Below are 88945 nucleotides of genomic sequence, written 5' to 3' on the forward strand. Positions count from 1 at the left end.
TGACCTTATCGGTGGATCCGGGAACAGCTACATAGCAACGCTGGTCGAGCGTCACTCGCGCTATGTGATGCTGATCAAGGTCGCCAATAAGGATACCGAAAGCGTGGTCTCTGCCTTGATCAGGCAGTCGCAGAAACTACCGGCCGAACTCTATCAATCACTGACCTGGGATCGGGGAAAGGAACTGGCCGACCACCAGCGACTGGCAATCGCCGCGGACGTTGAGATCTACTTCTGCGATCCTCGATCACCCTGGCAGCGCGGTTCGAATGAAAACACCAATCGGTTGCTGCGCCAATATCTCCCACGCGGCACCGACCTGTCCGTCCATAGCCAAGCCAAGCTCAGTGCTATCGCAAGGCAGCTCAACGAACGTCCAAGAAAGACCTTGCTTTATCAGACGCCCGCGGAGAGGTTTGCAGAGTGTGTTGCAGCGATCAGTTGAACTCACCGGCCGAAAGCAGACATCGTGGCGTCGCAAACTTTTTCTATTTCTCCGTCGATTTTGATCACGACCGCCAGGGATATCGTCAATGGGATGGGAAGCACTCGGGCAATGGGGTGAAGATGCGGTTCGCATCGAACCACTCACCGGCGGAGTTGCCAACGACGTGTGGAGCGTTCGCATCTACGGGCAGATCGCGGTCGGCCGTCTCGGCTCCAGGGCCGACGCTGATCTCGCATGGGAAACCGGGCTGCTCCAACATCTCGACCGTGAAGGGATGACCGTTCCAGTGCCGATTCCGACGATGGACGGCCGGCTGTTCGTGGACGGTCTCGTGGTCATGAGTTACATGGAAGGCGGACCGCCCGAGACGGAGACCGACTGGCGTCGCGTGGCCGACACGCTCCGCGAGCTGCATCGGCTGACGCAGGGCTGGCCGCAGCGCCCGGGCTGGCGATCGTCGAGCGACCTCCTGCATGCCGAAACCGGAACGAGGATCAACCTCACCGCGATGCCGCCCGAGGGCGTTATTCGATGTCGAGCAGCATGGGCGCGGCTAGTCGGACGCCAGACATGCGTTGTCCACGGCAACCCCAACAACCCCGGCAACGTCCGCATGACCGCAGATCGGATCGCGTTGATCGACTGGGATGAGTCACACGTCGACGTCCCCGACCTTGACCTGGTGCTACCCGGCAACGCTGCCGCTCTCGACGACGGCGCTCATGACATCGCCGCGCAAGCGTCAGCCGCATGGGAAGCCGCCGTCTGCTGGCAGGACGAGTACGCAGTCAAGCGGCTTGCCGAAGTTCGCCCGGTCTGAGTAGTTCAGCCGGATCGACGTTTCCCCAAGCCGACGGCCGTCGCGGGCCTTCGGCTGAAAAGCGCTGGAAGCAGAATGTCTGCTTGGGGTGGATGGAAGAACCATAGCGAACGTTGAACCCCGAAAGTCGGATGTCCTCAGTTGACACCGAAGCGGTTATTCCTGACGCCGCCCTTGCCGCGGCCGGCTACTGCTTCAGACAGCGCAAGCGCTGTAACCGCGAAATGGCATAGGGACGAAACCTGCATCAAGGTGCGCGGGTGAGGGTTAACGCTCGATCGACCAATCGGCGCGCAGTTCGTCGGCGCTCGCGGTTTCAAGGCCGCAAGCCTCGAGTGCGGCCGCAGCCGCAACGACCAGAGCAGCATTGTCGGTAGCTCTCACCCCGCTCGGCAGAACAAGATTGTTCTCGAAGCCGACGCGAGCATGACCGCCCAGCAGCGCACCTGCGGCAACGCATGCGGTCTCTTCCCGACCGAAGGCGCAGACCATCCAGTGCGCGAAGCGCGGACGGCCGTGAACAAGGAAGGCAAGCAGGTCGGCCGGCCGCGAAATCTGTCCCGGCGTATAGCGTCCGAGCACATAGAGTACCGGGACATCGTCGAATGGCACGAGCCCACGCTGCTGCATGACAGCCAGAGCGGACGCCTCCTCGGGCGTGTAGAGGATGATCTGAGGGGCGATCCGCTCGCGTTTCAGCCACGACAGGAAGTCCGCGAATGCGGTCTCAAGGGAGGCATCTGGGACCAGTTCGCGCAGCGCCAGCGACACCGCCTCGGGACGGGTGGCGCGCACCACCCCCATCTGCTCAGCCGGTTGGTATCGGCCGACGGCCTCGCTGGTGATCTGGATGACGAGCCGCTCGCCCACCGCATCGCGTATCGCTTTCGTCACCTCAAGGTAGGCGCCGGCGTCGAGCAAATGACCGCCCTCTCGATCACGGACATGCGCATGGATCATCGCGGCGCCCGCCTCGAGGCAGGCGGCTGCGGTGCTGGCCAGTTCCTTCGGGCCGATCGGCAGGGCGGGGTGGTCACTCTTGCCGCGCCGCCCGCCGTTCGGCGCAACGGCGATTGCCGTCGGCGCGATGAATCCCGGGCCGGCCGGGCTCGAATCAGCGGTCATGGATAGATACAGTCCACTTGTTTCAGTATTGCGTGATGTGTAACATATGTTTCATGATAGGTTCGCTCCAAATCGCGCCATCGTCAATCGAGGAAAGCATGACACGCATCCTGCACCGCCAGATCCACGCGACTCTGCCGGTCGCGAGTGGCGGCAAGGGCATCGAACTCTTCGACCACGATGGCCGCGCCTATATCGACGCGTCGGGCGGCGCGGCGGTTTCCTGCCTCGGCCACGGCCATCGCGACGTGATAGCCGCGCTCCACGCACAGGCCGATAAGCTCGCCTATGCCCACACCAGCTTTTTCACCAACGAGCCGGCTGAGACACTGGCCGACATGCTCATCACCGGCGCGCCCCAAGGCATAAGCCACGCCTATTTCGTTTCCGGCGGCTCTGAAGCGGTGGAAGCGGCGCTCAAGATGGCGCGCCAGTTTTTCGTCGAGACGGGCCGGCCAGAGCGGCGCAACGTCATCGCCCGCCGCCAGAGCTATCACGGCAACACGCTCGGAGCGCTCGCTGCCGGCGGCAACGAATGGCGCCGGGCGCAATTCCGCCCGTTGCTGATCGACACGCATCACATCGACCCATGCTATGCCTACCGCTACCGCGAAGCCGGCGAGAGTGAGGAGGCCTACGGCCTGCGCGCCGCCAAGGCGCTCGAGGACAAGATTCTCGAACTGGGGTCGGATACCGTCATGGCCTTCGTCGCGGAACCCGTCGTCGGCGCCACTGCGGGTGCGGTGCCGGCCGTTCCCGGCTATTTCAGGCGCATCCGTGAGGTCTGCGACAGCTACGGCGTGCTCCTGATCCTCGACGAGGTGATGTGCGGCATGGGTCGCACGGGAACGCTGCATGCCTGCGAGCAGGACGGCGTCGTGCCCGACCTGATGACAATCGCCAAAGGCCTCGGCGGAGGCTACCAGCCCATCGGGGCAGTGCTACTGTCACGTCGCATCTTCGACGCTTTCGCGGAAGGCTCCGGTTTCTTCCAACACGGCCATACCTACATGTGTCACCCTATGGCCTGCGCCGCAGCACTTGCCGTCCAAGAGGTCATCGAGCGTGATCGCCTGCTCGACAACGTCAAGGCGATGGGTGCCCATCTCGCCCGGCGCCTCAGTGAGCGCTTTTCCAACCACACCCATGTCGGCGACATCCGCGGCCGTGGCCTTTTCATGGGGCTTGAGCTGGTCGAGGACCGTTCGTCGAAAGAGCCGTTCGACCCAAGCCGCAAATTGCATGCGCGCATCAAGCGCGAGGCGATGGCGCGTGGCCTGCTGGTCTATCCGGCGGGAGGTACGATCGACGGCGCGCGAGGCGATCATGTGCTGCTTGCGCCGCCCTTCATTATCGACCGGGCGGCAATCGACACGATCGTCGAACGGCTTGGCGACGCCGTCGATGCGGCCGTCGCCTGAGCACAAGATCAATCCGGCATATATGCGCCCAACGCGGTCAGTACCGCCTCGGTCTGCCTGACCTTGGCCGCGCCCTTCGTCCCGCTGCGCGTCAGCATGGTTGCGGCAAGCGCCTCGACGGTCGCGACCGCCGCCGCCACCGACGGAAAGAACGATGGGCTGTCGACCGAAAAACGCAGGATCACGTCGGCGTCCCGCGTCAGGGGAGCCGCCATGCTGTCGACGATCGCCAGTACAGGCACGCCGCGGCGTCGCGCCACGTCGGTCACAAGACCGAGTTCCCGCGAATAGGGCTGAAAGCCGATCGCCACCACCGCCTCGCCCCTGTCGAGCGAGGCTAGTTCGGCTTCGAGGGCTCCGCCGTCGCTGCCGAGCAGTGTGACGTCGTTCCGGAACATGCGGCAAAGATAAACCAGGCAATGTGCCGGCGCGCGGCAGCTCCGGAACCCGACGACGCGAACACCCTTGGCTTTTTCAAGCAGGACGCATGCAGCCTCTACGTCGTTCGTTGAATTCGTCGTGGTGACTGCCGTGATATTGGCCGCCGTCGCGTTGACGGATTCGGCGAAGATCGTCTCCCGAGCCGATCTCAGCACCAGCGCGTCGGCTTTCGCCGCATAGGGCGAACTGCCCGATCGCAGCCTGTTCTCGAACGGCTCGCGCAGTTGCGCCCAATCGCCGAAGCCGAGACGGCGGGCGAGTCTTACGAAAGTGGTCGGCGTCACCTCAGAGCGGCTCGCCAGCACGCGCATCGAAACGAGCGCAACTTCGTCGGGATGATCGAGCAGGAAACGGGCTGCCTTGCGGAGCTCCGTGCTGAGCGACGGAAGCTCTTCCAGAATTTTGTCTTGTGCGGTCGCGAAGCTCGTCATCTCTCGATGTAACAAATATGCCCTTGCTTGATAAAGTGAACCAGTTGTAACGTAAGCCGAATGCGGTCGAACATGCAAACCTTATAGGCAGTATCGGCACGCCGGGAACAAGAAAGGGAGCACCAGATGAAAAATATAACCATGATCGGCCGTGCCACGCAGGCGGCGATGCTTGCGGGCGCGCTTCTGCTAGCCGGCGGTGCGTTTGCGCAGGAGCAACAATTCGTCACCATCGGCACCGGCGGCGTCACCGGTGTCTACTATGCCGCCGGCGGCGCCATCTGCCGCCTGCTCAACAAGGATCGCAAGACACACGGCATCCGTTGCTCGGTCGAATCGACCGGCGGATCGGCATTCAACGTGAACACGATCAAGGAAGGCGAGCTCGACTTCGGCATGGCGCAATCCGACGTCCAGTACAACGCCTTCAAGGGCGAGGAATCATTCAAGGAAGGCGGCGCCCATGCCGACCTTCGCGCGGTGTTCTCGATCCATCCGGAGCCGTTCACCGTACTGGCGCATCCGAACGCCGGCGTGACGAAATTCGAGGATTTCAAGGGCAAGCGTTTCAACGTCGGCAATCCCGGTTCCGGTACGCGTTCCTCGATGGAGCGCCTGCTCGGCGCCATGGGCTGGACGTTGGCTGACTTCTCGCTGGCATCGGAGCTGAAGGCCGACGAGCATGGCCCGGCGCTCTGCGACGGCAAGATCGACGGCTTCTTCTACGGTGTCGGTCATCCCTCCGCGAACATCCAGGACCCGACCACCACCTGCGCCGCCAAGCTGGTGCCGTTGACCGGCGAAGTGGTCGACAAGCTGGTCGCGGAAAATCCCTACTACGCCAAGGCAGTCATCCCGGGCGGTCTCTACGCGAACAATGCCGAGGACACTGAGACCTTCGGCGTGCTTGCCACGCTGGTCACGTCGGCCAAGGTTCCCGAAGAGAGCGTCTATCAGTTGACCAGGGCGGTGTTCGAGAATTTCGACGAGTTCAAGTCGCTGCATCCGGCCTTCGCCAATCTCGATCCGCAAAAGATGGTCAGCGAGGGAAATTCCGCGCCGCTGCATCCGGGCGCCGAAAAATACTTCAAGGAGAAGGGCTGGCTCAAGTAGGCTTCGCGACCTGACGACAGAGCGGCGAGTTCGGGGGAACTCGCCGGCGGCATCCGCAACAGGAGGGCGTCATGAGCGACGCGAAGAAGCAGCCGGCCGACGTTAATCTTGAAGTTCTAGAACAGCTCGTTGCGGAGGCTGATACGGGTGGCCGACATCCGGGCGGGACCGTCGGTCGAATCCTGCTCTGGGTTGCGGTTGCCTGGTCGCTATTCCAGCTCTGGTACGCTTCGCCTTTGCCATTCGTGTTCGGCTTCGGCATCCTCAATGACACCGAAGCGCGCGCCATCCATCTCGGCTTCGCGCTGTTGCTGACCTTCCTCGCCTATCCGGCTCTGAAATCCTCGCCCCGCGATCGCCTGCCGCTGCTCGACCGGGTTCTGGCGGTCGTCGGCGCCTTTGCCGGTTCCTATCTGTTTCTCTTCTATGTCGAGCTTTCCGGCCGGCCCGGCCAGCCGACCACGCTCGATCTCGTCACCGGCACCGTCGGCATCCTGTTGCTCCTCGAGGCGACGCGTCGCGCTCTCGGCCTGCCGATGGTGGTCGTGGCCTGCGTCTTCATCTTCTACACCTTTGCCGGCCAGTCCATGCCGGATGTGATCCAGCATCGCGGCGCATCGCTCACCAAGTTTCTCAATCATCAATGGCTGACCACTGAAGGCGTCTTCGGCATCGCGCTTGGCGTGTCGACGAGCTTCGTCTTTCTCTTCGTCCTGTTCGGCACGCTTCTGGAAAAGGCCGGCGCCGGGAACTGGATGATGCAGATATCCATCGCGCTACTCGGCCATTTGCGCGGTGGCCCGGCGAAGGTCGCCGTGGTTTCATCGGCTCTCAACGGCGTCGTGTCCGGCTCGTCCGTCTCCAATGTGGTTTCAGGTGGCATCTTCACGATCCCGTTAATGAAACGCACCGGCCTTTCCGGGGTCAAGGCGGGCGCCATCGAGGCTTCGGCCTCGATCAACGGCCAGATCATGCCGCCCGTCATGGGCGCGGCCGCCTTCCTGATGGTGGAATATGTCGGGATTCCCTATTCGGAGATCGTCAAGCACGCGCTGTTGCCTGCGGTCTTCTCCTATCTCGCGCTACTCTACATGGTCCATCTGGAAGCGATAAAGATGGACCTGAAGACCATCCCGCAGCGTCCGACGCCGGCAAGGGAACGGATTCTGCGGATGGGACTCGGACTGTGCGGCAGCGTTCTCGCCGTGTGTATCGTCTATTATGGCATCGTTGCTATCCAAGCCGTCTTCGGTGTGGCCGCGCCGCCGGTGCTCGCAATTGGTGGCGTAGCTCTCTACACCGCCTCCGTCTGGTATTCCTCCCGCTATTCGGATCTCGCGCTCGACGATCCGAACGCGCCAATCCTGGAACTGCCGCGCGCCTGGGACGTAACGCGGACGGGGCTGGATTTTCTTATCCCGATCGCTGTGCTTCTTTGGTGCCTGATGGTCGAGCAAATGTCGCCCGGCCTCTCGGCGTTCTGGGCGACCGTGTCGATCCTCGCCATCGTCGCCACGCGCAAGCCGCTGATGGCAATATTCCGCAACGAAGACCTCGCCGCCTCGGTGCGTGCCGCCTGGGACGACCTGATCGACGGGCTGGCGCTCGGCGCTCGCAACATGATCGGCATCGGTATCGCCACGGCCACCGCCGGCATCGTCGTCGGCACGATCACGCTGACCGGTCTCGGTCTGATGATGACGGAACTCGTTGAGTTCGTCTCCGGCGGCAACGTCATCCTGATGCTGATCCTCATCGCCGCGATCAGCCTTGTGCTCGGCATGGGCATCCCGACCACCGCAAACTACATTTTGGTCGCGACGCTGATGGCGCCAGTCGTGGTCGATCTCGGCGCGCAGGCCGGATTGCCTATCCCGCTGATCGCGGTCCACCTCTTCGTCTTCTACTTCGGCATCATGGCCGACATCACCCCGCCCGTAGGGCTGGCGGCCTTCGCGGCGGCGGCGATTTCCAAGGAGGATCCGATCGCCACTGGCTTCCAGGGCGCGCTCTATTCGTTGCGCACGGCGATCCTGCCGTTCGTCTTCATCTTCAATCCAGCAATACTGCTGATCGGAGTCGAAACCTGGCCCCAGACGATCTTGGTGGCGACGGCCTCCTTGATTGCCATCCTGCTGTTCGCTGCCGCAACGATGAACTGGTTCGTGACGAAAAGCCGCCTCTGGGAAAGCGCAGCCCTGCTTCTAATCTGCTTTACCCTGTTTCGGCCGGACTGGTGGCTCAATCAGGTATCGCCGCCTTACGAGGAGTTGCCGGCGAGCGAGTTCCTGACGGCAGTCGCGCAGACGCCAGCCGATGGGCGCATTAATTTCGTCGTTGAGGGTGTAGATCTGATGGGCGACGACGTCCGCAAGACCGTAAACGTCCCGCTCGGCGAGCCAGGCGAACCCCTGGAGCGGCTGCGCGGCATCGGTCTCACCATCACGCAAGCGGGCGACGCGCTGATGATCAGCAATGTCGATTTCGGTTCCTATGCCAAACGCATCGGGCTGGATGTCGGATATGACGTCATCGCCGTGCTCAGAAGGGCCGACCAGCCCTCGAGCCTTATTCCGATCGGCCTGGCGCTTGCTGCGACCGCTGGCGTTGCCGGCCTGCAGTTTGCGCGGGTGCGCAGACAGGCTGCCATGCCAGGGCGCTGAACCCGGCTCAGTCGGCGGTCGGACGACCTTGACGCTCCGCGAGCGGTCGGCGATGTCCGCTTTTTTTGAATGAGCGGAACGTTGGAACGACTGCCATTGGGCGCGATCGGCCGATGCCGCGGTCGCCTGTCACGACCCGCCTATTTCCGAACATTTTCTAAGATTTTCTAATTGAGATTGCAGCCGGAAGATGATCCTATACGATCCACGTAGCTGACTTTCTCGCTCCTCCCGACATTTGATCGAGTGGCCCATGTCGATTTCAGATGCGATCTACCGTCCCTTCGAGACGCTGATCCGGCCGCTCGATATTCCCTACCGACCACTGCCTTCCAAGGGGCCTGTGACCGTCCTTCTGCATTTCATCTCGATGTTCCGCGGCGTTCTGATCGTCTTGGCGCTTGCCTCCATGGCGATGGAGGCAATCAACCTGACGATCGTCTGGGGGCTTTCGGTCATCATCGACGGCGTGACGCAAAGGGCGCGTCTGACTTCCTGCACAGCGAACGGCCGCTTCTTACTTTCCTCGGGCTTTTGATCTTTCCGGGCATGCCGGTCGCCTCGTTTCTTACGAACACCCTCACCTCGCATACGCTCGGTGTCGGCATGCCGGCCGCCATCCAATGGCAGGGTCACAAGGCAGTGGAAAGGCAGGATCTTGCCTTCTTTCACGATCTCTTTGCCGGACAGGTCGCCTCGCGCCTGTCGCAGGTGGCGTCCGCCGTCCAGCAGCAGATCATCGCCGCCTTCCAGTCCATTCCGCGCTTTCTGCTGCAGATGGTCGGCTCCGTAATCCTGCTTACGAGCCTGTCCTGGCAGCTCGCCCTGCCGGTCGTCGTCTGGATCGCGCTCAATGTGGCGCTCGCCGTCAAGATGGCGCCAGTCTTCGCCGAACGCTCGCGCCGCACCGCCAAGCAGCGCAGCCTCGTCGCCGGCGCCATTACCGATCTCTACACCAACATGCAGATGATCAAACAGTTTGCGGCCGAAGACAGTGAAGCGGGCGCCATCCGCCACATCATTCAGAAGGCCATGCACACGCAGCACAGGGAACAACGCATCTACCGCACGTCGGAACTGACTGTCGTAGCGCTCAATATGGCGCTCTGGCTGGCGATGCTTTCGATCGGTTTTTCGGGCCTCGTCAACGGCTTTTTGACAGTCGGCGAGTTCGTCGGGGCGGTCTACATCCTCCAACGGCTGTCCGGGCACACCTTCACCTTCCTGCAGATGGGCCAGCAGATCTTCCAGGCGATCGGCACCATCAAGGACGCCATGCCGGTGATGACGACGCCGCCTACCATCACCGACCGGCCGGCCGCCACCGAACTGGCGGTCAGCCGCGGGGAGATCCGTTTCGAAAATGTCCGCTTTGCCTACAGGTCCGGCACGCCGGTGATCGATGAGCTGTCGTTGACGGTCCGGCCCGGTGAGAAGGTCGGCCTGGTCGGCCTCTCCGGGGCCGGCAAGACCACGCTGGTGAGCCTGCTGCTGCGCTTCTACGACATACGGGACGGCGCGGTCTTGATCGATGGACAGGACATCCGCGCGGTGACGCAGGCAAGCCTTCGCCGCAATATAGGGGTCATTGCTCAGGACGTCGCGCTGCTGCACCGTTCGGTCGGCGACAATATCCGTTACGGCCGGCCCGAGGCGACACAGGGTGAGATCGAACAGGCGGCGAAGATGGCAAGAGCCGATGCGTTCATTGCCGACCTTGCGGACGGCGAAGGGCGCAAGGGCTATGACGCCTTTGTCGGCGACCGCGGCATCAAGCTCTCCGGCGGCCAACGGCAGCGCGTGGCGATCGCCCGCGTTCTGCTGAAGGACGCCCCGATCCTCGTGCTGGATGAGGCGACTTCCGCCCTCGACAGCGAATCTGAGGCCGCCATTCAGGAAAAGCTCAACCTGGTGATGGAGGGAAAGACGGTCGTTGCCATCGCACACCGCCTTTCAACCATCGCCAGGATGGACCGGATCGTCGTGCTCGATCAGGGGCGCATCGTGTCAGAAGGCAGGCCCGACGAACTGGTCGAACGGGATGGCCTTTTTGCCCGTCTGTGGATACGCCAGACCGGTGGCTTTATTCCTGAAGAAATCAATTAATCTAATGGGTTATCCCGTTCGCGCAGGTAGACACTTCTAATGGTATCTCGAGGCGGGCGGATTTCATTCCCAAAAAGGTCGGCGGAGCGGTCCTCGGGCCGGAGTGAGCGCAAAATCAACAAGCTATCTCGCGTCAGGTGGTAGCAGGGCCTGATTGGCCCACAGTTGTTTTCGGATTTGCGTGGCAACGCGACCTTAGTAAGGCGAGCATCTGGCTCAAAAACAGACTTATCCCTGGAAGGCAGTCCGCCCCTGCGTCAGGACACCACTTCGTCCTGACGCAGCTGGATCAGCGCCCTCGCCGCAGCTTTCCCCGCCGCGAGCATGCGATCTGATAATTCCGTCCCTTCCACTGCGCGGGCCAGTTGCAGCGAGCCGATGAGCGTCGCAAAGACGCCCAGTGCCACGCCGTCCGGATCCTTGGCCTGGGGAAGTGCGGCAGACAACTGGCGCACCAAAGACAGTAAGTGGTCGGTATAGACCTCGCGCGTTTCGGGTGGCTGGCGCGCGAGCTCCGGCAGCAGCGCGGCAGAAGCGCAGCCCTTTCCCGGATTGTCCCGGTGCTCAGCTGACAGATACGCCTCTATGGCCATCTCCGGGCCAAGAGAGGCCAGTGCTTCCGCAAGTTGCTGCGACTGGAGCTCCATAGCTGCCACCACGCTTTCACGCACAAGCTCCGCCTTGGAGTGAAAGTGCGGATAGAAGGCCCCGTTCGTAAGTCCGGCGTCGCCCATGATGGTTGCCAGTCCGGACGCAGCTATGCCGTCACTCCGAAATCGGTCGGCGGCGACCTCCATGATCCGGCCGCGTGACGCGTCCTTTCGGCCCTTTTCGTAGCGCATGGCTGCTATTCCTTTCTGCTATTGCATTATGCTCATAATCCTATATTACAAGTGTAATGCAATTAACGCGAAAAAGCTAGCCCTCACGATTTTGGAGCACGAAATGAAGACGAATTCGGGAAAGACGGCGCTCGTGACCGGAGCCTCCTCGGGTATCGGCCGTGCCAGCGCCGAGGCACTGGCGCGGGCTGGGTTTACGGTTTTCGGGACAAGTCGGCGCGCGGTCGGCAACAGCCCAGACGGGGTGACCATGCTGGTTTGCGACGTAACCGACGGCGAGTCGGTCGCATCACTGGTTTCGACGGTACACTCGCAGACCGGCCGTATTGACCTCCTGGTCAACAATGCCGGCATCGGCATGCGTGGAGGCGCCGAGGAATCCTCGGTCGCGCAGGTGCAGGCCCTGTTCGACGTCAATCTGTTCGGCGTCATCCGCATGACCAATGCGGTGTTGCCGGCGATGCGGCGGCGCGGTGGAGGGCGCATCATCAACATAGGTTCGATCCTGGGATTGGTCCCCGCGCCATACTCGGCTCACTACTCGGCCGCCAAGCACGCGCTCGAGGGCTATTCGGAATCCCTCGATCATGAGGTTCGTGCCTTCAACGTTCGTGTCTCGGTTATCGAGCCGGCATTCGTCCGTACCGTCTTCGACCAGAACGGCATCGAGCCGGATTCCGTGTTGAAAGAATACGATCGGGCTCGAGCCGGGGTCGACGCGCTCCTTCGCGATGTGATGCCGAAAGCCGACCGGCCGGAGATAGTTGCGGATGTGGTCGTGAAGGCCGCGACCGATGCCCGTCCGCGACCGCGCTATACCGCCGGCAAGGCTGCGCGGCAGGTCAGCCTCCTGCGCCGCTTTGCCCCCGTGGGGATATTCGACAAGAGCCTGCGCAAGCAGTTCCGCTTACCGGTCTGAACAACAGCGAGGCAGAAGATTTCACGCACATGCGACTAGCACCACAAACACAATTGCCAGGCCCTACAGGACGGAGGTGCCACGCATGACGCATACATTCAATCAGTCGCCCCGTTCACGGACCTTGTTCCAGGACACGCCAACTCGCACTGTCGATGTCGGCGGCACGGCATTTGTCTACCGGGAGGTCGGGCCTAATAGGGGCGTGCCGGTGATCCTGCTCAACCATCTCGCTGCTCAGCTGGACAATTTTGATCCCCGCATCGTCGACGGCCTCGCTGCGACCCGGCGGGTGATTGCCTTCGACAATCGCGGCATCGGTGCTTCGGGTGGCAAAACTCCGTCGACCATTTCCGAGATGGCGCGGGATGCGGTCGCCTTTATCCGGGCGTTGGGGTTCGAGGAAGTCGACCTCTTCGGCTTTTCACTCGGCGGCTTCGTGGCGCAGGAGATTGTGCTGACTGAGCCTAAGCTTGTGCACAAACTCATCCTGGCTGGCACGGGGCCGGCCGGTGGGGAAGGCATCGACAAGGTGACGCCGCTGACGATCATGGACATGATCAAGGGCGCGCTGACTTTTCGGGATCCGAAGTACTATCTCTTCTTCACAAGGACGACGAATGGGCGCCGCGCCGCCAAGGCATTTTTGGAACGGCTGAAAGAGCGCCGCACCGACCGGGATGGGGCGATATCGCTGAGCGCGTTCGGCGCGCAACTCAAAGCGATCAAGGCCTACGGACTGCAGGCACCGCAAAATCTGAACGCCATCCGCGTTCCTACTTTGGTTGCGAATGGCGACCAAGACAAGATGGTGCCGAGCAGCAATACCTACGATCTCGCCCGGCGTATCCCGGGGGCGCATCTGGTTATCTACCCGGATGCGGGGCATGGCGGGGTATTTCAGAACTTCGCCGATTTCGTCCCGAGAGCTCTGTCCTTCCTTGAGGCTGAGGCACTCCCGCAGGGCGGCTATGCAGCTGAAAATATTCGGCTTGTTTCGTCCCAAAACACCAACAGATTCTCTTAGAAAGTTACTGCCATGAAGGCGTTCGTTGTCGATAAGTATAATAAAAAGGGCATTCTGCGGCTGGCCGAGATGCCGGAGCCCGAGCTTCAGGACCACGATGTCTTGGTCGAGGTCCATGCGGCAGGGGTGAATCTGCTGGATTCAAAGATCAGAACAGGCGAATTTAAGCTCATCCTTCCCTATCGCCGACCCTTCATCCTGGGCCACGATGTGGCTGGGATGGTGGTCCGGGTGGGATCAAACGTCCGCAAATTCAAGCCCGGTGACGAAGTCTACGCGCGGCCGCGCGATGGCCGGATAGGAACGTTCGCCCAATCGATCGCCATCAATGAAGCTGACGTCGCCTTGAAGCCCCAGAACCTCAGCATGGAAGAGGCGGCCTCGATCCCGCTGGTCGGTCTAACTGCCTGGCAGACGCTCGTCGAAAGGGCAAAGCTGAAGAAGGGACAGAAAGTCTTCATTCAGGCCGGCTCCGGCGGCGTGGGAACATTCGCCATTCAACTGGCAAAGCAGCTCGGCGCGACCGTTGCGACGACAGCGAGCGCAGCGAGTGCCGATCTGGTCAAGGGTCTTGGCGCCGATGTCGTCGTCGACTACAGGAAAGACGACTTCGAGAACGTCCTGTCGGGCTACGATGTCGTCTTGAACAGCCAGGATACCAGAACGCTTGAAAAATCCCTGAATGTGCTGAAGCCGGGTGGGAAGCTCATCTCCATCTCCGGTCCCCCGGATCCCGAATTTGCCAAGGAGCAGGGACTGAACCTGGTGCTGCGGTTGATACTGCACCTATTAAGCCGCGCTATTCGGATCAAGGCCAAGCACCGTGGCGTGAGATATTCTTTCCTTTTCATGTGGGCGCAGGGTGATCAGCTGAGCAAAATCACGTCCCTTATAGAATCGGGAGCGATCCGCCCGGTTGTCGATCGGGTCTTTCCATTTGAAGCGACCAACGAGGCTCTGGCTTACGTCGAAACAGGACGTGTCAAGGGCAAGGTCGTCATCAAGGTCAGATAACAATTTCCTTGTTTTTGTGGGGATGCAAGACGGCCTCGCTTGATGTCCACCCATGGCGTATCTGGCCCCAGGAACCGGAGCGGGACGGTGCCAAAACGACCTCGAAGAAGCTCGTGTTATCCGGCACCGTCCGTGATTTTTTATATTTGAGATGAGTAGGAAAGCTTGGGATACCAATCTGCCGGACGCCCTTCCGGCGTGGTATCGAGTACCGTCCAGATCGGCATGGGGTCGGGCGCACCACGCGGATCCTGTCCCGGATCGGCCGTCACCTGTCCCATTTCTTCGCTCCAGAAGTGGCGTATCGTGCCGTCGCGCCGGGTGAAGACATTGAACGCGGCATCATCGTTGCCGCCTTCTCCGAGCGCGCGATAGTCCCGGCTGTAGGCGCCATCAATGTCCGAATAAAGCGGCAGATAGCGCCAGCCGCGCTCCTTCTTGAACGACAGCAGCCTTTCGATGGGCGAGCGAGCAACGACCGCGAGCGCTACCCGTTGCTGCATGTCGGGCACTTCACCGTCCCAGGCAGAGAGCAAGCATGTGCACATAGGACAAGGACGCTCCCGTTCGGGACCGAACATGTAGCTGTAGACAACCAATGTATCCTTGTCGGCGAACAGGTCTTTCAATGTCACGGGACCGCTATTTCCCTGAAACCTATATTCCTTCTTCACCTCGCCTCCAGGCGGAAGAGCGCGCCTCTGCTCGGCGACGCGCTCGATGTGGCGGCGCAACTCGATTTCTTCGGCAAGCAGAACATCTCGCGCACGCCGATAGTCTTCACTTTCATTTGGAAATCGCGCACCGTTTCTGCGGGCGAGTTCGATTGCGGGTGTCAGCCGCTGATGATCGGTCATAATATCCTCCGTCGATCTGATCATGAGAGAGGAGCCGTCTGCCGTCTCCCCCAGGCTATTGAACGCAAGGCACCGGCCGTCATTCGAATGACGGTCTGGAACTTGAGCGTTCGCCTGTTCAAGGACGATCGACGGGCGCCGAAATCGACAGCGCTGCGGATAATGTTTGCCTGTCCTTGCGAAAAAGATTGGCCGCCCCGGCTTCGAGACTTGGTCTAAACGCGCCGATAGGACGATAGTATGCGGAACCTGCCGATCAACCCGGTGGAGTTCGGATCTCGAAGGTGTGTTCCTTACCCGGGAAACGGCGGTTTCGGACATCGTCGGCATAAGCGCTTGCCGCGTCTTCGATCGCCTGTGCGAGACCGGCATAGCGCTTGACGAATTTGGGCGTGAAATCCGTGAACATGCCCAGCATGTCTTCCGCAACCAGGATCTGGCCGTCGCAGGCCGGTGACGCGCCGATGCCGATGGTCGGCACGTGGATTGCGGCGGTCACCTCGTGCGCCAGGGGCTCGACCATACCCTCGATGACGACGGCAAAAGCACCGGAACCGCCGACCGCTCTGGCATCCCGCCTGATCTTGGCGGTCTCGCTTTCGCAGTGGCCGAGTGAGCGATAGCTGCCGGCCGTGTGCACCTGCTGCGGCATCAGCCCGATATGCCCGCAGACCGGCACGCCGCGGGCGGTCAGGAAGGCGATGGTCTCGACCATCTCCTCGCCGCCCTCCAGCTTGACGCCGTCGCAACCGGTTTCCTGCATGATCCGCACGGCGCTTCGAAAAGCCTGTTCCTTCGATTCCTGATAGCTGCCGAAGGGCAGATCGACGATCACGCAGGCTCGTATGACGCCGCGCATGACCGCCTGGCCGTGGGCGATCATCATGTCGAGCGTAACGGAAATCGTGCTCGGTAGGCCATAAAGCACCATGCCGACGGAATCGCCGACCAAAAGCAGGTCGCAATGGGCATCAAGGGCGCGCGCCATCGGTGTCGTATAAGCGGTCAGGCAGACGATCGGCGCTGAGCCCTTCATGGACTGGATGCGAGACGGTGTCAGCCGTTTTTGGCCAGAAGCCTTGCTCATCACGCAGCCCTCGACTGGGTTTGGCGCTGGCGGCCGACGACCCTGTTGTCGAGAAGCCTGGTCGTGCCGATCCGCACGAAGAGGGCGACAAGTGCTGGCCGATCGCGCAGCGTTTCGAGCGGCTTTAGGGTCATCGGATCGCGAACGGCGACGACTTCAGCCACGGCGAGCGGCTCGCGTGCAATGAATGCGGCCAATGCGGCCTCGAGCACCCGCGGATCATCGGTTCCCTCGCTGTAAAGCCGTTCAGCCTCGTCAAGTGCCTTTGGAACGATCACTGCAGCGGCACGCTCCTCAGCTGTCAGGTAGCTGTTTCGCGACGAAAGCGCCAATCCGTCGGCTTCCCGCACGGTCTCGACGGCAACAACGCGAACCGGCAGGGCAATATCCTCGACCATCCGTTTGATGATCACGACTTGCTGGTAGTCCTTTTTTCCAAAGTAGGCCGCATGCGGCTGAACGATATTGAAAAGCTTGGTCACGACGGTCGCGACACCGGCAAAATGTCCGGGCCGCACGGAACCCTCCAACTCGCTACCAAGCGACGGTACGTCCACGATTGTCTGCATCGGCCGCGGGTACATCTCCTCGACGCTTGGGGCGAAAAGAATTTCAACGCCGGCGGCAGAGAGCATTGCGCTGTCCCTTTCGAGGTCTCTCGGATATCGCGTGAGGTCTTCGTTCTGGCCGAACTGCAGCGGATTGACGAAGATGGAGACGACGACGGCATCGTTCTCGCTGCGGGCATGCGCGACCAGTTCCATATGCCCGGCATGAAGGAACCCCATCGTCGGGACGAACCCGAGCGTCCGGCCTTCATTCTTGATCGCCGCGATGTGCTCCCGCAGTTCGGCAATCCTTGTTACGACACGCATCCTTCACCTCCCCAGAAAGCGGTGGCGGATAGAAGTTGATTTCGCGCGAAGCGTCAACTCACTGCTTAAGATAATATCGATTAGACGCTCATGAAACTGATTTCAGGCAATAACGAGCGGAGCTGCCTTCCAGAGAGTGCGGTTCACAAGCTGAGACTTCAACTTCGTTGCCGCGCTAGACCGATTTCCTGGGACGTCCACCCTTGGCACCGTTTGCGCGGCTTGCTGCGATTTTTGCGGGAGAACGGGATTGTCCGCCGCGTCGCTGAGCCTCCATAAAGGCCTTTGTGCCGAATACTCCATTCATGAGGCCGGAAATCGTATAATCCGCGTCGAGGCTTTCCCAATGCAGTCCCGTTTCGCCCAACAATTCGACCTCAGCAAGCTCTGCAGCCGTTGCTTCTTCCAGGCCCTGTAGAGATCGTGCCGGGAACATGAAAGCGGCCCCGTTCGTAAACTCGACAACGATCCGCTCCGAGGAACTATCGAAACGGACTGACGCCGGAATAGGCCTTTGAGCGCGTTCGACCTCCCAACGCCGCTTCGCTTGCGTCAGTTCTGCATCCGTGATCTCAGCCATGATACTTTCTCCAGGTCTCGAGGAATAATTCCTGGTTCTCTTCGATAACCGCAACGGCGCGCCTAACGTCTCTATCAGACATCCTGCCTTGTGTGATCACTTTCAGATTGACGATATCGATCCGTGCCTCGCCTTCGCCTACTACATGGGCATGCGGAGGCTCGTGGTCAGCAGTGTAGATGACAAAGCGCAGGCCATCTTGCCGGATTACTGTAACCATGAGAGACAATAACCTAACAACTTAGGTATTTCAAGATCAGGCTGCTCTATCCTGACGGCAATTGCTACGCGACAGCGTTTTGCCGGGCGACGAAGTCCGCGAGATGCGGCACGTAATCCTCAGGACCGCTGCCGCCACCTGCGACTGCCGCAGCATAGGAATTCTTCACCGCACTTGCGAGTGGCGTGGCAACCATCGCGTCATTCGCCATGGATTCCAAATATTTCAGATCCTTGTAGGCATTCGAAAGGGTGAAGCGATGGGCATTCCGGTTGCCTTCCAGGGCGTAGCCCATGAAGGTCTGGTAAAATCCGCTGTCCATGCGCCCACCGCGAATGACGCTGTCGAAGCGTTCGACCGAAATCCCAACCTTCCGGGAAAGTGCCAGCGCTTCGGCGAAGAGCGCGCCCATGCCCAAGGCGATAAAATTGTTGAGCAGTTTCATGCGATGGCCGTCGGCGACCCCTCCGATATGGACGATCCTCGCCGCCCAGGTCGATATCACCGGCTGAATCCGCTCGAACGTCGCGTCATCCGCGCCGACCATGCAATCCAGCGTGCCCTCCCATGCCTCCTTCGGCGTCCGGCTGAGCGGTGCGTCGGCAAAGTGAACATTCTGTGCAGCGAGCGTTTCGGCCAGACGAACGGTCACCGTCGGGTCGCCTGTCGAACAGTCGACAATGACGGTTTCCGGGGCAAGAGCCGGCCGCATTTCCTCGATGACGGCGGACACTTCCTTCGAGCTTGTGAGGCATAGAAAGATCATGGTCGAATTTTTTGCGAGATCGATGAGAGAGCTTGCCTCCCTGGCGCCGCGCCTCAGCAGATCCTCGACCGGCTTGCGATTGCGGTGAGCGATCACCGTCAGGGGCAAGCCTTTTTCGACGATGTTCTTCGCAATGCCATGCCCCATCAGTCCAACACCGACAAAGCCGACTTTTTCCTCTAATTCAGCCATTGCTCTCTCCCATTCATTCGTTGTGACGTTCCGCCGTCGACGCGGCCTAAGGAAGGTTGAAGCGCTTGCGCAAGTCGTCCACCTGTTCTGCGGTCAGCATCCTTTTGGCGTGATGCTGCAGCATGAGAAAAAGCTTCGCGGTTTCTTCAAGCTCTTCGGCAGCGAACTGGGCATTTGCAAGCGTCGTGCCGGCAACGACCGGCCCGTGATTGGCAAGCAACATGGCGTGATGGCGCCCGGCGAGCGACCGGACTGCATCTGCGAGCGCCATATCGCCGGGTGCGAAATAGGGAACAAGCGGCAAGCGCCCGACGCGCATGACGTAATAGGCAGTCAGAGGCGGCAGGACGTCCTCAGGATCGATGTCGCTCAGGATGCTGACGGCGGTTGCGTGGCTTGAATGGAGGTGGACGACGGCACCGGCATCGTTGCGTTCGCCATACATCGAAAAATGCAGGAACGCCTCCTTGGTCGGCGCATCACCCGACAGGAGCTTGCCCGACGCGTCGAAGAGGGAAAGGCGGGCCGGATCGAGCGAACCCATCGAGGCATTGGTCGGTGTCATCAGCCACCCGCCCTCGGAAAGACGCACCGAAATATTGCCGGTCGAGCCGGAAGTCAGCCCGCGTTCGAAAAGCGACTGCCCCGCGCGGCAGATCTCCTCGCGCAGGCGATTGATCTCATGCATCTGGAGCCTCCGTTTCAAGCAGCGCCCATGCCTTCTGGAAAAAATCGGGGGCGCCGAAATTGCCGGACTTCAATGCAAGCACAATATCTGGACCGCCGATGCTGCGGGTCCATGGCACGCCCGGATCAATTTCAGGGCCGATCGAAAGCGCCTTGATCTCGAGCGCATTGATCACGGCGCCCGATGTTTCCCCGCCGGCAACGAGGAAACGGGTAAAACCCTTCTGCAAAAGCCGCCGTGCGACATCGGCCAACGTCTGCTCGACAAGCGCTCCGGATTCATGCCTCCCCATGCTAGCCTGGATTCTCAGAAGCTCCTCCGGACTGGCGCTGGAATAGATCAGCGGTGCACGGTCACTCGCCTGCGCGATCGCCCAGTCGGCAATCTGCGCCGCGCTCTGGCTTCCATCTGCAATCGCCGAAATATCAAGCCGCAGAGCCGCAGCGCCGGCGTTGCGGGCGACTTCTATCTGCCCACGGGTCGCAAGCGAGCAGGATCCGGCAAGGATAACCGCTCGCCCGGCCGGCGCCGTGATGCGGGTCATGGCCTTTCGGACCGCCAATTTTCCTCGTTTCCTGAAATTGCCCGGCAATCCCATGGCAATCCCGGATCCGCCCGTGACAAGCTTCATGCCGTCGCATGCAGCACCGATCGCCCGCAGATCGGTGTCCGACAACGTGTCGACGACAAGGATGCGCTTACCGGCCGCCTCATGCCGCGCAAAGGCCGCCCGGATGGCGGTCTCCCCTCTGGCGATCACCGGCCAATCGACGAGACCGACCGGACGCCTTGTCTGCCGCTGTAGCACGCGGACGAGGTCGGGATCTTCCATCGGCGTCAACGGATGATCCTTCAGCGGGCTTTCCGACAGAAGCCGGTCACCGACAAAAAGGTGACCCTTGTAGACGGTGCGGCCCGTCGCGGGAAAGGATGGGCAGGCAATCGTCAGTCCGCCACCGGTCAGGTCCTGAAGCGCGTCGGCGACTGGCCCGATATTGCCGTCATCGGTGGAATCGAATGTCGAACAGTATTTGAAGAGCAGTTGCTCTGCGCCGGCAGCGAGCAAATTGCGTGCCGCTGCGACCGAATCCCTGACGGCATCCTCGGACGGCGCCGTTCTTGACTTGAGCGCGACGACCACCGCATCGGCATCCGCAAAAAGAGCACCCTCTTCCGGCAAGCCGATCAGCTGGATGGTTCGCATGCCCTCACGCGACAGCATGAGGCACAGATCGGTGGCTCCAGTGATATCGTCGGCTACTGCGCCAATAAGCATCATCCCTCCTCGCTCTGCCGTTGTTCACACTTTTCCCACGAACTGCATGTGGAAGTCCGGGCAAAAATAAGAACTTGCAATCCGTTTCACCGATAAGCTAACCATAGAGTGGCAGCGCTGTCATTACTTTTCCGCGGGTCACACTTCAAGCCGAATTTGGCGCGTGGAAGGAACAGAACAATGGATCTCGAACATGAGCGAACGGACAAATTCTAAGGTCTGCGTCATCGGTCTTGGATCGATGGGTTTTGGCGTGGCGTCGTCGCTGCTGAAAAAAGGCTTTGAGACCAGCGGCTACGACATCAGCGCGGAGACTATGACCCGCTTCTTACAGGACGGCGGACGGGCGGCGGCAAGTCCGGCCGAGGCGGCTGACGGCGCCGACATCGTCATCACGGTGGTCGTCAACGGCGCTCAGACCGAAGCCGTGTTATTCGGCGAGAACGGAGCCGCCACTAAAATGCCGAAGGGCGGCACGATCCTGTCCTTTGCAACCATGCCGCCACAGACGGCCGAGGATCTGGCGCAGCGCGCCCGCGACCTCGGTCTGAACTATATTGACGGGCCTATCAGCGGCGGCGCAAAACGCGCCGCTTCCGGGGAACTCACGGTGATGGCCTCCGGACGGCCCGAGGCTTTCAACCATGCGCGCCCGGTGCTTAACGCAATCGCCATGAAGGTCTACGAACTCGGAGACCGTCCCGGCATCGGATCGTCTTTCAAGATCGTCAACCAACTCTTGGCCGGAGTTCATATCGCGGCGGCCTGCGAGGCGATAACCTTTGCCAAGGCGCTCGGCCTCGATATCGACAAGGTCTATGAGGTCATTACGGCGTCTGCGGGCAATTCCTGGATGTTCGAAAACCGGGTTCCGCACGTCCTGCAGGGCGATTATTCCCCCCAGAGCGCCGTTGACATCTTCACAAAGGACCTCGGTATCGTGTCGGACCTTGGACGTGGACTGAAGTTTCCGCTTCCCATCACCTCCACGGCGTTGCAAATGTTCATCATGACGGCTGCAGCCGGCATGGGCCGGGACGACGACACCTCCGTCGCGAGGCTGATTGCCAAGGTGACAGGCATCGAGCTTCCCGGCGGACCGGAGGTCACCTGATGCCGCAATTTGCCGCAAATCTTACAATGATGTTCAACGAGGTTGCATTTCTGGAGCGGTTTGCGGCAGCCGCCATGGTGGGATTCACCGCTGTGGAATTCCTCTTTCCCTATGACCATGCGCCGGAGGTTATCGGCGAGCGCCTTCGGGAAAACGGGCTCACACCGGCGCTCTTCAATATGCCGCCCGGAAACTGGCAGGCCGGTGAACGCGGCCTAGCTGCACTCGACGGCCGCCAGAACGAGTTTCGGGCGTCCGTTGATGTTGCCCTGCGGTATGCCCGAAGCACCGGTGTCCGCCGGCTGCATGTCATGAGCGGCCTGGGGTCGCGCAAGGATGCGGCCGCGGTTGCGATTTACCGCAATTCTCTGACATATGCCTGCGACCGGGCGGGCGAGGACGGCATCGACATTGTCATCGAGCCAATCAATCCGCGGGACATGCCGGGGTACTTTCTCAACGACTTCGACTTTGCCGCCGATACTATCAGTGCATTGGATAAGCCAAACCTGAAGCTTCAATTCGACATTTATCATCGTCAGATCATTCACGGCGACGTGCTCACCGCGCTTCGGCGGCTGATGCCGATCATCGGCCATGTGCAGATCGCTTCTGTGCCGCTGCGCAATGAGCCGGCGACAGGTGAGCTTGACGATTTTCGTCTGCTGAGAGAGCTGGATATCCTTGGCTACAAAGGCTTTGTCGGCTGCGAATATCGCCCCGCAGGCAACACAGTGGCCGGACTTGGCTGGATTGACGCGTTTCGCAGCCAGTGAATGCAAGCGCTGCTGCAAAAGCGTAAACTGCGCCAACGAGACGCCGTAACGTTGCATTTCGGCGCCTGCGCCCCGCAAGGCCGGGGCGCCTCATATAAGGGCCGCGCAGTATCAATAGACGGCCTGCTTGCGGGCAAAGGGGCACGAGGAATCCATGCAGCAGAAGCAGCGCCTGCCGGCGAGGAAAAGCAAGGTAACCGTCAAGGATATCGCGCTCCGCGCCGGGGTGGGCGAGTCGACCGTCTCGCGGATCATTCGCAACAAGGGTCCCGTGGCCGAAGAAACGCGCCAGCGGGTGATGGAGGCTGTACGGGCGACAGGCTATGTGCCCAACCGGATCGCCGGCTCACTCGCCTCGCTCGACTCACACCTGGTCGGCGTCGTCGTGCCGTCGCTCTCCAACATCGTCTTTCCGGAGGTTCTGCAAGGCGTTCACGCCGCTCTGCGTGGCAGCGACTACCAGCCCGTCATCAGCATCACGGGCTACGACATCGATCTGGAGGAAACGATCGTTCGCGGACTGCTGTCATGGAAACCCGCAGCCATCCTGATCGCTGGTTTCGACCATACCCCGGCAACCCACCGCATGCTTAGTGAAAGCGGCATCCGTATCGTCGAGATGATGGACATCGATTCGACGCCGATCGATATTGCCGTCGGCATGTCGCATCGGCGTGCCGGCTACGCCACCGGCCAGTACCTTGTCGAGCGCGGATACCGCCGGTTCGGATATGCCGGACATGACTGGAAAGCGGACAGGCGTGCGCGGCTGCGCTATGACGGCATTTGCGACGCCCTGCGCAACGCGGAATTGGGAATTGCGGCCCACGCGATAGCCGAAGGGCCAAGCTCCGTCGGTGCCGGACGGGAGATGACGGCACGTCTTTGCGCTGAGCCGGCGAAACTGGACGCAATCATCTATTCGAACGACGATATGGCAGTCGGCGGCGTCTTCCATTGCCTGGGTGCCGGAATTCGCGTGCCGGACGATCTTGCCGTTTTTGGCTTCAACGGCTTGGATATCGGCCGCGAATTGCCGCAGCCTCTGTCGACGGTGCGCTCCAACCGCTTCCTGATCGGCCGCACATCGGTGGAAAAGGCCTTCGAAACGCCTGAACGGCCGCAAACGAAATCCATCGTCGATACCGGCTTCGAAATTTTCCCCGGCGCCACGGCTTAAGACGGTGAAGTCCGCGATGTTCTTCAATAGGTGGCGCGACCGCCCGACAGGTCGAAGGTGGCTGCCGTCGTAAAGCTGTTTTCCTTGGAGACCAGCCAAGCAACCATGGACGCTGCCTCGTCGACCTTCAAAAAGCGGCCGCGCGGGATGCGCGAGCGCATGTATTCGATGAACTCCGGCGTTAGCTGTTCGAGAATCCGCGTCTGAGCGGTTGCGGGCGTAATGCAGTTGACGGCGATGTCATAGCCGGCAAGCTCCTTGCCCAGCGATTTGGTAAGCCCGATGACGCCTGCCTTCGAGGCGGAATAGGCTGCAGCATTCGGATTGCCTTCCTTGCCTGCGATCGAGGCGATGTTGACGATGCGGCCGTAATTGCGTGCCTTCATGTCCGGAACGACGGCGCGGTTGACGTAGAAGGTACCGGTGAGATTGATATCGATGATCTTCCGCCACATGCCGATGTCATAGCTGTCAACCGGCGCGGCGTCTCCTGCAATGCCAGCCGAATTGACGACGATCGAAACGGGCGGGCGATCAGCGGCGGTGGCCGCATAGGCAGCCTCAACCTGTTCCCAGTGCGAGATATCGGCGACGGCGCTGCGAGTTCCAGCTCCGAGCGCAGCCTTGGCCTTCTCCAGCAATGGCGCGTCCATATCCCAAAGCGTCACCACCGCGCCGGAGGCGACGAGGCGGCTGGCGATCGCAAAGCCGATGCCTTGTGCACCACCTGTTACGATCGCGTGCTGGCCTTCCAGATCGATCCTGTTCATCCGCCCCTCCCCCTCACCAACGTCAACTGCACTCATCATTCCTTCACCGCGCCGGTCATCGACGAGACATAGTAGTCGACGAAGAACGAGTAGAGGATCACGACGGGCAGCGAGCCGAACAATGCACCTGCCATCAACGATCCCCATTCGAACACGTCGCCGCGCACCAGTTCCGTCAGAACGCCGACGGGGATGGTCTTGTTTTCCGACGACTGGATGAATGTGAGCGCGTAGATGAATTCGTTCCATGAGAGCGTAAAGGCGAAAATGCCGGCCGATATCAATCCGGGCACCGCAAGCGGGAGAATGATCTTCACCAGGATCTGCCAGCGGTTCGCACCGTCGACCAGAGCACTTTCCTCAAGCTCGAAAGGGATCGAGCGGAAATAGCCCATCAGCAGCCAGGTGCAGAAGGGGATGAGGAAGGTTGGATAGGTGAAGATCAGTGCCAGCCTGGAATCATATATTCCGAGCTTGAACACGATGAAGGCGAGCGGAATGAAGAGGATCGAGGGCGGCACGAGATAGGCGAGAAAGATCAGGAGCCCAACCGGGCGCGAGCCGGTAAAGCGCACACGCTCGATTGCATAAGCGCCGAAGACGGATGCTGCGAGCGATAGAACCGTCGAGCCGACCGCAACCAGCATCGTGTTCCAGAGCCAGCCAGGATAGGATGTTTCGAGGAACAGATATTTGATGTGATCGAGCGTCGGCTCCACGACCCAGAAGGGACTGTAATTGTTGTAGTCGGTCAGCTGCGAGTTCGGTTTGACGGCGGTGATCGCCATCCAATAGAACGGAAAGAGCAGCACGAAGACGAAGACCGCCATCGGCAGATAGAGCATGACGATCCGCCGTGGCAGGCGATTGAGATAGCTCATGCCCTGGACATTGTCGGTCAGAACCTGATCGGTGGTGTTGGCGTTCATGATTGTCTCCCGATCCTTAATCCTGGCCGCCCTGCTGCCATTTGCGGCGCTGCAGACCGAAGAAGCTGAACATGATGGCGGCAAGCAGGAAGGGAATCATCGCGACCGCAATGGCAGCACCCTCGCCCAGCTGGCCGCCCGGAATGCCGCGCTGGAAGGACAGCGTCGCCATCAGATGCGTTGCGTTGACCGGCCCGCCTTTGGTTAGCACGTAGATGAGCTGGAAATCGGTGAAGGTAAAGAGCACGGAAAAGGTCATCACAACCGCGATGATCGGCGTCAGCATCGGCAGCGTCACGTAGCGGAACCGCTGCCAGCTGGTTGCACCGTCGAGCGAGGCCGCTTCCTGGAGCGAGGCAGGAATGGTCTGCAGGCCGGCGAGCAGCGAGATGGCAACGAACGGGATGCCGCGCCAGACATTGGCGATGATGACTGAGATGCGCGCATTGGTGGGATCGCCGAGAAAATTGATCGGTCCGTCGATCAGGCCCATCTTAATCAGCGACCAGGAGAGGATCGAAAATTGCGCGTCGTAGATCCACCAGAAGGCCAGCCCCGAGAGAACCGTCGGAACGACCCATGGAAGCAAGACGATTGCGCGGAAGAATGACTTGAATGGCAGGTGCTGGTTGAGAAGCAGCGCCAGCCAGAGGCCGAGCACGAATTTCAGGATAGAAGCGACAACCGTATAAAGCAGGGTGTTGAAGACCGAGAGCCAGAAGACGGAGTCGCTGGCAAGGAACTGATAGTTCTCAAGGCCGATGAAGATACCGTCGCGACCGATTCGGGTATCGGTGAACCCGAGCCAGACACCGAGCCCCAGCGGATAGGTGAGGAAACATACGAGAAAGATGGCCGCCGGCAGCATGAAGAGGAAGCCGTGCACATTGTTGTTCTGCATGAGCGATGCGATCGGGCCGCGCGTCGTATCCCCGGATGTCACGGTCGACATGGTGGTATCTCCTGATGGACAATCGCAGCATGCCGTTGCCGGCATGCTGCAGACCTTTAAGCGGGCTTAAACACGGTAGTAGCGGTTTGCCCGGCGCTCCGCTTCCTTCATCGCGTCTTCGGGCGTCATCTGGCCCGTTACGGCAACGGCGAACATGTCGACGAGGACATAGTCGGCCATGGTGCCTGCCGAGGCATAGCCCAGCGGACCGGCATAGCCGTTCGGGCGAAGTGTCTCCGATGCACGGGCATAAGGCGCGTGTATCGGATCGGACGTCCAGACGGGATTGCTGGCGAAAGCCTTCAGAGGCTGGCAGCAATAGGCACTGGAACCCGTAATCCAGGCGTTCATCTGGTCAGCTTCCATCATGAACTTGATGTAGGCCTTGGCAGCTTCTGGATACTGGGTATGGTTGAAGAGAAGCAGCGAGCTCGTCTGGTGCAGCTCGACGCTCTTGCCGACTGGGCCAATCGGGAAGTTCGTGGTTCTCATATCCGCAGCGATTTCGGCAAGCTTTGGATCTTTCTTCGCCGCATAATAGACCGATACGCCGTTTGCGATCAGCGAAACCTGCCCGGCGAGGAATGCGCGGTTGTTGTTGATGTCCTGCCAGCTTTCCGTGCCCGGAATGAAGGTTGCATAGAGTTCCTTGGCATAGTTGATGGCAGCCAGCGTTTCAGGGCTGTTGATCGTCACCTTGCCGCTTTCGTCCACCATCTTGCCGCCATGGCTCCAAAGCAGCCAATGGGCGTAATTGTTGCCGTCGCCGACAGCCTTGCCGTGCGGGAAGCCGGCGGGCGTACCCTTGGCCTTCATCGCCTTGCAAAGTTCGAGGAGGCCCGCGGTGTCCTTCGGGAATTCGCTGAAGCCTGCCGCCTTCACGTGGCTGTCGCGGTACACGACGGCATTGCCGATCGCCGTCAGCGGCATAGCGATGAACTTGTCGCCGCGCGTTGCATAGCCGCGGACACCGTCATACCAGCCGCCGTACTTGTTACCGAGATAGTTGGCAAGCTCGGTCAGGTCGACGAGCTTGTCGGGATACTGGTGGGCGTCGTCGAACCAGCACATCACCATGTCCGGACCGGAACCGACATTGGCGGCAACGGCAGCCTTCGGGCGGATATCTTCCCAGCTTTCCTTGTCGACGCGAACGTCGACGCCGGTCGCCTCGGTGAACTTCTTGGTGTTGGCCAGCCAGGCCTCCTCGTCTCCTTTGACGAACGGCGTCCAGCGAAGAAGCCTGAGGGTTGCGCCCTCTTCCGGCTTGTAGCTCGGCTCCGCCTGGGCGAAGGACGGGCGTATGCCGAGCGGCGCCAGGCCCGCGATACCGGCGGCAGCCGCCGACGCAGCAAGGAAATCACGTCTTTTGATTGTCATAATACCTCCTCCTATAAAAGCGGGAGCGAATTCTCCGGCGTTCACTTTCCCGCTTCGTGAACGGCGGTCATCGCATCGGCGGATGGGCAGGAAAAGACTCCTCTTCTTCCCATGCCTCCGCTGAAGCGTTATCAGGCACTCAATCTCTGGCCGCTTTCGGCATCAAAGAGATGCACATGTGGCGCGTCGATCGAGACGCGCAAGATATCGCCGGGCCGCGCATTGACGCGTTCGCGGAAGATGCAGGTGACATCGCTGCCCGCGAGCTTGGCGATCAGCTGTGTCTCGTAGCCCATCGGCTCAATCACGACGATCTCCACCGGCAGGCCATTGGCGTCGAGCGTGATATATTCCGGGCGTAAGCCATAGATCAGATCGCGTCCCTTTGCGCCGGCGGGTGGATTTGCAACCGGCAGGACGGTTCCGTCCGATGCGATGAACTGATTGCCGTTGTCCGGATTGAGACGGCCCTTGATCATGTTCATCGCCGGTGAGCCGATGAAGCCCGCGACGAAAAGGTTGGCTGGTCTGTCGTAGAGATCGAGCGGTGCGCCCACCTGTTCCACGACGCCATCATGCATGACGACGATCTTGTCGGCCATCGTCATGGCCTCGATCTGATCGTGGGTGACATAGACCGTCGTGGTGCTGAGGCGCTGATGAAGCTCCTTGATCTCGGCGCGCATGGCGACGCGGAGCTTGGCGTCGAGATTGGAGAGCGGTTCGTCGAAAAGGAAGACCTGCGGATCGCGCACGATCGCCCGACCCATGGCAACGCGCTGCCGCTGGCCGCCGGAAAGCTGGCGCGGATAGCGGTCGAGAAGTTTGGTGAGGCCGAGGATGCCAGCGGCCTTGTTGACACGCTGATCCATGTCCGCCTTCGGCGCCCGTTTGAGCATCAGCGAGAAGGCCATGTTCTGCGCCACCGTCATGTGCGGATAAAGTGCGTAGTTCTGAAAGACCATGGCGATGTCGCGTTCGCCCGGCGCCAGCCCATTGACGACGCGGCTGCCGATGCGGATTTCACCGGCGGAAATATTTTCAAGCCCGGCAAGCATTCGCAAAAGTGTGGATTTTCCACATCCGGACGGTCCGACCAGGATCACGAACTCCCCGTCCGCGACCTCGATGTTCACACCCTTGATGACCGGGAACGCCCCGAATGATTTCCTGACATCGACGAACTCGACACTTGCCATAAAAGTTCCTCCCAGAACTTGTCTTCGCTTTTGGCCTCCATCTGCCGGTCATCCCTCCTCCAGGATATTCACCGCCAGGACTTAAGGCCAATTGAACTTCGATATGCTTATCCCCTGCCCACGAGCGGCATCTTTGTCGCCATCACCGTCATGGTCAGCACGTTTGCCTCCAACGGCAGGCTTGCCATGTAGACGACTGCGCGGGCGATATGCTCAGACGGGATCGTCGGCTCGCTGGCGGTCTCGCCATTTGCCTGCAGCACTCCCGAGCTCATCTTCGACGTCATGTCCGTTGCAGCATTGCCGATATCGATTTGGCCACAGGCGATATCATATGGCCGCCCATCGAGCGCCGTCGATTTCGTCAGGCCGGTGATCGCATGCTTGGTCGCCGTATAAGGGGCGGAATTCGGCCTCGGCGTCGTGGCGGAAATCGACCCATTGTTAATGATGCGGCCGCCGCGTGGCTCCTGCGACTTCATCAGCTTGAAAGCCTGCTGCGTGCAAAGAAAGGCGCCGGTCAGATTGGCCGCAACCACCCCGCTCCACTGATCGAACGTAACCTCTTCCAACGGGATCGCCGGAATGTTGCTGCCGGCATTGTTGACGAGAAGGTCGATCCTGCCGAACTCGGCTTTGATGTTGCCGAAAAGATCTGCGACCTGTTCGGCGACACCGATATCGCAGATCATCGCTCGGAGCGTGCCGCCGGTTTCGGCAGCGATCTCAGTGGCGGCTTTTTCGAGAACATCGCTCCGGCGGCCCGTGATGACGACGATATAGCCTTCAGCACCCAGTGCCTTGGCGATGCTGCGACCGATGCCGGTGCCTCCGCCGGTAACGAGCGCGACCTTACCTTTCTGCAGGGTTGCGGATTGCGGCATCTCAGATGTTCCCCCCGAGTTCATCCTCAATGTGGATCTTGATGATCTCGTCGAAATTGGTTTCGGCCCTGAAGCCGAGTGCGGTCGCACGCTGCGCATCGAAATCCGTCGCCCAGCCGGAAACAATTGCACGAATGACCGGGTCGGCTTCGCGGCGGATGAGCTTGACTGCCTTGTCGCCGGCAACGCGGCGCAGCGCCTCGATCTCTTCGCCGACAAGCGCGGAAAGGCCGGGCATGGTCAGATTCCGGCGTGGGCCGATTTTGCTGGTGTCGATACGCGCGGCATGGACGAAGAAGCCGACCGCCGAACGGGGGCTCGCAAACCAGTGGCGGACGTTCTCTTCAACCGGGAGCACGGCCTCCTGACCGGCAAGCGGTTCGCGCAGGATGTTGGAGAAAAAGCCGGAGGCGGCCTTGTTGGGCTTGCCGGGGCGAATGCAGATGGTCGGCAGGCGGATGCCGATGCCGTCGAAGATCCCACGCCGTGAATAGTCGGCCAAGAGGAGCTCGCAGATGGCCTTCTGCGTCCCGTAGCTCGTCAGCGGCGTCGTGAAGAAATCATCTGCGATCTTTTCCGGGAAAGGTTGCCCGAAGACGGCGATGGATGACGCAAAAATCAAGCGTGGCGTATAAGGTGCTTTCTGGCCCTCGTGCCGGATCGCCTCGAATAGCGAACGCGTGCCGTCGAGGTTGATACGATAGCCCTTTTCGAAATCCGCCTCGGCCTCGCCGGACACGATCGCCGCGAGATGGAAGATCAGATCCGGCCGCATCGCCGCAAGCCTGGCTGCGGCGCCGGTTTCCGATAGATCAAGCGCCAGCGCGTTGGAAACGGAGGCAAGTGCGGCAGGCAGCGGCGGAGCAATGACGTCGACGAGCGTCAGCCGGTCGATGCCGCGGCCCAACGCTTCGGCGTCGGAGCCGAGCTTTTCCACCAGTTTGCGGCCGATCATGCCAGCTGCGCCGATAACCATCACATGCATCTCAGGCAAATCTCCTCATACTATCCGGCTCAAGCCGGACTGCCGGCGGTCAACAGGACCCTTGTCGTTTCGTAAATACGCGTCAGGTGATGCTGGAACGCCGCCACGACGGCCTCCCGGTCATGCCGCGCGAGAGCCTCGGCGATCGCAACATGATCGTTGTAGCTGGCCTCGATGGCTCCCGGCTGGGACATGGCGTTGCGCCGGTAGTTCATCATGTAAGTGTACAGATCGGTGACGAAGTCGGCGAGCAGCGGGTTGCCGCAGGCGCGATAGATCGCAACGTGGAATTCGCGGTCGCAGATGAGAAAGCGCATCGCATCGTCCCCGCCCAGACGCTGCGCTTCCAAAAGGCTCTGCAGCTTGTTCAGCGTTTCGCCGTCTATCCTTTCGGCGGCGTCGCCGACGATCTTGAGCTCGATATGCAGCCGCGCGGCATGAACCGATTCCAGATCGTAACTGTCGATGGCGTTAGGGGATGCGATCGTGACGGTGATGTGGCTGAGGTCAACCTTGCCGACACGGCTGCGGCTGCCATGCGACACCTCGATAATGCCTTGCGCAGCAAGCATCTGGATTGCGCCGCGCACGGTTTCCCGGCTGACATGAAGAACATTGGCAAGCTCACGCTCGCCCGGCAGTTCGTCGCCCGGCCGCAGCATGTTTGTGGCAATCAGGACCATCAGCTTTTCAGCAATGACGTCTCGTGCGGTCTGGCGGGCGAGGCTTCGCCCGACATTCGGCACCTGCGTCAAGATCGGGCTCTCGTCCATGATCCGCATCACTCACTGATATACTGGTTGGTCCAGCAGATCAGTTGAGTAAAGGTTACGGTGCGACAGCCGTCAAGGGACATTCGTCGCCGCACCGCAGCATAGATTGTTCGCAAAGATGCGCATTGGCGCCGATGGTCACCTTCTGAGATTGCACGTGGCGCCGCGGCGCCACGTGGTGGGCACTTCACGTCGCGGGGCAGCCACTAGTGAAGGCCGCCCGACTGCGAATGCTGACCTCCGTGCCGCGATATGCCGGCAAGAGTTGCGCCTGCCGACCCTTTTTCGACGATTGTTGCCAGATCGCCAAGGGACAGTATGCCGACCAGCTGCTTGTTCCGGTTGACCACTGGAATCCGCCTGATCTGCTGATCGGCAAGATTCTTGCAGACCTCTTCCGTGTCTTGATCATCAAAGCAGTACCTGACCTCGGACGTCATGATATCGCCGACTTTCGCCTCGGGGCCCTGGCCCTGAGCAATAGCACGCACCGCGATGTCGCGATCCGTCAGCATGCCAACGAGCCGGTCATTGTCCTGGACCGGCACGACGCCAGCATCGAGTTCGGCCATGATCTTCGCCGCTTCCTGTATCGTGTGGTCCGGCCTGACGAGCCGGACGTCACGCGTCATCACTTCGCTCACTTTCATGGTCTTTTTCCTCCGCCTTGCATGGATTTTCCACAGGGGCCGAACGTATTGGACCCCCTAATGTTCCAAGCCGATTCGGCCGAGGTCGCGGCAGTTGTTTTTGCGGCTCGGGCCAGCCAAAAATGCGCCGATAATCCCGCCTGCTGAAGTTTTCTTTGCAGGGCAGCGAAACAATTACGGCCGATTGCGGTTGTGCTTATAGAGAAGGACTTTCGGGGTTTGACCGGCCCCTTGCAAAGGAGGGTGTGAAGATGAGCACATCCGGTCTCGATGTCTTCGACAAGACACTGCAAACCACCAATACCTGGCTGAACGAAATCATGGCCGATCATGGTCCCGACAGGCACGTCGCATGGCATATACTAGGCGCCGTCCTGAAGGCTTTGCGCGACAGGCTTTCGCCGGACCTTGCCGCCCATCTCGGTGCGGAACTGCCACTCATTGTGCGCGGCATTTACTACGACCAATACCGCCCTTCGAAGACGCCGGACAAAACGCGTTCACGTGATGAATTCCTCGAGCATATCGCGGAAGGGCTGAAATCCATTCGCCCGGTCGATCCCGCCGCTGCAGCAAAATCCGTATTCCAGGTTCTTGCCCGCCATATCGATCTCGGCCAATCGGCCAAGGTGCGCGATGCGCTGCCGAAGGAGATCCAGGCTCTGTGGCCCGAGAGCGTCGGCGTGAAATAGCAGTGGTAGACGTGCGATCCGTCTCGGCGCGGCAGGCGCAATGCGCGGCCCGATCGCAGCATTTCGGATCACATGAAATCGAACCAGCCTAGGACTGATAGGTTCCGGTAATGGTCGCTTCCGCGAGCACGTGTTTCCTTGCTTCGTTCCACATCGACGCGATACCGGCGTCGCCGGGAATCGAAAGGCTCGGGACATCCAGAGCGGCAAGGCGAAAGATATAGTGATGCGGGCGGTCACCCCGCGGCGGCTGCGGACCGTCATAGCGCGCATTGCCGAAATCATTCTTGTAAAAGCGTGCCGTGTTTTCCGGTGCGGTATCGGCGCTTTCGGCCAGAGCATCCCAATCGGAGGGGATATTGGCAATGCCGCAATGGCGGAAGGTACCGCGCGGCGCATCCGGGTCTTCGACGACCAAGACGAAGCTCCTCGTTCCCTCCGGAGCGCCGCTCCACTTAAGAGGCGGAAACAGATTTTCGCCGGAGCGCGCATATTTCTGCGGAATGGGTTTGTCCTGGGTGAATGCCGGGCTCATCAGGGTCAGTGCCATAGCTTCCTCCTCTTTTATCCTGCTGGCTCGCGCGGCCTCGCTTTTGCGTTGAAGCTAGATCAACCTGACGGCAGCGATATTGTTCCCGAGTTAATGGCGTTTCGAAACACTCAGACGATAGAGCACGTGCTCGGTGGCATAACGCGTCATCGGCGGCGCCCTAGAGCGCCGGATGTGGGGCAACCGTGCAACAGCTGAACGTCTTGAATGGAGAGCCGACCTCGTGGAGCTCGACAACTCTATGTCCATTCCTTTCCAGGCGGAGAATAGAAGCGCGAACGCGCTTTGGCACGGGAAAACAGTATCCTATAGCGCCCCAATCCATCTGTTTCAGCGAGATTGCGCTTCCTTGCTCGCCTAGCCAACAAGCGCGGAGCTACGGAATTGGGTTTCGGAAGGAGTTCGTTGTCTCCTGCAATGGTGGCCCAACCATCTATGCATACAAAGACACGCCGCACGCAAAGGCGCTTCGGGACCTGGTTTCCCAGGCGAGGCACAACGAAGATGACCCGATCTGGAAAGTCGCTCCCTCTTTGTGGATCAGCCGGTGGAACGTGCCGGGCCTGTGACCGGGTGGGCTGGATTGACCGCCACGAGGTCCGTCGCAAATGGGGGAATGCGGTTTTCGGCTCGCTGCAGCCTCGTCATCGATGCGACATTGCATCAACCTAGAATGCGCCGGGCGGTTTTCGCTATCGATTGGCGCGGCGAATCATCTCCTTGTAGGAATGTCAAAAACGTTCGGCACAATCATCATCTATTCGATCGCTTTTTCATCAGGTTTTCCACCATATCGGGGCCGAGAGCCTTTCCGAGTGCTTTGACACCGTTGTTAGGAAGCCTCAAGAGACCGTTGACCATGCCTTCCTTCCACGCATCGCCGCGATCCCATGCCTCCGCCCAAGCATCTGCCAGTTCGTCGCCGTGGCGCGTTTCTACGAGCGCTTCAAAGAGCAGGGAGGCCTGCGATAGGTCTTTGTCCGCTTTCACGCGTCCTAGCGTGTCTGTGAGTCTTCTGGAGGACACGATCAGCTTGTGGACGGCATACCTCTCTGGAGCGGGGACAAGGACGTTCACGCCTTCGCGGAAGAGAAGCACCGTGCCGACAGGCTCGTAGATCAGGTAATCGAGAAACCGCGGGTTTTCCGCCGAGGCACCGCCGAGGGCGGGCATGGGCGACGGCTCGCCCGTGTATTCGTCCGATCCCCGGTTTCCCGTCAGGAACTCTACCCGATAGCCCTTGGCATTCTGGAAGGCGACCACCTTGGCTTTGTCCGCCTGGTGCGGAACCGCTCGGAATTCGGGATCGACCGACTGGAGGACTTCCAGCACCGGAGGCAGGCTGTCCCCGACCTCCGAGCTGATTGCGAAATCCTGCGCGAAATCCGCGTCGCCCGTTTGCATGGCCGACGATGGCAGCCGGACGCCGAGCATCCCCGCATAGGTGCTAAATGCCACCGACCCGATCAGGACGGCCCGCAGCCGGAACAATCCGGCGTCCGCTAGGGCTTTCGTGACGTCGCCCGCAAATGGATCGGGACCGGGGAGGCCCGCACGGCGCAGCGTGCTAACCATGCGCCTCCGCTCCCGGATGTTGTCCTTGATCTCCTTGTGGGCCTTCACCCGCTCCGTGATCGCTTCGTCGCTGTGTGGGCCGACATAGCTTCGCTTGTCCTTGCCTTCGGGAGTGGGGAGATCGAAATACCAGTAATCGCGGCCCTTCACGGTAACGGTTACGAACCACCCCTCCATCGGGAAGTCCGCCAGAAATTGCCCGTCAAGCGTCCGCTGCGCCAGCTCCGCGAACATCGTCCGATAGCTGATGTCGATCTCTTTCATCATTGGCATCTTTTCCTTCTCGAGTGCAGCGGCCCTCTCGGCGGCAAGTTCGGCCATCGCCTCGTCGAAGCGACGCCTACCTTTTACGAATGAAGTCGTCTCCACTCATCTGACAGCGCCGTTATAAGTTTCTGCCAAGACCTTATAACGGGAGCCGCAACCCGCATCCTGATGTCGGTCCGCCATAAAATAGGCAGGTGCGAAGAAGTTGAACGTCCACATGGCGGAAGCTAAGAATGGGTTAGCTCCTACGACAAATACTACAAAAAACCCGCACAACCGGAATTAGATATACATGTCGGGTTCCAGTTCGTTGGCTGCTCGGTCAGCCTATCGGACTGCACAGCTAAGTCGATCACATGATGCACGAGGAACGCATCGATGAGGTAGTCGGCATAATCCAGCGTCATCGGCAGCATCCCGTCTTGAAAGAAATGGTTGTCGATATAGTCGCCGGGGTCCCACACAGTTTGCGCGTGAGGCTTTCGTTCTCGGGTTCGATACGATCAATCACCTTTTCGAACACGCGGTTGGCTATCTCTATGAGCGTCGGCGCGCTTGCGGTGCTCTTAGGCTGAAGTTTGGACCGCCAGTATTTTGGCTGGAATTAACGCCCGCCGAAGCCGGAGCCGATGGTGACGCCCCGGTAGATTACCCTCTGCAGCACGACGGCCAGGACGATGCCCGGCAGCATGGAGATCGCCGCGCCTGCCATAATGTAATTCCACGAGGTGCCCTGTTGTGTCTGGAACAAGGTGAGCCCGAGAGGCAGCGTGGCTTTCTCCATGCCGTTGGTGACGATCAGCGGCCACAGGAAGCTGTTCCACTGCCCCATGAAGGTGAAAAGCGCCAGCAGGCCGATGGCCGGCATGGCGAGCGGAACGATGATCGTAACCAGGATACGCAGGCGCGAAGCCCCATCGATCATCGCCGCCTCATCGAGATCCTTGGGAATGCCGAGAAAGAACTGCCGCAACAGAAACGTGCCGAAGGAGCCGAACGCGACAGGCAGGATCATGCCGTGATAGGTGTTGACCCAGCCGAGCTTGCTGACCACCAGAAAGAGCGGGATGACCAGCATCACCTGCGGGATCATCAGCGTGCCGAGATAAGCCAGCAGCAGCCCCTCCCGGCCGGGAAATTTCAACCGCGCGAATGAGTAGGCGGAAAGGCAGGACACCGCAATCACGATCGCCGTGACGCCGCTGGCGACTACGAAGGAATTGAACAGGAAGGTTCCAAACGGCAGTGAGACCAATGCTTCGACAAAGGTTCCCCATTGATATTCCTGCGGCAGAATGCGAACCGGCACGGCCAGCACTTCCGTGTTGGAGCGAACCGCGTTCGACACCATCCAGAAAAACGGGAAGAGGAAAAGCATGGCGATCAGCGAAAGCGCGGCATAACTGACGAAGGTGCCAATGCGCCGCAGGGCTCTGTTCCGCGATACGGAATTCGGGTGTAACAGGTCCGGCCTAGTCGCCATAGTGCACCCATTTGCGCTGCATATGAAACTGCAAGATGGTCAACGCCATGATCATGATGAACATCACCCAGGCCAGCGCCGAAGCGTAGCCCATCTGGAAGTTGGCGAATCCCTTCTGGTAGATTGCGAAGCCGAGCGTGGCCGTCGCCGAGCCCGGACCGCCGCGAGTCATCGCGTAGATTTCATCAAACACCTGCAGCGAGGTGATCGCCGTCATCACGGTGGCGAAGAAGATCGTCGGCGAGATCAGTGGCAGGCGGATGCGCCAGAAACGCTGCCATGCGTTGGCGCCGTCGATTGTCGCAGCCTCGATGTAGTGCCTCGGCACAAGGTCGAGCGCGGCGTTGAACATCACGACATTGTAGCCGACATTCGCCCACAGAGTGACGAGTACGATGGCCTGCATTGCCCAGGTCGTGCTGAGTAGGAAATTGGGCAGGCCGAGGCCAAGCGAACGGATGAGGCTGTCTGCCAGTCCATCCGGCGTAAAGATGAGCAGCCACACCACCGACGCTGCGATCGTCGGAGTGAACGTCGGCAGGAAAAAGATCACCCGGAAGATCGCTTTGCCATGCCTCAGGCTCGATATCCATACAGCGAGCGTCAGCGAGACGATGATGTTCAGCGTGAGATACTCGACGGCGAAGAATAGTGTGTTGCGCAATACGGTATAAAAAGCCGGATCAACGGTGAAGAGGCGGACATAATTCTGAAAGCCGGCGAAGGACGGCGTCGAGATCAACTGCCAATTGGTGAAACTGAGCGCCAACGACGCTGCGATCGGCAAGGCCATGAAGGCCATGAATCCGAGGAAACTTGGCAGCAGGAACAGCATGGCCGTCTGCGTGTCTGGCTTCAAAATGCGCCGCCGCTGAACGGGCTGCACGGGAACTTCGGCGACGGCGCTTTGCGACATGTTTTCCTCCATGCGCGGCAATTCCTGCCGGGGCGAGAGCTATTGTTGCGCGAGGCTCTGGATGGTCTCCATCGTCTGCTTGGCGTCGACACTGCCGGCGAAGGCGGGAGGAAAATACTGGTTGAAGAGGTTTTCTACCGCCGCCCAATTGTCGGTGATCGCGTAGGGTATGGAGTGCGCCAAGGAGTAGTCGAGGGCCTCGCCGCCATTGGTGATGTCTTTGGCCGCCACTTGGTACCAGGACGATTGCGCGGCAGTGCGCGCCGGCAACGCACGCCCCTTCTCGGCAAGGTACGACAGCGCTTCAGGGCTCGTAAGCACCTGAATCGCCTTCCAGGCCGCATCCTTGTTCTGGCTGGTGGTGGAAATGCCGAAACCAGAGCCCGCCGTAACGGCCGCCAGCTCGCCCTCGTCGCGCGGCAGGGTGGTGAGACCGACCTTGAACTTGACCTGGTCTTTCATGCCAATGATGGACCAGGGACCGTCGACATACATGGCGATATTGCCTGAATTGAACCGGCCCTGGATGACCGTGCCGGCATCGTTGCCTGACGGGACAAGCGGCGCAATCTTATCCTTGGCGGCAAAGCCGATCAGCCTGTCGGCTGCGGCAATCGCGCGCGGATTGACGAGGTCGAGCTGTCCGGCGTCGTTGACGTATTTGTCGCCCCAAGCGGACGCCATGACCGAATAGTTGACCGGGGCGACACCGAAGCCGTAATTGCCGTCCTTGGTGAGCTTCTTTGCGGCATCGGTAAACTCGGCAAGCGTCCAGCCCGGTTTCGGCAAAGGAATGCCGGCGGCCTCGAAAGCCTCCTGGTTGTAATAGATGACCCATGGACCGACATCGTAAGGGAGGCCGTAAAGCTCCTTGTCAACCGACATGCCGCCGATGATCGAGGGGGTGAAGGCGCCAAGGTCGAATTTGTCCGCCTCTATCCTCGCATTGAGCGGTTCGAGCAGCGAATAGAAGTTCGACATGCGCAATGATTGCATGGAGACAATGTCGGCCAGCTGGCCCGACGCTGCCAACACCGGCAGCCTGGTCCAATAGTCGACCCAGCCGGCGGTCTGCAGCGTCACTTTGATGTCTGGGTGCTTGGCACTTACCATGTCGGCCAAGTGCTGCCAGGTCTTGGTGTCGGTTTCGGAGGCGGTCCACATCTGCCAGGTCAGATTGACCTGATCGGCGGTTGCAGCCGTAGCAAAGAGGCTGCCGCCGATTGCGGCAAGCAATAGCGCTTTCTTCAGAACCTTCATGGGTTTTCTCCTCCCTCCATGAATGCAATGGACAAGCAATGGTCGAACGCTACGGCTTCAGGACGATCTCGATCACCGGAACAGTAACGTCCGGCCGCCGTACCGGCAGTTCGAGCGTGATCACGCCTTCCGGCACGGTCACGCCGATATTGGAATCCACCTCCTTGATGTGGCTGAGCCAGCGCACCTCACTGGCGTCGTGCAGGAACTGCGCATAGGCGATCCTGTCCGCGATACCCTCGATGTGGATGTGGCGGAAAGGCCAGTTGCAGATGTGCAGGTAGAGGCGGTTGCCGCGCTGGGTATAGCGGCAGCCCGACGGCACGGGATAGTCGGACGGCCCTGCCCCGTAGATGGAGCGCCCGTTCACTGAAATCCAATTCTGGTAGACCTCAAGCCCAGCGATCGCGCGTGCATCAAGCGTACCGCGGCCGGTCGGGCCGACATTCATCAGCAGGTTGCCTCCCATGGCGACGGAATCGATGAGCAGCTTGATGATTTGTTCTGGGCTCTTCCAGCTGTCCTCGTCACGATGATAGCCCCAGGAACCGCTGAAGGTATGGCAAGCCTCCCAGCGCACGGGCCGGCCAGCGATGGCGGGCGCGACGCGCGGCGTGTACTGCTCCGGCGTCACAATGTCGGGCAGGTTGTCGCCGTCGAGCGGCAAATCGAGGCGGTTATTGACGATGATGCCTGGCTGCAACTCGCGCACCAGCCCAACCAGCCGCTCGCTCTCCCAGTCGACGCGTCCCTTGCCGGGCAGGCCGCGATATTCCCGTCGCGGATAGCTGAAATCGAACCACATGATGTCGATGCGGCCGAAGCCGGTCAGAAGCTCACGTACCTGTTCGTGCATGTAGGCGGTGTAGTTGGCCATGTTGCGGCCGGCATTCAGCGCTTTCGCGTCGGGGTGGTTGCGCAGCGGATGATGGACGTCGATCGGGAAGTCGGGGTGGTGCCAGTCGATCAGCGAATAGTAGAAGCCGATCTTCAGTCCCTCGGCGCGGAACGCCTCGACCAGCGGGGTCAGCAGGTCCTTGCCGCAAGGCGTGTTCGTCGCCTTGTAGTCCGTCACCTTGCTGTCCCACAGGCAGAAGCCCTCGTGATGCTTGGTCGTCACCACGACATATTTCATGCCGGCGAGACGGGCTCGCCGAGCCCATTCCTTGGGCTCATAAAGATCGGGATCGAAATTGTCGAAGTAGCGCTGGTACTGCTCGTCGGTCAGTTCCTCGCGGTTTTTCAACCACTCGTGCCGGGCGCCTAGAGCGTAGAGACCCCAATGGATGAACAGGCCCAGACGGTCGTGGCTGAACCACGCATGCTTGTCCAACTCCCCAGATGCCGGGCTCCCCGACTGACGCACCGCAATCGCCACAGGCCTCTCCTCCCTTGTTTCCAGTTCAGCATCCTCATCGAACCGGTTCGGCATTTTGATAATCTTCCTTGATCTCGTAGCTGTCAAGCAGGAATCAAGGATTGCGAATTCTGAAAAATTTCCTTGCAGATTCGGGATAACCAAGATCCATGTCTTGCATAGGCGAAAAGAATCTGACACAAGAGCGTCATAGAACCGGTTCGATCATAATGGCAACCATCCGAGATGTCGCGCGCCTTGCGGGAGTTTCGATCTCGACCGTCTCGCTCGCGCTCAACAGCCCGAAGCGGGTCGGGATCGAGACGCTCGACCGCATCCAGCAGGCCGTAAAAGCGACCGGTTATCGTATCGACCCGGTGGCCCAGACCCTGGCACGGGGACGCAGCTCGCTGATCGGCTTTGTCTCGGCCAATCTGGGCAACATGTTCTTTGGCGACATCCGCCGCGAGATAGAACACCAGGCGCTGGACAACGGTTATTTCGTCCTGATCGCCGACTCATCCGGTAAGGCGGACCTCGAGCGGGCGTTGCTGGAGCGGCTGGAAGCGCAGAGGATGGCCGGCATCGTGCTGGCTGCGAACGGGCGCGGGAACGACTACGCCGCATTCCTGCGCGACTTCAAGATCCCCATCGTCATGTTCGACCAGAAGGTGGAAGGCGCCGAGCGCGATTTCGTCGGCTCCGACAACCCGCTCACCACCGCCATCCTGACGGAACACCTGCTGCAGCTCGGCCACAGACGCGTCGCCTTCATCTCCGGCCCGGCCGGTCTGCACACCGCCGACGAGCGCCTGAAAGGCTACATGGACACGATGGCCGGTGCCGGCGTGGACATCGACCCTTCGCTGGTGGTCGAAGGGGGCTACACGCGGACGGGCGGCTACAGGCAAGCGATGCGCCTGCTCGCCCGCCGCGATCGGCCGACCGCCATCATCGGCGCCAACAACATGATGGGCCTTGCAGCGCTTCAGGTGATGCAGGAGATGGGCTTCCGCTGCCCGGACGACGTGTCGCTGGCGATGGTCGACGACGTGCCCTGGAGCAGCGTGATCACGCCCCGCATCACGATGGTGGTGCAGGACGCCCAAAAGCTCGGCGAACTGGCGGCACAGCGCCTGCTGGCAAGAATCCAGAGCTCCGAGGGAGCCGCCGCGCCGCCGCAGGACCTCATCCTGACGCCGAGATTTGTGCGCGGTGACTCAACCAGACGTCTCTGACGTGTTTCCAGAAAAACTGAGATGCTGCGTGGTGCTCGTATCAGGCGGATCGGCGGCTGTCGATTGATCCGTGGGATGGACAATGCGCATGCCGCGCACGGGCCGGCAGGCGCTCGGCATCAACGGGACTTTTCTGTGTCATGGGCATTCCAACTCAAAGTAAGCCGCGTTGTGAAAGTCGATCTCCAGCTGCTGGACCCGGCCGAAGATGGCGCTGAGCCGCGTGCGTTCGGCAGGATCGAGGGTGTCGCCCGCGAGATCCAGTTCGGTCTTCAACCAGCGCGCCTGTGCAGCGAAATCCTCGTGTGCGTGGAGGTCCACCCATTCCTTGAGCAACGGATCGCTGATCCGGCACTCGGCGGCCTGCCTGGACCAGGTCCAGTACATCCATTCGGCTGCGAACATGGCGGTGATCGTATCGAGGAATTTTCCGGATCTTGCAGTTTCCAGCATGCCGTCGCGGAAGGCTGCCACCTCCGGACAATTGGTGTCGAAGGCGGAGGGATCGATCCCGCGCAAATTGAACGTCTTCTCGAAATAGGCGATCTGCTGATTGGCGAGCGCATCCAGCACACCGATCAGCCACCGTTTCTGCGCGATGGTCGCGGCCTCGGCCGTCGCGTGGGCGAAGATCGAAATGGCCGTGTCGACGAAGTCGCCTTCGTAAACAAGGTACCGGTCGAAGGCTTCCTTCGACAGCCGGTCCGCCTTGATGTCCTCGACAAAGCGGTGACTGACCATCGCCTCGAAGACGGCGCGGTTTTCCCGGATGATCTGGTCCGAAAGGCTCTCCAACGTGCGGCTCATCACTTCAATGCCGGTGCGGCCGCGGCGACGAAAGCCTTGACCCGTTCGATGTCCACCGGGCTCCACCACACGCCGCCATGCTTCAGCGACGACGCGACGATGACGCCGTTGGTACGCTTTAGGATCTCGACGATATTCTCCTTGCTGACACCCGACCCGACCAGCAACGGCAACTGGGTGGCGGCGCCGATCTCCTCAATCTCCTCGATGCTCGCCGTGCTGCCGGTGCGCTGGCCGGTGGCGATGACGGCATCGGCATCGAAAAAAGCGAGGTCGCGGGTCAACTCCTGGATCGTGCGGTCGGCCGTTATGGCATGGGCGCCGTGCTTGACGTGGCTGTCGGCGAAAACGCGGATATGTTCGGCTCGCAGCATGGAGCGGTAACGCATCGCTTCAGCCGCGCGTCCTTCCATGAAACCCTCATTGGCCACATAGGCATTGGCCCACTGGTTGACACGGATGAACTTCGCGCCGCCGGCCATGGCTATTGCGAACGATGGGATCGGCGCATTCGCGAGGACGTTGATCCCGAGGGGAACACCGACGGCGCGGGCGATGCGATCGGTGATGACCGACATGAAGGCCGCGGTCTCGGGGCCGATATCCTCCGGCTTCGAGAAAGGGATGTCGCCATGGTTTTCGATGATCAGGCCATGCATGCCGCCTTCAATCAGGGCCTCCGCATCACGCATGCAGGCGTCGTAGATGGCGTTCATCTCCTCACCACGATAGCGCGGCGCTCCGGGGAAGGCGGGGCAATGGATCATGCCGATCAGCGCCTTGTCAGTCCCGAATATTTCCCGTATGGCGCTTGAGGTCTTGTCGGATATTTCCTGCATCTGTTTCCCTTTTCGAAAGCCAGTTATGCGTGCTTATGTCATCGGCAACGTCACAGTGGACGAAACTATTTCCGTATCGGCCATGCCAGAGGCAGGCGCCTCGATCCTTGGCCGCGAGGAGACCCGCGATCTGGGCGGCAAGGGTGCAAACCAGGCCGTGGTGATGGGCCGCGCAGGCCTTGCCGTTACGCTGGTTGCGGCCGTCGGCGAAGATTTTCGCGCCGAGACCATCCGCAGCCAGTTGGCCGAAGAGCCGGTCGAGGCCAGACTGATCCAGCTAGCCGGCAAGGCAAGCGATTTCTCCATCATCTTCACGACCCCCGACGGTGAGAACGCCATTGTCACGACCACGGATTCGGCCGGTTCGCTGACGCTTGCGGAGGCGGTCGCTCCGCTTGCCGAAAGCATCCCCGGCGATCTCCTCGTCCTGCAAGGCAATCTCACTGACGAGGTTACCCGCGGCATCCTTGAAGAAGCCAGGCATCGCCAGCTGCTCACAGCCTTCAATCCGTCCCCCCTTCGCCCCTTCTTCACCGGCCTCTGGCCGCTCGTCGATATTGCCTTTCTGAATAAAGGCGAGGCCGAGAGCCTGACCGGAACCGCAGGCCAAGGTGCCGCCTCGGTCCTGATCTCCGCGGGGGTCAAACACGTGGTCCTGACCCTCGGCGGCGAAGGCGCGATGCTGGCAAGCGAAAGCGGCGCGCTGACGATCCCGGCGACACCCGCTAGCGTCATCGATACGACAGGTGCTGGCGACACGTTCATGGGCGTCACGCTCGCGTCTGCTGCCTTGCGGGGCGTGCCGCTCGACGCACGCGCCGTAAGGCACGCGACCGCCGCCGCTGCCCTCACCGTCAGCCGACGGGGAACCCGATCTGCGTTTCCCACCAAGGCCGAGCTTCATTCCATTCTCGCCGGCTGATCCTTCAGCGCGCCTCCGTCATCCAGGCAAGAAGATTGATCCACAAGCGTCCATAGCCCTTCCATTCGCAGAAAGCCGGCGACAGCCAGTGAGGGCCGATGTCGGAGGTCCAGGCGGCCGTGCGGCCCTTGCCGTGCGAACCGATTACCAGCAACGGATGGCTCCCTTGATCTTCTGGCAGACGGGCAAGCACCTCAACATCGGGGCGGTCGCGCAGTTCCACCTCGTTGACGCCAAGAAGCAGCGGCCATTCGCCGTCAAGGCCGGCCATGACGGGATGCTCCGGCTTCAGCACAACGGCGGTCGAGCCCTCTGGCATTTCGACGCGGTCGTCATAGGCAAGGCAGGTGACCGGCAGGACATCTTCAACCGGCGTGCGGCGCCAGCGCGCCTTGCCGTCGATGCCCTGGAACGAGAAGTAGCCGCCGACCATCAGCAGGCCGCCGCCTTTTTCGACCCAGGCCTTGATGAGCTTCAGCCGGTTCGACACCGTCTTCGAATGCAACCAGACCGCTGGCGGCAGCAGCAGCGAGTTTGCCCCGATATCGGAAAGGATGATCGCATCATAGGCGTCGAGCCCGGCCATTTCGAAGGGGAATTTTTCGACGGCCTCATGCGCCGGCATATAAGTCAGTTCGAACTCGCTGCCTTCGAGCGCCTTTACCAGCGGCTCGGCGCCCAGATGGAAGGTGACGCTGCCGAACTGGTCGAAACCCTTGTAATGGGTTGCCGAGCTGACCCAGCTTTCACCGACGAGGAGCACTTTCTTTGTCATTGTCTTACCGTATCTTACCGTTTCTTTGAGGAGTTCCGGCCGTCAGGCAGAGGCTTGGAAGACCGAACGCGGGTTGTCGCGCATCATCCGGCCGATGACCGCGTCATCGAGGCCATGCCGTTTCAGGCGCGGCAGGAAATGTTTGAGAATATAGGCATAGCCGTTGCCGCCGTATTTCGTCAGCATCATCTTCAGGAAGACGTCATGGGAGAGCAGGACGCGGTCGCCATGCCCCATCCCCACGAGCTTGACGATGGCGCGCGCGGCCTCCTCGTCGCTCGGGCACTGCACCTGCTGGTCCCCATAGAAGAAATCCATGCCGATCATGTCATACTCCAGGAATGCGCCGCGCGACGCGATCTCGCTCTGATAACCGAGATCGTCATGCGACGGGTTCATGTGGCAAAGTACGGTGTGGCGAAGATCGCCGCCCTCTTCCGCCACGATGTCGAGCACCTTGTGGCCGAGCCGGAACCAGCCGGGCAGATGCACCATCAGTGGAAGGCCTGTGCGGCGGTGAGCCTGGGCCGCACCGCGCAGCGACTTTTCTTCCTCCCCTGTGAAATCGGAAGAAACGCCAATCTCGCCAATCAGGCCGATCTTCACATCCGTGCCGTCAGCACCCTCGATCGCCTCGCGGACGATCTCGTCGGCGATTTGCGTCACACCCATGCCCCACACCTTGGCCGGATGCGACGAGGCGAGGTAATAGCCCGCACCCATCACGATATTGAGCCCGGTCGACTTGGATATGCGTCGGAGCGCCAGCGGGTCGCGGCCGATTCCCTGGCAGGTCGGCTCGACGACCGTCCTGCCGCCTTCTCTCGCGAAATCCTTGAGCTCGACGATCGCCAGCGCCTCGTCGTCCAGCGTTATATTGTGCTTGTTGACGAACGGATCCTGGCGGAGCTCACCGAGGATTTCCATGCACACGAAGCCGTCGGCGAGATATTGCCGCTCCGGCGTCTTCGGCGCATGCCACCAGCAGCGGCAGTCGTTGAGGATATGCTCGTGCATCAGCGTGACGCCGAGCTCATCGGCCGGAACCAGTCCGGCAACGGTCATCACGTTGCCGGATCGAAGATGGCCTTCAGAGAGTTCGGCCGCCATCGATCAGCCCTTTCTCTTGCCGCCGAAACGGAAACTGGTGGTGAAGATGCGGGTATTGAGCCAGATCGCCACGAGGATGATCGCGCCGGTGACGATCTGCGTGAAGAACGGTGAGACATGCATCAGGATGAGTCCATTGCCGATCACCGCGATGGTCAGCGTGCCGAGTACCGTGCCGAGGATCGTACCGCGACCGCCCATCAGCGACGTGCCACCGAGCACCACGGCCGCGACCACCTGCAATTCGAAGCCGACGGCGGCGTTCGATGATCCGGAGCCAAGACGTGCAGCGATCAATAATCCGGCCAATGCCGACGCCACGCCGGAGACGAGATAGACGGAGGCGACGATCCATTGCGCCGGCATGCCGACGCGGCGGGCCGCTTCCATGTTGGAGCCGACCGCCACGACCTGCCGTCCATATTTTGTCGAGGAAATTACGACATAACCGATGGCAGCGACGAGAATGGCGATCAACGCCGGCACCGGCAGCCCCACGAGCTGGCCGCGTCCCAGCCAGAAAAAGCCCGGGACGTCCTTGATCGGGATCGAATATCCCTGGGTCAGATAAAGCGCCAGGCCGCGCAGGATGGAGAGCCCCGCCAACGTGACGATGAAGGCCGGAATGCCCTGGTAGGCGACGAACCATCCCTGGACGAGACCCATCAGCGCACCAAAGGCCAGCATACCGAAGACGACGACAGGCCAGGGATAACCCATGGCGAGGATGATCGCCGCCACGGCATTGACGAGCGCCACCTGGGAGCCCACCGACAGATCAATTCCGCCGGTGACGATGACCAGGGTCATGGCGACTGCCACGACGAGAATCGGCGCCGCCTGGCGTATGACGTTCAGTATGTTCCCGGCCGTCATGAATGTGTCGGTGGTGATCGAGAAGAACACCATGCAGGCGAGGAAGAAAAAGGCGATCGAAAGGACCTGCGCATGTTCGCTGACGAAATCGGCAAGCGGCGAGCCCTTGGCCCGTTCAGTGTAGACCGTCACTGTCTTTCCCCTCCGACAATGAGCTTTACCAGATCCTCGAGATTGGTCTTGCCGATATCGCGCTCGGCGACCTTGGTGCCCTCATACATGACGGCGATACGGTCACAGACACGGAAGAGGTCCTGCAGACGATGGGTAATGAGCACGACCGAAACGCCCTTCGCCTTGACGCGATTGATCAGCGAAAGCACAGCTTCCACCTCCGCAACAGCAAGTGCCGAAGTCGGCTCATCCATGATCAGGACCTTGGGGTTGAAGGAAGCGGCGCGGGCAATTGCAATTGCCTGGCGCTGGCCGCCGGAGAGCTTTTCGACCTTGGCCGTCAACCTCGGGATACGGATTTCCAAGGCGTCGAGCATCTTGCGCGCTTCGGCAAGCATTGTCGCACGATCGAGGAAAGGACCCTTAGTGATTTCTCGGCCGAGAAAGAGATTACCGACCACATCGATATGATCGCAGAGGCTCAAGTCCTGGAAGACCATCTCGATATTGCGCGAGCGAGCCTCGGCGGGGCCGGAAAACCGTACCTCCTCCCCGTCGATCGAGATCGTTCCGCCGTCCGGGATATAGGTCCCGGAGACGATCTTGGTGAGTGTTGACTTACCCGCTGCATTGTCGCCGACAAGCCCGAGGCATTCGCCGGGATAGAGGTCGAGGTCGACACCGCGCAGCGCCTGGTGCGAGCCGAAGGTCTTGCGAATATCGCGAAGCGACACGCGCGGCAGTCTTCCCGCCTCCCCAGACTGCCGGGAGAGCATTGCTCCCCCGGCCCCGGAGACAGCGCTTGAGTGCTGTCCATTCGCGATCATTTAAAAACGGCCCTATAAGGTTCGACATTCTCCTTGGTGACGATGGTGACCGGAATGGCGATGTTTTTCTCGACCGAACCGCCATCCGAGATCTTCTTCAAGGCATCGACGGCAGCGGCACCCATGGCTGCCGGATCCTGCTGGATCACAGCTGCGACGTAACCTGCGTCGATGCCGGCGATCGCCTGGGCGGTTAGATCCCAGCCGAACACCTTGATGGTGTCCTGTTTGCCCTGGCTTTCAACAGCTGCGATGGCGCCCATCAGCGCCGGTTCGCCGGTCGCATAGACGGCCGTCATGTCGGGATTGCCGGTAATCAGGTTTTCAGCGGCGGCCAACGCATTGTCTTGGATGTTCTGACCGTCGACTACGCCTGCCTTTTCAATACCGGAGACACCTTCCAATGTCTTTTCGAAGCCTTCCTGGCGGACGTTCTGGATGAACGAATTCAGCGCGCCGACGACGCCGATCTTCACCTTGCCGTCCATGTTTGCCTTGACATAGTCGAGGAAGAACTTGCCCATGTCGGCGCCGGCCTTGGCATTGTCGACACCAATCTGTGCTTTTTGCGGGCCGTCGGGGAGGATGGCGTCGATCGCCACGACGGGGATGCCGGCGTCTGCCGCCTGCTTGACGGCCGGCATGATGCCGTTGACGTCGATGGCAACGACAGCAAGGCCGGCGACCTTTTGCTGGATGTAGGTTTCGATCGCGCTGTTTTGGGCAGCCGGATCGTTGTTAGCGTTGAAGATCACGAGTTTTGCGCCTGCGGCATCAGCCGCCTTCTGGGCGCCCTCGTTCATCTGGTTGAAGAACAATGCCTGCTGGTTGATCTGCACCAGCGCGAAAGTTTTTTCCTGCGCCTTTGCGCCAAGCCCTGCGAGCGAGGCGGCTGCCAGCGCCGTGAAGCCGAGTGCGACTGTAAATGTTCTGCGTTTGATCGTCCGGTTCATGTTCTCATCCTCTGGTTCTTTTTTGTCCATTGCATTTATGGCTTCGCAGGCGGCGCAACGGAATTCCGCACAACGATTTCGACCGGCAGGAGTTCCTCCTGAGAAGACGGAGTCCGCTCCTGCCAATTCGTCTCAAGAAGCAGCGAGAGTGCGCGCTGGCCGATCTTCCGAACGGGCTGGCGGATGGCCGTCAGCGGCGGCGCAAAAAGATGCAGCGGTCCGACGTCATCGAAACCGATGACCGACACGTCTTGCGGGATCGAAACGCCCTCGCCGCGCAAGACGTCGATGAGGCCGATGGCGATCTCGTCCGAACTCGCGAAGATTGCGCTGGCAGGCATTCCTTCGCCGATAAAGCGCTTGGCAGCTTCCCGCCCGAAGGCAACGGTGTATTCGCCCTTGTAATTGAGGAAGGTGGCATCAGCGCCCCACTGTTCACGCACGCCCCTTTCGAGCCCATGGAAACGGCGCTGAGCACTAATCATCCGTTCAGGCCCCCCAACGAACAGGACGCGGCGATGCCCCGTTTCGGCAAGATGCTGCCCCGCGAGATAGCCGCCCCTTTCATTGTCGCAGAAGAGCTTCGGCGCCAGTGCATCCGGCACGTCTTCGTCGACGACGACGACCTTGCCGGTGCGGTTGATGAGCGCACCAAGCTGTCCGTCATCCGGATGGTTGGTGACGAAGATCAGTCCGTCGACATGATTGCGCTCGATAAGCTGGAGATAGACGATCTCGCGGCCCGGTCGGTTCAAAGTCGCATAGAGCGAAACGGCAAGCCCGCGGCGATCCGCCTCCTCCTCAACCGCCGCCACCAGCGTTGCGAAGAACGGATTGGCGATGTCAGGCACCACGAGGCCGATCGTATCGGAGCGGCCGCGGCTCAGGCGCCGTGCATGCGGATTGGGCTGATAGTTGAGGTCGCGGATCGCATCCTCGATCCGCTTCCTCGTCTCGTGTGGAAGTGCCAGCGAGCCGTTCAGCAGCCGCGAAACCGTCGTCACGGAAACGCCAGCAGCACCCGCGACGTCCTTCAGGCTCGTAACCCGTTCATTCGCCATGACAGCCTGTAAACCGCTTTAGTAAACCGATTTACTATTAGCCCACCGATGCGTTTTTGAGTCAAGCGGACTTTGCGCGCGTTGTTGCAGGCGCCGAACCACCGGCGCCGTCGCCTCACTGTAGTTGCGGCTTTCTAAGAAAGCTGCTGCGGTCGGCCGACTTGATACGCAACCAGGCCTCGCGGCCGTCGCGCAATATTCTCATGGGGATCTCCACGCCGGCGGGACCGCTCTTCCAGAGCTTGCGGTAAAAATCGGCAAGGCCGTCAACCTCCCCATCCCGAATCTCCGAGATGATGTCGCCCTGACGCAAGCCCGCTTGGGCCGCCGGCCCTCCCTCGGCCACACTCATCACGACGACGTCGCCGTTGCTTTCGGCAGAGAAGGCCCCGAGCCAAGGGCGCGGCGGCTTGTTGACTTGGCCGCGGGTGAGGAGGTCATCAAGAATTGGCGGCAGCAGGTCGATCGGCACGATCATGTTGATGTCGGCACTCTCTCCCCTTTGGCTCATTTGCAGGCGAAGCGAGCCAACGCCCAAAAGCTTGCCGTCGGAGCCGATGAGTGCTGCACCTCCCCAGGAGGGGTGGGCCGGCGCGATGAAAATCGCCTCGTCCAGCAAGTATTCCCAGTAGCCGGCGAATTCCTGCTTCGCGACAATTTGGGCCTGCACGAACTGACCGATCCCATCAGCGAGCATGACCGGAGCACCGAGCTGCGCTTCAGCCGCATCGCCAAAATCCAATGCGGGAACGTCAAGCGACCCAAGCGCCTGTACCAGACCGAAGCCGGTTTCCTGATCGTAGGCAAGGGCATGAGCCGGAACGACATACCCGTCATTGCGTGTCAGCCAAACTTCCTCGGCCTCGGTGATCAGATAGCCGATCGTGAGCACCAACCCATTTTCCCGGATCACCACGCCACTCCCCTCCCTTTGGGTGCCCAGCGTCGTCGCCGTGAAGGCATCTTCGGGAATTGAGGCGCGAACGGCCACGACAGACCGCAAAATCCTATCGATATTCATGCTTTCGTTCCTGTTGGGGCAAGATTTACGCACAGGAGGCTTCAACCGCTGGCACGCGGGCGCCTGACTTCTTTCTAAGATACGGCGCGCCACAGAGCAGCACAAGCCTTGGGGCCAATCTGCTTTCGGCCAACTGTCCTTCAATGTGACGCATGACAGAGTGTACGTGAAGGATTGACGTTTCGTACACCACAACAAGAACTCACAGAGCTCCATCCCTTGTCAGCACAGCGGCACCGTCTCAGATGAGAAGGGAATGTGCTGCGTCCGAGTCTGCCAATGAAAATCATCGAGTTAGCCAGTTCTGCGTCCCGCCCTGTTTATGCCGTTGGCGATGTTCATGGAATGGCCGGCTTGCTCGAAGTTCTGTTAGCGACAATTGACGAAGACGCGGACAAAAGCGGCGCGAAGCCGCGGATCGTTTTCCTTGGCGATATCGTCGACAGAGGACCGGAAAGCCGCCGGGCAATGGAACTCGTGCACGGGACCCTTCAGCAGCGTGAGGGATCGCAACTCATTCTCGGAAATCACGACTACCTGTTCCGCGAGGCGTTGAATAATCATCTCGGCGATCTCGCTCTTGATCATTGGGTGTCAGGCCTCGGCGGAAAGGCCACTCTTCGGTCGTATACCCACCGCATGCCGGGCTGGGCAGGAGAGCTGCCAGATATGCTGCTTCCTCGATACGCGCATCATCTGGCATTGCTAAATCAGGCCGCGGACATGGTCATCGTGAACGGCTATTGCCTCGTCCATGCCGGGATCGATCCGAAGAGACCGCTTACCGAACAGAACGAGGACGATCTTCGCGAAATACGCGAAGACTTCCTCGATGCCTCCGAGCCGCTCGAAAAAGTCGTGGTGCATGGGCACACGATCACCGCCTCGGAGCTTCCGGAGATCCATTCGAACCGGATAGCAATCGACACGGGCGCCTACCGCACCGGACGCCTGTCAGCCGTCGTGATTGCCGGCAACAGCGAGCCGCGCTTTCTGTATGTCTCCCACTCCGACTAGGATCAATCCACATCCAGGATTCCAGTTAGTGATGAGTTCTGGCCCACTGAGTTCCGGATTTATGGTTCGAAGCGATCGGATGGGTGTAAAGCGGTATGCAAGCCGCAGACGCACGGTCGAACCGGGCGATACGCCTTGGTCGGTGCTGATCGCCGCGAGAATTGTCCGATCGCTGATGGAATTGAGCTTCCTCCAGGAGCGGCGATATTGGCCGGATGGCGAATGGTTCGGAACGGCCCTTGGACTGTCGGTCCCACCCTAGGTCCGCGACTAGACGCAATCTTAGCAGCTCAGGACGAAGCAACGCGCGTCGAGGCGCTTTACGATGCCCTTGTCGATACCGGATCAATATTCCCCCAGATGTGCCGTTTGGATCTTCCCCATATTGCACCGACAAAATCAGCTGCCCTAGTTTCTTAAGGGCAAATTCTGCCGCGAAAGTCAGGTGTAAAAAAGAAACCTTTCGCGGCCGACTTTTGCGACACTCAGCTTGACGGCCCGCCGTTCTGCCTTTTTGTTACATGTAACAGATTGAGCGGAGATTCCACAGTGCCAACGCCTGTCACCCAAAGAGTCCAGAAGCGCCGGGACGCTGCGGGCTGCTGGATTGCGCCCGGTGCGGATATGGGTTCAGGATACGCGTCGCCGCTCTTCGACGACGAGTGCCGCCGACCGCGATCTGGACGCCTTCATGGATGCCGCCCTTGCTGATCTGGATGACGAGGCCGACACGTGAGGCGTGGCGATTTCGTTGCCGTCGCCATGCCGGGGCCCTCGGAAAGCCGCACTCGCCCTCATCATCCAAGCCGATCAGTTCGAGGACACCGGCACGGCGACGGTGCTGCTGGTGTCGGGGACTTTAGTGGACGCCCTTTTGATCCGGCCTACAGTGCGCCCCACGTCCGAGAACGGACTACGCAAGCCGTCGCAAGTGATGATCGACAAGGCCATGTCGGTGAAACGCGACAAGGTCGGCCGGCCCTTCGGGCGGCTCGATGACGAAACCATGCTTTGCGTCATCCGTTCGCTGGCCCGTTTTCCTCGGCCTGGCCTGAGATCGTCTTTCACAATGTGTGAAATCCAGAAATTACGCGACAAAAGGCCTGTTCTGTCCTTCAGGCAGGAACGGACTGCGTGCGGCCCTGTTGCCGCTGCGCCGGCTCGGTCTGCTGAATTGACGCTATAGGCGAAAGCCCATTCTCAACTGCCTTGCAGCTTGTCAGTTTTCGCCTTCGCCGCCGCGAAAAGCTCGTCTTTGGACCTATTGCCTACGCCGCTTTTCAGGCCTTCATCGACAAAACGCTGCATCGCGTCAATCTTGCCGTTCCGTTCCTGATCTTTGCGAATGAGGTCGCGCACGTAATCGCTCGCATTGGCGTAGCGGCCCGTCGTGGTTTGTGCCTCGACCCAGTCTTTCATCGGATCGGGTAAGGATACATTCATTGTCGCGATTACCGACCTCCATGTAATTATGATGACATGGATTGGCAAAGTTTAGCAAAAAAGCAGATCGTTCAGACGCTAGGCCCGCCGAACCAGAGCGTGTCGCTGCACCTCAGTCAGATTCAGTAGAGCCGGGCATAAAGCGGCAGCGTTGGCGTTTTCGAAAGACGACGGTGTTGCTTGACGCACTAGCCGTGTCTGCGGCTCATTTTCCATGGGCTGACTGAGCGCTTGCTGCTCAAATCACCTCTGCGCGCGCCTGCTTCCAGGCCCTATAGCGCTCCAGTGTCTCGGCGTTGGGCGGGTAGACACCGAGCGTCGATTTGCCGGATTCAATCTCCGACTTCAGGAACTCTTCCTGTTCTTCCATCGCGACGGCTTCATCAGCGATTTCTTCCACATATTTTCTCGGAATGACGATGACAGCCTCACCGTCCCCGAAGATAATATCGTCCGGATAGACGGCGACACCACCGCAGGCGATCGGCTGGTTCATATCTGAAGCATGATGTGCCACTAGATTGGCCGGTGCCGCGGGCCCCATACAATAGGTCGGAAGACCAAGCTTGGCGATATCCGCCGTATCGCGAACGCCGCCGTCGAGAACTACGCCTGCAGCGTTCCGGTAGATAAGGCGCCGAGCCAGCATTGCACCGATACCAGCGACTTCGGCCATCGAGCGGCAGTCGAACACCAGAATGTGGCCGTCCGCAATCGTATCGATTGCCTTGCGCTGGTAATTCGACGGGTCTGAGCTATAGGTCGATCCATCAATATCTTCTCGGGCAGGAATGTAGCGCACCGTGACAGCCGGGCCGATCATTGGTTTGTTGACATTGGAAAGTGGCCGGACGCCGCGAACAGCCGTATTCCTCAGACCCCGCTTCAAAAGCAGCGTGCTGAGACTCGCTGAATTCGTCCGCAACAACTTTGCATAAACCAATGGTTCCAGCGCTGTCATCAATTCCTCCATTGTCTAGTGATCCAGAACTACCATACGGGATAAAAAGTTCAATAGGGACATCTCTTCTTCTTATTTGGAAATAGGATGAACGCCGTTAATCGCCCTTGTCAGCATCGAAGCGCTGTCCAGGACCTCTCGCTTGATTGCCCGAGCGCGGTCTGGGGTCGCCTCCCCGATGAACGGCACGCTGATCGAAGCGACGAGGCGGCTTTCTGAATCGAATACCGGGGCTGAGAAAGCGCGCAGCCCCAGATTGGATTCCTGATTATCCTCCGCATATCCGTTGCGGCGAATCTCGACGAGCGCTTCCTTTAGCGCATCGGGATTCGTGATTGTATAGGGCGTCTTAGCTTCTAGCCCGGCTGCGCAATATGCCTCGATTTCACTATAATCTGAGTAGGCGAGCGCGAGCTTGCCGGCAGCGCCAACATGCTTGCGCGAGCGGCCACCGACTTTGATGAAAATCGAGTAGTCGCCGGGGCTTGGAGCGGCAAAAATCGTCATCATTTCACCCCCCTCCGGCGTGGCCAGCTTAAAGGATTCAAGGATCCGGTCTGCTGCCGCGGTCAGGATCGGCTTGGCCGCTTCGACAAGCATTGCTTTGTCGGCGCCGGGTGAAATACGCCGTGCGAGTTCGATGAACTTGGGGCCAAGCTCGTACGATGCCCCGCCGTTGACGCGGGCGACAAGACCGTGGGCCGCCAGTGAATTCAGGATGCGATAAACGGTCGAGCGCGGCACGCCTAGCCGGTCGACTAGATCTGCAAGAGAAATTCCCGTCTTGGCATCGGCGACGGCCTCGAGAAGATGCGCCGTCTTTTCCACGACTGGAGAGCCATGTTTAAGTTCATTCATGAACTATGCATTCCTTATATGAATTATTCTCTGTTGACATCGTGACCGCACCTAAGCATCCTCATGGAACAGGTGTCACATTTGACACTACGCAGTTGTTGGAGGAAGTAAAGCCACTTGCATGATGCTGCGACGGCAGCCTTGAAACGGGGGCATTTACGAAGCGGCATTGCTCCGGATGCGATGTCAATGGCTGGAACGAGGAGGCACCCATGAACATGATATCCATCACCAAGGCCGCAAAGGTCGGTCTGGCGGCATTTTCACTCGCAGCGAACGTTTCAATCCCGGCGCACGCCACGTCGGACACGTTGACTGTCGTGGTAACCGATGAGCCAAAATCACTTGATCCCTGCGATACGGATCTCTCAGGCAATTCGCGCATCCTGCGCAACAATATCACGGAGACGCTCGTCAACCTGAGCCCGATTGACGGGACCGTGACGCCAAGTCTCGCCACCGACTGGCGGCAGGTCGATGATCTGACTTGGGAATTCAAGCTCCGTGAGAAAGTGACTTTCCATGACGGCAAGCCTTTTGACGCCAATGCTGTTGCAGCGGCGCTAAAGCGTGCGCAGGACCCTGCACTCGCCTGCGAAGTCGGACTCGCAACGCTCAAGGGCGTCAAATTGTCACCCGAAGTGGTCAATCCAACAACGATCATCATCCGGACCGATGTCATAGAACCGATCCTTCCGAACAAGATGGCCGCGCTGGATATCGGTTCACCGGATATGCCGAACGATGCCAAAACGCGGGCGCCGATCGGGACCGGGCCCTTCAAGCTTCTCAAATGGCTGCCAGGCCAATCAGTCGCTCTGCAGGCTTATGACGGATACTGGTCCGACAAGCCGTCGATCAAAAACGCAACCGTCATCTGGCGCGCCGAGTCAGCCGTCCGAGCCGCGATGGTCGAGACGGGAGAAGCCCAAATAGCCTATGAGATTGCTCCGCAGGACGGCACCAGCGATCACGATCATGCTTTCCCGAATGCGGAAACATCATTGCTGAGGATCGATCAGGACGTGGCGCCGCTGAATGACAGGCGCGTACGCGAGGCGCTCAACCTTGCAATAGACCGCGACGGCCTCATCGGCACGATCTTCCATGAGAATGCTGAAAAAGCGATGCAGGTCGTGACGCCGTCGGTGTTCGGATACAATCCCGACATTCCTGCCTGGACCTACGATCCGGAAAAGGCCAAGTCTCTCCTTGAGGCCGCGCGGGCGGATGGCGTCCCGGTCGACAAGGAAATCGTCATCTACGGGCGTATCGGCATCTATCCGAACTCATCCGAAAGTCTTGAAGCCATTCAAGCCATGCTGGCGGATGCAGGCTTCAACGCCCGCCTCGAGATGCTCGAAACAAGCCCCTGGCTGAAGAAGCTGCTCAAGCCTTGGGCCAAGGACCGTCAGCCTTCGATCCTGCAGACGCAGATCGACAATACCGAGGGCGATGCGGTGTTCACGCTGCCGAACCGTTTCACGAGCGATGGCAACACGTCGTCGATCGTCGATCCGAAGCTCGACACAATCATCTCAGACGCTTCCAAGGCCACAGGTGACGAACGCAAGCGCCTGTTCCAGGAGGCGTTCAAGTACATCGCTGTCGATGCGGTCAACATCGTACCTCTCTTTCATATGGTTACGATCGCCCGTGTCGCATCGGACGTGAATTACACGCCTGATGTCCAGGCCGGCAATGAGATCAAGCTGAAGTCGGTCAGCTATCGCTGAACGACATTGACAGGTCCCCGGTTGAACCATCGCTTGAGGAGAGCCGATGTCCTTCACCTATCTCCTTCGACGCACTTTCTCCGCCGCGTTCGCACTTGCAGCGTTGATGATATCCGCGTTCTTCCTCGTCAGATTGACCGGCGATCCGGTCAATCTTTACCTGCCGTTCGATGCCTCGGACGCCACGCGCGAGGCGATGCGCGTCCGGCTTGGCCTCGACCGTTCCCTTGCAGCCCAGTTTATCGACTGGGCTGCAGACATCCTTCGTCTCGATTTCGGCGTGTCCCTCTGGCATAACCGTCCGGCGATGGAGGTAGTGCTGGAGGCCTTGCCGAACACGCTTGCGCTTGGCGCGATTGCCCTGACATTGGCCTTCCTGGCAGCGGTCATCATCGGATCGATCGCCGCCGTGAACCCCGGTGGCTGGATCGATCGCGGCTTCAATTTGCTTTCTCAGGCGGCGGCGAGCGTTCCCGACTTTTGGCTGGGTCTCATGGGTGTGCTGCTGTTTGCGGTGACATTCAAAATTCTGCCGACCTCCGGTTTCGGCGGACCGATTTATTGGATTTTGCCCGTTGCGTGTCTGTTTGCCAGACCGTTCGGAACGCTGGTACAGATTATCCGCGGGTCGATGATCGAGGCGCTCAATGCGACCTTCGTCCGCACCGCCCGGGCCAAGGGCGCTCATGCCGGCCGCGTCACCTTTGTCCATGCACTGCGTAACGCTCTGCTTCCGGCCATTACGGTCACCGGCGATCTCGCCGCCCAGTTTGCGGGTGGTGGTGGCGTCGTTGAAGTGGTCTTCGGCTTCCCCGGAATTGGCAAACTGTTGATCGACGGCATTTTGAAGCGGGATTTCGCCATCGTGCAGGCCTCCATCTTTGCCGTCGCCGTCGTGATCTTCATCATCAACATCTTGGTCGACATGCTTTACGCCTCTATCGATCCCCGAGTGAGGGTCGAATGACCGGCATGACGACGGAATTCACCCCCGCTCCCGAGCGCCGCCGGCGCATCCTATGGCTGTCGCGTGCGCTTGCGGGTGATCCGATGGCGGTTGCGGCGGCAATTTGGTTGTTGATCGTGATCCTGGCAATCGTAGCCGACGCGAGCTCCCTTCTCGGGAACAGCCGGATTTCGTTGAAAGCGCGCAATCTTCCGCCTTTCGATTTCAACCAGTCGTGGACGTTGTGGCTGGGGGCCGATGCGCTCGGCCGACCCCTCATGATGCGGCTTATCCAGGCGGCATCGACAACGGTCGGAATCGCGCTCGTAACGGTCGTGACAAGTCTCGTTGGGGGAACCCTGCTCGGCGTGATCGCCGGCTACTTCGGCGGTCTCGTTGGTAACATTATCATGCGGATCTCCGATATCATTTTAGGCTTTCCGACCCTGCTTGTTGCCCTGTTTGGTCTTTATCTGTTCGGCCCGAGCGTCACCAATCTCGTTCTTGTCCTCGCGATCACCCGGATGCCGGCCTATATCCGCGTCGCCAGAGCCGAAACGCTGGAGGTTCGCGAGCGCCTGTTCGTCGACGCTGCCCGCGTGTTCGGAGGCAGCTCGATATGGATCCTGCGCACTCATATCCTGCCGAGCGTTGCGCCAACCATGCTGACGCTGGCGTCCGTCAATCTCGCCATGGTCATGCTGTTTGAATCCGGACTGAGCTATCTCGGTCTCGGCATCCAGCCGCCGGCGGTCAGCTGGGGACTTATGGTCGCCCAAGGGCAGGGATATCTTTCCTCCGCCTGGTGGCTCGGCTTCTTTCCCGGGTTGGCGGTGATGCTGACCACCATGTCTTTCAACCTGCTCGCCAACTGGTTCCGGATTGTCAACGACCCGTCGCAGCATTGGCGTCTCATCAGGCGGAGGCGATGATGGCTCTTCTGGAAGTCAAAGACCTGCAGGTTAGTTTCGATACCGCAGCCGGAAATATCTTGGCGCTTAACGGCGTGTCCTTTTCGCTGGAACGCGGCGAGGTTTTAGCGCTTCTCGGCGAAAGCGGATCCGGCAAGTCGGTGACGGCATCGGCGATCATGGATCTGGTTCCAGATCCGCCTGGCGCCATCAACGAAGGATCGATCTGCTTTGACGGCTTGGACCTGCTTCAGCTTTCCCGGACTGCCCGGCGCGATCTTTGCGGCGATCGAATTGCGCTCATTTTCCAAGACGCTCTTGCCGCACTCAATCCCGTTTATCCGGTCGGATGGCAGATCGCCGAGATGTTCCGAATTCACGGCCGCATGCCTGAGGGAGGCATTGAGCAAGCCGTCCTCGATCTTCTAACTGCTGTCGGCATTCCAGACCCTGCCGGCCGCAAAAAGCAGTATCCGCACGAATTCTCCGGCGGCATGCGCCAGCGGATCATGATCGCCATGGCGGTGGCTCTCGAACCCGACATCATCATCGCCGACGAGCCGACGACGGCACTCGACGTCACCATTCAGGCTCAGATTGTCGATCTCCTCGAAAGAGTGCGCAAGCGAAGCGATGCTGCGATGATCTTTATTACGCATGATCTCGGCGTCGTTGCCGAAATCGCCGACCGGGTCGCTGTCATGTATGCCGGCAGGATCGTCGAGACTGCGAGCGTCTTCGAGTTATTCGAGGACGCTAGACATCCTTATAGCGTTGGACTTTTGGCCTCGCAGCCACGCATGAATAGCGACGAGAGCGAACTCGTCCCTATCCCCGGCTCTGGGCCGAACCCGGTCGCACTGCCCTCCGGCTGTACTTTCCGCACACGCTGTTCGCGCGCCCAGGATCTTTGCGCGAGAGTTGTCCCTGCCCTTCAACCCGTAGGGCCTGGCCGTCAGGTCGCCTGCCATTTCCCGGCAACGCCATGAACGAGCCTCTTCTTAAGGTCGAGAATCTCTCCCTGCATTTCGGCAATGCGACAGCCCCTGTACGCGCGGTCGAGGACGTCAGTTTCGAAATCGCCCGAGGCGAAACGCTCGGCCTGGTCGGGGAAAGCGGCTGTGGAAAGACGTCCCTCGTGCGAACATTGCTCAAGCTTGCGCCGGCGACCAGCGGCAGAGCGCTGCTGGACGGTGTGGATATTGCAAAAGCAAGCGGAAGGCAGTTGCACGAACTACGCCGGAAGATGCAGGTCGTCTTCCAGGACCCCTATCAATCGCTCAATCCGCGCATGCGGGTGGATCGCCTGATCTCGGAACCCTGGGCACTTCATCCCGGCGCCTTGCCCCGTCATCAATGGGCAGAGGAGACGGCAAACCTCCTCGAGGCGGTGGGCCTGAGGCGTGAGCACGCGATGCGTTATCCCTCCGAATTTTCAGGAGGGCAGCGGCAGCGACTCGGCATTGCGCGGGCGCTCGCGCTCAATCCCGCGCTCCTCATCTGCGATGAACCGGTCTCTGCACTCGACGTGTCAATCCAGGCACAGGTCATCAATCTGCTTGCCAAACTGCGGCGCGAAAGGAACCTCGCCATGCTCTTCGTGGCACATGATCTTGCGGTCGTACGGCATGTGTCGGATCGCATCATGGTTATGTATCTCGGAAAGATCATCGAGACCGGCCCGAAAGCGTCGATCTTTACGGCACCAGCCCACCCTTATACGCAGGCCTTACTCTCTGCGGTCCCCACACCAGATCCGAGACTTCGTGGCGGGCGCAAGCGCATAGTCCTGCAGGGAGATCTGCCGAGCCCAGCAAATCCTCCAAGTGGGTGTCGCTTCCGAACCCGCTGCTGGAAGGCAACCTCCATATGCGCGGAACAGGAGCCGGCGCTTCTGGCAAGAACCACGTCGCCCGGCCTTCTGACAGCATGCCATCATGCGAAGGCCGACTAAACACCGGCGACCCCTAACTTCCGTGCTGCCAGCCTATTCCTCAAGGGCCCTCCTGACCTAGATATGATATTTTTTCTCGCCGAAGCAGCGGACGGGGAAGGCGACTGCCGCGAGAGGAATAGTCTTGGTAGCCCGTCTCGAGCCGAGATAAAATCAGACAAGGAACGCCGCCATGGATTCCATGACCGCCAATCTTTTGAGCCTTTTCGCCATCGGCCTCGTCCAGTTGCTGGCGGTGATATCGCCCGGTCCAAGCTTCCTGATCACAGCCCAAACCGCCGCAGCGCGGTCGCGTTCCGATGGCCTCAAGGTCGCGATCGGTCTCGGCTCCGGTTCCGTCCTCTGGGCCGTGGCAGCGCTTCTTGGGTTGAACATGCTGTTCCAAGCCCTTCCGACACTCTTCTTCGTCATGAGGGTGCTCGGTGCACTCTTCATCCTCTGGGTCGCCTTCCAGGTATTCCGCCATGCCAAAGATCCTCTCGTCCTTGAGGGGCATGACGGCGCTGCCGGGCCATTCCTCAAGGGCTTGCTGACCCAGATATCAAACCCGAAGGTCGCCGTATTCTTCGGTTCGATCTTCGTCTCGATGCTCCCGGTGCAGGCACCGCTCTGGATGACGATCACACTGCTCGTCATCGTCTTCCTCAACGAGTTCTCCTGGTATTCGATCGTCGCCATGCTTTTCGGGTCGGGCCGGGTCCGGGAATTCTACATCGGTATGAAGGCCTGGATCGACCGCATCACCGGCCTCTTCCTCGGAGCGCTCGGCATCAGACTGTTGTGGAGCGCGAGAGAAACCGCATAGAACTCCATCGGTGCGGGCGTTCGGATGTGGCGCTGAGCGGACGGTGCGTCCAGCTCGATCTCAGAGTTTGAGTTTGCATGCACGCGACTTCATCGCCATTGTCCCCGTGCCAAAGCTAAGAAGAATCCCATGCCGAAGGTCGTTGGAATTGGTGGTGTGTTTTTCAGGGCGGCGGACCCGGCCGGGCTCGCCGAATGGTACGAGACGCACCTTGGAATTGACGACCTGCACAAGTCCATATGGCGGCAAGAGGCAGGAACAACAATTTTTGGGCCGTTCCCTGAGAGTACCGACTATTTTGGACGTGCCGAACAGCAGTGGATGATCAACTTCCGGGTCGATGATCTCGATGGGCTCATGGCGAAACTAAGGGCAAGCGGGATCGCGGTGGAAACTAGAGCCGAGTGGAACTCGGAAGTGGGCCGTTTTGCCCGCATTCACGATCCCGAAGGCAACCCGGTCGAGCTCTGGGAACCTACGAAGGAGTGATGGCGAAGGGCTCTCCATTAGTGCCCGGATCGCGGAGCTGAGGTCCGATCTCGACCGTGGCCGTATCCCAAGCACAGATATGACAGTGGGTGCGCGTCCCGGACATGACGCGGAGACTCGACATACCTCAGACTTCGATGACAAGCGAATTTGGACTGGCTGGTTTCGGCGCGTCTATAAGTTCGCTCGGGGCTTTACCAGGGCGGCTCATGGATGTACAAAAAAGCCGGAGGGAAATATTATGGGGCATCAGTATATTTCGCTCGGCGCAGCGTGCAATGCCGCGATGATGATCAAAAAACTGGGCCTGAGAAAGACATTCTATCCGTTTGATTGGCTATTTAATCTTGATAGCGGTCTCGCATCCGTCACTGAGATGATTCAGGATGACTTTCAGAAGGTCTGCGCACCCGATTGCTACATGCCCGCAAGCCATTCGACCCTCACAACTGAGGTCGTCGCCTACCGGGATTACCCGACCGTGCTGCACATCCACACCAATCCGATGTCGAAGACCGGCGAACATGATGAACTGGTCCGGCGATTTGACCGCTTTCGCCGTGCCCTGAGATCGAGAGATAAGCTGCACTTCGTGTACTATCGCGATCTCGCCGCTGCACGTTTGACCGATCCGTCCGCGACGGCGCGACAGGTGCTAAAGCAGCTAATCGACGAGGCGAGGATCTTTCTCGACACAATATCTGCGTGGCGCGGCGGCGACACCTGTCTGCTTCTTGTCTTGGAAACCGGCATTGAGGACATCGAGCCGGCCTCGATTGCACTGGCGTCAGCGACACTACCGGATGGCCGCATCCATATCGGGCACGCTATCTCACGCTATGATGAGAACCCTGTGTTCAATGATGTCTGGAAACGGCAATGGACCGATCTGCTGCTGAACCAGACGGAGATGCCGGTACACCTCACGGCCTGCGCTCTAGCCAAGCTCTATTTCAGACGGCTGAAGAGCTTCATCAACGGCGACCGCCTGCCTCCCGTTTCTTTGCCCTCGCCGCTCACTCATTGAGGAGCGATTCCGTTATAATTCACTCACCTTAAAGGCTGTTTGCGCGGCGACAATCGATCAAGGGAGACTCGCGCTTGACGATGATGTTCGCGCAGAAGCTCAGGCCGGGGGCCTCCAACCATAGCGCAGGTCCCGATCCGGCCGTGCCGGTGAACCGTCGCCTGCACGGCCCGCGTCCCGCCATTCAGCCCCGCAGTAACAAGACAAGAACCTCATATGTTTTCGGGCATGGCGCCGATCGGCGCATCTCGGCGCAGCCGCTATTCGCTCTGCCGGAAGTTGCGGATCCGGTCGAACAGCACGGCAAGCACGATGGCGCCGCCGATGAAAGTGCCCTGCCAGAAGGCATTAATGCCGAGCAAGCCGAGACTGTTGCGGATCACTTCGATCAGGGCGGCTCCGACCAGAGCGCCGAAAGCCGTGCCGACGCCGCCTGCCAGATTGGCGCCGCCGATGACGGCGGCCGCGATGACCTGGAGTTCCATTCCCGCGCCGATATTGGTGGTGACGGCACCGAGCCAGCCGGTCTGAACGATGCCGGCGATCCCAGCCGACAAAGCGGAGATCATATAGACCGCAATCTTGATCCGGCGCACCGGAACGCCGGTTAGCGTTGCGGCGTGCTCATTGCCGCCGATTGCGAAAACATAACGGCCGAACCTGGTCCAGCGCAGTACAAAACCGGTCAGCAGCGCCAGGACGATCATGTAAAGAACGGGATTGGCTATACCGAGAAACCATGCGCCGCCGCCCAGCGACAGAAGCGCCTCGTGGTCAGGACCGAATTGGAAGACGACGGTGTTGTTTGACGCGACCATCGCCAGGCTGCGCGCGATCGACAGCATGCCGAGCGTCACCACGAACGGCGGGAAGTTAAGATAGGCGATCAGCACGCCGTTGAACGCTCCGATCACAAGCGCCGTGCCGATCGAGGCGGCAATGCCGATCTCGATGCTGTAGCCGGCATGCATGACCACCGCCAACACCATGCTGCACAGGCAAAGTACCGAGCCGACGGACAGGTCGATGCCGCCGGTGATGATCACCAGCGTCATGCCGAGCGCAATGATCGCAACGAACGTGACGTTGCGGGTGATGTTGTAGAGGTTTTTCGCCGTAGCGAACGAGTCAGTAGCGAAGGATAGAAAAACGCAGGCGAGAATGACGGCGATCAGGACCCAGAACGTCTGGCCGCCCAGTATCCCCGCAAGCCAGTTCCGCTGCTTCTGTGCAATTGTCTGGTCAAGGGTAATTGCCATCGTCGACCTTCATTTCTGCCGATACCGGTAAGCAGCGCCATCACACCTGTTCGATGGCGCCGGTGATAAGACCTGTGACTTCCTCGGGCGAACTCGCCGCAATCGGCTTGTCGGCGACCTTCCTTCCCCGCCGCATCACGATGACACGATCGGCAACCGTAAAGACGTCAGGCATGCGATGACTGATCAGGACAACCGCAATGCCGCGGTCGCGCAGCTCACGGATCAGATTCAAAACCTCCGCCACCTGACGGACGGAAATCGCCGCAGTCGGCTCATCCATCAGCACGATCTTCGCTTCCGACAGCATGGTGCGCGCGATCGCCACCGCCTGCCGCTGGCCGCCCGACATCTTCCTTACGAGATCTCGCGGGCGTGTCTCCGACTTCAGTTCCTTGAAAATCTCTCCGGCCCGCCCGTACATGGTCTTGTGGTCCAGGACCTTCAGCGGGCCGATGCCGCGCCGCAGCTCGCGTCCGAGAAACACGTTCGCCGCAGCCGTCAGATTGTTGCAAAGTGCCAGATCCTGGTGAACGATCTCGATGCCGTGCTGACGCGCCTCCACCGGACGGTGCATGACGATTTCTGCGCCGTCGAGACGCATCGTTCCCTCGCTCGGACGGAAGTTGCCCGCGATCATCTTGACCAGCGTCGACTTGCCAGCACCGTTATCGCCCATCAGGCCGACGACCTGCCCCGCCTCCAGCGAAAGCGAAACGTCGTTGACTGCCCGGATGGCACCGAAATGTTTGGAGATGTTGGTGAGTTCGAGAACCGCCACCAGCCTGCTAACCTCCCCGATTCCGCGGACTGCCCGTTACCGTCGCTTATTCTTCCTTGGGCAGGCGCACCCTATCTCGCCTGTCCCATGTCCTCCCGGAAAAAGCGATTGAACGCATTTACGCAAAACCTTGCAAGACCGTCAATCAATTGTCCGGAAAATCGGGCCATCATCACAAAAATCTGTTTTGTATGACAAATTCCATTGACGCCGAAAGCGCGCGCATATTAGCTGTTTCTGGGAGAGAGAGCATGCTGATCCTTGTCACCGGCGCAACGGGCAAGGTCGGGCAGCGCTTCATTGCTGGGCTGCTTGACGATCCGAGATTTTCCAAAGCACGCATCCGCGCGCTGTGTCACAATCGTTTGCTCGAAGAGACCGACCGCGTCGAGGTGGCAAGGGGCTCCATCGCCGACCGCGATGTCGTTGTGGCCGCATTGGAAGGCGTTACCCACGTCCTGCATCTTGCGACCTGCAAGGAAACGCCTGCCGACATCATGGATGTAACGGTCAGGGGGCTCTTCTGGCTGCTTGAAGAATTTCGCGCGAGCGCCACCTCTCAACAATTCATCCTCATCGGAGGCGATGCCGGTGTCGGCCATTTCTACCATCGCCACGACGGACCGATCACCGAGCATGCGCCCCATCGTGCCTATCCGGGAGGCTACGCGCTTTCCAAGGTTCTCGAGGAGGTGATGCTGGAGCAATTCGGTATTCAGTACGGCACCAACGGCTGCTGCCTTCGCGCGCCGTGGATCATGGCAAAGGACGATTTCAAGTACACGCTGTCCTTCGGCAGCGACGTCTTCGGCGGTCCCGACTGGAAGACGCTGGTTCCGGAAGGCGACGCGAGGCGGTATGCGCAAACCGGTGCTGTGCCGCTGCTGCGCGACGCCGACGGGCGTCCGCTGAAGCGCAATTTCGTGCATGTCGACGATCTGGTCTCGGCAATATTGGCGGCAATCGACAATCCCCGCGCCGAGCGCCAGCTCTTCAACATCTGCATGGATAGCCCGGTCGACTATGGCGAGGTCGCCACCTACCTGGCGCGCACGCGGGGCCTTGCGGCTGTCGATATACCAAGCCAGTACCACTCGAACTGGATGGACAACAGCAAGGCCAAATACCTGCTGGGCTGGCAGCCCAGTTACGATCTGGAAAGGCTTATCGACTCGGCCTGGCAATACGAGCGTTCGGAGGATGACCCTCGCATTGTCTGGTACCCGGGTTGATCACGTATGGCGGTCGCGCCGCGCCCGTCTGTTTCAAGGGAGGAAACCATGAGGAAGGCATTATTACTTGCATTCACCGCTCTGGCGCTCACCGCCGGCCCGGCGCTTGCCAAGAAGCAGCTCGTCATCGTCGTGAAGGGCCTCGACAACCCGTTCTTCGAGGCGATCAACCAGGGTTGCCAGAAATGGAACAAGGAAAACCCAGACTCGGAATATGAGTGCTTCTACACAGGTCCGGCATCGACGTCCGATGAGGCCGGCGAGGCACAGATCGTCCAGGACATGCTGGGCAAGGCAGACACGGCTGCGATCGCCATCTCGCCGTCGAACGCCAAACTCATCGCCCAGACGCTCAAGACCGCCAATCCGAGCGTTCCGGTGATGACGCTCGACGCCGATCTCGCGGCAGAAGATGCAGCGCTCCGCAAGACATACCTCGGCACCGACAACTACCTGATGGGAGCGCGCATCGGCGAGTACATCAAGAAGGCCAAGCCAAACGGCGGCAAGATCTGCACGATCGAAGGCAATCCGGGAGCCGACAACATCCTGCGCCGCGCGCAAGGCATGCGCGATACGCTCACCGGCCAGAAGGACCTTGCCGCGCTGAAGGGCGAAGGCGGCTGGACGGAAGTCGCCGGCTGCCCGGTCTTCACCAATGACGATGGCGCCAAGGGCGTTCAGGCGATGACCGACATCCTTGCCGCCAACCCGGACCTCGACGCATTCGGCATCATGGGAGGCTGGCCGCTTTTCGGCGCGCCGCAACCCTATCGCGACCTCTTCAAGCCCATGGCCGAGAAGATCGCCAGCAACGAATTCGTCATCGGCGCCGCCGACACGATCGGCGACGAAGTGGCGATAGCCAAGGAAGGGCTTGTCACCGCGCTGGTCGGCCAGCGTCCATTCGAAATGGGCTACAAGGCACCGACCGTGATGATGGACCTGATCGCCGGAAAGCCGGTCGAGGATCCGGTGTTCACCGGGCTCGACGAGTGCACCAAGGAGACCGTCGACACCTGCATCCAGAAATAACGCGCGTCTCGGAGCGCCCAAAACAGTGGGCGCTCCGGTTCCCGATCATCTCAGCGGACACCGCGTCTCCCGGAATCTTTATAGGTGACGAAGGCTCGCCGGCGCTTCCTGTCATCGCAGCAACTTTTGACTTGGTCCGTGCTGCGGCATGCGCAGAAACGTCATGAGAACATCGAAAAAACTTCGATTGCAACCGCGACACACTGCCCGCAGTGCGGTTCGCAAGGCATTGGCAACACCGGCCAGATCATAGCCGGGCGTTCACGATGGGTGCCTGCTCCGTAGTCGTCCAAGTCATTCGGCGCACGCCGATCCATCAAGACCGGCGTGACCGTGATGGCTGGGAAAAGCGGCGGGATGTCCACCAGCCGCCTTCACTTTCATTTACCGGCGGCCTGTGTGGCGTACATGTAGCTGTCATAGCTGTATTCGGCGACGCGGAACCACTCGAAGGATTCGTCGCGGAATTTCTTCCAAGACGGATAGATCTTCGCCCAGGCCGGATATTTGGCGCTGTATTCGCCATAGAGCTCGAATGTCGCCTTATAGGCCGCATCCATGACGTCGCGCGGGAGCGGACGAAGTTTCACGCCCTTGCCGACCAGCGAACGGATCGCCTTGGTGTTCTTGACGTCGTAGAGCGCCTGCATGTTGACATTGGCCGCCTTACAAGCGGTGTCGAGCGCCGCCTTGTAGGCGTCCGGAAGCCCTTCATACTGCGCCTTGTTGATGAAGAAGTGGATGGTCAGGCCGCCTTCCCAATAGGCGGGATAATAGTAATAGGGGGCGATCTGGTAGAAGCCGAGGCGCTCGTCATCATAGGGTCCAACCCATTCGGCCGCATCGATCGTGCCGCGTTCGAGCGCCGGATAGATGTCCCCGCCCGGAAGCTGTTGCGGAACGACACCAAGACGCGACATCACCTGGCCGGCGACGCCGGCAATGCGCATCTTGACACCATTCAGGTCTGCAAGGCTGTTGATCTCCTTGCGGAACCAGCCCCCCATCTGGGCGCCGGTGCCGCCGCCGGGTTTGCCGACGATGCCGTATTCGGAAAGAAACTCGTCATAAAGCTCGTTGCCGCCGCCGTGATAGAGCCAAGCGTTTTGCTGGCGAGCATTGAGGCCGAATGGGATCGTTGACCCGATCGCAAAGGTCGGATTCTTGCCGGTGAAGTAGTATCCGCAGGTATGGGCGATTTCGACAGTGTTCGCCTGAACGGCGTCGATTGCCTGGGGGCCCGGAACGATCTCGCCGGCTTGAAAGACCTGGATCTGAAACTTGCCCTCGGTGATCTTGGAAAGGGCGTCGGCCATGACGACCGCTCCGCCGTAGATCGTATCAAGATTGTTCGGAAAGCCCGATGTCAGGCGCCACTTGATCGTCGGCAGTTCCTGGGCGACGGCAGGAGCAGCCAGCGCTGCACCGGCAACGGTGGCAGCGCCTCCGAGCGCTCCCTTGGTCAGAAAATTACGGCGGCTCAGTTTATCGGTCATTATTTCCTCCTCGGTTGATGGCATGCAGCACTTGGCAAAGCGCAATTGGGCAAACGGTTGTGTTACTTGGCGGGTTCGGACGGCGGCGCGCCGAAGCTTGGGGTCGGCGATCCGAAATCCGGCGCGGGTGCCCCAAAACCTGGCGCTGCCGGCGCACCGTTTGACGGCTCAGGAGCGCCAAATGGCTGTGCGGGGGTTCCAAACGGGTTCTCTCCGCCGGCACCCGGCATCGGGACATTCAGCTGGATGGTCGACGGATCGACTGTCACCTGGCCGGACTTGTAGTGGGTGACGAGCTGCGGGAACGCGATCACAACGATGACCATCGCAAGCTGGATTCCCAGGAAAGGCAAGGCGCCCATGTAGATCTGACCTGACGTGACCGGCTGGATCGTCGCGCCTGAAATACGGTCCTTATAGGCCCGGCTCGGCGCGACCGACCGCAGGTAGAACAGCGAAAAGCCGAATGGCGGATGCATGAACGAGGTCTGCATGTTGATCGCCAGCATCACGCCGAACCAGATCAGGTCGATGCCGAGGCTGTCGGCAACGGGTGCGAGCAGCGGAATGATGATGAAGGCGAGCTCGAAATAATCGAGGAAGAAGGCAAGAAAGAAGACCAGCAGGTTGGCGACGATCAGGAAGCCGACTTCGCCGCCCGGGATCGACGTCATCAGATGCTCGACCCAAACGTGACCGTTCACTCCATAAAACGTCAGCGAAAAGACGCGCGCCCCCAACAGGATGAAGATCACGAAAGACGAGAGCTTCGCCGTCGAATAAAGGGCGGCCGTGATCATCTTGAGATCGAGGCGGCGATTGAACGCCGCCAGGATCAGGGCACCGACGGCACCCATCGCACCACCTTCAGTCGGGGTCGCAAGACCGATGAAAATGGTTCCGAGCACCAGGAAGATCAGTACGAGCGGCGGCACGAGCGATGTGACGACTCTGCCGGCGAGCTTCCACCCGCGCAGCAAACGCGCTTCTGCCGGTAGCGCCGGAACGCTCGCGGGCCGCAGAAAGGACATCACGATGATGTAGCCGGAATAGACCGCCACCAAGAGCAGGCCGGGCACCAGCGCGCCCTTGTACATGTCGCCGACAGACCGGCCGAGCTGGTCTGCCAGGATAATCAGGACGAGGCTTGGCGGAATGATCTGCGCCAGCGTCCCCGATGCCGCGATGGTGCCGGCGGCAACGCGGCGATCGTAGCCGTAACGAAGCATGATCGGCAGCGAGATCAAGCCCATCGAGATAACGGAGGCTGCGACCACGCCGGTCGTTGCGGCAAGGATGGCGCCGACGAAGATGACGGCAAACGCCAGGCCGCCGCGCACCGGTCCGAAGAGCTGGCCGATCGTGTCCAGCAGATCCTCGGCCATGCCGCTTCGCTCGAGGATCAATCCCATGAATGTGAAGAAGGGGATGGCAAGCAGCGTTTCGTTGGACATCTGCCCGAAGATTCGGTCCGGAATCGCTCCGAAAAGATTGATCGGAAGCAGGCCCATCTCGATGCCGATGAAACCGAACACAAAGCCGACAAAAGCTAGCGCAAACGCCACCGGATAGCCGAGCAGAAGCACCACGATCAACGACAAGAACATGATGGGCGCGAGATTTTCCGCGAAGAAAGCAAACATGGATTTTTTCCTGCCTAGAGAATTTGTGCTTCAGCGTCGGCAAGCGCGATCGCGTCCGGAAGATCGCCCTTCAGGATCGCGATGCGTTTGATCAGTTCCGAAAGGCCCTGAAGGGTGAGCAAGCCGAAGCCGGCGGGAATGAGCGCCCATACAGGCCATAAGAGCAGGCCGCCGGTATTGTTCGACACTTCACCGCTGACGAACTTCGAAACGACGATCGGCCAGGACAGGTAGGTCGTGATGAGACAGAACGGGAAAAGGAAGAAGATCGTGCCGAGGATTTCGATCCAAAGCTGCGCTCGCCGCGGTAGCTGACCGTAGACAAGGTCCACCTTGACATGCTCGCTCCCCAGGAGCGTCCAAGCCGCAGCGATGAGGAATGCGGCAGAAAACAGATACCACTGGGCCTCGAGCCAGGCATTCGAACTGAGGTTGAACAGCTTCCGGGTCGTTGCATTGATCGCGCTGATCAGGACGGCTGCCAACAGCAGCCAGGAAACGGATTTACCCAAAAACGTATTGATCGCGTCGATGACGCGCGACAGCGACAGCAAGCCAGACATGATGTAATCCTCCCAGCGGTCACCGGCTTTGAGAAAGCATGACCACCGGGCAACTGGTATGGTGCGGAGTTTTTTGGAACAAGACTGAAAATGGGCAAAATACGCGGGCCTACCCAGTACTGGGTAGGCCACTTAACTGTCGGCCCAGGTTAATCCGTTCTCGATCGCATAGCGGGTCAATCCGGCCGTCGTCGCGATGCCGAGCTTCTTCTTTATGTTCTTGCGATGCGTTTCGACTGTTGCAGCCGAAATGCCCAGTGTCTGGGCAATATCGCGATTGCTTTTTCCTGCCGCCAGCAACAATAAAACATCATGCTCGCGCGTCGTCAGAGGAAGCGCATCCGGCGCCTCCTTTCGCTCGAGCAGAACGTCCGAGACACCGGAAGAGAAGTAGGTTTTGCCATCTGCCACGGCTTCGATCGCCGCGATGATCTCGTCGGTCGAGACATCCTTGAGAATGTAGCCGGAGGCCCCATGCAATACCGACGTGGAAATGTACTCGCGACTGTCGTGCATCGACAGCATCAGGATCCGCGTCTCAGGCAATTGTTCCTTGAAGAGCTCTATCGCATCGATTCCGCTCAGCTGCGGCATGTTGATATCCATCAACACGACGGCAGGCCTTTCCCTTTGCGCAATCTCAAGTCCGGTGCGTGCCAATCCGGCGGTGCCGACAATTTCGATGTGTTCATAGGTTTCCAGCACAGCCCCTAGCCCGTCGAGAACCAGGGGGTGATTATCGATCAAGAGAACCTTGATACTTTTCCTGCCGCTCATGCTGCTTCCTTGCGTTGCGCGCGGTTCACCGTTGCCGACCTTGGAAGCATCGCCGTCAGGATCGTGCCAGCCGACGTTGTCTTGATCAGCAACAAGCCGCCGAAATGGGCCAGGCGCTCCTGCATGTTGCGCAGCCCGAGCCCACCGCCGAATGCTTTCTTTCCCTCTGCGATGTTTTCATCGAAGCCGTTGCCGTTGTCAGAGATCGTCATACGGACGCGGCCGCCAACGCTCCAAATCTTAATAGCGACACGCGTTGCTCCGGAATGCCGCTCCACATTGTTCAGCGCTTCCTGCGCAACACGATAAAGCGCCGTGCTCGCCTCGGGCTTCAGCATGTTCTTGAAGGTCAGCGCCTCAAGCCGTGTGTCGATGGCAGTGCGCTCCGAGAAGTTGTCGCAAAGCGCCTTGAGCGCCGGGGTCAGGCCGAGATCGTCAAGCGCCCGCGGACGCAGGTCATGCGACAGGCGCCGCACTTCCTTGATCGCGCCGTTCAGCGCCTCCGCGCCCCGATCGATTGCACGAGCCGCATCCTCGGACTGGCTCTTGACCTTGCGGCACGCCAGATCGATTGCGTAGCGCACGCCGATCAGGTTTTGCGAAATCCCATCATGTAGTTCGCGGGCAAGGCGCGCCCTTTCCTCTTCCTGCGTGTCGATGATGCGCTGCGCAAGCTGCTTAAGCTTGCTGTCTGCAAGCCGCCGTTCCCTCAAGGTCAGCAGCATGCCGGTGGCAAAGACGGTGAGAACCGCCGGCACGGCGATCAGCGCGATGATCAGAAACGTTTTGCGGATATTGGCGCGGAAATCGGCATTTGCAGCGGCGGTCTGCGCGAAGACGTCATCGAGATAGACGCCTGTGCCCAGCATCCATTTCCATTTGTCGAGACCGACGGCGAAGGAGAGTTTGTCGGCCACCTCGCCGGAAGACGGCTTCTGCCACTTGTATTGGTGGAGCCCCCCGCCCTCCTTGGCCTTCTGGATCAGGTTGGCGATCACCTTGTCGCCATCGGGATCCGTCAGGTCGAGCCAATTATGGCCCGGGCGAAACGCCTGGCGCGGATGCACGATATTGTTGCCCTCGTAATCATAGACGAAGAAATAGCCATCCTGGCCATAGTCGAGAGCAGTCAGGATCGCGCGAACCTTCTCCTTTGCCACTTCGTCATCCGGACCGGCAGCCGTGTAGATGTCATGGATCGCGGAGAGCGCAAGATTTGTGAGGTTGAGGAGTTCCGTCTCCTTGGCCTTCAGCATGTTTCGCTCGAATGTGTCGATACTGCTGCGCACGAGCGTCGCCGATTGCCACGTGATGAACGCAGTGACGATCAGGATGGCCAGGATCAACGGGACGATGGCCAGCGCCACAATCTGATGCCTAAGGTTCATATCCTCACCTCCCCACCGCCTTCGTCAGGCGGACGAGCATATATACGAAATAGCACCGACGGATAGCGCACGCATCGCCGCATCCGCAAACTTCGTTTTTCTCTACAAATGAGATCGTGAGCTCGGCGAGGGTGTCTATTCGAGTAAATGCCTTAGTGGGCCACTTGGCCGCCCTCTTAGCATTTCGAGAGAATATCATTGACAACGCTGGCGAGCGGCGCAGTGGCGTCGATGCTCATCGCGTTCTTCGGAGTATCCTCTTGCGTTGTGTGCCGCCGCACAATGACTTCTCGTTCGGCCGGCTTTCCGCCAAACTCGTCTTCTGGTCTGCTGGCAAGCCGGCTGTTCAGCGTGTCCAGATCGACGTTGAGAACGAAAACCCCGTCAAACAGATCAATAAAGCGACGGAAATTCCTGGAGCCGCCGCAGAAGAAGGAGATCGGGTGGCTTCGATCGGCGACCAGGGATTTGACTTTGTCGACGTTCCAAAGGTGGTGCTTGTGCCCAAAGGCCACATCCAGAATGCACTGCCCGTCCGCAGAGCCGTCCAGCGGTTTGCCCGTTTCTGGATCGCCTTGATAAGCCAACTCGCGGTCGCCATGGATAACGTGGTGACCGCGCCGCTGCAGCTCGGTGGCGACTGAAGTCTTGCCAGTCCCAGAAAGGCCTTCGATCAAATAGTTCTTAACGCCCATTTCCAACCCGATTTGGAAAGCTTGTTTGCGCTGCCGAAAGCGACAACAGCGGTCATATGGAGCTATTGTGAGAACGGCAAGACACTATCACAGGGCGTCTCCGCGACAGCTTCTGGGCGCGAAGGTGCTGCTTGGCGTTGTTGCTCGAATGTCCGCACTTAGGATGCAACGTCGAGGCGTTAAGCGAGTGAGATGGGCGCAACGCGGACATGTTGCCGCTAAATTACTGATTTTTCGCGCTTTTCACTCAAGCGAGCCGTATGATGGCTTTTTGAAAACGATAGGTGTCGGCCAAGTATTGGCGATTGATGGCCGCCGGCACCGCCCCGGTGGGCCATCGGCAGCGCGCAGGCCATCCGGATTGACTGGGAGCGCGGCGTCCTGATCGGAGGCCGCCCGCAAGGATGGGAGGGCGTTGGGCTACGAGCTGTGCCCCACAGGAAGCGTCAAAGCATGAACGTCTTGCCGACCGCGGATGGAACGATCCTATCGCCATAGGCAGCCGCAAGTGCGCTCACGGCGCGCCAACCCGTGCAGTGCCCGGGTGATATCAATTGCAGGTCAAACTGCGCCAGCGCTTCGACCGTCTCCGGGATAATTGGCTCGTTGATCCCGGAGAGGTGGAAGCCGCCAAACACGCCATAGAGCGGGATATTCGGAAACCGTGCCTGGGCGTGCGTCAGAACGTTGATCAGGCCGGCGTGCGAGCAGGCGGTGAAGACGACTTGCCCCTTGCCGGCCACGTTGATCGCCACGAAACGCTCGTCCGGCATTACCTCGTCCGGCTCCCAACTGCCTGCCGCGGTTTGGCGATATTGACCGGGAAACCCGCGTTCGAACCGGGTCACGCGAGGGATTTCGCCGCTCACATAGAACGTCTCGTCAAAAAGCAGCTGCTCGTCTCGGGTAACGATGACATCGGCGCCGTTTCCGGACAGGACATCCACGCTTGGCACCAGCTCCATCGGTCGAAACTGCCCGTCGCTGGATTTGGTCGCGCGCAAAGCGAACATATCGGGATGCATGTAGGTCGGGACGGGCTGCCCACCATTGCCCATCGTAATCATCTGGAGGGCGCGCGGCATTGCACCCGCATGATCCCAGTGACCATGCGACAGCATCACCGCGCGGACTTCCCCGAGATCGACGCCGAGCCTGACCACGTTGCGCTCAAACACCCATTCCTCGGGCCCGGTGTCGAACAGCAGCGTGCGGCTGGCGGATCCGGTCCGGGCGGCAATCAAGCAGGAAAGCCCATGCGCGGCGCAGCACAGGCAGTTCCCGGACAGCCATCGCATCCCGCGACGGCGATGGCGGGCGAACTCGGTCTCGACGAAACCAGGATTCGACGAGAGACTGTCGGTCGCGTTGTCGACCAGAAACATGACTTCTGCCGTGTCAACGACTCTCATGGAAGCCACCCGCCTGAAAACGCGTGGAGCCACTGTACCCATTTCGGGTATGCTCCGATAGGCATCCGAGGCATCTGCGTTTTCTTGTGTCGATCTTGCCGACGATCACCATGGAAGGCGATGCGAACGGGGCACTCCGATGCGGGAATAATCCGGCCGCGACGCAAGTGTAATGGCCTGCAAACTGAGCGACGGCTTCTGCCGCGCACTTGACCTCGCGACTGTCAAAATTCGGTCCTATCGGGCGGTTAGCCTCGGTTGCTCCAAACCGGAGGTATCGAGTTGCCAATCGACCCCCTGATAGGCAGCGGAAGCGTGAGGAGCCGGCGCGAGCGTATCAGCACCCGCGAGGCATTGCGCTGGCACGACAGCGGACTCGTCTTCGAGACCGCCGATTGGCGGAGCGAGGAAACCGAACTCGAATGGGCTGCGGACTACCATCTGTTTATTCTCACGAATTACGGATCGACGAGGGTCACGCAGGTGCGCGGCGCAGGACAGCTTGCGTTCGAAGGCCGGGACAAGCCCGGCGCCCTATCCTTCGTTCCAGCAGGCGTCGATCGCCGATGCAGCTATAAGTCAGCCGATCTCAACTATTCCGCTCTGTGGCTTAAACCCGATCTCTTGAAAGAATGGTATCTGCCTCTACCGCCCGACAGGCTGACCATCAATGGTCACGATCCGGTGATCGCTGCGATCATGGTGGCGTTGCGCGATGAAATGCTGAGCGGCGAAATACCTGATTTAGCCTATGTCGAACAGGCCGCGCGGATGATGATGCACCGGCTGTCGCATCTCGACCGACAAAGCCGTCCCGATGCCGGGAGGCTTTCACGGCGGGTGCTTTCCGCCGTCGATGATTATATCCGCTCCCATGTCGGCCGGAACATCTCCCTGTCCGACCTGTCCCTGGTGACCAGCATCCCGGTTGATACCTTCGCCCGGCGGTTCAAGGCGACAACCGGTTACACACCCTATGCCTGGATCCTGGAAATGCGCGTGAGATGCCTGACAGACCGGCTGCGCGAAAAGGACGTCGATCTCGGCTCCCTTTCGGCGGAGCTTGGCTTCTCGAGCCAGAGCCATATGACCAATACCTTCCGCCGGATGCGGGGAATCACCCCATCCCGCTATCGCCGTCAATTTCTGTCGGATTCGTGATAATCGCCCGGAAACCTGCAAGAAAGAGGACGATCCGCATCCCAACTTCGCTTTCGTCGCACTTGATCGAAGGAGTTTTGGATGACGCCGAAGTGCCCAACAGATCACCCTGCTGTTTTGGAGACGACCCGCCGGGATCTGCTTCTGGCGAGCGGTGCGGCTGCCGTTGCCACTGCCTTTCCACCTGGAGTGAACCAGCTTCATGCGCAGGAGGCATCGCAGGCGTTTGAGCCCATACCGCTCAGGCTGTCAGTCAACGCCAATCCCGTTGAACTGACTGTCGATCCGCGCATGAGCCTTCTCGACATGCTGCGGGAAGAGCTCGGCCTGACCGGGACCAAGAAAGGCTGCGACCATGGCCAGTGCGGCGCCTGTACGATTCTTCTCAACGGCCGCCGCATTAACGCATGCCTGACGCTTGCCGTCATGCATGAAGGCGACGAAGTTCGAACGATCGAGGGGATCGGCGAACCGGGCAAGCTGCATCCTCTGCAGACGGCTTTCGTGGCGCGCGACGGCTACCAATGCGGCTACTGCACGCCCGGCCAGATCTGCTCGGCGCTCGGCATGATCGAGGAGGCAAAGCAGGGCTGGCCGAGCCACGTCAGCGCCGATGTCGCACAGCGCGATATTGCTCTCATTGAAGCCGAGATCCGCGAACGCATGAGCGGCAATATCTGTCGCTGCGCCGCCTACCCCAACATCGTCGCCGCCATTCGCGACGTGGCCGTGGAGGCTTGAGATGCGAGGCTTTACCTACGAACGCGCGGCTGACGTCGCCGCCGCATGCGCGTCGGTGGCTGGCGATCCCCACGCCAGGTTCATCAGCGGTGGAACCAACCTGCTGGATCTTATGAAACTCGGCGTCGAGCGGCCGGCTCATATCGTCGATATCAGCCGTCTGGACCTGAAGGATATTACGGAGACGCCGGACGGCGGTCTGAAGATCGGTGCGCAGGCGTTAAACAGCGATGTTGCCGCCAACCGGCGCGTGCGGGAGCGCTATCCCCTGCTTGCCCAGGCATTGCTTACGGGTGCCTCCGGCCAGATCCGCAACAAAGCGACAACCGGCGGCAATCTTCTCCAGCGCACCCGCTGCCCCTATTTCTATGACACGCGGATGTCCTGCAATAAAAGGTCCCCCGGGGCAGGCTGCGCTGCGCTTGAAGGCCTGAACCGCAACCATGCCATACTGGGCGCCAGCCAGTCCTGCATCGCCACGCATCCCTCCGACATGGCCGTTGCCCTGACAGCGCTCGGAGCCAGCATCGAAATCGCCGGCAACCGAACGGAGCGGCGGACCTTGCCTGTCGGCGATCTTCATCGCCTCCCCGGCCAGACCCCTGATGTTGAGAACAACCTTGAGCACGGCGAAATGATCACCGCCGTGATGCTTCCGCCGCCGCCTGCGGGCCGTCAGCTCTACCGGAAAGTGCGCGACCGTGCGTCCTATGCCTTCGCTTTGGTTTCTGTCGCGGCCATTGTGGCCACCCAGGACAATCGGATTGCCTCCGGACGCATCGCACTGGGCGGCGTTGCACCAAAACCCTGGCGGACAGAAGAGGCAGAAAAAACCATGGGCGGCCAGCCGCTTACGAAGGAAACTTACGATTCCGCAGCAGGTGTCCTGCTTCAGGGCGCACAGGGCTACGGACACAATGATTTCAAGATCGAACTGGCCAGGCGAACGCTACGCCAGACCCTGGCGGCTTCAGCCGGTCAAGCTTGAGGACCATTCATGACGCAGACAAGCCAATCGCAAAATAGGTCGTTCATCGGACAACCGATGAACCGGATCGATGGTCCTCTCAAGGTGAGCGGCCGCGCGACCTATGCCTACGAGCAGCCGCACGGCGAGCCACTTTACGGCGTGCTTCTCGGTGCCAGTATCGGCAAGGGCCGGATCGCCAGGCTTTCCGTTGCGGCAGCCGAAGCCACGCCCGGCGTGCATCTCGTCATGACCCACCGCAACGCGCCTGCCCAGGCGCCGTTCGGAGAGCCGACCGTCCGGCCGGGCGTTCAGCGTCCCCGGCCGGTCGTCTTCCAACCGGAGGTCCGCTATTTCGATGAGCCGGTAGCGCTCGTCGTTGCAGAAAGCTTTGAGATCGCCCGGGCGGCAACAGAGGAGATCGAGATCGAATATCGCGAAGCGGGCGGAACTTTCAGCCTCGACGACGCGCGCGAGGCTATCTACGCGCCGGCGATGGCCAATGCCGGTCTTGCCACCGACAGCGTGCTCGGCGATCCCGACGGCGCATTTGCCGCCGCTCCTGTCAAATTCGATCAGACCTACACGAACGCCTTCGAGCACCATGCGCCGATGGAGCCGCATGCCGCGCATGCAATCTGGGACGGCGATCAAGTGACGATCTACACCTCCGCGCAAACCCCGGCGCAGATCAAGGATGGTGTTTCCAACACGCTGCAGATTCCGCCCGAAAACGTTCGCGTCATCTCGCCGTTCATCGGCGGCGGTTTCGGTTCTAAGCTGATCGCGCATGCCGAAATTATCTCGGCCGTGCTCGCCGCTCGGATGCTGAACCGCCCGGTGAAGGTGGCGCTGACGCGCCAGCAGATGTTTGCCAATGCCGGTCACCGGCCGATGTTCGAACAGCGCTTCCGCATCGCTGCCGACACTGGCGGGCGGCTCATCTCCTTCAGCCATGATTCACTCTGCACAACGTCGCGTTTCGAAGAATTCGCCGAACAGGCGGCCACCGCCTACCGGAGCATGTATGCGGCTCCCAATCGGGCGACACGCCACCGTCTAGCACCGCTTGATATCAATCGCGGGGAATGGATGCGCGCACCGGGTGAAGCACCCGGACTGTTGGCGGGCGAATGCGCCATGGACGAATTGGCAGAGCAACTCGGTATCGACCCTATCGAATTCAGGATCCGCAACGAACCGGAGCGCGACCCCGAACGCGACGTCCCCTTTTCGACCCGGGGTCTGGTGCAGTGCATGCGGGAAGGTGCTCAACGTTTCGGCTGGAACAGGCGCGTCGCCAAACCGGCAAGCGTGATGGAGGGCCGCAAGCTGATCGGTATCGGCATGTCCGCCGCCATCCGCCCGAACCTGATCGGGCCGGGCGCCTGCCGCGTCAGGATCCATGCCGACGGGCGCCTGACCGTCGAACTCGACATGACGGATATCGGTACCGGCACCTACACGATCCTCGCCCAGATCGCCGCCGACAGCATGGGCCTTCCCATCGATCGCGTCGGGGTCGCGCTCGGTGATACCCGATTTCCGAAAACCTCCGGTTCCGGCGGCTCGTGGGGATCGGGCAGCACGGGGGCGGCGCTTCATGATGCATGCCGTCTTCTCAAGGAACAGATCACCACTGCCGCGCGCGCGATGTCCAATTCGCCTCTCTTCGGTGCGACTGCCGAAAACGCCCTCTTTTCGGGGAGCCGCGTCACGATCGGCGACCGGAGTGCTGCTCTGACCGAAATCCTCACCGTGGTCGCACCGAAGGGTCTGTCGGCGGAAGGCAAGGTCGAACGTGGGCAGGCGCTTAAAGACTTTTCCCAGCATACCTACGGCGCGCATTTCGCCGAGGTTTCCGTCGATGCGGATACTGGCGAAATCCGGTTGCGCAGGATGCTCGGCGTTTTTGCCGCAGGGCGGATCCTCAACCCGAAAACCGCACGCTCACAGATCATCGGCGGCATGATCTGGGGTGTCGGTTCGGCCTTGATGGAAGAAGGCGGGCTCGATCCGCGTTACGGCAACTTCCTCTACAGCGACCTCGCCAACTACCACGTGCCGGTCCATGCAGACATTCAAGACATCGACGCCGTCTTCCTCGACGAATATGACGACAAATCCAACGTCTTCGGATCCAAGGGCATCGGAGAGCTCGGCATTTGCGGAGCCGGCGCGGCTTTGGCAAACGCTGTTTACAACGCGACCGGATCGCGTATCCGCTCGTTTCCGATCACCGTCGAGAACGTACTGCCGGGATTGCCGGATGCTTAACGTTGAGCCAGACGTTTCAGCAGAAATCGTAAAATCAATCCTGGGAAGGTTGTTTTAGTAACAGATAAACTTTTTGAGTGCATGGTCCCCATGAGAGGGCGGGCCATGAAGAGAACTCAAATTACGTCACACATTACGATCGTCTTGACGCTCGTAACGGCCATCACCGCGGTTTTGATCGCGGGCTTTGCGTGGCTTGCCTCGACGAAGGTCGACGACCTCTCTCTCATAAGACAGGCGGACTTCGTCACGCAGGGTCTTCAACAGCAGATCAACGCGGTCCCGCGTGAGCAGGAAAGCGTTACCAAATGGGACGACGCGGTCCTCTACGGCAAGATGCGCAACCACGACTGGCTGCTGGAAAACATCGGCAAATGGACGCATGACTACTTCGGCCATGACCGCACCTATGTTTTCGATGACACCGATCATCTCATGTTCGCGATGCGCGACGGTATCGATGTTCTTTCGCCATCACTCGGCGACGACCATGATCCGGTAGCACGCCTCGCCGCCGAGATGCGGTACGCACTCAAGGAACGGCTGCAGGCGAGCGATCCTGCGCCGATTGCCGATGTCGCCAGCACCAAGGTCGTCGATATAGTGGGCAGGCCTGCCGTCATCAGCGCCCGGCCGATCATTCCAAGTTCAGAGCGAATGACGGTCGAAGCCGGGTCGGAGTTCATCGCCATCGCCGTGAAATTTCTCGACGCCTCTCCAATCGAGCACATCGCCCACTATGCGCGTCTCGACGGCTTGCACTATGCGCCTGCCGGCAAAGAGGCGGGCGAGGCCAGAATTCCCGTCATCTCTGCGAGTGGAGCAACGCTGGGTCATCTTACCTGGGAGCCGATCAAGCCCGGCCTGATGCTTCTGGAGCAAATTGCGCCGGCAAGCATAATCGGCATGTTTATCGCAATGGGAGTCGTCCTGTTCCTTGGCCAGGGATTGCGCAGGACATCGTTGAATCTCATCGAAAGCAAGGCGCAACTCCTTGTGCACCGCGACCACCTCGAAGAAACCGTAAGACTGCGCACCGGCGAGATCGAGAGGCAGCGGCAGGAGCTTGATCGATTGCTCGCCCAGGAACGGCAGGTCAACGCGCTGCAAAGGCAGTTCGTGACGATGGCGTCGCACGAGTTCCGCACGCCGCTTGCCATCATTGATGCAGCTGCCCAGCGCCTGACGCGGACGAAGGGGGAGCTGAGCCCCCAATACATCTCGGAGAAGTCGGGCCAGATCAGAAGCGCCGTATTGCGCATGGTCGATTTGATGGAAAGCATCCTTGCGGCCGGCCGCCTTGAGACTGGGCGCATCTCGCTTTCGCTTGCGGACTGCAATCTCATCGACGTGATCGCCTCGTGCTGTGCAAGACAAAAGGAAATCAGCAAGGATCATGTGTTCCGTACAAACCTTGGCGAATTGCCTGCGACCATGAAAGCCGATCGTGCAGCGCTCGAACAGGTATTCACCAATCTGCTCTCCAATGCGGCAAAGTACGCACCCCACGCGCCTGACATTCACATTCGCGGCTGGGCCGACGAACGATTTTCTTACGTATCGGTTTCAGATCAGGGGATTGGAATCGATACCGACGACTTGCCAAAATTATTCCAACCCTATTATCGGGCTCGAAGCGCCACAGGGATTGCAGGCACCGGTATCGGGCTGAACATCGTCAAACAAATCGTCGAGTTGCATGGTGGCACTGTTACCGTCAGCAGCGCCCTCGGCCATGGAACGACTTTCACTGTAGCCCTCCCGCGGGAAGGTGCCGCGTCTTTGACGACGCCGCAGGCAGCATAGAATAAGGAGAAGAAAGATGATCACTATATTGTGCGTCGAGGATGAAGCTGACATCCGCAAGCTAATTGTCGAAGAACTGAACGAAGCTGGATTTGCCACCCTTGAAGCAGCCAATGGTCAGGAAGCGCTGGAGACCATCCTGTCGAAATGGCCCGATATCGTGATCACCGATATTTCTATGCCAATCATGGACGGCCATCAGCTGCTCGCCGAGATCCAGGTCAATCATCCGCAGTTTTCCAACATCCCGTTCATCCTGCTGACGGCACTCACCGACCGGGAGAACATGTTGACCGGTCTTCGCGCGGGAGCGGCGGATTACCTGACGAAGCCCATCGACTTCGACATATTGCTTGCAAAAGTTTCAGGCTGCGTCACCCGAATTGAAAACGATAAGGCGGCCGGCCGGACGTTCTGATTGCGTCCACCGCTTTCCTCTACACTGCGAATGCTGGCTGCCTCGTCAGGCTATGGTCTTTCAAAAGCCATAAAGCTGCGGAGGCTGGTGGCTGCGCAGAGAGATCAGACATGATCGTCGCCGGCCGCTTGGCGTCAGCGTCTCTGTAACGGCGGCTTTTCTACCTTTTGAAAAGCTGCTCTTGCCCGAACGGGCATGCCATAAGGACCTGACTGAGAAGGTTCGCCGTGACCAAAGCAGACGTGCGAGGTTCAATGCGATGCATTCCATGCAAGATCATGTTCCGGTTTCCATTATCATCGCGAACTATAACTATGCGCGCTTCTTAAAGCGCTGCATCGATAGCGCACTGGAACAAAGCCACGATAGCGTAGAGGTCATAGTTGTCGATGACGCATCAGCTGACGACAGTGCCGGTGTCATTGCCGCATATGGGTCCCGGATCAAAGGTCTTCTAAAAGAGCGCAACGGCGGTCACGCGGCAGCGTTCAACACGGGATTTTCGGTCAGTCGCGGCCAGATCGTCCTGTTTCTCGACGCCGACGACTATCTTTATCCGAACGCGGTATCGGAAATCGTCGAAGCTTGGGACGGCGATACCGCCCAGGCGCAATTCAGGTTGCACATCGTCGACGAGCGCCAACGCGTCAAGGATGTGTTTCCGGCTGAGGAATTCCCGTTCGATTCAGGCGATGTCACCCCACAGCTATTGCAGAAAGGCCGGTATCAGACCACGGTTACAAGCGGCCTGGCCTTCCGGCGTTCGGCTTTGGAGGCGGTCATGCCTATCCCCGAGACGGACTTTCGCCAAGGGGCGGACGGATATCTCGTCACCGTGGCGCCTCTCCATGGAACGGTGACGTCGATCGATTCCTGCCTCGGTGCTTACCGCATGCATGGCGCCAATCATTCCGTCTTTGCAGAAAAACTCGGCCAGCGGGCGCGCTGGCGGGTAGAGCACGACTTTCGCCGGCTGGAAGCCTTGTCCAGTCAGGCCGCTGAAGTCGGCCTGACTGTGCCGCCCGACGTCAGCCTTCATGACACGGTCCATCTGGAAGAGCGCCTGGCATCGCTTTGCATAGACCGTGACCGGCACCCGGTACCCAATGACTCCAGGCACACTCTCGGCGCTGCGGGCGCAGTCGCCAGCCTGGAAATGAATGTATCCTTAAGACGCCGTGCCGTGCTGGCGGCCTGGTTCCTCTCCGTCGGCTTCCTTCCCCGGCGCATGGCAAAAGCGCTCTTGTCGTGGAAGCTCGTCGCCTCCTCCAGACCTGCCTTCCTGCTGCGCCTGTCGAAGACCATCCGCCATGCCATGGGATAGGTGTTAGGAGAGAACGGGCAACACCTCGCGCTCTTGTGGCTGTGGCGCAGCGTTGCAGACATCCCGCGTTTAGGGCGTCATGGTCCGAGCGACGACGGTGCATTGGATTGACAGCGCAGGTCGATGCTGCCTTCTCACGCTTTCCGATTTCCAATTCAATTGTGCAAAGTATTGAATCTCGCCTCCATGCCCGTGATTACATTTCTCGCCTCCGCACTGATACAAGGCACCCGCCCCTGTGAAGCGCGGCCAAGGAACGGAAGCTTCTCCGGGCCATTTCAGCCGTCACCACTGAGCTTCTCGTCGCCGCGTTCGTCACCGCGATTGATCTGGAGCATCCGCAGGAGACTGACCTGCCGGTTCTCTCATCGGCTGGCAAGTGAGGCAAGCTGGGCGAACATGTTCTCTGCAGCCACTCTTGCCTTTAGTACATAAGATCGGCCGCAATCGAAGTCGGCCTGCTCCCAAGTTGAGATCCGCTCGAACGCCTCTTTTGGCGTCTGCACGTAGAATTTTTCAAGCCCGGCTGCTCGCAGCATTCCCTGCGTTTTGGCGGTGTTGGATGGCATGGCCACAAAGGGCGTCCCGGCGACCAAAGATAGACATGCTGCATGGAAGCGACCCGCTACCAAAGCGCGAGCTCCACTAATCGCCTGCAACAGATCTTCCGCGCTCAGTGGATGGTCTAACTGCTTTTTCATGCGCATTCGAGCGAACATATGGGGCCGAAAAGCCGATCTCGCTACAAGCGTCATTACTGAGACGCGCTGTGGGGTCCGTCGCTCTCCTTCCGGCAGAACCGCGACCAAAGGCTCTAAATCCGACGGGACAAAGCGATTCTTTGTGTCCGATACGTCCATTCGCATGAACTGTATGCCCCTCTGCCCGATCGCGTGGGCAAGTGTCGGGCGGCCGAACTCGCGATTGGCGTTATCGGTAACGATGATATTTCCAATCCGGGGCGCCCCCTTGTAGGGTTCCAAGAAGTCCGACGACAGCGTCAGGTCAGGAACGACCGCACACTCTAACCCGGCGGCTTGTGCGTTCATCGCACTATTTGGTTCTCTAAAAAATCGCATCGCGAAGTGGCTGCAATGCTCCGCGATTTGCTCATTATTCTCCTCATAGACCGAATTGATAAGAACGGACGGGATGCCCAACGAGCGGCAATATGAGGCAACCTCGGCCAAGGCGAGGGCCTGAGGCGTGGCATGATGTAGGGTACCTTCACCATTGACGATGACAAGGTCGGCTCCTTTCATCGCATCAAGGATCGCGCCTTGACCGCGCCAATCCACGTGAACGGAACAAGTTGCCACCACCTTTATCCCAGCCTTCGCAGCCAATCGCAGAATCTGGGCGATCACAATCCGGCACCCGATGTGCGATTTTGTTGAGGTGTCGTTTATAAGGACTGCCGTTTTCATCGGATATCCCAGCGTGAACTCGTTGGCAGCGAGTTCGAAACTTGACCCCGGACGCGGATGCCGGAAAGGACCGGGTCAAAGACAAAGGAAATCGATCTAGCGCCAGTTGCCGACAGATGATCTCCGTCTTTATAACGAACGATGCCACCTGAAGTCGCGCTGCACGACAATTCAGTACAAAGGACTGGCAACGGATCGACAACGCCGACTTTCATATCCAGTGCCACATCGCCCACAACGCGACGCGCTGCTGCCTGGCGCGCATCCACGTCGTTTCTCGGCACCTCAAGCTTGGCGGAGTTTCCCTGCATCGATAAGCGCGCAAGGATTTGCGGCACAGCATATCTCATCTCGGGCACATCCATAACAAGCCAGACACGCGCGCCATTTGCCTGCATCCTTCTGATGCTTTCGACTAACCGCTTCGTGACATCAGCTGCATGATCGCCGGACGCCGAAGCCGCCGCATCGAAGAAATCACGCTGGTTTGTCAGATCGGTTTTATAAATGTATTTGCGCCAATATGCGGCAAGCAGGACATCGCCTATCTGGTTCTGACTGATAAGCGATTGCACGGCGTCATTGAAGCTATCGCAGCGGCCTACACGATCAGCTCTTATCAGATCGACCGAGGCGAAAGGCGGACATCCGGCGCTCGCTACGAAGACGCCACCGGTACCTGCCCGTCCCGCGGCAAGGTCCAGGCCCGGGGCTATCGCGGCAGCGTGAGAATCTCCCCATAGAATGAACTTCGCCTTCGTCACCGCCGCTCCCATTGGGCAAACTTTGCCGTCTTGCACATCTGCAATCGAGAGGCCGTTTCCATCCGGATCCGCAAAACAGTCTGGCTCCATAAACTGGCTGCCGTCGTCCTTTGCAGCGTAGAGACGGGCGGCTTCGTCCTTGAGGCGTTGAGGTAGTCCATTCAGCCTTATGACTAAGACGTTGACCGAGACCAATGATGCGACACCGATCGCCAAAGCGACAAACGCAGGTTGTGGTCTTTGGATTGCAAGCGCGCCAAACCGGAACGGCTCCTCAACAAAGCGCCACGAGATCCAGCCGAGAAAAAGCGATAAAGTAAAAATCAGTGCGACGGCTGCTCCGGGCGAGGCCGCACTCGTAAAGTAAGGGAGAAAAACAACGATCGGCCAGTGCCAGAGGTAGATTGAATAGGAAATCTTCCCCACAAATTTCATGGGCGCATTGCCAAGCAGCACTTTTGTGATCTTTGATTGATCACCGAAAGCGATGATGGCGGCCACCGAGAGACACGGCAATAGCGCAGCAAGTCCCGGAAACGCGGTGGCGTCGGAATAGAGAAACGCGCAAGCCAGAAGGCCAGCGATGCCGAGACAAGGGATTATTTCGGCAAGGGCGGGTCGTACCAATGGCCTATGAGCACCAATCAGCGCGCCGAGCAACAGTTCCCACAAACGGAACGGCAAAAGGTAGAATGCTTTTGTCTGATCTTGTTGCACCATCAGTTGGCTTGCCGCCAAAGATGCCACAGCGATAATCGCCAAAATTGGAACGATCGCGTTTTTCTTCATCCGATAGGTGATCATCAGGCCAATGGGAAAAACGAGGTAAAACTGCTCCTCGACGGAGAGCGACCAGGTGTGAAGCAAAGGTTTCGTATTGGCGGCCAGATCAAAGTAGCCACTTTCACGCCCGAACTGGATATTGGAGTAGAAAAGTGCGGTCGCCCGCGCGCTGCGGGCGAAATAAACGAGATCGTCTGGCATAAAAAGCCAGATTGCGAGGGCGGAGACTACGGCCATCATCACAAACAGCGCCGGCAGGATCCGGCGGATCCTTCGGACATAGAAGTCGATGATTGAAAATCTCTCGTTGGCGAGGTCGCGCAGGATCATAATTGCCATGAAATAGCCCGACAGCACGAAAAAAGCGTCCACGCCGACATAGCCGCCAGCGACGGCTTGAATACCAGCGTGGTAGAAAACGACCAGCAGGACGCTAAGGGCTCGAAGGCCGTCCAAATCGCTCCTGTAGGGAACACCAGCGATCAATAAGATCCTCCCTTGGACTTCGGGACAGGACTTTGATAACACGTGAAAATCAAAAGACAATGCGAGCGTCTGCCAAGACCGGCCAATGCGCAGGAATCCGGGATCGATTTGATGGGCAATGGAGGTTCCGATCACGCGGATATCGATCTTCTGACGTGGTGCGTGAGCGAGGAAAAAATCGGCACGATGTCGCAGTGCGTCGGGGTCGCGCGAAACCTCAGCCGGAAGGAGCCGGTTGTGAAGCCATTTGTGCCGGTCCATGGGATAAGGAAGGCCTTTGCTCCCGCGCTGTTTTCCCGCAAAGAAAGCCGTCCAGACATCATCATTTCCTGTGGCTACCGGCCAGAGAAGGTGGTTCTGAAGATGAAAAGGACATTTAGCGGCGAGCCCTTCACAGTTCATCTGCAACGGCCAGAGATCGAGGGCTATGATCTTGTCTTTGTTTCCAATCACGACTGGACGAGGGAGCTAGAGGCACGGCCGAACTACGAGAGGATGATCGGCGTGCCTCACAGGCTCAGATTGAACGAGGTATCAAAACGCCGCCGTGCGGCAAGAAGTCTTTTTAGTCCCGACGACCGTCAGTTGGCTTCTGTCTTCGTCGGCGGCGACAACGGCGCCTATATCTATGACCAGAAGTCGGTCGATAACATCAAAAACGCAATCGACAGTCTGACGAGCAAGGATTGGCGCGTTCTAGTCTCGACGTCCAGGCGATCCGATAGACGGACCTTTGATGCGCTCATGGCTCTGTCGTCTCCGTTGGTTACCGTCTGGGATAGGCGGGAGCCTAACCCGTATCTTGATTATGTCGCTGCTGCAGACGCGTTTCTAATCGCCAAAGATTCCATCACAATGCCTTGTGAAGCCTTGCTCACAGGCCGGCCTGTCTATTCCCTGGAGTTGACAGAGGTGCCAGGCGAACGCCTGATAAAATTCGACCGCTTCCACCGGGATCTACAAGAAACACGCAAGCTCACCCGCAGGTTCGATGGCGGTCTCGAATCATACTCTTACCAGCCGATAAACGAAGCGTTGCGCATCGCGGAAGTCATACGGTCAAGGGTTGCTAAGCATTCTTGAAAGACCCCGATGGCTGATCGTGCCAATGGCCGGCTTGGTGTCGGCCATTAAGCCGCGAACTAGTCACCTGGAACTGAAGTAAGCCTCATTATATATTGCTTCTGTTGGAACGGCAGGAGGGTTAGTGATGGTTG

84 protein-coding genes and 2 pseudogenes are annotated in these 88945 nt (G+C 59.8%); 37 read left to right on the forward strand and 49 right to left on the reverse strand.

Annotated elements, in window-relative coordinates; all coding sequences use genetic code 11:
• On the forward strand, positions 1–445 hold a 445-nt coding region (locus BN1800_RS19975), incomplete at its 5' end, for an IS30 family transposase (protein ID WP_143534024.1).
• A gap of 88 nt (positions 446–533) precedes the next feature.
• Positions 534–1268, forward strand: a complete 735-nt coding sequence (locus BN1800_RS19980; protein ID WP_087000414.1) for a phosphotransferase enzyme family protein — start codon at positions 534–536, stop codon at positions 1266–1268.
• Positions 1269–1535: 267 nt separating this feature from the next.
• Here the strand turns inward: BN1800_RS19980 and BN1800_RS19985 are convergent, their stop codons facing one another.
• Positions 1536–2393 (reverse strand): beta-keto acid cleavage family enzyme, encoded by an 858-nt coding sequence (locus tag BN1800_RS19985; RefSeq protein ID WP_087000416.1) that lies wholly within the window; start codon positions 2391–2393, stop codon positions 1536–1538.
• Positions 2394–2491: 98 nt separating this feature from the next.
• On the opposite strand from BN1800_RS19985, the gene BN1800_RS19990 reads away from it, so the two are divergent.
• On the forward strand, positions 2492–3814 hold the full coding sequence (locus BN1800_RS19990; protein WP_087000418.1) for an aspartate aminotransferase family protein: 1323 nt from the start codon (positions 2492–2494) through the stop codon (positions 3812–3814).
• Positions 3815–3822: 8 nt separating this feature from the next.
• Here BN1800_RS19990 and BN1800_RS19995 read toward each other — a convergent pair whose 3' ends face one another.
• Complete coding sequence (locus BN1800_RS19995) at positions 3823–4686, reverse strand: MurR/RpiR family transcriptional regulator (protein WP_087000420.1); 864 nt, start codon at positions 4684–4686, stop codon at positions 3823–3825.
• Positions 4687–4812: 126 nt separating this feature from the next.
• Between BN1800_RS19995 and BN1800_RS20000 the strand changes: the two genes are divergently transcribed.
• The 3 genes and pseudogenes from BN1800_RS20000 to BN1800_RS20010 all read left to right on the forward strand — a co-directional run bounded on the left by BN1800_RS20000 (position 4813) and on the right by BN1800_RS20010 (position 10568).
• Positions 4813–5799 carry a TAXI family TRAP transporter solute-binding subunit gene (locus BN1800_RS20000; protein WP_143534026.1) on the forward strand — a complete coding sequence of 329 codons (987 nt, stop codon included), beginning with the start codon at positions 4813–4815 and terminating at the stop codon, positions 5797–5799.
• A gap of 182 nt (positions 5800–5981) precedes the next feature.
• Positions 5982–8462: a TRAP transporter permease gene (locus tag BN1800_RS20005; protein WP_244564570.1), complete on the forward strand. Its 2481-nt coding sequence runs from the start codon at positions 5982–5984 to the stop codon at positions 8460–8462.
• 253 nt (positions 8463–8715) lie between these two features.
• Positions 8716–10568, forward strand: a pseudogene (locus tag BN1800_RS20010) (ABC transporter ATP-binding protein).
• 257 nt (positions 10569–10825) lie between these two features.
• Here the strand turns inward: BN1800_RS20010 and BN1800_RS20015 are convergent.
• The gene (locus tag BN1800_RS20015; RefSeq protein WP_087000424.1) at positions 10826–11410 is read right to left on the reverse strand and encodes a TetR/AcrR family transcriptional regulator; all 585 of its coding nucleotides are present in this window, start codon (positions 11408–11410) and stop codon (positions 10826–10828) included.
• Between the two features lie 103 nt (positions 11411–11513).
• Between BN1800_RS20015 and BN1800_RS20020 the strand changes: the two genes are divergently transcribed.
• From BN1800_RS20020 to BN1800_RS20030, 3 genes are all read left to right on the forward strand, one after another.
• The gene (locus BN1800_RS20020; protein WP_087000425.1) at positions 11514–12329 is read left to right on the forward strand and encodes an oxidoreductase; all 816 of its coding nucleotides are present in this window, start codon (positions 11514–11516) and stop codon (positions 12327–12329) included.
• A gap of 85 nt (positions 12330–12414) precedes the next feature.
• Positions 12415–13356 carry an alpha/beta fold hydrolase gene (locus tag BN1800_RS20025; protein WP_087000428.1) on the forward strand — a complete coding sequence of 314 codons (942 nt, stop codon included), beginning with the start codon at positions 12415–12417 and terminating at the stop codon, positions 13354–13356.
• A 12-nt stretch (positions 13357–13368) separates the two neighbouring features.
• Complete coding sequence (locus tag BN1800_RS20030) at positions 13369–14370, forward strand: NADP-dependent oxidoreductase (protein WP_087000429.1); 1002 nt, start codon at positions 13369–13371, stop codon at positions 14368–14370.
• Positions 14371–14510: 140 nt separating this feature from the next.
• On the opposite strand, the gene BN1800_RS20035 is transcribed toward BN1800_RS20030, so the two are convergent.
• The 8 genes and pseudogenes from BN1800_RS20035 to otnK form a co-directional block, all read right to left on the reverse strand.
• A complete protein-coding gene (locus BN1800_RS20035; protein ID WP_087000431.1) occupies positions 14511–15227 on the reverse strand; it encodes a DUF899 family protein in 717 nt (238 codons plus the stop codon).
• Positions 15228–15483: 256 nt separating this feature from the next.
• Positions 15484–16314 (reverse strand): 3-methyl-2-oxobutanoate hydroxymethyltransferase, encoded by an 831-nt coding sequence (gene panB, locus BN1800_RS20040; RefSeq protein WP_087000433.1) that lies wholly within the window; start codon positions 16312–16314, stop codon positions 15484–15486.
• Entirely contained in the window at positions 16314–17189 is an 876-nt protein-coding gene (gene panC, locus BN1800_RS20045; protein WP_087000435.1) for a pantoate--beta-alanine ligase, read from the reverse strand. Before panC ends, panB begins: the two co-directional genes overlap by 1 nt.
• 175 nt (positions 17190–17364) lie before the next feature.
• On the reverse strand, positions 17365–17769 hold the full coding sequence (locus BN1800_RS20050) for a DUF2442 domain-containing protein (RefSeq protein ID WP_087000437.1): 405 nt from the start codon (positions 17767–17769) through the stop codon (positions 17365–17367).
• Positions 17762–17989 carry a DUF4160 domain-containing protein gene (locus BN1800_RS20055; RefSeq protein WP_087000440.1) on the reverse strand — a complete coding sequence of 76 codons (228 nt, stop codon included), beginning with the start codon at positions 17987–17989 and terminating at the stop codon, positions 17762–17764. Before BN1800_RS20055 ends, BN1800_RS20050 begins: the two co-directional genes overlap by 8 nt.
• 64 nt (positions 17990–18053) lie before the next feature.
• Positions 18054–18971, reverse strand: a pseudogene (locus tag BN1800_RS20060) (NAD(P)-dependent oxidoreductase); the annotation flags it as partial.
• A gap of 22 nt (positions 18972–18993) precedes the next feature.
• Entirely contained in the window at positions 18994–19635 is a 642-nt protein-coding gene (otnC, locus tag BN1800_RS20065) for a 3-oxo-tetronate 4-phosphate decarboxylase (protein ID WP_087000444.1), read from the reverse strand.
• Positions 19628–20914, reverse strand: a complete 1287-nt coding sequence (gene otnK / locus BN1800_RS20070) for a 3-oxo-tetronate kinase (protein ID WP_342210311.1) — start codon at positions 20912–20914, stop codon at positions 19628–19630. The genes otnC and otnK overlap by 8 nt, the downstream gene beginning before the upstream one ends.
• A 190-nt stretch (positions 20915–21104) precedes the next feature.
• On the opposite strand from otnK, the gene ltnD reads away from it, so the two are divergent.
• The 3 genes from ltnD (at position 21105) to BN1800_RS20085 (ending at position 23981) form a co-directional block, all read left to right on the forward strand.
• Positions 21105–22025, forward strand: coding sequence for an L-threonate dehydrogenase (gene ltnD / locus BN1800_RS20075; protein WP_087000446.1), 921 nt, complete (start codon positions 21105–21107; stop codon positions 22023–22025).
• Entirely contained in the window at positions 22025–22801 is a 777-nt protein-coding gene (gene otnI, locus BN1800_RS20080; protein WP_087000448.1) for a 2-oxo-tetronate isomerase, read from the forward strand. The genes ltnD and otnI overlap by 1 nt, the downstream gene beginning before the upstream one ends.
• A 154-nt stretch (positions 22802–22955) precedes the next feature.
• The gene (locus BN1800_RS20085; RefSeq protein WP_087000450.1) at positions 22956–23981 is read left to right on the forward strand and encodes a LacI family DNA-binding transcriptional regulator; all 1026 of its coding nucleotides are present in this window, start codon (positions 22956–22958) and stop codon (positions 23979–23981) included.
• 23 nt (positions 23982–24004) lie between these two features.
• Here the strand turns inward: BN1800_RS20085 and BN1800_RS20090 are convergent, their stop codons facing one another.
• The 9 genes from BN1800_RS20090 to BN1800_RS20130 all read right to left on the reverse strand — a co-directional run bounded on the left by BN1800_RS20090 (position 24005) and on the right by BN1800_RS20130 (position 32503).
• On the reverse strand, positions 24005–24751 hold the full coding sequence (locus BN1800_RS20090) for an SDR family NAD(P)-dependent oxidoreductase (RefSeq protein ID WP_087000452.1): 747 nt from the start codon (positions 24749–24751) through the stop codon (positions 24005–24007).
• Between the two features lie 35 nt (positions 24752–24786).
• A complete protein-coding gene (locus BN1800_RS20095; protein ID WP_027510397.1) occupies positions 24787–25680 on the reverse strand; it encodes a carbohydrate ABC transporter permease in 894 nt (297 codons plus the stop codon).
• A gap of 16 nt (positions 25681–25696) precedes the next feature.
• On the reverse strand, positions 25697–26632 hold the full coding sequence (locus BN1800_RS20100) for a carbohydrate ABC transporter permease (RefSeq protein ID WP_027510398.1): 936 nt from the start codon (positions 26630–26632) through the stop codon (positions 25697–25699).
• A 66-nt stretch (positions 26633–26698) separates the two neighbouring features.
• Complete coding sequence (locus BN1800_RS20105; protein WP_087000454.1) at positions 26699–28012, reverse strand: ABC transporter substrate-binding protein; 1314 nt, start codon at positions 28010–28012, stop codon at positions 26699–26701.
• 131 nt (positions 28013–28143) lie between these two features.
• The gene (locus BN1800_RS20110) at positions 28144–29211 is read right to left on the reverse strand and encodes an ABC transporter ATP-binding protein (RefSeq protein WP_087000456.1); all 1068 of its coding nucleotides are present in this window, start codon (positions 29209–29211) and stop codon (positions 28144–28146) included.
• A gap of 107 nt (positions 29212–29318) precedes the next feature.
• On the reverse strand, positions 29319–30095 hold the full coding sequence (locus BN1800_RS20115) for an SDR family oxidoreductase (RefSeq protein WP_087000458.1): 777 nt from the start codon (positions 30093–30095) through the stop codon (positions 29319–29321).
• 1 nt (position 30096) lies between these two features.
• Positions 30097–31080 carry a D-erythronate dehydrogenase gene (gene denD, locus BN1800_RS20120; protein ID WP_087000460.1) on the reverse strand — a complete coding sequence of 328 codons (984 nt, stop codon included), beginning with the start codon at positions 31078–31080 and terminating at the stop codon, positions 30097–30099.
• A 29-nt stretch (positions 31081–31109) separates the two neighbouring features.
• Positions 31110–31853, reverse strand: coding sequence for a FadR/GntR family transcriptional regulator (locus BN1800_RS20125; RefSeq protein WP_087000462.1), 744 nt, complete (start codon positions 31851–31853; stop codon positions 31110–31112).
• Between the two features lie 206 nt (positions 31854–32059).
• Positions 32060–32503 (reverse strand): CBS domain-containing protein, encoded by a 444-nt coding sequence (locus BN1800_RS20130; RefSeq protein WP_027510404.1) that lies wholly within the window; start codon positions 32501–32503, stop codon positions 32060–32062.
• A gap of 251 nt (positions 32504–32754) precedes the next feature.
• Between BN1800_RS20130 and BN1800_RS20135 the strand changes: the two genes are divergently transcribed.
• On the forward strand, positions 32755–33195 hold the full coding sequence (locus BN1800_RS20135; protein ID WP_087000464.1) for a DUF2267 domain-containing protein: 441 nt from the start codon (positions 32755–32757) through the stop codon (positions 33193–33195).
• A gap of 88 nt (positions 33196–33283) precedes the next feature.
• On the opposite strand, the gene BN1800_RS20140 is transcribed toward BN1800_RS20135, so the two are convergent.
• From BN1800_RS20140 to BN1800_RS20170, 6 genes are all read right to left on the reverse strand, one after another.
• Entirely contained in the window at positions 33284–33745 is a 462-nt protein-coding gene (locus tag BN1800_RS20140) for a YbhB/YbcL family Raf kinase inhibitor-like protein (RefSeq protein WP_027510406.1), read from the reverse strand.
• A gap of 753 nt (positions 33746–34498) precedes the next feature.
• Entirely contained in the window at positions 34499–35587 is a 1089-nt protein-coding gene (locus tag BN1800_RS20145; protein ID WP_087000557.1) for a nucleotidyltransferase family protein, read from the reverse strand.
• A gap of 604 nt (positions 35588–36191) precedes the next feature.
• On the reverse strand, positions 36192–37070 hold the full coding sequence (locus tag BN1800_RS20155; RefSeq protein ID WP_087000468.1) for a carbohydrate ABC transporter permease: 879 nt from the start codon (positions 37068–37070) through the stop codon (positions 36192–36194).
• Positions 37060–37986: a carbohydrate ABC transporter permease gene (locus tag BN1800_RS20160; protein ID WP_087000470.1), complete on the reverse strand. Its 927-nt coding sequence runs from the start codon at positions 37984–37986 to the stop codon at positions 37060–37062. Before BN1800_RS20160 ends, BN1800_RS20155 begins: the two co-directional genes overlap by 11 nt.
• 39 nt (positions 37987–38025) lie before the next feature.
• Positions 38026–39246, reverse strand: coding sequence for an ABC transporter substrate-binding protein (locus BN1800_RS20165; protein ID WP_087000472.1), 1221 nt, complete (start codon positions 39244–39246; stop codon positions 38026–38028).
• Between the two features lie 49 nt (positions 39247–39295).
• Positions 39296–40624: an alpha-L-fucosidase gene (locus BN1800_RS20170; protein ID WP_244564566.1), complete on the reverse strand. Its 1329-nt coding sequence runs from the start codon at positions 40622–40624 to the stop codon at positions 39296–39298.
• Positions 40625–40833: 209 nt separating this feature from the next.
• Between BN1800_RS20170 and BN1800_RS20175 the strand changes: the two genes are divergently transcribed.
• The gene (locus BN1800_RS20175) at positions 40834–41841 is read left to right on the forward strand and encodes a LacI family DNA-binding transcriptional regulator (RefSeq protein WP_087000559.1); all 1008 of its coding nucleotides are present in this window, start codon (positions 40834–40836) and stop codon (positions 41839–41841) included.
• A 138-nt stretch (positions 41842–41979) separates the two neighbouring features.
• Here the strand turns inward: BN1800_RS20175 and BN1800_RS20180 are convergent, their stop codons facing one another.
• On the reverse strand, positions 41980–42648 hold the full coding sequence (locus BN1800_RS20180) for a TenA family protein (RefSeq protein WP_087000476.1): 669 nt from the start codon (positions 42646–42648) through the stop codon (positions 41980–41982).
• Complete coding sequence (locus BN1800_RS20185; protein WP_027510413.1) at positions 42648–43487, reverse strand: BtpA/SgcQ family protein; 840 nt, start codon at positions 43485–43487, stop codon at positions 42648–42650. The genes BN1800_RS20180 and BN1800_RS20185 overlap by 1 nt, the downstream gene beginning before the upstream one ends.
• A gap of 25 nt (positions 43488–43512) precedes the next feature.
• On the opposite strand from BN1800_RS20185, the gene BN1800_RS20190 reads away from it, so the two are divergent.
• Complete coding sequence (locus BN1800_RS20190; RefSeq protein WP_087000478.1) at positions 43513–44409, forward strand: PfkB family carbohydrate kinase; 897 nt, start codon at positions 43513–43515, stop codon at positions 44407–44409.
• A 4-nt stretch (positions 44410–44413) separates the two neighbouring features.
• Here BN1800_RS20190 and BN1800_RS20195 read toward each other — a convergent pair whose 3' ends face one another.
• The 7 genes from BN1800_RS20195 to BN1800_RS20225 all read right to left on the reverse strand — a co-directional run bounded on the left by BN1800_RS20195 (position 44414) and on the right by BN1800_RS20225 (position 51146).
• Positions 44414–45184, reverse strand: a complete 771-nt coding sequence (locus BN1800_RS20195; RefSeq protein WP_087000480.1) for a glutamine amidotransferase — start codon at positions 45182–45184, stop codon at positions 44414–44416.
• Between the two features lie 42 nt (positions 45185–45226).
• Positions 45227–46294 (reverse strand): phosphotriesterase family protein, encoded by a 1068-nt coding sequence (locus BN1800_RS20200; protein WP_087000482.1) that lies wholly within the window; start codon positions 46292–46294, stop codon positions 45227–45229.
• A gap of 3 nt (positions 46295–46297) precedes the next feature.
• Positions 46298–47302 (reverse strand): ABC transporter permease, encoded by a 1005-nt coding sequence (locus tag BN1800_RS20205; protein ID WP_087000484.1) that lies wholly within the window; start codon positions 47300–47302, stop codon positions 46298–46300.
• Complete coding sequence (locus tag BN1800_RS20210) at positions 47299–48111, reverse strand: ATP-binding cassette domain-containing protein (protein ID WP_087000486.1); 813 nt, start codon at positions 48109–48111, stop codon at positions 47299–47301. Before BN1800_RS20210 ends, BN1800_RS20205 begins: the two co-directional genes overlap by 4 nt.
• On the reverse strand, positions 48108–49064 hold the full coding sequence (locus tag BN1800_RS20215; protein WP_027510419.1) for a substrate-binding domain-containing protein: 957 nt from the start codon (positions 49062–49064) through the stop codon (positions 48108–48110). Before BN1800_RS20215 ends, BN1800_RS20210 begins: the two co-directional genes overlap by 4 nt.
• 35 nt (positions 49065–49099) lie before the next feature.
• A complete protein-coding gene (locus tag BN1800_RS20220; RefSeq protein ID WP_087000488.1) occupies positions 49100–50125 on the reverse strand; it encodes a LacI family DNA-binding transcriptional regulator in 1026 nt (341 codons plus the stop codon).
• A 115-nt stretch (positions 50126–50240) separates the two neighbouring features.
• Positions 50241–51146 (reverse strand): S1C family serine protease, encoded by a 906-nt coding sequence (locus BN1800_RS20225; protein ID WP_087000490.1) that lies wholly within the window; start codon positions 51144–51146, stop codon positions 50241–50243.
• Between the two features lie 279 nt (positions 51147–51425).
• Between BN1800_RS20225 and BN1800_RS20230 the strand changes: the two genes are divergently transcribed.
• The 4 genes from BN1800_RS20230 (at position 51426) to BN1800_RS20245 (ending at position 53349) form a co-directional block, all read left to right on the forward strand.
• The gene (locus BN1800_RS20230) at positions 51426–52163 is read left to right on the forward strand and encodes a metallophosphoesterase (protein WP_087000492.1); all 738 of its coding nucleotides are present in this window, start codon (positions 51426–51428) and stop codon (positions 52161–52163) included.
• 79 nt (positions 52164–52242) lie between these two features.
• The gene (locus BN1800_RS41990; protein WP_087000494.1) at positions 52243–52425 is read left to right on the forward strand and encodes a DUF4037 domain-containing protein; all 183 of its coding nucleotides are present in this window, start codon (positions 52243–52245) and stop codon (positions 52423–52425) included.
• Positions 52426–52779: 354 nt separating this feature from the next.
• The gene (locus BN1800_RS43955) at positions 52780–52899 is read left to right on the forward strand and encodes a DUF3018 domain-containing protein (protein ID WP_425299049.1); all 120 of its coding nucleotides are present in this window, start codon (positions 52780–52782) and stop codon (positions 52897–52899) included.
• Positions 52900–52902: 3 nt separating this feature from the next.
• Complete coding sequence (locus BN1800_RS20245) at positions 52903–53349, forward strand: type II toxin-antitoxin system PemK/MazF family toxin (protein ID WP_244564567.1); 447 nt, start codon at positions 52903–52905, stop codon at positions 53347–53349.
• Between the two features lie 14 nt (positions 53350–53363).
• Here the strand turns inward: BN1800_RS20245 and BN1800_RS20250 are convergent, their stop codons facing one another.
• The 3 genes from BN1800_RS20250 to BN1800_RS20260 all read right to left on the reverse strand — a co-directional run bounded on the left by BN1800_RS20250 (position 53364) and on the right by BN1800_RS20260 (position 55425).
• The gene (locus BN1800_RS20250; protein WP_087000561.1) at positions 53364–53615 is read right to left on the reverse strand and encodes a type II toxin-antitoxin system ParD family antitoxin; all 252 of its coding nucleotides are present in this window, start codon (positions 53613–53615) and stop codon (positions 53364–53366) included.
• A 229-nt stretch (positions 53616–53844) separates the two neighbouring features.
• Entirely contained in the window at positions 53845–54567 is a 723-nt protein-coding gene (locus tag BN1800_RS20255; RefSeq protein ID WP_027510424.1) for a ribonuclease activity regulator RraA, read from the reverse strand.
• Between the two features lie 72 nt (positions 54568–54639).
• Positions 54640–55425, reverse strand: coding sequence for an IclR family transcriptional regulator (locus BN1800_RS20260; RefSeq protein ID WP_087000496.1), 786 nt, complete (start codon positions 55423–55425; stop codon positions 54640–54642).
• A gap of 212 nt (positions 55426–55637) precedes the next feature.
• Between BN1800_RS20260 and BN1800_RS20265 the strand changes: the two genes are divergently transcribed.
• The 8 genes from BN1800_RS20265 (at position 55638) to BN1800_RS20300 (ending at position 63293) form a co-directional block, all read left to right on the forward strand.
• The gene (locus BN1800_RS20265) at positions 55638–57161 is read left to right on the forward strand and encodes an ABC transporter substrate-binding protein (protein ID WP_087000498.1); all 1524 of its coding nucleotides are present in this window, start codon (positions 55638–55640) and stop codon (positions 57159–57161) included.
• Positions 57162–57207: 46 nt separating this feature from the next.
• Entirely contained in the window at positions 57208–58128 is a 921-nt protein-coding gene (locus tag BN1800_RS20270; RefSeq protein WP_087000500.1) for an ABC transporter permease, read from the forward strand.
• On the forward strand, positions 58125–59039 hold the full coding sequence (locus tag BN1800_RS20275) for an ABC transporter permease (RefSeq protein WP_027510428.1): 915 nt from the start codon (positions 58125–58127) through the stop codon (positions 59037–59039). The genes BN1800_RS20270 and BN1800_RS20275 overlap by 4 nt, the downstream gene beginning before the upstream one ends.
• Positions 59039–60007: an ABC transporter ATP-binding protein gene (locus BN1800_RS20280; RefSeq protein ID WP_087000502.1), complete on the forward strand. Its 969-nt coding sequence runs from the start codon at positions 59039–59041 to the stop codon at positions 60005–60007. The genes BN1800_RS20275 and BN1800_RS20280 overlap by 1 nt, the downstream gene beginning before the upstream one ends.
• Positions 60004–60972, forward strand: coding sequence for an ABC transporter ATP-binding protein (locus BN1800_RS20285; RefSeq protein ID WP_087000504.1), 969 nt, complete (start codon positions 60004–60006; stop codon positions 60970–60972). The genes BN1800_RS20280 and BN1800_RS20285 overlap by 4 nt, the downstream gene beginning before the upstream one ends.
• Before the next feature lie 172 nt (positions 60973–61144).
• A complete protein-coding gene (locus BN1800_RS20290) occupies positions 61145–61777 on the forward strand; it encodes a LysE family translocator (protein ID WP_087000506.1) in 633 nt (210 codons plus the stop codon).
• 129 nt (positions 61778–61906) lie between these two features.
• Entirely contained in the window at positions 61907–62266 is a 360-nt protein-coding gene (locus BN1800_RS20295; protein WP_087000508.1) for a VOC family protein, read from the forward strand.
• An 85-nt stretch (positions 62267–62351) separates the two neighbouring features.
• Positions 62352–63293, forward strand: a complete 942-nt coding sequence (locus BN1800_RS20300) for a DUF1796 family putative cysteine peptidase (RefSeq protein ID WP_179213831.1) — start codon at positions 62352–62354, stop codon at positions 63291–63293.
• 260 nt (positions 63294–63553) lie between these two features.
• Here BN1800_RS20300 and BN1800_RS20305 read toward each other — a convergent pair whose 3' ends face one another.
• Positions 63554–64552 carry an ABC transporter permease gene (locus BN1800_RS20305; protein ID WP_087000512.1) on the reverse strand — a complete coding sequence of 333 codons (999 nt, stop codon included), beginning with the start codon at positions 64550–64552 and terminating at the stop codon, positions 63554–63556.
• A gap of 40 nt (positions 64553–64592) precedes the next feature.
• A complete protein-coding gene (locus BN1800_RS20310) occupies positions 64593–65336 on the reverse strand; it encodes an ATP-binding cassette domain-containing protein (protein WP_425299050.1) in 744 nt (247 codons plus the stop codon).
• Positions 65337–65584: 248 nt separating this feature from the next.
• Here BN1800_RS20310 and BN1800_RS20315 point away from each other — a divergent pair, with 248 nt between their 5' ends.
• Positions 65585–66565, forward strand: coding sequence for an NAD-dependent epimerase/dehydratase family protein (locus BN1800_RS20315; protein ID WP_087000516.1), 981 nt, complete (start codon positions 65585–65587; stop codon positions 66563–66565).
• A 48-nt stretch (positions 66566–66613) separates the two neighbouring features.
• Positions 66614–67600: a substrate-binding domain-containing protein gene (locus BN1800_RS20320; RefSeq protein WP_027510437.1), complete on the forward strand. Its 987-nt coding sequence runs from the start codon at positions 66614–66616 to the stop codon at positions 67598–67600.
• A 380-nt stretch (positions 67601–67980) separates the two neighbouring features.
• On the opposite strand, the gene BN1800_RS20330 is transcribed toward BN1800_RS20320, so the two are convergent.
• From BN1800_RS20330 to BN1800_RS20360, 7 genes are all read right to left on the reverse strand, one after another.
• Positions 67981–69096 carry a TRAP transporter substrate-binding protein gene (locus BN1800_RS20330; RefSeq protein WP_087000520.1) on the reverse strand — a complete coding sequence of 372 codons (1116 nt, stop codon included), beginning with the start codon at positions 69094–69096 and terminating at the stop codon, positions 67981–67983.
• 62 nt (positions 69097–69158) lie between these two features.
• Entirely contained in the window at positions 69159–70739 is a 1581-nt protein-coding gene (locus tag BN1800_RS20335) for a TRAP transporter large permease (RefSeq protein WP_087000523.1), read from the reverse strand.
• A 14-nt stretch (positions 70740–70753) separates the two neighbouring features.
• Positions 70754–71302: a TRAP transporter small permease subunit gene (locus tag BN1800_RS20340; RefSeq protein ID WP_087000525.1), complete on the reverse strand. Its 549-nt coding sequence runs from the start codon at positions 71300–71302 to the stop codon at positions 70754–70756.
• A gap of 132 nt (positions 71303–71434) precedes the next feature.
• Positions 71435–72079, reverse strand: coding sequence for a two-component system response regulator MctR (mctR, locus tag BN1800_RS20345; protein WP_087000527.1), 645 nt, complete (start codon positions 72077–72079; stop codon positions 71435–71437).
• Positions 72076–73467 (reverse strand): two-component system sensor histidine kinase MctS, encoded by a 1392-nt coding sequence (gene mctS, locus BN1800_RS20350; RefSeq protein WP_087000529.1) that lies wholly within the window; start codon positions 73465–73467, stop codon positions 72076–72078. The genes mctR and mctS overlap by 4 nt, the downstream gene beginning before the upstream one ends.
• A gap of 176 nt (positions 73468–73643) precedes the next feature.
• On the reverse strand, positions 73644–74162 hold the full coding sequence (locus BN1800_RS20355; protein ID WP_087000531.1) for a DEAD/DEAH box helicase family protein: 519 nt from the start codon (positions 74160–74162) through the stop codon (positions 73644–73646).
• Between the two features lie 446 nt (positions 74163–74608).
• Positions 74609–75574, reverse strand: coding sequence for an MBL fold metallo-hydrolase (locus BN1800_RS20360; RefSeq protein ID WP_087000533.1), 966 nt, complete (start codon positions 75572–75574; stop codon positions 74609–74611).
• Between the two features lie 282 nt (positions 75575–75856).
• Between BN1800_RS20360 and BN1800_RS20365 the strand changes: the two genes are divergently transcribed.
• The 7 genes from BN1800_RS20365 to BN1800_RS20395 all read left to right on the forward strand — a co-directional run bounded on the left by BN1800_RS20365 (position 75857) and on the right by BN1800_RS20395 (position 84268).
• Positions 75857–76735, forward strand: a complete 879-nt coding sequence (locus BN1800_RS20365; protein ID WP_087000535.1) for a helix-turn-helix domain-containing protein — start codon at positions 75857–75859, stop codon at positions 76733–76735.
• A gap of 81 nt (positions 76736–76816) precedes the next feature.
• Positions 76817–77476: a 2Fe-2S iron-sulfur cluster-binding protein gene (locus tag BN1800_RS20370; protein WP_087000537.1), complete on the forward strand. Its 660-nt coding sequence runs from the start codon at positions 76817–76819 to the stop codon at positions 77474–77476.
• Position 77477: 1 nt separating this feature from the next.
• Complete coding sequence (locus tag BN1800_RS20375; protein WP_087000539.1) at positions 77478–78464, forward strand: FAD binding domain-containing protein; 987 nt, start codon at positions 77478–77480, stop codon at positions 78462–78464.
• Positions 78465–78521: 57 nt separating this feature from the next.
• The gene (locus BN1800_RS20380) at positions 78522–80720 is read left to right on the forward strand and encodes a xanthine dehydrogenase family protein molybdopterin-binding subunit (RefSeq protein ID WP_244564568.1); all 2199 of its coding nucleotides are present in this window, start codon (positions 78522–78524) and stop codon (positions 80718–80720) included.
• Positions 80721–80825: 105 nt separating this feature from the next.
• The gene (locus BN1800_RS20385) at positions 80826–82526 is read left to right on the forward strand and encodes a sensor histidine kinase (RefSeq protein WP_244564569.1); all 1701 of its coding nucleotides are present in this window, start codon (positions 80826–80828) and stop codon (positions 82524–82526) included.
• A 16-nt stretch (positions 82527–82542) separates the two neighbouring features.
• Complete coding sequence (locus BN1800_RS20390) at positions 82543–82944, forward strand: response regulator (protein ID WP_087000545.1); 402 nt, start codon at positions 82543–82545, stop codon at positions 82942–82944.
• A gap of 259 nt (positions 82945–83203) precedes the next feature.
• On the forward strand, positions 83204–84268 hold the full coding sequence (locus tag BN1800_RS20395; RefSeq protein WP_087000547.1) for a glycosyltransferase family 2 protein: 1065 nt from the start codon (positions 83204–83206) through the stop codon (positions 84266–84268).
• Positions 84269–84633: 365 nt separating this feature from the next.
• On the opposite strand, the gene BN1800_RS20400 is transcribed toward BN1800_RS20395, so the two are convergent.
• On the reverse strand, positions 84634–85695 hold the full coding sequence (locus tag BN1800_RS20400; protein WP_087000549.1) for a polysaccharide pyruvyl transferase family protein: 1062 nt from the start codon (positions 85693–85695) through the stop codon (positions 84634–84636).
• Entirely contained in the window at positions 85692–87728 is a 2037-nt protein-coding gene (locus tag BN1800_RS20405) for an acyltransferase family protein (protein WP_179213832.1), read from the reverse strand. Before BN1800_RS20405 ends, BN1800_RS20400 begins: the two co-directional genes overlap by 4 nt.
• Positions 87729–87839: 111 nt before the next feature.
• Here BN1800_RS20405 and BN1800_RS20410 point away from each other — a divergent pair, with 111 nt between their 5' ends.
• Positions 87840–88811 (forward strand): mitochondrial fission ELM1 family protein, encoded by a 972-nt coding sequence (locus BN1800_RS20410; protein ID WP_087000563.1) that lies wholly within the window; start codon positions 87840–87842, stop codon positions 88809–88811.
• Positions 88812–88945 lie beyond the last annotated feature (134 nt).

It is taken from the genome of Rhizobium sullae, assembly GCF_900169785.1.
Lineage (GTDB): Bacteria > Pseudomonadota > Alphaproteobacteria > Rhizobiales > Rhizobiaceae > Rhizobium > Rhizobium sullae.

Coding starts and splice junctions, on each gene's coding strand:
- BN1800_RS19980 (WP_087000414.1), top strand. CDS start 534: ATGGGATGGGAAGCACTCGGGCAATGGGGTGAAGATGCGGTTCGCATC.
- BN1800_RS19985 (WP_087000416.1), bottom strand. CDS start 2,393: ATGACCGCTGATTCGAGCCCGGCCGGCCCGGGATTCATCGCGCCGACG.
- BN1800_RS19990 (WP_087000418.1), top strand. CDS start 2,492: ATGACACGCATCCTGCACCGCCAGATCCACGCGACTCTGCCGGTCGCG.
- BN1800_RS19995 (WP_087000420.1), bottom strand. CDS start 4,686: ATGACGAGCTTCGCGACCGCACAAGACAAAATTCTGGAAGAGCTTCCG.
- BN1800_RS20000 (WP_143534026.1), top strand. CDS start 4,813: ATGAAAAATATAACCATGATCGGCCGTGCCACGCAGGCGGCGATGCTT.
- BN1800_RS20015 (WP_087000424.1), bottom strand. CDS start 11,410: ATGCGCTACGAAAAGGGCCGAAAGGACGCGTCACGCGGCCGGATCATG.
- BN1800_RS20020 (WP_087000425.1), top strand. CDS start 11,514: ATGAAGACGAATTCGGGAAAGACGGCGCTCGTGACCGGAGCCTCCTCG.
- BN1800_RS20025 (WP_087000428.1), top strand. CDS start 12,415: ATGACGCATACATTCAATCAGTCGCCCCGTTCACGGACCTTGTTCCAG.
- BN1800_RS20030 (WP_087000429.1), top strand. CDS start 13,369: ATGAAGGCGTTCGTTGTCGATAAGTATAATAAAAAGGGCATTCTGCGG.
- BN1800_RS20035 (WP_087000431.1), bottom strand. CDS start 15,227: ATGACCGATCATCAGCGGCTGACACCCGCAATCGAACTCGCCCGCAGA.
- panB (WP_087000433.1), bottom strand. CDS start 16,314: ATGAGCAAGGCTTCTGGCCAAAAACGGCTGACACCGTCTCGCATCCAG.
- panC (WP_087000435.1), bottom strand. CDS start 17,189: ATGCGTGTCGTAACAAGGATTGCCGAACTGCGGGAGCACATCGCGGCG.
- BN1800_RS20050 (WP_087000437.1), bottom strand. CDS start 17,769: ATGGCTGAGATCACGGATGCAGAACTGACGCAAGCGAAGCGGCGTTGG.
- BN1800_RS20055 (WP_087000440.1), bottom strand. CDS start 17,989: ATGGTTACAGTAATCCGGCAAGATGGCCTGCGCTTTGTCATCTACACT.
- otnC (WP_087000444.1), bottom strand. CDS start 19,635: ATGCATGAGATCAATCGCCTGCGCGAGGAGATCTGCCGCGCGGGGCAG.
- otnK (WP_342210311.1), bottom strand. CDS start 20,914: ATGATGCTTATTGGCGCAGTAGCCGACGATATCACTGGAGCCACCGAT.
- ltnD (WP_087000446.1), top strand. CDS start 21,105: ATGAGCGAACGGACAAATTCTAAGGTCTGCGTCATCGGTCTTGGATCG.
- otnI (WP_087000448.1), top strand. CDS start 22,025: ATGCCGCAATTTGCCGCAAATCTTACAATGATGTTCAACGAGGTTGCA.
- BN1800_RS20085 (WP_087000450.1), top strand. CDS start 22,956: ATGCAGCAGAAGCAGCGCCTGCCGGCGAGGAAAAGCAAGGTAACCGTC.
- BN1800_RS20090 (WP_087000452.1), bottom strand. CDS start 24,751: ATGAACAGGATCGATCTGGAAGGCCAGCACGCGATCGTAACAGGTGGT.
- BN1800_RS20095 (WP_027510397.1), bottom strand. CDS start 25,680: ATGAACGCCAACACCACCGATCAGGTTCTGACCGACAATGTCCAGGGC.
- BN1800_RS20100 (WP_027510398.1), bottom strand. CDS start 26,632: ATGTCGACCGTGACATCCGGGGATACGACGCGCGGCCCGATCGCATCG.
- BN1800_RS20105 (WP_087000454.1), bottom strand. CDS start 28,012: ATGACAATCAAAAGACGTGATTTCCTTGCTGCGTCGGCGGCTGCCGCC.
- BN1800_RS20110 (WP_087000456.1), bottom strand. CDS start 29,211: ATGGCAAGTGTCGAGTTCGTCGATGTCAGGAAATCATTCGGGGCGTTC.
- BN1800_RS20115 (WP_087000458.1), bottom strand. CDS start 30,095: ATGCCGCAATCCGCAACCCTGCAGAAAGGTAAGGTCGCGCTCGTTACC.
- denD (WP_087000460.1), bottom strand. CDS start 31,080: ATGCATGTGATGGTTATCGGCGCAGCTGGCATGATCGGCCGCAAACTG.
- BN1800_RS20125 (WP_087000462.1), bottom strand. CDS start 31,853: ATGGACGAGAGCCCGATCTTGACGCAGGTGCCGAATGTCGGGCGAAGC.
- BN1800_RS20130 (WP_027510404.1), bottom strand. CDS start 32,503: ATGAAAGTGAGCGAAGTGATGACGCGTGACGTCCGGCTCGTCAGGCCG.
- BN1800_RS20135 (WP_087000464.1), top strand. CDS start 32,755: ATGAGCACATCCGGTCTCGATGTCTTCGACAAGACACTGCAAACCACC.
- BN1800_RS20140 (WP_027510406.1), bottom strand. CDS start 33,745: ATGGCACTGACCCTGATGAGCCCGGCATTCACCCAGGACAAACCCATT.
- BN1800_RS20145 (WP_087000557.1), bottom strand. CDS start 35,587: ATGATGAAAGAGATCGACATCAGCTATCGGACGATGTTCGCGGAGCTG.
- BN1800_RS20155 (WP_087000468.1), bottom strand. CDS start 37,070: ATGGCGACTAGGCCGGACCTGTTACACCCGAATTCCGTATCGCGGAAC.
- BN1800_RS20160 (WP_087000470.1), bottom strand. CDS start 37,986: ATGTCGCAAAGCGCCGTCGCCGAAGTTCCCGTGCAGCCCGTTCAGCGG.
- BN1800_RS20165 (WP_087000472.1), bottom strand. CDS start 39,246: ATGAAGGTTCTGAAGAAAGCGCTATTGCTTGCCGCAATCGGCGGCAGC.
- BN1800_RS20175 (WP_087000559.1), top strand. CDS start 40,834: ATGGCAACCATCCGAGATGTCGCGCGCCTTGCGGGAGTTTCGATCTCG.
- BN1800_RS20180 (WP_087000476.1), bottom strand. CDS start 42,648: ATGAGCCGCACGTTGGAGAGCCTTTCGGACCAGATCATCCGGGAAAAC.
- BN1800_RS20185 (WP_027510413.1), bottom strand. CDS start 43,487: ATGCAGGAAATATCCGACAAGACCTCAAGCGCCATACGGGAAATATTC.
- BN1800_RS20190 (WP_087000478.1), top strand. CDS start 43,513: ATGCGTGCTTATGTCATCGGCAACGTCACAGTGGACGAAACTATTTCC.
- BN1800_RS20195 (WP_087000480.1), bottom strand. CDS start 45,184: ATGACAAAGAAAGTGCTCCTCGTCGGTGAAAGCTGGGTCAGCTCGGCA.
- BN1800_RS20200 (WP_087000482.1), bottom strand. CDS start 46,294: ATGGCGGCCGAACTCTCTGAAGGCCATCTTCGATCCGGCAACGTGATG.
- BN1800_RS20210 (WP_087000486.1), bottom strand. CDS start 48,111: ATGATCGCGAATGGACAGCACTCAAGCGCTGTCTCCGGGGCCGGGGGA.
- BN1800_RS20215 (WP_027510419.1), bottom strand. CDS start 49,064: ATGAACCGGACGATCAAACGCAGAACATTTACAGTCGCACTCGGCTTC.
- BN1800_RS20220 (WP_087000488.1), bottom strand. CDS start 50,125: ATGGCGAATGAACGGGTTACGAGCCTGAAGGACGTCGCGGGTGCTGCT.
- BN1800_RS20225 (WP_087000490.1), bottom strand. CDS start 51,146: ATGAATATCGATAGGATTTTGCGGTCTGTCGTGGCCGTTCGCGCCTCA.
- BN1800_RS20230 (WP_087000492.1), top strand. CDS start 51,426: ATGAAAATCATCGAGTTAGCCAGTTCTGCGTCCCGCCCTGTTTATGCC.
- BN1800_RS41990 (WP_087000494.1), top strand. CDS start 52,243: ATGGGTGTAAAGCGGTATGCAAGCCGCAGACGCACGGTCGAACCGGGC.
- BN1800_RS20255 (WP_027510424.1), bottom strand. CDS start 54,567: ATGACAGCGCTGGAACCATTGGTTTATGCAAAGTTGTTGCGGACGAAT.
- BN1800_RS20260 (WP_087000496.1), bottom strand. CDS start 55,425: ATGAATGAACTTAAACATGGCTCTCCAGTCGTGGAAAAGACGGCGCAT.
- BN1800_RS20265 (WP_087000498.1), top strand. CDS start 55,638: ATGAACATGATATCCATCACCAAGGCCGCAAAGGTCGGTCTGGCGGCA.
- BN1800_RS20270 (WP_087000500.1), top strand. CDS start 57,208: ATGTCCTTCACCTATCTCCTTCGACGCACTTTCTCCGCCGCGTTCGCA.
- BN1800_RS20275 (WP_027510428.1), top strand. CDS start 58,125: ATGACCGGCATGACGACGGAATTCACCCCCGCTCCCGAGCGCCGCCGG.
- BN1800_RS20280 (WP_087000502.1), top strand. CDS start 59,039: ATGGCTCTTCTGGAAGTCAAAGACCTGCAGGTTAGTTTCGATACCGCA.
- BN1800_RS20285 (WP_087000504.1), top strand. CDS start 60,004: ATGAACGAGCCTCTTCTTAAGGTCGAGAATCTCTCCCTGCATTTCGGC.
- BN1800_RS20290 (WP_087000506.1), top strand. CDS start 61,145: ATGGATTCCATGACCGCCAATCTTTTGAGCCTTTTCGCCATCGGCCTC.
- BN1800_RS20295 (WP_087000508.1), top strand. CDS start 61,907: ATGCCGAAGGTCGTTGGAATTGGTGGTGTGTTTTTCAGGGCGGCGGAC.
- BN1800_RS20305 (WP_087000512.1), bottom strand. CDS start 64,552: ATGGCAATTACCCTTGACCAGACAATTGCACAGAAGCAGCGGAACTGG.
- BN1800_RS20315 (WP_087000516.1), top strand. CDS start 65,585: ATGCTGATCCTTGTCACCGGCGCAACGGGCAAGGTCGGGCAGCGCTTC.
- BN1800_RS20320 (WP_027510437.1), top strand. CDS start 66,614: ATGAGGAAGGCATTATTACTTGCATTCACCGCTCTGGCGCTCACCGCC.
- BN1800_RS20330 (WP_087000520.1), bottom strand. CDS start 69,096: ATGACCGATAAACTGAGCCGCCGTAATTTTCTGACCAAGGGAGCGCTC.
- BN1800_RS20335 (WP_087000523.1), bottom strand. CDS start 70,739: ATGTTTGCTTTCTTCGCGGAAAATCTCGCGCCCATCATGTTCTTGTCG.
- BN1800_RS20340 (WP_087000525.1), bottom strand. CDS start 71,302: ATGTCTGGCTTGCTGTCGCTGTCGCGCGTCATCGACGCGATCAATACG.
- mctR (WP_087000527.1), bottom strand. CDS start 72,079: ATGAGCGGCAGGAAAAGTATCAAGGTTCTCTTGATCGATAATCACCCC.
- mctS (WP_087000529.1), bottom strand. CDS start 73,467: ATGAACCTTAGGCATCAGATTGTGGCGCTGGCCATCGTCCCGTTGATC.
- BN1800_RS20355 (WP_087000531.1), bottom strand. CDS start 74,162: ATGGGCGTTAAGAACTATTTGATCGAAGGCCTTTCTGGGACTGGCAAG.
- BN1800_RS20360 (WP_087000533.1), bottom strand. CDS start 75,574: ATGAGAGTCGTTGACACGGCAGAAGTCATGTTTCTGGTCGACAACGCG.
- BN1800_RS20370 (WP_087000537.1), top strand. CDS start 76,817: ATGACGCCGAAGTGCCCAACAGATCACCCTGCTGTTTTGGAGACGACC.
- BN1800_RS20375 (WP_087000539.1), top strand. CDS start 77,478: ATGCGAGGCTTTACCTACGAACGCGCGGCTGACGTCGCCGCCGCATGC.
- BN1800_RS20380 (WP_244564568.1), top strand. CDS start 78,522: ATGAACCGGATCGATGGTCCTCTCAAGGTGAGCGGCCGCGCGACCTAT.
- BN1800_RS20385 (WP_244564569.1), top strand. CDS start 80,826: ATGAAGAGAACTCAAATTACGTCACACATTACGATCGTCTTGACGCTC.
- BN1800_RS20390 (WP_087000545.1), top strand. CDS start 82,543: ATGATCACTATATTGTGCGTCGAGGATGAAGCTGACATCCGCAAGCTA.
- BN1800_RS20395 (WP_087000547.1), top strand. CDS start 83,204: ATGCATTCCATGCAAGATCATGTTCCGGTTTCCATTATCATCGCGAAC.
- BN1800_RS20400 (WP_087000549.1), bottom strand. CDS start 85,695: ATGAAAACGGCAGTCCTTATAAACGACACCTCAACAAAATCGCACATC.
- BN1800_RS20410 (WP_087000563.1), top strand. CDS start 87,840: ATGGGCAATGGAGGTTCCGATCACGCGGATATCGATCTTCTGACGTGG.